This is a genomic window from Streptomyces sp. NPDC088354 (assembly GCF_044753585.1).
Taxonomy (GTDB): domain Bacteria; phylum Actinomycetota; class Actinomycetes; order Streptomycetales; family Streptomycetaceae; genus Actinacidiphila.
The window spans coordinates 113223-225341 of the sequence record NZ_JBIVNJ010000006.1 but is presented as its reverse complement, the minus strand read 5'-3'; the positions used below and the strand labels follow the sequence as shown (position 1 = coordinate 225341).

The 112119-nt window shown below is 73.2% G+C and carries 107 protein-coding genes (2 of these 107 running past the window's edge); 46 read left to right on the top strand and 61 right to left on the bottom strand.

The window, feature by feature from the left end; translation table 11 throughout:
* Nucleotides 1-2015: the 5' portion of a TOMM precursor leader peptide-binding protein gene (locus tag ACIP98_RS12795; protein ID WP_401975498.1), read on the bottom strand. Its footprint begins 223 nt before the window's first position; the window shows 2015 of its 2238 coding nt (coding positions 1-2015); the start codon lies at nt 2013-2015; the stop codon falls past the left edge of the window.
* An 89-nt stretch (nt 2016-2104) separates the two neighbouring features.
* A complete protein-coding gene (locus ACIP98_RS12790; RefSeq protein WP_401975497.1) occupies nt 2105-3115 on the bottom strand; it encodes a BTAD domain-containing putative transcriptional regulator in 1011 nt (336 codons plus the stop codon).
* Nucleotides 3116-3787: 672 nt separating this feature from the next.
* Between ACIP98_RS12790 and ACIP98_RS12785 the strand changes: the two genes are divergently transcribed.
* Genes ACIP98_RS12785 through ACIP98_RS12760 form a run of 6 tightly spaced genes read left to right on the top strand, consistent with a single transcriptional unit; the run spans nt 3788 to nt 9223 of the window.
* Nucleotides 3788-5308, top strand: a complete 1521-nt coding sequence (locus ACIP98_RS12785; protein ID WP_401975494.1) for a sensor histidine kinase — start codon at nt 3788-3790, stop codon at nt 5306-5308.
* Nucleotides 5305-5763, top strand: a complete 459-nt coding sequence (locus ACIP98_RS12780; protein WP_319659517.1) for a roadblock/LC7 domain-containing protein — start codon at nt 5305-5307, stop codon at nt 5761-5763. Before ACIP98_RS12785 ends, ACIP98_RS12780 begins: the two co-directional genes overlap by 4 nt.
* Nucleotides 5760-6119, top strand: coding sequence for a DUF742 domain-containing protein (locus ACIP98_RS12775; RefSeq protein ID WP_319659518.1), 360 nt, complete (start codon nt 5760-5762; stop codon nt 6117-6119). Before ACIP98_RS12780 ends, ACIP98_RS12775 begins: the two co-directional genes overlap by 4 nt.
* Nucleotides 6100-6729: an ATP/GTP-binding protein gene (locus ACIP98_RS12770; RefSeq protein ID WP_319659519.1), complete on the top strand. Its 630-nt coding sequence runs from the start codon at nt 6100-6102 to the stop codon at nt 6727-6729. The genes ACIP98_RS12775 and ACIP98_RS12770 overlap by 20 nt, the downstream gene beginning before the upstream one ends.
* On the top strand, nt 6726-7976 hold the full coding sequence (locus ACIP98_RS12765; protein WP_401975490.1) for a cytochrome P450: 1251 nt from the start codon (nt 6726-6728) through the stop codon (nt 7974-7976). The genes ACIP98_RS12770 and ACIP98_RS12765 overlap by 4 nt, the downstream gene beginning before the upstream one ends.
* Nucleotides 7973-9223, top strand: a complete 1251-nt coding sequence (locus ACIP98_RS12760; RefSeq protein WP_319659521.1) for a cytochrome P450 — start codon at nt 7973-7975, stop codon at nt 9221-9223. Before ACIP98_RS12765 ends, ACIP98_RS12760 begins: the two co-directional genes overlap by 4 nt.
* Nucleotides 9224-9299: 76 nt before the next feature.
* On the opposite strand, the gene ACIP98_RS12755 is transcribed toward ACIP98_RS12760, so the two are convergent.
* Together ACIP98_RS12755 and ACIP98_RS12750 are read right to left on the bottom strand one after the other, a co-directional pair.
* Complete coding sequence (locus tag ACIP98_RS12755; RefSeq protein ID WP_319659522.1) at nt 9300-10238, bottom strand: 2-dehydropantoate 2-reductase; 939 nt, start codon at nt 10236-10238, stop codon at nt 9300-9302.
* Nucleotides 10239-10266: 28 nt separating this feature from the next.
* The gene (locus ACIP98_RS12750) at nt 10267-11484 is read right to left on the bottom strand and encodes an MFS transporter (protein ID WP_319659523.1); all 1218 of its coding nucleotides are present in this window, start codon (nt 11482-11484) and stop codon (nt 10267-10269) included.
* A gap of 38 nt (nt 11485-11522) precedes the next feature.
* Here ACIP98_RS12750 and ACIP98_RS12745 point away from each other — a divergent pair, with 38 nt between their 5' ends.
* Both ACIP98_RS12745 and ACIP98_RS12740 read left to right on the top strand, forming a co-directional pair.
* Nucleotides 11523-12143: a CGNR zinc finger domain-containing protein gene (locus tag ACIP98_RS12745; RefSeq protein WP_319659525.1), complete on the top strand. Its 621-nt coding sequence runs from the start codon at nt 11523-11525 to the stop codon at nt 12141-12143.
* 93 nt (nt 12144-12236) lie between these two features.
* Nucleotides 12237-12992, top strand: a complete 756-nt coding sequence (locus tag ACIP98_RS12740; protein ID WP_319659526.1) for a glucose 1-dehydrogenase — start codon at nt 12237-12239, stop codon at nt 12990-12992.
* A gap of 40 nt (nt 12993-13032) precedes the next feature.
* Here the strand turns inward: ACIP98_RS12740 and ACIP98_RS12735 are convergent, their stop codons facing one another.
* Complete coding sequence (locus ACIP98_RS12735) at nt 13033-13326, bottom strand: antibiotic biosynthesis monooxygenase family protein (RefSeq protein WP_319659527.1); 294 nt, start codon at nt 13324-13326, stop codon at nt 13033-13035.
* A 164-nt stretch (nt 13327-13490) separates the two neighbouring features.
* Here ACIP98_RS12735 and ACIP98_RS12730 point away from each other — a divergent pair, with 164 nt between their 5' ends.
* A complete protein-coding gene (locus ACIP98_RS12730) occupies nt 13491-14798 on the top strand; it encodes an MFS transporter (protein ID WP_319659528.1) in 1308 nt (435 codons plus the stop codon).
* Here ACIP98_RS12730 and ACIP98_RS12725 read toward each other — a convergent pair.
* Both ACIP98_RS12725 and ACIP98_RS12720 read right to left on the bottom strand, forming a co-directional pair.
* A complete protein-coding gene (locus ACIP98_RS12725; RefSeq protein ID WP_319659529.1) occupies nt 14758-15219 on the bottom strand; it encodes a MaoC/PaaZ C-terminal domain-containing protein in 462 nt (153 codons plus the stop codon). The genes ACIP98_RS12730 and ACIP98_RS12725 overlap by 41 nt on opposite strands.
* 74 nt (nt 15220-15293) lie before the next feature.
* Nucleotides 15294-15908, bottom strand: coding sequence for a TetR/AcrR family transcriptional regulator (locus ACIP98_RS12720; RefSeq protein ID WP_319659530.1), 615 nt, complete (start codon nt 15906-15908; stop codon nt 15294-15296).
* Nucleotides 15909-16054: 146 nt separating this feature from the next.
* Here ACIP98_RS12720 and ACIP98_RS12715 point away from each other — a divergent pair, with 146 nt between their 5' ends.
* From ACIP98_RS12715 to ACIP98_RS12700, 4 genes are all read left to right on the top strand, one after another.
* Complete coding sequence (locus ACIP98_RS12715) at nt 16055-16819, top strand: SDR family oxidoreductase (RefSeq protein WP_319659531.1); 765 nt, start codon at nt 16055-16057, stop codon at nt 16817-16819.
* A gap of 138 nt (nt 16820-16957) precedes the next feature.
* Nucleotides 16958-17884, top strand: coding sequence for an SDR family NAD(P)-dependent oxidoreductase (locus ACIP98_RS12710; RefSeq protein WP_401975484.1), 927 nt, complete (start codon nt 16958-16960; stop codon nt 17882-17884).
* 190 nt (nt 17885-18074) lie between these two features.
* Nucleotides 18075-19667, top strand: coding sequence for a multicopper oxidase family protein (locus tag ACIP98_RS12705; RefSeq protein ID WP_401975483.1), 1593 nt, complete (start codon nt 18075-18077; stop codon nt 19665-19667).
* 82 nt (nt 19668-19749) lie between these two features.
* Nucleotides 19750-20592, top strand: a complete 843-nt coding sequence (locus ACIP98_RS12700) for an MBL fold metallo-hydrolase (RefSeq protein WP_319659534.1) — start codon at nt 19750-19752, stop codon at nt 20590-20592.
* Here ACIP98_RS12700 and ACIP98_RS12695 read toward each other — a convergent pair.
* Genes ACIP98_RS12695 through ACIP98_RS12685 form a run of 3 tightly spaced genes read right to left on the bottom strand, consistent with a single transcriptional unit; the run spans nt 20574 to nt 23074 of the window.
* Nucleotides 20574-21308: a GNAT family N-acetyltransferase gene (locus ACIP98_RS12695; RefSeq protein ID WP_319659535.1), complete on the bottom strand. Its 735-nt coding sequence runs from the start codon at nt 21306-21308 to the stop codon at nt 20574-20576. The two genes, ACIP98_RS12700 and ACIP98_RS12695, sit on opposite strands and share 19 nt — an antisense overlap.
* Nucleotides 21305-22264 carry an AraC family transcriptional regulator gene (locus ACIP98_RS12690; RefSeq protein ID WP_319659536.1) on the bottom strand — a complete coding sequence of 320 codons (960 nt, stop codon included), beginning with the start codon at nt 22262-22264 and terminating at the stop codon, nt 21305-21307. Before ACIP98_RS12690 ends, ACIP98_RS12695 begins: the two co-directional genes overlap by 4 nt.
* Nucleotides 22265-22306: 42 nt before the next feature.
* A complete protein-coding gene (locus tag ACIP98_RS12685) occupies nt 22307-23074 on the bottom strand; it encodes an N-acetyltransferase (protein WP_319659537.1) in 768 nt (255 codons plus the stop codon).
* A 185-nt stretch (nt 23075-23259) separates the two neighbouring features.
* Here ACIP98_RS12685 and ACIP98_RS12680 point away from each other — a divergent pair, with 185 nt between their 5' ends.
* Nucleotides 23260-24642, top strand: a complete 1383-nt coding sequence (locus tag ACIP98_RS12680) for an FAD-dependent oxidoreductase (protein ID WP_319659538.1) — start codon at nt 23260-23262, stop codon at nt 24640-24642.
* A gap of 37 nt (nt 24643-24679) precedes the next feature.
* Here ACIP98_RS12680 and ACIP98_RS12675 read toward each other — a convergent pair whose 3' ends face one another.
* A complete protein-coding gene (locus ACIP98_RS12675; RefSeq protein WP_319659539.1) occupies nt 24680-25159 on the bottom strand; it encodes a helix-turn-helix domain-containing protein in 480 nt (159 codons plus the stop codon).
* Between the two features lie 88 nt (nt 25160-25247).
* Here ACIP98_RS12675 and ACIP98_RS12670 point away from each other — a divergent pair, with 88 nt between their 5' ends.
* A complete protein-coding gene (locus tag ACIP98_RS12670; RefSeq protein WP_319659540.1) occupies nt 25248-25961 on the top strand; it encodes an SDR family oxidoreductase in 714 nt (237 codons plus the stop codon).
* 208 nt (nt 25962-26169) lie between these two features.
* On the top strand, nt 26170-26502 hold the full coding sequence (locus ACIP98_RS12665; protein ID WP_401975478.1) for a tetratricopeptide repeat protein: 333 nt from the start codon (nt 26170-26172) through the stop codon (nt 26500-26502).
* Between the two features lie 42 nt (nt 26503-26544).
* Here the strand turns inward: ACIP98_RS12665 and ACIP98_RS12660 are convergent, their stop codons facing one another.
* On the bottom strand, nt 26545-26760 hold the full coding sequence (locus ACIP98_RS12660) for a hypothetical protein (RefSeq protein WP_319659542.1): 216 nt from the start codon (nt 26758-26760) through the stop codon (nt 26545-26547).
* A gap of 153 nt (nt 26761-26913) precedes the next feature.
* On the bottom strand, nt 26914-27981 hold the full coding sequence (locus ACIP98_RS12655; RefSeq protein ID WP_319659667.1) for a protein kinase family protein: 1068 nt from the start codon (nt 27979-27981) through the stop codon (nt 26914-26916).
* A 230-nt stretch (nt 27982-28211) separates the two neighbouring features.
* On the opposite strand from ACIP98_RS12655, the gene ACIP98_RS12650 reads away from it, so the two are divergent.
* Entirely contained in the window at nt 28212-28859 is a 648-nt protein-coding gene (locus ACIP98_RS12650) for a LysE family translocator (protein WP_401975475.1), read from the top strand.
* Nucleotides 28860-28919: 60 nt separating this feature from the next.
* Entirely contained in the window at nt 28920-29294 is a 375-nt protein-coding gene (locus ACIP98_RS12645) for a VOC family protein (RefSeq protein WP_319659543.1), read from the top strand.
* Nucleotides 29295-29313: 19 nt separating this feature from the next.
* Here ACIP98_RS12645 and ACIP98_RS12640 read toward each other — a convergent pair whose 3' ends face one another.
* Nucleotides 29314-30402 carry an aldo/keto reductase gene (locus tag ACIP98_RS12640; RefSeq protein WP_401975471.1) on the bottom strand — a complete coding sequence of 363 codons (1089 nt, stop codon included), beginning with the start codon at nt 30400-30402 and terminating at the stop codon, nt 29314-29316.
* Between the two features lie 407 nt (nt 30403-30809).
* Here ACIP98_RS12640 and ACIP98_RS12635 point away from each other — a divergent pair, with 407 nt between their 5' ends.
* Nucleotides 30810-31307, top strand: a complete 498-nt coding sequence (locus ACIP98_RS12635) for a DUF2975 domain-containing protein (RefSeq protein ID WP_319659545.1) — start codon at nt 30810-30812, stop codon at nt 31305-31307.
* A gap of 98 nt (nt 31308-31405) precedes the next feature.
* Here ACIP98_RS12635 and ACIP98_RS12630 read toward each other — a convergent pair whose 3' ends face one another.
* Both ACIP98_RS12630 and ACIP98_RS12625 read right to left on the bottom strand, forming a co-directional pair.
* Nucleotides 31406-32317 carry an aminoglycoside phosphotransferase family protein gene (locus tag ACIP98_RS12630; RefSeq protein ID WP_319659546.1) on the bottom strand — a complete coding sequence of 304 codons (912 nt, stop codon included), beginning with the start codon at nt 32315-32317 and terminating at the stop codon, nt 31406-31408.
* A gap of 114 nt (nt 32318-32431) precedes the next feature.
* Nucleotides 32432-34708, bottom strand: a complete 2277-nt coding sequence (locus tag ACIP98_RS12625; RefSeq protein WP_401975469.1) for a M4 family metallopeptidase — start codon at nt 34706-34708, stop codon at nt 32432-32434.
* A 281-nt stretch (nt 34709-34989) separates the two neighbouring features.
* Here ACIP98_RS12625 and ACIP98_RS12620 point away from each other — a divergent pair, with 281 nt between their 5' ends.
* The gene (locus tag ACIP98_RS12620; protein ID WP_401975467.1) at nt 34990-35961 is read left to right on the top strand and encodes a GNAT family N-acetyltransferase; all 972 of its coding nucleotides are present in this window, start codon (nt 34990-34992) and stop codon (nt 35959-35961) included.
* A gap of 18 nt (nt 35962-35979) precedes the next feature.
* Here ACIP98_RS12620 and ACIP98_RS12615 read toward each other — a convergent pair whose 3' ends face one another.
* On the bottom strand, nt 35980-37806 hold the full coding sequence (locus ACIP98_RS12615; protein WP_401975465.1) for an FAD-binding dehydrogenase: 1827 nt from the start codon (nt 37804-37806) through the stop codon (nt 35980-35982).
* Between the two features lie 188 nt (nt 37807-37994).
* On the opposite strand from ACIP98_RS12615, the gene ACIP98_RS12610 reads away from it, so the two are divergent.
* Entirely contained in the window at nt 37995-39185 is a 1191-nt protein-coding gene (locus ACIP98_RS12610) for a PucR family transcriptional regulator (protein WP_401975463.1), read from the top strand.
* Here the strand turns inward: ACIP98_RS12610 and ACIP98_RS12605 are convergent.
* From ACIP98_RS12605 to ACIP98_RS12595, 3 genes are all read right to left on the bottom strand, one after another.
* Complete coding sequence (locus tag ACIP98_RS12605; protein WP_401975460.1) at nt 39169-39345, bottom strand: DUF1427 family protein; 177 nt, start codon at nt 39343-39345, stop codon at nt 39169-39171. The two genes, ACIP98_RS12610 and ACIP98_RS12605, sit on opposite strands and share 17 nt — an antisense overlap.
* 23 nt (nt 39346-39368) lie before the next feature.
* Entirely contained in the window at nt 39369-39518 is a 150-nt protein-coding gene (locus ACIP98_RS12600; protein ID WP_319659552.1) for a DUF1427 family protein, read from the bottom strand.
* A 157-nt stretch (nt 39519-39675) separates the two neighbouring features.
* Complete coding sequence (locus ACIP98_RS12595; protein ID WP_319659553.1) at nt 39676-40233, bottom strand: NAD(P)H-dependent oxidoreductase; 558 nt, start codon at nt 40231-40233, stop codon at nt 39676-39678.
* A 108-nt stretch (nt 40234-40341) separates the two neighbouring features.
* On the opposite strand from ACIP98_RS12595, the gene ACIP98_RS12590 reads away from it, so the two are divergent.
* The 3 genes from ACIP98_RS12590 (at nt 40342) to ACIP98_RS12580 (ending at nt 45402) form a co-directional block, all read left to right on the top strand.
* Complete coding sequence (locus ACIP98_RS12590; protein ID WP_319659554.1) at nt 40342-40983, top strand: TetR/AcrR family transcriptional regulator; 642 nt, start codon at nt 40342-40344, stop codon at nt 40981-40983.
* A gap of 121 nt (nt 40984-41104) precedes the next feature.
* The gene (locus ACIP98_RS12585) at nt 41105-41434 is read left to right on the top strand and encodes a hypothetical protein (RefSeq protein ID WP_319659555.1); all 330 of its coding nucleotides are present in this window, start codon (nt 41105-41107) and stop codon (nt 41432-41434) included.
* Nucleotides 41435-41553: 119 nt separating this feature from the next.
* A complete protein-coding gene (locus ACIP98_RS12580; RefSeq protein WP_401975456.1) occupies nt 41554-45402 on the top strand; it encodes a S8 family serine peptidase in 3849 nt (1282 codons plus the stop codon).
* Between the two features lie 81 nt (nt 45403-45483).
* Here the strand turns inward: ACIP98_RS12580 and ACIP98_RS12575 are convergent, their stop codons facing one another.
* Entirely contained in the window at nt 45484-45891 is a 408-nt protein-coding gene (locus ACIP98_RS12575; RefSeq protein WP_319659557.1) for a hypothetical protein, read from the bottom strand.
* Between the two features lie 94 nt (nt 45892-45985).
* Here ACIP98_RS12575 and ACIP98_RS12570 point away from each other — a divergent pair, with 94 nt between their 5' ends.
* The gene (locus ACIP98_RS12570) at nt 45986-46618 is read left to right on the top strand and encodes a DUF6518 family protein (protein ID WP_401975454.1); all 633 of its coding nucleotides are present in this window, start codon (nt 45986-45988) and stop codon (nt 46616-46618) included.
* A 170-nt stretch (nt 46619-46788) separates the two neighbouring features.
* Here the strand turns inward: ACIP98_RS12570 and ACIP98_RS12565 are convergent, their stop codons facing one another.
* The 9 genes from ACIP98_RS12565 to ACIP98_RS12525 all read right to left on the bottom strand — a co-directional run bounded on the left by ACIP98_RS12565 (nt 46789) and on the right by ACIP98_RS12525 (nt 53530).
* The gene (locus tag ACIP98_RS12565) at nt 46789-48459 is read right to left on the bottom strand and encodes an ABC-F family ATP-binding cassette domain-containing protein (RefSeq protein WP_401975451.1); all 1671 of its coding nucleotides are present in this window, start codon (nt 48457-48459) and stop codon (nt 46789-46791) included.
* Nucleotides 48460-48826: 367 nt separating this feature from the next.
* Nucleotides 48827-49327, bottom strand: a complete 501-nt coding sequence (locus ACIP98_RS12560; protein WP_401975448.1) for a GNAT family N-acetyltransferase — start codon at nt 49325-49327, stop codon at nt 48827-48829.
* Nucleotides 49328-49497: 170 nt separating this feature from the next.
* The gene (locus tag ACIP98_RS12555) at nt 49498-49818 is read right to left on the bottom strand and encodes a WhiB family transcriptional regulator (RefSeq protein WP_319659561.1); all 321 of its coding nucleotides are present in this window, start codon (nt 49816-49818) and stop codon (nt 49498-49500) included.
* A gap of 219 nt (nt 49819-50037) precedes the next feature.
* Nucleotides 50038-50880 (bottom strand): oxidoreductase, encoded by an 843-nt coding sequence (locus ACIP98_RS12550; protein WP_401975445.1) that lies wholly within the window; start codon nt 50878-50880, stop codon nt 50038-50040.
* 163 nt (nt 50881-51043) lie between these two features.
* Nucleotides 51044-51919, bottom strand: coding sequence for a helix-turn-helix domain-containing protein (locus ACIP98_RS12545; protein ID WP_401975443.1), 876 nt, complete (start codon nt 51917-51919; stop codon nt 51044-51046).
* A 7-nt stretch (nt 51920-51926) separates the two neighbouring features.
* On the bottom strand, nt 51927-52187 hold the full coding sequence (locus ACIP98_RS12540) for a hypothetical protein (RefSeq protein ID WP_401975440.1): 261 nt from the start codon (nt 52185-52187) through the stop codon (nt 51927-51929).
* A gap of 28 nt (nt 52188-52215) precedes the next feature.
* Nucleotides 52216-52455 (bottom strand): hypothetical protein, encoded by a 240-nt coding sequence (locus tag ACIP98_RS12535; RefSeq protein WP_401975438.1) that lies wholly within the window; start codon nt 52453-52455, stop codon nt 52216-52218.
* Nucleotides 52456-52628: 173 nt separating this feature from the next.
* Nucleotides 52629-53123, bottom strand: coding sequence for a cupin domain-containing protein (locus ACIP98_RS12530; RefSeq protein WP_319659566.1), 495 nt, complete (start codon nt 53121-53123; stop codon nt 52629-52631).
* Between the two features lie 35 nt (nt 53124-53158).
* A complete protein-coding gene (locus tag ACIP98_RS12525; protein ID WP_319659567.1) occupies nt 53159-53530 on the bottom strand; it encodes a DUF4267 domain-containing protein in 372 nt (123 codons plus the stop codon).
* 87 nt (nt 53531-53617) lie between these two features.
* On the opposite strand from ACIP98_RS12525, the gene ACIP98_RS12520 reads away from it, so the two are divergent.
* Nucleotides 53618-54190, top strand: coding sequence for a TetR/AcrR family transcriptional regulator (locus tag ACIP98_RS12520; RefSeq protein ID WP_401975436.1), 573 nt, complete (start codon nt 53618-53620; stop codon nt 54188-54190).
* 70 nt (nt 54191-54260) lie between these two features.
* On the top strand, nt 54261-54989 hold the full coding sequence (locus ACIP98_RS12515) for a hypothetical protein (protein WP_319659569.1): 729 nt from the start codon (nt 54261-54263) through the stop codon (nt 54987-54989).
* A gap of 19 nt (nt 54990-55008) precedes the next feature.
* Here ACIP98_RS12515 and ACIP98_RS12510 read toward each other — a convergent pair whose 3' ends face one another.
* From ACIP98_RS12510 to ACIP98_RS12490, 5 genes are read right to left on the bottom strand one after another with little or no spacing between them, the layout of a single operon-like run.
* Nucleotides 55009-55905, bottom strand: a complete 897-nt coding sequence (locus ACIP98_RS12510) for a Gfo/Idh/MocA family oxidoreductase (RefSeq protein WP_319659570.1) — start codon at nt 55903-55905, stop codon at nt 55009-55011.
* Nucleotides 55902-57119: an ROK family transcriptional regulator gene (locus tag ACIP98_RS12505; protein ID WP_319659571.1), complete on the bottom strand. Its 1218-nt coding sequence runs from the start codon at nt 57117-57119 to the stop codon at nt 55902-55904. The genes ACIP98_RS12510 and ACIP98_RS12505 overlap by 4 nt, the downstream gene beginning before the upstream one ends.
* 35 nt (nt 57120-57154) lie before the next feature.
* A complete protein-coding gene (locus ACIP98_RS12500; RefSeq protein ID WP_319659572.1) occupies nt 57155-58024 on the bottom strand; it encodes a carbohydrate ABC transporter permease in 870 nt (289 codons plus the stop codon).
* Nucleotides 58024-59034: a sugar ABC transporter permease gene (locus ACIP98_RS12495; protein WP_319659573.1), complete on the bottom strand. Its 1011-nt coding sequence runs from the start codon at nt 59032-59034 to the stop codon at nt 58024-58026. Before ACIP98_RS12495 ends, ACIP98_RS12500 begins: the two co-directional genes overlap by 1 nt.
* A gap of 34 nt (nt 59035-59068) precedes the next feature.
* Nucleotides 59069-60469 carry an ABC transporter substrate-binding protein gene (locus tag ACIP98_RS12490; protein WP_401975432.1) on the bottom strand — a complete coding sequence of 467 codons (1401 nt, stop codon included), beginning with the start codon at nt 60467-60469 and terminating at the stop codon, nt 59069-59071.
* Nucleotides 60470-60620: 151 nt separating this feature from the next.
* Here ACIP98_RS12490 and ACIP98_RS12485 point away from each other — a divergent pair, with 151 nt between their 5' ends.
* The 5 genes from ACIP98_RS12485 to ACIP98_RS12465 all read left to right on the top strand — a co-directional run bounded on the left by ACIP98_RS12485 (nt 60621) and on the right by ACIP98_RS12465 (nt 67127).
* Nucleotides 60621-61667, top strand: a complete 1047-nt coding sequence (locus ACIP98_RS12485) for a zinc-binding alcohol dehydrogenase (RefSeq protein ID WP_319659575.1) — start codon at nt 60621-60623, stop codon at nt 61665-61667.
* A gap of 14 nt (nt 61668-61681) precedes the next feature.
* Entirely contained in the window at nt 61682-62482 is an 801-nt protein-coding gene (locus tag ACIP98_RS12480; protein WP_401975429.1) for a sugar phosphate isomerase/epimerase family protein, read from the top strand.
* Nucleotides 62479-63873, top strand: a complete 1395-nt coding sequence (locus ACIP98_RS12475) for an MGH1-like glycoside hydrolase domain-containing protein (protein WP_401975426.1) — start codon at nt 62479-62481, stop codon at nt 63871-63873. Before ACIP98_RS12480 ends, ACIP98_RS12475 begins: the two co-directional genes overlap by 4 nt.
* Entirely contained in the window at nt 63870-65831 is a 1962-nt protein-coding gene (locus tag ACIP98_RS12470) for a glycogen debranching N-terminal domain-containing protein (RefSeq protein WP_401975423.1), read from the top strand. Before ACIP98_RS12475 ends, ACIP98_RS12470 begins: the two co-directional genes overlap by 4 nt.
* 789 nt (nt 65832-66620) lie before the next feature.
* Nucleotides 66621-67127, top strand: a complete 507-nt coding sequence (locus tag ACIP98_RS12465) for a DinB family protein (RefSeq protein ID WP_401975420.1) — start codon at nt 66621-66623, stop codon at nt 67125-67127.
* Between the two features lie 37 nt (nt 67128-67164).
* Here ACIP98_RS12465 and ACIP98_RS12460 read toward each other — a convergent pair whose 3' ends face one another.
* The 4 genes from ACIP98_RS12460 to ACIP98_RS12445 form a co-directional block, all read right to left on the bottom strand.
* Nucleotides 67165-67635 (bottom strand): hypothetical protein, encoded by a 471-nt coding sequence (locus ACIP98_RS12460; protein WP_401975418.1) that lies wholly within the window; start codon nt 67633-67635, stop codon nt 67165-67167.
* A 291-nt stretch (nt 67636-67926) separates the two neighbouring features.
* On the bottom strand, nt 67927-68664 hold the full coding sequence (locus ACIP98_RS12455; RefSeq protein WP_401975415.1) for a polysaccharide deacetylase family protein: 738 nt from the start codon (nt 68662-68664) through the stop codon (nt 67927-67929).
* Entirely contained in the window at nt 68657-69607 is a 951-nt protein-coding gene (locus tag ACIP98_RS12450; protein ID WP_401975412.1) for a DMT family transporter, read from the bottom strand. Before ACIP98_RS12450 ends, ACIP98_RS12455 begins: the two co-directional genes overlap by 8 nt.
* Nucleotides 69608-69611: 4 nt before the next feature.
* Entirely contained in the window at nt 69612-70427 is an 816-nt protein-coding gene (locus ACIP98_RS12445; RefSeq protein ID WP_319659584.1) for an SDR family NAD(P)-dependent oxidoreductase, read from the bottom strand.
* A 200-nt stretch (nt 70428-70627) separates the two neighbouring features.
* Here ACIP98_RS12445 and ACIP98_RS12440 point away from each other — a divergent pair, with 200 nt between their 5' ends.
* Nucleotides 70628-71782 (top strand): galactosyldiacylglycerol synthase, encoded by a 1155-nt coding sequence (locus ACIP98_RS12440; protein WP_401975409.1) that lies wholly within the window; start codon nt 70628-70630, stop codon nt 71780-71782.
* Between the two features lie 36 nt (nt 71783-71818).
* A complete protein-coding gene (locus ACIP98_RS12435) occupies nt 71819-72541 on the top strand; it encodes a methyltransferase domain-containing protein (RefSeq protein ID WP_319659585.1) in 723 nt (240 codons plus the stop codon).
* A 296-nt stretch (nt 72542-72837) separates the two neighbouring features.
* On the opposite strand, the gene ACIP98_RS12430 is transcribed toward ACIP98_RS12435, so the two are convergent.
* Entirely contained in the window at nt 72838-73092 is a 255-nt protein-coding gene (locus ACIP98_RS12430) for a hypothetical protein (RefSeq protein ID WP_401975406.1), read from the bottom strand.
* Nucleotides 73093-73247: 155 nt separating this feature from the next.
* Between ACIP98_RS12430 and ACIP98_RS12425 the strand changes: the two genes are divergently transcribed.
* The 5 genes from ACIP98_RS12425 (at nt 73248) to ACIP98_RS12405 (ending at nt 78430) form a co-directional block, all read left to right on the top strand.
* Complete coding sequence (locus ACIP98_RS12425) at nt 73248-74000, top strand: 3-beta hydroxysteroid dehydrogenase (protein WP_319659587.1); 753 nt, start codon at nt 73248-73250, stop codon at nt 73998-74000.
* Nucleotides 74001-74435: 435 nt separating this feature from the next.
* Nucleotides 74436-75500, top strand: a complete 1065-nt coding sequence (locus ACIP98_RS12420; protein ID WP_319659588.1) for an iron-siderophore ABC transporter substrate-binding protein — start codon at nt 74436-74438, stop codon at nt 75498-75500.
* Nucleotides 75501-75531: 31 nt separating this feature from the next.
* Nucleotides 75532-76536, top strand: a complete 1005-nt coding sequence (locus ACIP98_RS12415; RefSeq protein WP_401975404.1) for a FecCD family ABC transporter permease — start codon at nt 75532-75534, stop codon at nt 76534-76536.
* On the top strand, nt 76533-77603 hold the full coding sequence (locus ACIP98_RS12410) for a FecCD family ABC transporter permease (protein WP_401975402.1): 1071 nt from the start codon (nt 76533-76535) through the stop codon (nt 77601-77603). The genes ACIP98_RS12415 and ACIP98_RS12410 overlap by 4 nt, the downstream gene beginning before the upstream one ends.
* A complete protein-coding gene (locus ACIP98_RS12405) occupies nt 77600-78430 on the top strand; it encodes an ABC transporter ATP-binding protein (RefSeq protein ID WP_319659591.1) in 831 nt (276 codons plus the stop codon). The genes ACIP98_RS12410 and ACIP98_RS12405 overlap by 4 nt, the downstream gene beginning before the upstream one ends.
* Before the next feature lie 35 nt (nt 78431-78465).
* On the opposite strand, the gene ACIP98_RS12400 is transcribed toward ACIP98_RS12405, so the two are convergent.
* The 8 genes from ACIP98_RS12400 to ACIP98_RS12365 all read right to left on the bottom strand — a co-directional run bounded on the left by ACIP98_RS12400 (nt 78466) and on the right by ACIP98_RS12365 (nt 90362).
* Nucleotides 78466-79083, bottom strand: coding sequence for a TetR/AcrR family transcriptional regulator (locus tag ACIP98_RS12400; protein WP_319659592.1), 618 nt, complete (start codon nt 79081-79083; stop codon nt 78466-78468).
* A 94-nt stretch (nt 79084-79177) separates the two neighbouring features.
* Entirely contained in the window at nt 79178-79468 is a 291-nt protein-coding gene (locus tag ACIP98_RS12395; RefSeq protein ID WP_319659593.1) for a hypothetical protein, read from the bottom strand.
* Between the two features lie 179 nt (nt 79469-79647).
* The gene (locus ACIP98_RS12390) at nt 79648-83721 is read right to left on the bottom strand and encodes a discoidin domain-containing protein (RefSeq protein ID WP_401975398.1); all 4074 of its coding nucleotides are present in this window, start codon (nt 83719-83721) and stop codon (nt 79648-79650) included.
* Between the two features lie 616 nt (nt 83722-84337).
* Entirely contained in the window at nt 84338-85417 is a 1080-nt protein-coding gene (locus ACIP98_RS12385) for a MerR family transcriptional regulator (protein WP_319659595.1), read from the bottom strand.
* Between the two features lie 413 nt (nt 85418-85830).
* The gene (locus ACIP98_RS12380; protein WP_401975395.1) at nt 85831-87081 is read right to left on the bottom strand and encodes a cation:proton antiporter; all 1251 of its coding nucleotides are present in this window, start codon (nt 87079-87081) and stop codon (nt 85831-85833) included.
* 2 nt (nt 87082-87083) lie between these two features.
* Complete coding sequence (locus ACIP98_RS12375; protein ID WP_319659598.1) at nt 87084-87554, bottom strand: TrkA C-terminal domain-containing protein; 471 nt, start codon at nt 87552-87554, stop codon at nt 87084-87086.
* A gap of 213 nt (nt 87555-87767) precedes the next feature.
* Nucleotides 87768-88823 carry an aldo/keto reductase gene (locus ACIP98_RS12370; RefSeq protein WP_319659599.1) on the bottom strand — a complete coding sequence of 352 codons (1056 nt, stop codon included), beginning with the start codon at nt 88821-88823 and terminating at the stop codon, nt 87768-87770.
* A 60-nt stretch (nt 88824-88883) separates the two neighbouring features.
* A complete protein-coding gene (locus ACIP98_RS12365; RefSeq protein ID WP_401975393.1) occupies nt 88884-90362 on the bottom strand; it encodes an MFS transporter in 1479 nt (492 codons plus the stop codon).
* Between the two features lie 144 nt (nt 90363-90506).
* On the opposite strand from ACIP98_RS12365, the gene ACIP98_RS12360 reads away from it, so the two are divergent.
* Entirely contained in the window at nt 90507-91121 is a 615-nt protein-coding gene (locus tag ACIP98_RS12360; RefSeq protein WP_319659601.1) for a TetR family transcriptional regulator, read from the top strand.
* A gap of 4 nt (nt 91122-91125) precedes the next feature.
* Here the strand turns inward: ACIP98_RS12360 and ACIP98_RS12355 are convergent, their stop codons facing one another.
* The 7 genes from ACIP98_RS12355 to ACIP98_RS12325 form a co-directional block, all read right to left on the bottom strand.
* A complete protein-coding gene (locus tag ACIP98_RS12355) occupies nt 91126-92382 on the bottom strand; it encodes an NAD(P)/FAD-dependent oxidoreductase (protein ID WP_401975391.1) in 1257 nt (418 codons plus the stop codon).
* 109 nt (nt 92383-92491) lie between these two features.
* Nucleotides 92492-93754 (bottom strand): SpoIIE family protein phosphatase, encoded by a 1263-nt coding sequence (locus tag ACIP98_RS12350; protein WP_319659603.1) that lies wholly within the window; start codon nt 93752-93754, stop codon nt 92492-92494.
* Nucleotides 93755-93880: 126 nt separating this feature from the next.
* Nucleotides 93881-95713 (bottom strand): alpha-galactosidase D, encoded by a 1833-nt coding sequence (locus ACIP98_RS12345; RefSeq protein ID WP_401975388.1) that lies wholly within the window; start codon nt 95711-95713, stop codon nt 93881-93883.
* 51 nt (nt 95714-95764) lie between these two features.
* Complete coding sequence (locus tag ACIP98_RS12340) at nt 95765-96691, bottom strand: carbohydrate ABC transporter permease (protein ID WP_401975386.1); 927 nt, start codon at nt 96689-96691, stop codon at nt 95765-95767.
* Complete coding sequence (locus ACIP98_RS12335; protein WP_319659605.1) at nt 96688-97644, bottom strand: sugar ABC transporter permease; 957 nt, start codon at nt 97642-97644, stop codon at nt 96688-96690. Before ACIP98_RS12335 ends, ACIP98_RS12340 begins: the two co-directional genes overlap by 4 nt.
* Before the next feature lie 21 nt (nt 97645-97665).
* Nucleotides 97666-98982, bottom strand: coding sequence for an ABC transporter substrate-binding protein (locus ACIP98_RS12330; protein ID WP_319659606.1), 1317 nt, complete (start codon nt 98980-98982; stop codon nt 97666-97668).
* Between the two features lie 2 nt (nt 98983-98984).
* On the bottom strand, nt 98985-100166 hold the full coding sequence (locus ACIP98_RS12325) for an ROK family protein (protein ID WP_401975383.1): 1182 nt from the start codon (nt 100164-100166) through the stop codon (nt 98985-98987).
* A 182-nt stretch (nt 100167-100348) separates the two neighbouring features.
* Between ACIP98_RS12325 and ACIP98_RS12320 the strand changes: the two genes are divergently transcribed.
* Both ACIP98_RS12320 and ACIP98_RS12315 read left to right on the top strand, forming a co-directional pair.
* Entirely contained in the window at nt 100349-102493 is a 2145-nt protein-coding gene (locus ACIP98_RS12320; protein WP_401975380.1) for an alpha-galactosidase, read from the top strand.
* A 107-nt stretch (nt 102494-102600) separates the two neighbouring features.
* A complete protein-coding gene (locus tag ACIP98_RS12315) occupies nt 102601-102936 on the top strand; it encodes a DsrE family protein (protein ID WP_319659609.1) in 336 nt (111 codons plus the stop codon).
* 69 nt (nt 102937-103005) lie between these two features.
* Here ACIP98_RS12315 and ACIP98_RS12310 read toward each other — a convergent pair whose 3' ends face one another.
* The 3 genes from ACIP98_RS12310 to ACIP98_RS12300 are packed head-to-tail and all read right to left on the bottom strand — an operon-like array spanning nt 103006 to nt 105766.
* On the bottom strand, nt 103006-103566 hold the full coding sequence (locus tag ACIP98_RS12310) for an isochorismatase family cysteine hydrolase (RefSeq protein ID WP_319659610.1): 561 nt from the start codon (nt 103564-103566) through the stop codon (nt 103006-103008).
* Entirely contained in the window at nt 103542-105311 is a 1770-nt protein-coding gene (locus tag ACIP98_RS12305; RefSeq protein ID WP_401975629.1) for an MFS transporter, read from the bottom strand. The genes ACIP98_RS12310 and ACIP98_RS12305 overlap by 25 nt, the downstream gene beginning before the upstream one ends.
* Before the next feature lie 5 nt (nt 105312-105316).
* On the bottom strand, nt 105317-105766 hold the full coding sequence (locus ACIP98_RS12300; RefSeq protein WP_319659611.1) for a MarR family transcriptional regulator: 450 nt from the start codon (nt 105764-105766) through the stop codon (nt 105317-105319).
* Between the two features lie 159 nt (nt 105767-105925).
* On the opposite strand from ACIP98_RS12300, the gene ACIP98_RS12295 reads away from it, so the two are divergent.
* Both ACIP98_RS12295 and ACIP98_RS12290 read left to right on the top strand, forming a co-directional pair.
* On the top strand, nt 105926-106333 hold the full coding sequence (locus ACIP98_RS12295) for an SgcJ/EcaC family oxidoreductase (RefSeq protein WP_319659612.1): 408 nt from the start codon (nt 105926-105928) through the stop codon (nt 106331-106333).
* 180 nt (nt 106334-106513) lie between these two features.
* Entirely contained in the window at nt 106514-107233 is a 720-nt protein-coding gene (locus ACIP98_RS12290) for an SDR family oxidoreductase (protein ID WP_319659613.1), read from the top strand.
* A gap of 48 nt (nt 107234-107281) precedes the next feature.
* Here the strand turns inward: ACIP98_RS12290 and ACIP98_RS12285 are convergent, their stop codons facing one another.
* Entirely contained in the window at nt 107282-108043 is a 762-nt protein-coding gene (locus ACIP98_RS12285; RefSeq protein ID WP_319659614.1) for an SDR family oxidoreductase, read from the bottom strand.
* A gap of 297 nt (nt 108044-108340) precedes the next feature.
* On the opposite strand from ACIP98_RS12285, the gene ACIP98_RS12280 reads away from it, so the two are divergent.
* Entirely contained in the window at nt 108341-108568 is a 228-nt protein-coding gene (locus tag ACIP98_RS12280; protein ID WP_319659615.1) for a hypothetical protein, read from the top strand.
* Between the two features lie 74 nt (nt 108569-108642).
* Here the strand turns inward: ACIP98_RS12280 and ACIP98_RS12275 are convergent, their stop codons facing one another.
* Nucleotides 108643-109494 carry a glycoside hydrolase family 19 protein gene (locus tag ACIP98_RS12275; RefSeq protein ID WP_401975627.1) on the bottom strand — a complete coding sequence of 284 codons (852 nt, stop codon included), beginning with the start codon at nt 109492-109494 and terminating at the stop codon, nt 108643-108645.
* Between the two features lie 242 nt (nt 109495-109736).
* Here ACIP98_RS12275 and ACIP98_RS12270 point away from each other — a divergent pair, with 242 nt between their 5' ends.
* Nucleotides 109737-111125 (top strand): FAD-binding oxidoreductase, encoded by a 1389-nt coding sequence (locus ACIP98_RS12270; RefSeq protein WP_401975375.1) that lies wholly within the window; start codon nt 109737-109739, stop codon nt 111123-111125.
* Between the two features lie 167 nt (nt 111126-111292).
* Here the strand turns inward: ACIP98_RS12270 and ACIP98_RS12265 are convergent, their stop codons facing one another.
* Nucleotides 111293-112119: the 3' portion of a TDT family transporter gene (locus ACIP98_RS12265; RefSeq protein ID WP_401975372.1), read on the bottom strand. 322 nt of this gene lie beyond the right edge of the window; the window shows 827 of its 1149 coding nt (coding positions 323-1149); its start codon lies beyond the right edge, outside the window; it ends in the stop codon at nt 111293-111295.

The window sequence follows — 112119 nt, the reverse complement described above, 5'->3', positions numbered from 1 at the left end:
GGGAGCGCGGCGAGCCCGGTCTCGCGGCCCAGTTGGACCTGCCCGAGCAGGTCGCGCAGGGCCGTGACGGCGGCCCGGCGGCGGGCGGCTCCGGCACCGATCGCCCAGAACGTCCGGCCGGTGTGCGGGTCCTCCGCGCGGGCGACCAGGACCGCGGCGGGCGCCTCGGGACCGCCGAGGTCGAGGAGTTCGGCGGTCAGGCCCAGGTTCACGGCCGACCGGCGCAGGAAGACCAGTTCGCGGTCCTCGCCCTCCCAGCCTGCCGGGAGCAGGGTGACCGCCGTCCGGCCGCGCAGCGCGAGCGTCAGGGCGTGCAGCGACAGCGCCGAGTACAGGCCGAGCGTCGCCGCCGCGGCCGGGGACGCGGCGGCCGCCGAACCGGCGGACGTGGGCAGGAACGCCCGGTCGTGGTTGTCTGCGCCGAAGGTGCGCACCGCACCGGCCGGGACCAGGGCGGTACGCCCCGAGGTCAGCGAGGTCGCGGGCAGCCACGCGCGGACCTGCGCGGCGCCGGCGCCCGTGCCGGAAGCCACGTCCAGGGAGTCGGGGGCGATCAGCGGCCACTTCTCCCGGGCGGTCTCCAGCGCGGCGCCGCGCACGAGGCCGTCCGGCGGTACGACGTGCTCGGCGTAGGTCTCGGCGGCCCGGTGCACGGCGCGCAGCCGGGCCCCGGCGACGTGGTGCACGTCGAAGGCGGTGATCTCGCGCGCCCCGCGGTGGCCTATGCCGAGCCGCACCGTGCCGACCTTGAGCGGCGTCTGCTCCCAGGCGTCGTCGGCGAAGGCGGCCAGCACGCCGGCCCGGGGGTGGGTGAGCACCGACCGGGTGTCCAGGGCGGCCATCGCGGTGTCGGCGTCCGCTTCAGGAGTGACCTCGCCCGACCCCTCGTTCTGATGATCCATCAGGTAGGGCGCTGTGACGGCGGGTTCCGCGAAGCCCTCCTCGCCGCCGTCGACGTCCCGGCAGAACGGGCAGCGCGGGTGCGGCAGCAGCGGCTCGGTGACGACGTCGAGGGAGTCGAGGTCCTGGAGGACGACGCGGCCCTCGGTCTCCGGCGCGAGGGCACCGGTGATCTGCCGGAACACCTCGTACGCGAGGAGGTTGCCGAGCATGGCCGCGGGCGGTCCGGACACGCCGGCCGTGGCGGACCGTCCGCGCTCGCCCAGGCTCGCACCGCTCCAGAGGTCGGCCGCGGCCCCCGGCTCGCCGTTGGCGCCCAGGCGCAGCGCCGCGCACGCCCAGCAGCCCGCCGTGGCCGAGGTCATGACGGGGCCGGCGACCGCCTGGCCGCCGAACGTCCAGGCGGGCAACAGCCGTACGCCCTCGGGGACGCCCGCCTCCAGCAGGCCGAGCACGGTGCGCGGACCGCCTGTGGTGACGACCACGTCGTACCCGGCGAGGTCCGTCCATCCGGCGTGCGCACCGGTGCCGAAGTCCCGGCGGACGACCTCGACCGGGCACCCCTCGCCCGCCAGGGCACGCACCTCGTCGAGGACGTCGGCGAACGGGTCGTCACCCGTCGCCGCGGGGACGGCGATCGCCGCGCAGCCGTTGCGGACGAGGCTCAGCGCGCACCACTGGGCGACAGAGTCGTCACCGAGCACAGCGACCCGGGTCTCGCGGAAGCGGCGGAACCGGCCGCCCGCCTCGCCCACATAGTGGTCGATGTAGTCGATCTGGGGTGCGAAGCGCCGCGCGACCGCGGGGTCGAGCTGGTCCAGGCCGTCGCTGCCGGGTGCCACGTCACGGGCGAAGCCCCGTCCGTACAGGGCGCCCACCAGTTCCCCGACCATGGACCGCTGCTGCTCGCCGAGGCCGGCGCACATCTCCTCGACGCGGTGCGTCCCGTCGAGGTGGGGCACGATCAGTGACGCGAACCGGTACGCCGATCTGCCCTGGAGATTGAATCCTCCGTGGGCATTGTGGAATACCACGCCCGCGGGCGTCTCGGTGAAAAGCACATCACGACGGATACGGGGATACGAGTGCGCGACTTCCTCGTAGGCAGCGGTCATGCCGTATTACTCCCTTGCAAGGCGCGATGAGGGGACACACGGGGACACACGGATTCCCGGAACGGTCGGGGTCACCGCCGGGGAACCGTTCAGGTCGTGCCGGGCGACATATCGGGACCGGCGGCGTCGGAACGCATTTCCAGCGCACCCCTGGCGAGGATGCGCAGCGAGTCGTGCATTCGGTACTGGCCTGCGGGGCCCTCTTCCAGCAGCCCGGCGCCGACGAGTGTTTCGAGGACCTGCGCGGCACCCCCGGCCAGAAAGGACTTTCCGCCATGGCCGGCCTTGGCGCCGGATTCGGGACGAGCCGGGAAATGGTCTCGACCACTGGCACGGGACGTCGGGAGGGCACGGCCGGCGGGCGGACCCGCCGTCAGCTCGTCGCCGCGCAGCACCGCGAGCTCCAGCCGTTGCAGCGCGGGACCGGGGTCGACGCCGAGTTCGGTACGCAGGTAGCTCTTCACCACTCCGTACTCGCGCAGCGCGTCCGCGCGCCGCCCCGTGTGGTGCAGGGCCGCCACGAGCTGCACCCAGAAGGGCTCGTGGGCGGGGTGGGAACGGGCGGCGGGCCAGAGCTCGGCAAGCACCTGGCGGCTGCGCCCGAGGGCCGCTTCGAGGTCGAAGACCCGCTCCATGGCGCGCAGTCGCTCCTCCGTGAGCCGCGGCACGACCTCGCGCTGCAGGATCTCGGAGTGGATGTTGGCCAGCAGCGGCCCCTGCCACAGGGCGAGCGCGGCGCGCAGGGTGCGCAACTCCTGCTCCGGGTCGGCCGCGGCGTCGGCGCTGCGCAGCAGGTCGCGGAAGGCGATGAGGTCGAGCGTCGTGGCGTCCGCAGTGATGCGGTAGCCGCCGGGCACGGCCTCGATGAGCCGGCTCGCGACCCCGTAACGGGCGAACAGCTGCCGCAGCCGCTGCACGCAGGTGTGGAGCGCGGATTTCGCGGTGCCCGACCGCTCCTCTCCCCACACCACCCGCTGCAGAAATTCCACGGACACCGTGGAATTGGGATGTAAGAGAAGGGCGGCGAGGAGATTGGCGGGCTTCGACGGCTGAAGTGCGATGACGTCGCCGCCGTCCGCTATCCGGACCGGCCCCAGCATGAGAAACCTCGGACTGAATCCCTCTGAATCGAATGACGCACCCGATCGGGGTCCGCCAGACTCTTCTTGCACATGGTCGACAGATTGCTTTTTCTGCATTTCCGCCCACACTCCCCGCTGACGTCGGCGAACGTACCACCGCTCACAGACCCCTCACAAGAGGACCGCAACGGTTCAACGGGGTTTCCGGGAAGCCGTATGCACCATTTCACCTCATTCATCTACGCGTGTCGACCCGCATGTACGAAGTATTAACAGAGGTGCGTCTTCGACCGCGCTCCAGGAAAGGCACCCACCAATACCGGAGCGACGCGGAACCACCCGCGGCGATCGTGCGCCGGACATCTCGGAGCACGCCGGGCACCGGGAATCACCGCGGACACCGGGATCCGCGCCGGCCGCCTCCGGCCGGCATCTCCCCGAAGCCGCCTCCCGGCCCACGTCCTGGCCGGTCACGAGGCCGATGCCGCCGCGCAACCTCACCGGCGAACAGAAGTAACCGTGGGAACGATCAGCCACGGTCAGGAACTCGCATATAGTGAGCCGGAGTTCACGAGGCCCCCGGCTCCGCCGGACGGGACGCGTGTTCTTTTGTGACGTCACCTCCTTCCGCGCCCTTTACGCACCGTCCGCACCGTCCGTCCGTCCGCACGGCCCCGAGGTCACCGATCCATGACAGCGCACACCGAGCCCACCCGACTGTGGTCCGGGCGTTCGCGAGCCGCCGCAGTGCCAGAACCGCCGCGTCCGCCGCTCCCGTACCTGGCCCGGACCGTCGCCGCCCCGGTGGTCGTCACCGGATCGGCGGGAGTCTGGCTGGTGGCCGCCGCCGACGGTGCGCGGGTGCCCGCGGCGGTCGGTGCCACGGCCGGGGTGGTGCTCCTCGCCGCGGCCGCCGTCGTGGCGGCGACGTCCTCGTGGCGGGCCCGCCGTCTTGAGGAGCAACTCGCCCAGGAGGAGGCGGACACCGCCCGCTTCGCGGGCGAACTGCTCCCCGCCCTGATCGACCGGCTGACGCACGGCGACTCCGCGGCCTCCGCGCTCGCCGCCATCACCCTCCCCCGGGACGAGACCCGGCGCCGGGCGCTGACCCTGGTCGCCGAGGAACTCGCCACGAGCGAGTCGCGACGCGCCGCGGCCATGTCCGCGGGCTCCAACGCCGCCGGGCGCATGCAGGCGCTGACCACCAGCATGCTGGCGGACCTGCGGGAGATGGAGCACCGGCACGGCGACCCCGCGGTCCTCGGCGACCTCCTCCACCTCGACCACCGCACGGCCCAGGCCGGCCGGCTCGCCGACAGCATCGCCGTGCTCGCCGGGGCGCGTTCGGGACGCCGTTGGGCCAAGCCGATCCGGATGGAGTCGATCCTGCGCGGCGCGATGGGCCGCATCAGCGGTTACCAGCGCGTGCGGCTGCACTCCAGCAGCGAGGTGGCGATCGTGGGTCACGCGGCCGAGGGCGTGATGCACGCCCTGGCCGAACTCATGGACAACGCCGCCAACTTCTCGCCGCCGACCGCCGAGGTCCACGTGTACGTCGAGGAGGTGCCCGCGGGCGCGGTCATCACCATCGAGGACAGCGGACTGGTCATGGGCGAGGTGGCGCTGCGCCGCGCCGAGAGCGCGGTCGCGGCGAACGGATGGGACCTCACGGGACTGTCCGGCACCCGCCTCGGACTCGTGGTGGTCGGGCGGCTCGCCCGCAAGCACGGTCTGAAGGTCTCGTTCCGGCCCTCGGCGCGCGGCGGCACCGGCGTGGTGGTGATGGTCCCCCAGGAACTGATCACCCGTCCGCGCGCCGGTGGCACCGCGGACGCCGAGTCCGTCGAGATCCTGCTCCCCGATCCGCTGCCCGTCGCGCCGCGGCCGGACCCGGCCCCGGCCGCCGCGCCTTCGCGCACGCAGGCCGGCGACGCGGCCGCGGAGCCGGATACGGGCACCGAGTCACCCGAGTACGGCGAGAGCGGCCTGCCCAAGCGCCGCCGCGGCCGCACCCTGGCCGCCGCCCGCCACGTCGAAGCGTCCGCCGGCGCCCGGCGGTCCGTTCCCCGCGACGACGACACGCCGGCGGCGCGCGCCGCCCGGTTCAGCACCTTCCGGGGAGCCCTCAAGCGCAAGCCCTCCCCCGCACCAGACCCCTCCGCGGCCCCCCACCAGCAGACCGCGACGGACCCAGAAAGCGACTCCCGATGACCGCACCCGCAGCCGGCAGCACCCACGGCAGCAGCACCAGCACCGACGAGAGACTCAACTGGCTGCTGGAGAACCTGCTCGAGCGGACGCCCGGCGCCCGCCACGCACTGGTCCTGTCCCGCGACGGACTCAAGCTGTGCCGCACCCCCGAGCTCTCCGTGGACCAGGCGGACCAGCTCGCGGCGATCTCCGCCGGTATCCAGAGCCTGTCGCAGGGCGCGTCCGTGGAGTTCGGCGACGGCAGCGGCGGCGTCCGGCAGGCCATGGCCGAGTTCTACGGCGGCATCCTGTTCATCGTGGAGGCCGGCGACGGCGCCCACCTGGCCGTCGTCGCCCGTGAGGACTCCGACGTCGGCGTGATCGGCCACAACATGAGCGAACTGGTCGAGCAGCTCGGGGAGCACCTGAGCGCGCCGCCCCGCGAGGTCGGCGGCGCGGACGGCGACAGCGGATGACCCCTCGCCCGGGCCGGGACGACGATCCGGACCGGCTCTACACCCTCACCGGAGGACGCAGCCGGCCCGGGTCGGACGTGTTCGACCTGGTGACCCTGGTGGTCGCCGAGTGCGATCCGGCGCCCGGGATGCAGTCGGAGCACCAGCTGATCCTGCGCGTGTGCCGGCAGCCGACGGCGGTGGTGGAACTCGCCGCCGACCTCGCACTGCCGGTCGGCATCACCAAGGTCCTGCTCGGCGACCTGCTGGAGACCGGCAGGATCAGCGCCCGCCACCCCCGAACCGCCCGTACGGCGGCCCAACTGCCGGACCCCGAGATCCTGGAGCAGGTGCTCGTTGGACTACGCAACCTCTGACCCCACTCCGCCGTCCCGGCGGCCGCTCAGCGCCACCGCCGACAACGGGCTGAAGATCGTGATCACGGGCGGGTTCGGCGTGGGCAAGACGACCATGGTCCGCTCGGTCAGCGAGATCCGCCCGCTGAACACCGAGGAGACGATGACGCAGGCCGGCGAGAGCGTGGACGACCTCGCCGGTGTCCAGGCGAAGACCTCGACGACCGTGGCCTTCGACTTCGGCCGGATCAGCCTGGACCGCCGCAACGTCCTCTACCTGTTCGGCGCGCCCGGGCAGCAGCGCTTCTGGTTCCTGTGGGACCGGCTGTTCAGCGGCACCCTCGGCGCGGTCGTGCTGGTCGACACGCGGCGCCTGGACGACTCCTGGTACGCCATCGACCGCCTGGAGCACCACGGGACGCCCTTCGTGGTGGCCCGCAACGACTTCGGCGGCCCCCGGCACACCGAGGAGCAGGTGCGGGACGCGCTGTCGCTCGCCGACGGCATCCCGCTGATCGAGTGCGACGCGCGCTCGCGCCAGTCCTCCAAGGACGTGCTGATCACGCTCGTCCGGCATCTGCACACCCTGTCCGCCGCCAGCCCGCGTGCCCGGGAGACGACCGCACCGTGACCACCGAGCCATCGACCACCGAGGACGCGTTCGCGGGCGTCGTGCCCTTCAGCGGCCCGCGCTTCCACGTCGAACCCGCCGAGCTCTACCGCGAGATGCGTCGCGACCACGGCGCGGTCGCGCCCGTCCTGCTCGACGGCGACGTGCCCGCCTGGCTGGTGCTGGGCTACCGGGAGCTGCTGCACGTCACCAACGACCCCGTGCTGTTCAGCCGCGATTCCGACCTGTGGAACCAGTGGGACCGCATCCCTGGCGACTGGCCGCTGCTGCCGATGATCGGCCGCAAGCAGCCGTCGATCCTCTACACGGTCGGCGAACGCCACCGGCAGCGTGCGGCGATGATGAGCCACGCCATGGAGGCGGTCGACCCGTTCGAGCTGCGGCGGACCGCCGAGCGGTACGCCGACCGGCTCATCGACTCCTTCTGCGCCCGCGGCCGGGCCGATCTGCTGGCCGAGTTCGCCACCCTGCTGCCGGTGCGCGTGCTGGCCCGTATCTACGGCTTCGCCGACGATCAGGGCCCGGCGCTGGTCAAGGCGATCAACGACCTGGTCGACAGCACCGAGGACGCCATCGCGGGCCAGACCCATGTCTTCACCGCCATGACGGAGCTGCTGGAGCTGAAGAAGGAGCGTCCCGGCCCCGACGTCGTCTCCCGCATGCTCGCCGACCGGTACGACTTCTCGGACGAGGAGATCGTGCAGGACATGATGGTGATGACCATCGCGGGCCACCAGCCGACGGCGGACTGGATCGGCAACTCGCTGCGGCTGATGCTGACCGACGACCGCTTCGCCGCGTCGTTCTCCGGCGGCCGGCACAGCGTGGGCCAGGCGATGAACGAGGTGCTGTGGGAGGACACGCCCACGCAGAACATCGCCGGACGGTGGGCCTCGCGCGACACGCGGGTGGGCGGGCGCCAGATCCGCACCGGCGACCTGCTGATCCTCGGTTTCGCGGCGGCCAACGCCGACCCCCAGGTGCACCTGGAGGGAGGCGGCCCGACCCACGGCAACAACGCCTTCTTCTCCTTCGGGCACGGCGAGCACCGCTGCCCCTTCCCGGCCCAGGAGATCGCCGAGGTGATCGCCCGTACCGGGATCGAGGTGCTGCTCGACCGGCTGCCCGACATCGATCTCGCGGTGGCGGCGCGCGGCCTGGTCCGGCGGCCGTCCCCCTGGCTGCGGGGCATGACCGAACTCCCCGTGCGTTTCACTCCCACTCCGGCCCTTGGAGACCGTCCATGAAATGCCCCGTCACCGGAGCGAGCGCCCTCGACGGCGCGCGCATCGTGCTCGACCCCCTGGTGCAGGACCTGGCCGCGGAGAGCGCGCTGCTGCGCGACGCGGGCCCGCTCGCGGCGGTCGAACTGCCGGGCGGCGTACCCGTGTGGGCCGTCACGCACCACGCGGAGGCCCGTGCGCTGCTCACCGATCCGCGGCTGGTGAAGGACATCGCCCACTGGGACGCGTTCACCCGCGGTGAGATACCGGCCGACTGGGCGCTGATCGGCCTGGCCAACCCGGGCCGCTCCATGCTCACGGTGGACGGCGCGGACCACCGCCGGCTGCGCGCACTGGTGGCCCAGGCGCTCACCCCCCGCCGGGTGGAGCGGATGCGCGAGCGCATCGAGGAGCTGACCGCGGGTCTGCTGGACCGGGTGGCGAAGGCCGCCCAGGACGCCGAGGTGATCGACCTGAAGGCCGAGTTCGCCTATCCGCTGCCGATGTACGTGGTGCAGGAGCTGATGGGCATCGACGAGGCCCATCTGCCCCGCCTGAAGGTGCTGTTCGAGAAGTTCTTCTCGACCCAGACCCCGCCGGAGGAGGTGCTCGCCACCCTCGGCGAGCTGGCGGAGATGATGGGCGCCACGGTCGCGGCCCGCCGCGCCGAGCCGGGCGACGACCTGACGAGCGCTCTCATCGCGGCCTCCGAGGACGGTGACCACCTCACCGACGCGGAGATCCAGAGCACCCTGCAGCTGATGATCGCCGCCGGTCACGAGACCACGATCTCGCTGATCGTCAACGCGGTGGTCAACCTGCTGACCCACCCGGACCAGCTCGCGCTCGTCCTGGCGGGCGAGGTGGCGTGGGAGGCCGTGGTGGAGGAGACGCTGCGCTACTCCACGCCGACCTCGCACGTGCTGATCCGCTTCGCCACCGAGGACGTCCCGGTCGGCGACAAGGTCATCGCCAAGGGCGAGGCACTGATCGTCTCGTACGCGGCCATCGGCGGCGACGAGGCGCAGCACGGGCCGACCGCGGGCGCGTTCGACATCACGCGGGAGCCGATCCGGCACATCGCCTTCGGCCACGGCCCGCACGTCTGCCCCGGCGCGGCCCTGTCCCGCCTGGAGGCGGGCGTGGCGCTGCCGGCCCTGTTCGCCCGCTTCCCCGGGCTGGCCCTGGCCGTCCCGGCCTCGGAACTGCGCAACAAGCCCGTCGTGACGCAGAACGACCTGTTCGAACTGCCGGTCCGGGTCGTCGGCTGACGGTGAGTCACCACCGCCGCGCACGGGGAACCTCCCGCGCGCGGCGGTTCCGGTCCGCAGCGGGCCGCGCCGACGCTCAGGCGTCAGGGGCGGCCGGGCGACCGAGCTCGTAGGGGGCGAGGACGTCGGCGACGGTCCGGTTGCGGGGCGTGGGCACGCCCCGTTCCCGCCCCAGGGCGACCACCCCACCGCTGAGCCACGGCAGTTCGAGCCGGTTCCCTCGCTCCAGGTCGTGGGCCATGGACGAGGTCATGCCGGCCGGGAGGGTGTCGACGGCGGCCATCTGCGCGTCGGCGAACGCCTCGTCGAGATCCACACCCGAGGCACGCCCGACGGCGACGGCCTCGGCCATCACCTCGCGCAGCAGCTCCCGTGTGGCGGGGTTGCCGCGGATGACGCCGATCGGCTGCCGCACGGCGCTGGTCGTCGCGGACAGGCCCGTGAGGAACACGTACTTCTCCCAGACCGTCCGCGCGATGTCCGCGCCGACCTCGGCGTCGATGCCGGCCTTCACGCAGGCCTCGTGGAACTCGGCCACGCCGTCGGCCGGGTGCCCCTGGTAGGCGCCGAGGACGATCCGCTGCATCTGCCCGCGGTGCACGACGACGCCGGGCTCCTCGATCACCGCCGCGATGTAGCAGACGCCGCCCCACACGGCGTCCTCGGGCAGGTGGCGGCGGAGCACCGTGTCCTTCTGCACCCCGTTCTGCAGGGAGAGCACGCGGGCGCCGCCGTCGGTGAGATGCCGCAGCCCGGCCGCGACGTCCTCGGTGTCCCAGAGCTTCACGGCGACCAGGACGACGTCGGCCCGGTGCACGTCGGCAGGGGACTCGACGAAGTGCCGCGCGTCGACCCTGGCCTCGCCCAGCGGGCTGCGCACCAGCAGCGCCCCCCGTTCCCTGATCGCCGCCAGGTGCCGTCCGCGCGCCACGAAGGTGACCTCGTGGCCCGCCTCGGCCAGCCGGGCGCCGAAGTAGCCTCCTACGCCGCCCGCTCCCACAACCACGATCCGCATGACGTGCTTTCCTTCCGGTCAGGGTGATTCAGCTGCTGCCGTCGGTGGTTCCCATGCGCTGGGCCTGTCTGGTGCGCGCCGCCCGGTGCAGCAGGGCGGTCGCCGGTATGAGGAGCGCCGTCGTGGCGGCGGCGCAGACGAACAGGGGCGCGGGCGGCAGGACGCCGTGCAGGGCGGTCACGACGAGCGGCGTGACGAATCCGAGGTAGGCCAGGCAGTAGAAGACCGCCGCGGCGCCCGCGAGGTCGCGCGGCGCCGCCCAGGCCTCCACCTGGCTGAGCCCGGCCACCAGCAGCATCCCGTAGCAGGCCCCCAGGGTCACTGCCGCGGGGATCAGGAGGGCGGGCTCCGCCAGCCGGACGGCCGCCGCGGCCAGCAGGAATCCGGCGACCGCGGCGGCGAGCCCCCAGTTCCGGGTCACATGGGAGCCGCGCCGGGACAGCCGCCGTGCCAGCGGCTGGACGAGCAGGCCGGTCAGGAGCGTGAGCCCGGCGATGCCGCCGCCGACCGCGATGTCCGGGCCGTGCAGCGGCACGAGGGCCGGCAGCACGGCGAAGCTCGTGGTGGGCGCGCCGAAGACGAGCGGCGCCGAGGGCGCCACTTCCCAGCGGAACTCCCGCTGCAGGAGCGCGGCCCGCAGCCGGGGACGGGCCTGGGGCCGTGCGCTCGCGGCGGGCGCGACCGGGTGGGGCGCGGCAGGGTCGGGCGTGTGCCACACCATCGGCGCCACGGCCGCCGTCAGGCCCAGGTGCACGAGATAGGGCAGTGCCTCGGGTGCGGTCAGCCACTGGGCCAGGACGCCCGCCACCAGCGGGCCGCCGCCGAATCCCGCGGACAGTGCGACGGCGGCGCGCCGCGCGCCCGCGCCGGGGCCCGCGTCCGCCGACAGGTCCTTGATCCACGCGGTGCCCGGGCCGAAGGCCGCGCCGGACGCGACACCGGCGACCAGCCGCCCGAGCATCAGCGCCCAGAACCGGTCGCCGCCGGTGAGGAGGACGGCCGAGGCGACGGCCGACAGGAGCAGGGCGGCGCACATCACCTGCCGCCGCCCGTACCGCTGTGCGAAGCGCGCCGCGAGCAGCAGCGCGGGGATCAGCCCGACGGCGTAGGCCGCGAAGGCGGTGGTGACCACACTCCCGGACACCCCGCTGTCGGCGCGGTAGACCAGGAGCAGTGGCGAGAACTGGTTCGCACCCCAGCCGACGACGAACATCGCCGAGGCCGCACGCATCCAGGGTCGCATCATCTGTCCTTGGTAACCGTTTTCCTGGTTACTATTGTCACATGATCGAGGAAGTCCCGGCCACCCCGCGGACCCGGATCACGGCCAAGGCCCGGTCCCTGCGGTTCGACGCCGGATCGCTGTCGCTCGACCTCGTCGCCACCGTCGGCCGCAGGCCCAGCACCCCCATCGAACGCCTGGACGGGCCCGAGCGCCTGCGCGCGTGGTGCGCGGGCGTCGGTCTCGCCCCGCGGGACGAGGAGGACCCGGCCGCGCTCCTCGCCGCGCTGCGCACACTGCGCGACGCCGCCCACGACGTCGTCACGGCCCATCTGGACGACCGCGCCCCGCGACCGGAGTCGGTGTCCCTGCTCAACACGCTGGCCCGGGTCGCCCCGCCCGCGCCCCGGCTGCCGACCGACGCGGACGGACGGCTCGCGCACGGCCCCGCTCCCTCGCTGACGACCGCCGAGCTGCTGTCCGCGGTGGCCCGGGACCTGATCGCCGTCATGACCGACCCCCGCACGCGGGCCCTGCTGCGCACCTGCGACGCGGAGGCCTGCCGCATGATCTACCTCGACAACGGCCCCGGCTCCGGCAAGCCGCGCAGGTGGTGCTCCATGGAGCGGTGCGGCAACAGCGCCAAGGCGGCCCGCCACCGGCGGCGCGCCGCCCGGCCCTGACGCGAATCGCCGCGGTCGCCGGTCCGCACCACCCGCTGCCACGATGGGAGGGCGGCACACGACGCTGACACCAGGAGCGGACGGGAGCACGCCATGGGAGAACTCACCGGCAGGACGGCGGTCGTCACCGGCGGCACGACCGGCATCGGCCTGGCGACGGCGCGGCGGTTCACCGAGGAGGGCGCCCTCGTCTTCGTCACCGGCCGGCGCCAGGAGTCCCTCGACGCCGCCGTCGCCGCGATCGGCGGCGACACCGTGGGCTTCCGGGGCGACGTGTCCGACCTCGCCGACCTCGACCGCCTGTACGCGACCGTGGCCGAACACGGCCGGCAGGTGGACGTCGTCTTCGCCAACGCGGGCACCGGGCAGACGCTCCTGATCGAGGACGTCACCGAGGAGTACTTCGACGCGACCTTCGCCGCCAACGTCAAGGGCGTGTTCTTCACCGTCCAGAAGGCGCTGCCCCTCCTCGCCGAAGGGGCGTCGATCGTCATCAATGCCTCCACCGAGCAGACCGCGGCCAAGGAGGGCCTGAGCGTCTACTCCGCCACCAAGGGCGCGCTGCGCACCCTCACCCGCTCCCTGGCCAACGAACTGCGCCACCGCGGTGTCCGGGTCAACGCCGTCAGCCCCGGCCCGATCGACACCCCCGGCATCGAGGGCCTGGCCCCCGACCCGGCCGCGAAGGACGCCTTCAAGGCCGCCCTGGCCTCGGGCATCCCGCTCGGGCGGCTCGGGCGCCCGGAGGAGGTGGCGGAAGCGGTGCTCTTCCTCGCGTCCGACCGCAGCTCCTTCACCACCGGCGGCGAGATCTACGTGGACGGCGGGATCAACCAGTTCCAGACCTGACGGAGCGGCCGGTCGCCCGGCGCCGCTCGCTGGGACGGGGCTATTCGCCGGCCTCGTAGGTCGTGACCACGCGGCTGTCGAGCAGCGGGGCGATCCGCCTGAGGACCAGGTCCTTGAAGTGCAGCGACTCACGGTGCACCGCGAAGGCCCGCGGGGAGTCGTAGCGCTCCAGGAGGACGACGTCCCGTGCGTCTTGGAGCGCGTGGAAGACCTCGTAGGAGATGTTGCCCGGTTCGGCGCGGCTCGCCTCGGCCAGGCGTGTGAGCAGGGCGAACACCTCCTCCTCGTGGCCCTCGGAGACGGTGTAGCGGGCGATCACCTGCAATTCGGGCATCGAAGCGCCTTCCTGGGCGGGCGGGGGCGCGGAGCCGCGGCCGGGGTGACGGGGAAACCGGGGCACCCGCCCTCCATCATCACCGAGGACGGGTGACGGGGCAGTTCCGAGGGAATGTGGTTGTTACACCTATCGTCCCTCCGTCCCTCACCGCCCAGGTACCGATGCCCCTCATCGACCGATCCGGCGCATCAGGCCGTTCCGGCCACTGCGGCCACTGCGGCCCGTGCGATCGGGCCACCCGGGGCGCCGGCCAGGCCCCGCCCGGCCGGCTCGTCCTCCTGCTGGCCGTGGCGTGCGGGCTGACGGTCGCCAATCTCTATTACGCCCAGCCGCTGCTGGCGGTCCTGCGGCAGTCCCTCGGTATCAGCGCGCTGACGGCCGGCACGCTGATCACCGTCGGCCAGGCCGGCTACGCGGCCGGAATGATCTTCCTGGTACCGCTCGGAGACCGCGTCGAGAACCGGCGGCTGACCACGGTCCTGCTGGCCGTCGCCACACTGGCGTGCGTCGCGGCGGGCACGGCGCCCGGCTTCGGGGTACTGGCCGCTGCGCTCCTGGTCGCCGGCGCCGTGTCCGTCGTCGCCCAGATCCTGGTGCCCTTCGCCGCCGGACTCGCCCCGGACCATCTGCGCGGGCGCGTCGTGGGCCGGGTGATGAGCGGGCTGCTGACCGGCATCCTGCTCTCCCGGACGCTGAGCGGCCTGATCACCGAGGCCGCCGGATGGCGTGTGGTGTACCTGGTCTCGGCGGGGCTGATGGCCGTCCTCGCGGTGGCGCTGCGCCGGACCCTCCCCGACCGCGCGCCGCCGGCCGCCCTGCCGTACGGGCGGCTCCTGCGCTCCACCGCGGGGCTGCTGCGCCGGCACGGGGTCCTGCGGCGCCGGGCCGCGTACCAGTCACTGATGTTCGGCGGGTTCAGCGCCTTCTGGACGACCGTGTCCTACGTACTGACCGGACCGCCCTTCCACTACTCGGAGATCGGCGTGGCCGTGTTCGCGCTCGCCGGGGCGGGGGGCGCGGCGGTGGCTCCGCTGGCCGGGCGGTGGGCGGACCGCGGTCTGACCCGGCCGATGACGGCCGCCGCCTTCGGCACCGGCGCGCTCGCGTTCGTCCTGGCCGGTCTCGGACGGCACCAGATCCTGCTGCTCGCGCTGGCCGCCGTGCTGATCGACATGGCCGTGCAGACCTCGCTCGTCCTCGGGCAGCACACGGTGTACCAGCTCGCCCCCACCGCCCGCGCCCGTCTGAACAGCGCGTACATCGCGGTCTTCTTCGTGGGCGGCGCGCTGGGGTCCCAGCTCGGCTCCGTCGCCTACCATCTGGGCGGCTGGGTCGCGCTGACCGGCTTCGGAGCCGGGTTGCTCGCGTTCGGGCTGCTGCTGCAGACACCGGCGCTGCTGCCGCGCCGCAAGGGCGCCCAGGCCGGCGTCAGGCCCTCCCGTCCCCGGAGGGACGCAGAGCGACCATGAGGTCGATGTTCCCTTCCTGCGCGATCTCGTCGCGCTGGTTGAGCAGTTCGAACCGGCGGACCAGGATGCCCGCGTCGCCCCGGCCGGTCAGGCGGGTGGAGAGGATCGCCACCCGGCAGCGCACGGTGTCGCCGACGAGCAGCGGCCGGCGGAAGCGCCAGTCGTCGATGCCCAGGAGCGCCACGGAACTGCCCTCGAAGACACCGAGCCGCGAGGCCAGCCCCATGGCCACGGAGACCCCGAGCAGTCCGTGGGCGATGCGCTCGCCGAAGCGCGTGTGCGCGGCGAACTCCGCGTCGGTGTGGACGGGGTTGGTGTCCCAGCTCCACGCGGCGAAGGACGCCACGTCGGACTCGGTGAGCGTGCGGCCCTGGGTCGTGAACTCCTGGCCGGCGTGGAAGTCCTCGAAGTACAGCGGCATGTCGGCTCCCGGTGCTGTCAGCGGTCCAGTCCAGTGGCGGTGCGAAATTCAGCGTAGGGGGGTGGACGGGGCCGCTAGGCGCCGCGGCCGGTGGTTCCGATCCCGGCCATCACATTGGTCACCAGGGCGACCGCGAACTCCTCGGTGAGGGGTTCGTCGGGGATCAGCAGGCGGTGGTAGCAGGCTCCCCACAACTGGTCGACGAGCACCTGGGGGTCGATCTCGGGACGGATCTGGCCGCGCTGCTGGGCCCGGGCGATCGCCTCGACCGCGAAGGCGCGCCGGGGGCCGGAGTAGTGCTCCCGGAATGCCGCGGACAGGTCCGGGTCGGTCTGCGCCTGCCCGACCAGTTCCACGACGATCCGCCCGGCGCGGGTGCGGGTCATCAGGCGCACAAAGGCACGCAGTTGGGCGGTGAGGTCCGCGGCGATGTCGCCGGTGTCGGGGAACGCGAGGGTGTCGCGCACCGCGGTGAAGTATCCGTCGAGGGCCAGCGCGCCCTTCGAGGGCCACCACTTGTAGATGGTCATCTTGCTGGCACCCGCCGCGTTGGCGACCCGCTCGATGGTGAACGCGGCCATGCCGTCGGCGAGCAGCAACTCGCCCGCGGCCTTGAGGATGTCACCGCGCACCTCGTCGGCCGGCCTGCGGCCGCGGCCGCGGCGGACGGGTTCCGATGCTGATGTCATGGCGGTCCTCTTCCCTGGTCCGGAGGTCTCGGGAACATTTTATATGGACGCGGCGTCTACATCCGTGCTTATATGGACTCAGCGTCCATTAAACGTTGCCGCGGCCGACCGGCCACGGGAGTACGAGACCGGAAGGACCCCCTGCCATGACCACCCCCGAGACCTCCACGCCCGCCACCCCCTCCACCGGCCGGGTCGCCATCGTCACCGGCGGCTCCGGCGGCATCGGCCGTGCCACCGCCGAGCGCCTGGCCGCCGACGGCATGAAGGTCGTCATCGGTTACGCGGGCAACCCCGGACGCGCCAAGGAGGCCGTCGACGCCGTCGTCACCGCCGGCGGCACCGCGATGGCCGTCCGGGCCGACGTGGCGGACGAGGACGAGGTCGCCGCCCTCTTCGACCGGGCCGAGCAGGCCTACGGCGGCGTCGACGTGGTGGTGAACACCGCGGGGATCATGCTGGTGAGCCCGCTGACGGAACTGGACTTCGACGACTTCGACCGGATGCACCGCACCAACGTGCGCGGCACCTTCGTCATGAGCCGGCAGGCCGCACGGCGGGTGCGCGCCGGCGGCGCCATCATCAACCTCTCGACCAGCGTGACCAAGCTGGCCCTGCCGGCCTACACCGCCTACGCCGCCACCAAGGGCGCGGTGGACGCCATGACGCTGATCCTCGCCCGTGAGCTGCGCGGCCGCGACATCACCGTCAACGCCGTCGCCCCCGGCCCGACCTCCACCCCGCTGTTCCTGCAGGGCAAGGACCAGGCCACCATCGACCGGCTCTCCTCGGTCACCCCCTTCGGGCGCCTGGGGAGCCCCGAGGACGCCGCCGAGGTGATCTCGTTCCTCGCCGGCCCCGCCCGCTGGATCAACGGCCAGGTCGTCTACGCCAACGGCGGAGCCATCTGACGGCTCCCGCGTCGCCGCAGCCGCCCGACCGCACCCGCACCCGCACGATCCGCACCCGTACCCACCGGTCCCGCACCCACCGGCCCCGGCGCAGCGTTGCCGGGGCCGGGGCCACCCGCTCCGAGGAGACGTTCCACCATGCCCGCCACCGTCCTCATCACCGGCGCCGGTTCCGGATTCGGCGCCCTGACCGCCCACGCCCTGGCCACCGCCGGCCACACCGTCTACGCGAGCATGCGCCACATCGAGGGCCGCAACGCCGCCCGCGCGGCCGAGGTCCGCGACCGCGCCGCGCACGAGGGCATCGACCTGCGCGTGGTCGAACTCGACGTGCTCGACCAGGGCAGCGCCGACCGCGCCGTGGCCCGCGTCCTGGCGGAGACCGGCCGGCTCGACGTGCTGGTCCACAACGCCGGCCACATGGTGCTCGGCCCCGCCGAGGCCTTCACCCCGGAGCAGTTGGCCGCCGTCTACGACACCAATGTGCTCGGCAGCCAGCGCGTCAATCGCGCCGCCCTGCCCCAACTGCGCCGGCAGGGCCACGGACTGCTGCTGTGGGTCGGTTCCTCCAGCACCCGCGGCGGCACCCCGCCCTACCTCGCCCCGTACTTCGCGGCGAAGGCCGCCATGGACGCGCTCGCCGTGAGCTACGCCGCCGAACTCGCCCGTTTCGGCATCGAGTCGACGATCGTCGTCCCCGGCGCCTTCACCAGCGGCACCGACCACTTCGCCAACGCGGGCCACGCCGCCGACCGCGCCGTCACGGAGGAGTACGAGGCGCGGTACGCGGGCATGACCGACCAGGTCGGCAGGGCGCTGTCGGCCATGACGCCCGAGGGCGCCGATGCCGCCGACGTGGCCCGGGAGATCGTCCGCGTGGTCGGCCTGCCCGCGGGCGACCGCCCCTTCCGCACCCACATCGACCCCGTCGACGACGGGTCCGAGGTCGTGTCGGTCGTCGCCGACCACGTCCGCGAGCGCTTCTACCACCGTCTGGGCCTGCCGGACCTGCTGGTCCCGGCCGTCGCCCCCGCCGGCGAGGCGGTCCGCGCGCCCTCGGTCTGAGTCACCGTGATGCCGACGCCCCTGGTCCGGGTTCCCGCGCGAGCGGAGCCCGAACCAGGGGCTTTTAGTGCGTTCATATGTCTATTCGCCAGGTCCCACGGGTGTCGCCCTGGCACGCGTGTCCCACCCTTTCGTGTGTACGGTGCAGCCCTATGCTGACGAAAGCCGCAAAACGATCAAATCGGCGTGGATGGGAGCCAACGTGATCCGAGGTATCGACCGGCGCCGCTTTCTCGCCACGGGTGCGGCAGCGGTCATCGGGGCGGGGGTGGCGGCACGCGCCACGGCCCTGTCCCCCGCCGACGTACCGCCAGGCGGCGTCATGCGGAGCAAGGCCCCGCTTCCCCGCCCCTACCAGGTGCCGCTGCCGATCCCGGCGGCGCCGAGCCCGCTGCAGAGTGCCGGTGGCACCGACACCTTCCAGATCGTGCAGCGCGAGGCGAAGCTCGAGATCCTGCCGGGTCTGCGCACCAGCTGCTGGACGTACAACGGCACCTTCCCCGGGCCCACGATCATCTCCCGCTCCGGGCGGCGGACCATCGTGCGGCACCGCAACGAACTGCCGCAGCCCACCGTCGTCCATCTGCACGGCGGCCACACCCCGTCGGAGAGCGACGGGTACCCGATCGACCTGACCATGCCCGTCAACGGCCGCCTGTCCGTGGAGGACGCGATGGCGGGCATGGACGACATGGGAGAGACGCACGGCAACATCGCCTACGGCGAGCGCACGTACACGTATCCCATGCAGCAGCGCGCGTCCACCATGTGGTACCACGACCACCGCATGGGCTACACCGGCACGGCCGTCTGGCACGGCCTGGCGGGCTTCCACCTGGTCACCGACGACGAGGACGACGCGCTCGCGCTGCCCCGCGGCGACCGGGACATCCCCCTCATGATCGCCGACCGGGCCTTCGAGGCGGACGGTTCGCTGATGTACCCGGGCGACCCGGGCATGCACTCCCCCGGCGTCTCCCGCAACCACACCGCCGGCGTCCAGGGCGACGTCATCCTGGTCAACGGTGTCCCGTGGCCCGTGCACCAGGTCCAACGGGGGCGCTACCGGCTCCGGTTGCTCAACGCCTCCAACGTCCGCTACTTCAAGCTCGTGCTCGACCCGCCGCCCCCCGGTGGGAAGGGCCTGGTGCAGATCGGCAGCGACGGCGGCCTGATGGAGCGCCCCCTGCCCCACGACAGCCTGCGGCTGGCACCCGGTGAGCGCTTCGACGTCGTCGTGGACTTCTCCCGCTACCGGCCCGGTACCAAGGTCCGCGTGGTGAACCTCTTCGGCAGCCGGACCACCGCGGACATCATGCGCTTCGACATCTCGCCGTCCACGCGGGCCGTCCGCGACGACACCCGCGTCCCCGACCGGCTGGCGCGGCGGGCCGAGAGCGTCCTCGACCCCGCGAAGGCCGTCGCCACCCGCACCTTCGAGTTCCGGCACTCGGGCCGCAAGGGCTGGACGATCAACGGCCAGCCCTATCGGCCGGGCCGCTCACTGGCCCGCACGAAGCTGGGCACCACCGAGATCTGGCGCTTCAAGTCGGTGTTCTTCCACTCGATCCACGTGCACCTGGACCCCTTCCGCGTGGTGTCCCGCAACGGCAAGGCACCGGGGCCGTTCGACCAGGGCTGGAAGGACACCATCGCCATGGGGCCCGGTGAGACCGTCGAGGTGGCCGTCCACTTCACCGATTACGCCGGCCACTTCATGCTCCACTGCCACAACCTGGAGCACGAGGACATGGCGATGATGGCCGACTTCTCCACGTACTGAGGTCGCCGATCCCACGATCACCCGGTCACCCGGTCGGCACCTCCGGCCGACCGCGGCCACCGAACGAGAGGCGGGTGCCGCCGTGGCCCCTCGCATCAGTCCCGAACGCCGGGAATGCGCGGTCTGCGTCATCGGCGGCCCCACCGCCGTCATCGACATCGGCGGGCTGCGTCTGGTGACCGACCCCACCTTCGACGAGGCCGGGGACCACGGGTACCTCACCAAGACCGCCGCCCCGGCCGCCCACGAGGACGAACTCGGGCCCGTGGACGCCGTCCTGGTCAGCCACGACCTCCACCCCGACAACCTCGACATCCGCGGGAGGGCCTTCGCCCTGGCGTCCTCGCTGGTGCTCACCGGGCCCGCGTCCGCGCGCCGGCTCGGGCCGCCCGCCCGCGGACTCGCGGCTTGGGAGAGCGTCGAGTTGCCGCGGCCCGGCGGGGCCACCGTCACCGTCCACGCCGTTCCCGCGCAGCACGGTCCCGACGACGGCGACCGGGACGAACAGGGCCACGTGAACTGCGAGGTCACCGGCTTCGTCCTGACCGGCGCGGGGCTGCCCACCGTGTACGTCAGCGGCGACAACGCCTCCGTCGGCGTCGTCGCCGAGATCGCCCGGCGCATGCCGCCCGTCGAGATCGCCGTGCTGTTCATGGGCGGCGCGCGGGTGCCCGTACGCAGCCGCAACCGTCCGCTGACGCTGACCGCCGAGCGGGCGAGCGCGGCCGCCTCCGTTCTGGGCTCGCCGCTCGTGGTCCCCGCGCACTGCGACAGTTGGGCCCACTTCAGCGAGGACCGCTCCGACATCGACCGGGCCTTCGACGACGCGGGGCTCGCGGCCCGGCTGCGCACCGCGGAGAACGGGCGGTGGATCGACCTGGACGTGCCGGGGCCCTGCGGGGCGGATCAGTCCGCCACGCGGTAGTGACAGGCGGCCACTTCGCCGAACCCGGCCCTCGCGCACGGCCGCACGGCCGCCGTGTTGTGCCGTTCCACCTGGAGACACATCCGGCCGGCGTCCACGGCGCCGGCCCGGCCGGCCGGCGCGGCCCGCACCCCGCCGGCCGCGCCCCTGCCGCGCGCCGCGGGCAGTGTGCCCATGCCGAACACCCCGGGCCCCTCGACCCGCCCGGGCAGGTCCCACTCGCGGTGCGGATCGGCGCGGTGGCCCCGCACCGCGAGCCGCCCGTCGAACCACTCGCGCGTGGGGCGCTCCGCCACCCGCACGCGGACGGCACCGGCGGACGGCGCTCCCGCGACGCGCGCGGTCACGGCGGTCCGCGACGAGGCCGGGCCGTCACGCCGGTAACCCCGGCCCGCGAGCGGGGAGTCGAGCCCCTCCGGGCACACGCCGGGGGTGATCTGGAACCGAGCGGGCGCACCGTGGGCGGCGGAGAACTCCTCCGCCCCGCCGACCCTGCCGGGCAACTCGCCCGGCGCCGCCGGTCCGTGGGGCAGCGCCGCGCCCACCCACCAGGCGCAGCCGTGCGCGTGGCGGAGCCAGCACCCGTCGGCGTCCTGTTGGTGCTCGGCCGTCTGGGCACCGGCCGCCCGCTCCTGGAGTGCCCTGATCGTCTCCGTGCCCGGGACCCGCCCGGCGGGCTCCGTGCCCGGGGCCCGCCCGGCGGCCGGCGGCGTCACGCGCGCACGCTGCGGCGCCACTCGCGCGGCGTCATCCCGTAGGCGGCGTGGAACCGGCGGGCGAAATGGCTCGCGTTGCCGAATCCGCAGCGTGCCGCGACGGCCGCGATCGTCAGGTGGTCGTGCCGGACGGAGGCCAGCAACCGCCTTGCCTCTTCCAGTCGTTCGGTGATGACCCACTGTTCGAGGCTGATGCCGGCGCGGCGGAGCACCGCGTAGAGGTGGCGCTCGGAGATCGCGTGGTCGGCGGCGATCCGCTCGGGCGTCAGGTCGGCCTCGGTGAGGTGGCGGCGCGCGTAGGCCATGACGCGGGCGAGCAGGGTGTCGTCCATCACCGACCTGGTCGCGGGCTGGCGTTCGTCGGACGCCGCGGAGATCAGCAGCGCGCGGACCAGGTCGATGGTGGCGTTCGCCAGGGACGGCGCACCGGGGTCGGCCTCCAGTACCGATGGATCCCGCCACAGTCCCCGCAGATGCTGCAGGACCAGATCGTGCAGCGGGCTGGCGCGCAGGTGCAGGCCCGCCTTCGTCACCAACTCGACCGGCAGGCCGAGGTGTTCGCTCTCGATGACGACGGCCCGGCCGGCCCCGTCGCCGGACCAGCCGTAGAGGCGGGGCGTCAACTCGTGGAAGACGAACACCTCGTCCGGACCGAGCAGACGCTGCTCGCCGTCCACCTCGGCGCGGCCGGCACCCTCCGTCTGCAGCGAGACCGCGACGATCGGACGACTGCGCTGCCGGCGTACGTGTTCGGCGGTACGGCGGAGTTCGAAGCCCGAGTTGCGTGTGGCGAAGAGGTCCAGCCCGCCGACCCGCCACAGCTCCATCCGCGCGTGGATGCCGCTCCCGGTCTCCTCGTGGACGATGTCGTTGGGCACGGAGTCATCGGTCATCGCGTGGTGGAACGCTGCCACCCGCTCGCCCGGCGGCACGGCGTCGAGGTCCACCAGCAGCACAACGTCCCCCTCACTGGGCCCCGCGAAGCCCATTGTGCAACATCAGCCCGCCGGCGGGCGGGCGCGGTGGCGGATCCAGACATTCGGTTCCACGTAGACCCCGAGGCCGTGCACGGTGTCGCACCGCACCGGAACGAGGGCCCCCGGCACCTCGACGTCGCCGTCCTCGTCGAAGGGCAGGCCGGTCCACCGCCGCCACTGCCCCAGGGAGCCGCTCACCGTCATCGACGCCGGCGCGATCGCCTCGACGGTGCCGCCGCTTCTGACGTGGACGCGCAACCACGGGTCGGCCGGAAGCCCGTCGTCGCGTCGCCGTCCCGCGTACACGGCCATCGGGACGCGCGGTTCGCGGTGCTTGCCGGTGGGCCGGACCGGGGCGAGCAGATGGTCGTGGCCGTGGCGCCCGGCGGCGGCGCGCAGCGCCCGCAGCATCCGGTAGGACAGCCCGCGCCCCTGGTAGTCGGTGTCCACCGTGATCTCCAGCGCGCTGACCGCCGTCGGGCGCCGCCCCCGGCGCCGGTCGTCGTACGCCCACCCCAGCACCCGGTCCCACCCCTGCCCGGGCGTCTCCTCGCGCCCTTCGCCCGACCCGGCGAACGGCACGGCGAGCCCTCGCGCCACCACGCGGTCCGCCACGGTCGCCACGACGCAGTACGCGGGGAAGTCCTCGGCCACGGTGCCGAGCAGCGCACTGCCGACGAGGTCGTGGGGGACGAACGCGGGCCAGGTGTCCGCGATCTCGTAGAGGCGCCCGGTCAGTTCCGGGCGGGCGGTGAGCGGGGTGATCCGGATGTCGTCGACGTCTGCCACACCCCGCACCGTGCCACAGAGCAGGCGCCCCGGACCAGGCGATTTCGGTACCTGCGGGCCTCCCGCGGCGGTCGGTCCGCGACCGGCGCGCCGATCCGGCAGGGGCCGCCTACCGTGGGAGACAGGGAAATGGTCGGCGAGCGCCGCACGCGCCCGCGATGCGGGGCGGCAGCGGGAGGCCCGTGATGGATCGGACACCGGAGGACGTCGACCTGCTGGTGGTCGGCGGCGGCAAGGCCGGCAAGACGCTCGCCATGGACCGGGCGCGTGCCGGGCAGCGGGTCGCGATGGTGGAGCGCGGCATGATCGGCGGCACGTGCATCAACGTGGCCTGCATCCCGACCAAGTCCCTGGTGGCCTCCGCCCGCGCCCGGCGTGTCCTCACGCGGGCCCGGCAGCTCGGGTTGATCGCGGAAGCGCCCGTGGTGAGCGCGGAGTCGCTGCGCGAGCACAAGAACGGCGTCGTCGACGGCATGGTCTCCCTCAACCACCGGCAGTTCCTGGACTCCGGGATGGACTTCGTGCTCGGCAGGGCCCGTTTCGTCGCCGAGCGCACCGTCGAGGTCGCGCCGGACGACGGCGGCACGCGGGTGCTGCGGGGTGCGGACACCGTGATCAACACCGGGACCGTGCCCCACGTCCCCGGCATTCCCGGGCTCGTGGAGGCGGGGGCGCTGACGAGCGAGACCCTGCTGCGCCTGGAGCGGCTGCCCGCGCACCTCGTCGTGATCGGCGGCGGCACGGTGGGCCTGGAGTTCGCGGACATGTTCGCGACCTTCGGCAGCAGGGTCACCCTCCTGGTCCGCGGCCCGCGCCTGCTGCCCGGTGAGGACGAGGACATCGCGCTCGCCGTGACGGAACTGCTGACCGCGGACGGCGTCGAGATCCTCTTCTCCCGCTCCGTCGCCTCGGTCCGCCGCGGCGACGACGGCCGCGTCACCGTGGCGCTCTCCGACGGCACCGAGGTCGGCGGCGACGACGTACTCGTGGCCGTCGGCCGCGACCCGGTCACCGCGGACCTGGCCCTCGACGCGGCGGGGGTGCGGACGGACGCGGCGGGCTTCGTCGTCGTCGACGAGCACCTGGCGACGGACGCTCCGCACACCTGGGCGGCCGGGGACGTCGCCGGGAGCCCGCAGTACACGCACATCTCGCTCGACGACTACCGGATCCTCAAGGCGAACCTCGCGGGCGGCTCCCGGTCGACCCGGGACCGGCTGATCCCGCACACCACCTTCCTCAGCCTCGACTTCGCGCGGATCGGCCTGACCGAGCACGAGGCGAGGGCGGCGGGGCACGACGTGGGCGTCGCCCGGCTGCCGGTCGCGGCGATCCCGCGGGCCCGCACCATGCGCGAGACGGACGGGGTCTGGAAGGGCGTCGTGGACAACGCCACCGGGCGCATCCTGGGCGTCGCGCTGCTCTCCCCCGAGGCCGGCGAGACGCTGGCGACCGTGCACACCGCGATGGCCGCGGGCCTGCCGTACACGGCGCTCCGGGACATGATCATCACGCACCCCACCATGACGGAGGGACTCAATCTGCTCTTCGCGAAGATCGAGACCTAGCCGCCGCAACGCCGACCGGCAACGAGGCGGGCCGCTGTCAGCGCTGCGGCACGGGCGCCGCCAGGAACCGCACGTCATCGGCCGGGACGACGGCGCCGTCGTCGTCGACGAACGCCACGCGCACCACGCGGTCCCCGGTCGCGGAGCGCCGCAGGATCGTCGGCCCGACGGAGGGCGGGCGATTTTCGTCACCCCACTGCTGGAGCGCGGCCAGCACCAGCAGCAGCTGCTCGCCGCCCGGCGTCAGGTGGTAGCTGAAGCGCGTGCGCGCGCCGGGCTCCCGGTAGGGCCGCTTCTCCATGACGCCCTCCTCCACCAGCGTGCCCAGGCGCACCGCGAGGACGTCGGGGGCGATGCCCAGGCGGTCCCGGAAGTCGGCGAAGCGGGTGGCCTCCGCCAGCGCCGCGTCGCGGAGGATCAGCAGCGTCCACCTGTCCCCCACCACTTCCAGGGCACGGGCGATCGAGCACGTCTCTTCGGTTTCGCGGTCCTTCCGCGTGGTCTTGGCGGGAGTCATGGCCCCAGCATACCGCTGAGTTGCACATTCGTATTCAGGCCTCTACGTTGGACATGCCTACTCAGCTTCCTCCCGAAACGAGAGATCCATGGACATCAGGAACGCAGTGGCTGTCGTGACCGGCGCGAACCGCGGCCTGGGCAGGCATTTCGCCGCCCAGCTGCTGGAGCGCGGCGCGGCGAAGGTCTACGCCGGCGCGCGCAACCCGTCGTCGGTCGACCTGCCCGGAGTCGTGCCGCTCGAAGTGGACATCACGGACCCCCGGTCCGTGGCACGGGCGGCCGAGTCCGCTCCGGACGCGACGCTGCTCATCAACAACGCGGGCGTCAGCCTGCACGCGGGCCTCGTGGCCGGAGACATGGCCGACATCCGCACCGAGATGGAGACCCACTTCTTCGGTTCCCTGAGCATGACCAGGGCCTTCGCCCCGGTGATCACCGCGAACGGCGGCGGGGCCGTACTCAACATGCTGTCGGTCCTCAGCTGGGCGCACTACCCGAACTACGGGGGCTACAGCGCCGCCAAGGCCGCCGAGTGGGCCATGACCAACGTGACGCGGCAGGAGCTGGCGCCTTCCGGCATCGACGTCATCGCCGTGCACGTGGGCTACATGGACACCGACATGGCCGACTACGTGCCCGGGTCGGACAAGGTCGACCCCGCCGAGGTGGCCGCGCTCGCCCTCGACGGCATCGAGGCCCGCGCCCTGGAGGTGGTGGCCGACGACAAGAGCCGTGCCGCGCGCGCCGCGCTCTCCGGCGACCTCGCGAACCTCTACCCCGGCCTTTCCGCGGCCCGCTGACCGCACGGGTGGGAGGCCGGGCCCCGCCGTGTGCCCGGCCTCCGCCGCGTGACGCGCGTCACCTGCCAGGTGCGCAGATCCCGTCCGAGGACGGAACAAACGGACACTCCGGACGGTTGGCACCCCCGTCGGTCGCGGGACCGATGACCCACCAGCCGGAGGGGCGCTGTCACGACAGCGTGGACGAGGACACGGAAAGGTGCCCCGCATGAACAGCTCGACCGCGGAGACGTTCAAACGAGCGACGCTCTACTTCAACGGCCAGCACTACAGGGCGGCCGCGAGGACACTGAGCGGCATCGTCGACGTGGCGCCCCACAACCTGGCGGTTCGCATGCTCCTGGCGCGCTCCTACTACTACTCCGCCCAGTTCACCAAGGCGGAGAAGGAACTCCGGCACATTCTGCGCACCGAGCCGAACGACCCGCACGCGCACCTGCTGCTGGGCCGCTCCCTGGAGCGCCTGGGGCGCACGGCGGAAGCGGGGCCCCACCTGCGGCTGGCGGACGCGATGACGGCCTGGGACCTCATCGTCGTCTGAGCCCGACGGGCCGGCGGCCGGCCGGGCGGCGGGATCGACCGGTCACGCGCAGTAGCGGATGAGCCAGTCCGTGTCCGGGTTCCGGCCGAAACCGGGATCGTGCGGGGCCGCGGCGGGACGGCTCTCGACGGTCTTCTCCAACGGGACACGCTCGGGCAGCCTGCCGAAACGGGCCACGCGCAGCGCGGCGTCCACGGCGGCCTCGGCGTCGTCGTCACGCGAAGGCCGCGGGACCTGGGAGTGGGCTTCGGCGCTCATCGTTCCCTCCCTGATCACGAAGTCCGGAGCCTGACGCCCCGGGCCCCCAGAGTACTGCGGCGCCCACGGCACCGGGCAAGCACGGTCGCAGGTGCGCCGGCGGCAGTCGGAAGCGATCGACCGGTCGCAGTGCTTCATGACGGTGCGCCGCTCCTACGCGATGCCGCCGATCCGGCGGATTTCCTCCAGCGGGTACGGGGTCTGTGCGCGCCCGCGCAGGAGGCTGCTCTGGAACTCCGACATCACCGCGGCGATCGGCGCGTACCGGGTGAGGATCGCCGCGGCCTCGTCCGGGACTCCTGCGGGGCGCTCGCCGTCCGCGTAGGCACGCACCTGGGCGAGGCGGCCCTCCCGGTCCTCCCTCCGATACCCGCACAGGGCGGTGACCAGCCAGTTCACCAGGTACATGGCGGAGTAACAGCGGTCGTAGTCCTGATGGCGGTCGAAGAACTCGCCCTCGTCGCGCGACAGCTCGAACGCGGAGGACATGGCGAGGCCGTAGTCGGCGTAGTAGAGGCGTTGTCCGTCGGTCAGGATGTTCTCGAAGTGCGCGTCGAAGTGCAGGAGTCCGCGGCTGTTCATGAACGCGGTGCCGGCCGCCAGTTCCCTCACCACCATGGCGCAGGCCCTGTTGGCGATGTCGTCCCCTCCTTCGACCTGGGTGCCCAACCACTGGTGCAGGTTCTGCGGGATGTACTCCAGGAACAGCACGACGCTCGCCGAGGACCGCTGAAGAGCCCGGATCCGGTCGCGTACTTGCGGTGCACCGCCCCAGAAGGCAACAGCCCGTTCGACATCGGCCAGTTCATCGGGCAGGGGCTGCGAGTCGGGCAGCACCCGCCAGTGGTGCATCAGGGGAAAGCCCTCGTGGTCCCCCGCGAGCACCCAGTGCGTCGTCATGGCTTGCACGGCGAGTTCTCTCCACGCCCCGAAGCCCGGACCGCCGATGCCGTGCCGGCCGATGCCGTACTGACAGAAGACGGGCACCTCGAACAGGTTCGCCGTGGACCGGAGATGCTCGGGTTGCCTCTCCAGGTCGGTGAGGGGCACCCGCTTCACGAAGACCGGGGTCCCCTCGACCTCCAGCAGGGCCGACGTCCCTCCGATACCGGAGCCGACCGGCACGGCCGAGTCCACGAGCCCGCGCAGGACGCGATCGTCGCACCCGGCCAGGGACGCGGAGACAGCGCTGTGGGCGGCGAGACGCGCACCGCGCGACATGTCAGGAACGTTCACTCTTGCCTCCATCTGGGCGCCGACCGCCGACCGCCGACCGCCGACCGCCGACCGCAAGAGCATCGCAGGGAAGCGCTGTTCTCGGGGGCTCCCCTGCCCGCGACGGACTCCGCCGACGCCGCTCAACCGGTCCCGCACGGGGTGGCGCAGGTGCGGTACGACCGCTGACCTCGCGGGTCCCGATGCTGCTTCAATGGCCCGCGGAGGTGAGGGAATTGGTGTCCACCGACCGGCTGCTCGCGTTCGCGGCCATGTCCCTGATCGTCATCGTGATCCCGGGACCCAGCGTGCTCTTCGTCATCGGCAGGGCGCTCGCGCACTGCCGCCGCACCGCGATGGCCTCGGTCCTGGGGAACTTCCTGGGGTCCTACCTGCTCGTGGTGGCCGTCGCGCTGGGCCTCGGCTCGCTGTTCGAGCGGTCCCTGCCGCTCTTCCTGGCGGTCAAACTGGCGGGCGCCGCCTACCTGGTGCACCTCGGGGTGCGCGCCTTCCGGCACCGCGGGGAGATGGCGGTCGGCAGGGCGGACACCGCGGCCGATGCCCCGGCGCGCGGGGACCTGCGAACGGTGGCCGACGGCTTCACCGTCGGCGTCACCAACCCCAAGGGCATCGTCTTCTTCGCCGCCGTCCTCCCCCAGTTCGTCGACCCCGCGGCCGGCCACCTGCCCGGCCAGATGCTGCTGCTCGGTCTGGTCCCCATCGGCATCGGCCTGGTCACCGACACCTGCTGGGGCCTCACCGCCTCCGCCGCCCGCGCCTGGCTCGGGCGGTCCGAGCGCCGCCTGTCCGTGCTCGGCGGCGCGGGCGGCCTCGCGATGATCGGTCTCGGCGTCACCGTCGCGGCCACGGGCCGGGCGGACTGACGCGGGCGCCCGGGGCCGCCCCGGTTGCGGTCGCCGGGCGTGATCGACAAGACTCGCCGTATGACCTCCGCGATACGCCACGTGACGATCGACTGCGCCGACGCCCACCGGCTGGCGACCTTCTGGTCCCTGGTCCTGGACCGTCCGCTGCACGAGGAGGACGAGCCCGGGGATCCGATGGCGCTGGTGCAGACCGAGGGGCCCGGGCTGCTCTTCATCACCGTGCCGGAGCCGAAGACCGTCAAGAACCGGGTGCACCTGGACGTGCAGCCGCAGGACCGCACCCGGGACGAGGAGGTCGAGCGGCTGCTCGCCCTCGGCGCCGCGCTGGTCGACGACCGCAGGAACCCGGACGGCACGGGCTGGGTGGTCCTCGCCGACCCGGAGGGCAACGAGTTCTGCGTCGAGCGCAGCGCGTCGGAGCGCGAGGACTGACGAAGCGTCAGCGACGGCCTCAGTAGCGGACGTCGCTCTGCAGCAGCGGCGGGTACACCGCGGACGTCTCGCCGTCCACGGTGGTGCCGCCGAACTGCAGCATCGCCCGCAGCGCGCCGTGCAGCGGCGCCGGGTAGTCCAGGACCGGGGCCGACACCTCGTCCAGCCGCCGCAGGTGCCCGGGGGTGAGGGCGACCTCCAGACCCGCGAGGTTGCCTTCCAGGTGCTCCAGGCGACGGGCGCCGACGATGGGAACCACGGTGCCCTCGCGGGCGCGCAGCCAGGCGAGCGAGACGGCCGCGGCGGTGGTCCCGAGCTCGTCCGCGATCTCGGTGACCGCGTCGATGACCACGAAGTCCTCGTCGGTCGGCTCGCCGACAAAAGACGTGCGGGCCGAGTCGGCGGTGCGCGTGCCGCGCCGGTACTTGCCGGACAGGAAGCCGTTCCTCAGCGGGCTCCAGGGCACCAGCGCCATGCCCTGGTCGAGCGCGAGCGGTGCGATCTCGCCCTCGACGGTGCGGGCCAGCAGCGAGTACTCGACCTGCAGCGCGATCAGCGGGGTCCATCCCTTGAACAGCGCGGCCGTCTGCGCCTGGGCGGTGACCCAGGCGGGCGTGTTGGAGAAGCCGATGTAGCGGATCTTGCCGGCCCGGACCAGGTCGTCGAGCGTGCGCATCGTCTCCTCGATCGGCGTGTTCCGGTCCCAGTTGTGCAGCCAGTACAGGTCGATCCGGTCGGTCCGCAGCCGGCGCAGGGTCTCGTCGAGCTGGGCGATCACCGACCTGCGGCCGGCGCCACCGCCGTTGGGGTCCCCAGGGTGCAGGTTGGTGAAGAACTTGGACGCCAGCACGACGTGTTCGCGCCGCCCGGGGCGCGCGGCGAAGAAGTCGCCGAGGATGCTCTCGGAATGGCCGTTGGTGTAGAAGTTGGCGGTGTCGATGAAGTTCCCGCCCAGGTCGAGGTAGGTCGCGAGGATCTTCTCGGACTCCTCGACGCTGCACCCCGCGCCGCCGGGATCCTCCCCGAAGGTCATCGCGCCGAGGGCGAACGGGCTGACCCGCAGCCCAGAGCGGCCGAGGGTGACGTAGTGGTCGAGCGGCATGGACATGCTCCCGTGGGTGTCGAGAAGGCCGGTGGATCGGTCCTGACCATCGAAGCGCGGCCCGGGTCCCGGCCGGTAGGCCGATAGAGGCGGGCTCTTGCCCGATCCTGCCGACCTCGCGGGGATCGGGCAGTACGGCCGGCGGTGGTTCCCTGAGGAGGTGCCGTGGGACTGCCGCACCCGACCCGATGGCCGACGCCCAAGACGTCGCCGGAACGGGCGACCCGAAGGGTCCGGGCCCCGGTTCGGCCGCGGGTACCGCCGCCCGTCCGGTTCCCCGCCCGGGCAGGACGCGGCTCGGCTGCGCGCGGCCGCCGCACCATGCGGTGCCCGGCAGCGGCCGTGACCGCCCACCTTGCCAGACCTATCGTATCTCGATAGCTTTCCATCGTTGCTCGATGGATGGAGGGGTGATGGGAAAGCTGACAGTGATCACGTTGCGCGCCCTGCTCGCGGCGCTGCTCGCCGGCTCGGTGCTCGTGCAGGCCGTGATGGTGCCGCTGCTGGCGATCGACATGAGGGGGCTCGACGCGGACCTCGTGTACCTGCGCGTCCCGTTCCTCACGATCGTGGTTCTGGGCTTCGTGGCGGTCCAGGTGGTCCTGGTCTGCGTGTGGCGCCTGGTGACGATGGTGCGGCGCGGGACCGTGTTCTCCCCCGCCGCGTTCCGGTACGTGCACGTCGTGTTCGGCGCCGTCGTGGCGGCCGCCCTGCTGGTCTTCGCGCTCGCGGTCCTGCTGGCGCCGGGCGAAGCGGTCCCCCCGGGCATGGTCCTGCTGCTGTGCGGGGCCGCCCTCGCGGTCATGGGCGTCGCGCACGTCGTGCTCGTCCTGCGCACGCTGCTCGCCCAGGCTGTCGAGCGCGACGCTGAGGCGGAGTGGCTGCGGGGCGAGCTGGCGGGAGTGATCTGACACCGGTGGTTGCCGCGTCGGCGTGATGCGGACGTGCCGCTTGGCACGTCCGGACGACCGCGCCGCGGACCAACGCCTCCCGGGGAGACACGCCCCGGCTAGGCGTGGCGGTCGTGGTCGTCCAGGACGTCCTGGATCACGCGCTGTTGGACGCCGGCCCGCGCCGGGTCGTCGTCGATGACACCAGTGAGGACCAGCAGCGCCTTCCACAGCGCCCAGCCGCGGGCCCGGGCCCAGGTGGCGTCGTCCAGGGCGACGGCGCGGCGGAACGCCTCGCGGCCGGCGCCGGAGAAGAAGGTCCAGGTGATGACCAGGTCGCAGGCCGGGTCCCCGACGCCGCAGGTGCCGAAGTCGATGACGGCCGCGAGGTCGCCGTCGGCCACGAGGAGGTTCCCGGAGGCGATGTCCCCGTGGAACCAGACGGGTTCGCCCTCCCACCGCGCGGCGAGGGCGGCGTCCCAGACGGCGGTGGCGCGGGCGGTGTCCACGCGGCCGCCGAGGACGGCGAGGCAGCGGCGGGTCTCGTCGTCGTAGTGGGCGGGCGACGCGCCCCGGTACCAGCTGTGCTCGCCGGCGAGGGGTCCACCGGACGCGTCGCAGCGCCGCAGGGCGTGGAGGAACCCGGCCACGGAGACGGCGAATCGGGGCAGGTCGTCGAGGTGCCCGCGGTCGGCGGTCTGTCCTGGCAGCCAGCCGCGCACGGACCACGGGTAGGGGTATCCCTCGCCCGGGACGCCCATCGCCAGCACCGGCGGGACCGGGACGGGCAGGCGGGGCGCGAGCCGGGGCAGCCACGTGTGTTCCTTGGCGACGGCGGGGACGTAGCCGGCGCCGGTCGGCAGCCGGACCGTCATGGCGTCGCCGAGGCGGTAGGTGCGGTTGTCCCAGCCGTCCTTCTCGACGGGGGTCACGGGCAGGTCCCGCCACCGCGGGAACTGGGCGCTCACCAGCCGCCGCACCAGCGGGGCGTCGATCCCGGCGCGGCCGTCGGGTGGGGATGTCGTCGGCACCTGGGGATGGTGTCCTTGGGCGGGGGCCTCCCGCAACAGGATTTCGGCGGGGAGGCGGACCGTCCGGCGGGCCGGGGCAGGTGTGCCCGGCCCGCCGGCGGTCGCAGGGGGCGGCTACGGCGTGAGGGTCCACTTCTCGATGTAGCCGGTGTCGAGCGACGCCAGGTCGCGCACCCGCAACTTCCAGGTGCCGTCGACCGGCTCGGCGGAGGCGTCCACCGTGAAGGTCTGGTCGACGTTGTCGGCGGAGCCGCCACTGCGGTTGAGCAGCGAGTGGACGGTGCCGCCGGGGCCGACCAGGTCGACGGTGAGGTCACCGCGCCAGGTGTGAACGATCTTCACGTACACCTGGGTGACGGCGGAGGCGTTGCCGCCGCGTCCGCTGACCGTGATCGGGGACTCGACGGCGGGGCCCACGTCGGGGATGTCGACGCGGGTGCTGTTCCCATAGACGTACGCGACGGTCCAGGTGAAGCCGGTGGAGGCCGTGTCGCCCGTGCTGTCGGACACGGTGACGGTGACGCCGGCGGTCCCGGTGGTCGTCGGGGTGCCGGTGATCAGCCCGGTGGCGGGGTCGAGGCTCAGCCCGCCGGGCAGGCCGGTGGCGGTGTACTCCAGCGTGGCGCCGGCGTTGCTGGTCGTCGCCTCGATCTGCAGGGAGACCGCCTGCCCGACACCGCTGATCTGGTCGCCCGGCGGGATGAGGTCGATGCCGTCGACGATGCGCCGCCCGACGTTGATGGCGGCCCAGGTGTTCGCGACGGTGACGTACGTCGGACTGTAGGCGCCGAACAGGTCGGCGGCGGCCTGCAGGGTGGCGGTACGGGCACCGGCGTAGTCGGTCGTGGAGGTCATGTACGTGGTCAGCGCGCGGTACCAGATCGCGGCGGCGCCGGACGCGCCGATGCCGGGCACGGGCACGCCGTCGTAGGTCGGGCTGTCGTAGGCCACGCCGTTGATCGTCTTGGCACCGCTGCCCTCGGCGAGCAGGTAGAAGAAGTGGTTGGCCGGACCGGAGGAGTAGTGGACGTCCAGGCCGCCCAGCGAGGAGGACCAGTAGTCGGCGGAGTCGCCGTCCCTGGAGGGCTTGTCCATGTAGCGCAGCGGGGTGCCGTCGCCGTTGATGTCGATCTCTTCGCCGATGAGGTAGTCGGGGGTGTCGGCGGCGAGGTTCGCGTGGAACTCCACCATCGAACCGAAGATGTCGGAGGTGGCCTCGTTCAGGCCCCCGGACTCACCGCTGTAGTCGAGGCCGGCGGTGGCGCTGGTCACGCCGTGGCTCATCTCGTGACCGGCCACGTCGATCGCCGTGAGCGGGTGGGTGTTGCCCGAGCCGTCGCCGTAGGTCATGCAGCGGCAGCTGTCGCTCCAGTAGGCGTTGACGTAGTTGCTGCCGTAGTGGGTGCGGCTGTAGCGGCCGTCGCCGTCGTCGTAGATGCCGTTCCGGCCGAAGGTGTCCTTGTAGTAGTCCCAGGTGGCGGCGGCCCCGAAGTGCGCGTCCACGCCCGCGGACTGGCGGTTGGCCACGGTGCCGTCGCCCCACACGTCGTCGGCGTCGGTGAAGAGCGTTCCGGTGCCGGAGGACGTCCCGTTGTTGAGGTCGGTGGTGTAGTGGCCGCCGCGCGTGCCGTCCTTGAGCTGATAGGTGCTGCCGGACGGTGTGGTGCCCAGGGGGACGGTGCCGACGAACGCCCCGGTGCCGGTACCGGTCTTGACGCCCTCCTGGCGGGACAGCTCCTTGCCGGTGCGGGCGTCGGTGACGACGTGCAGTTCGCTGGGCGTGCCGTCGGCCTGGACGGCGTCGACCACGGTCTCCCACGCCAGCGCGGGCTTCCCGGTGGCCGCCCAGACCACGAGCCGCGGGGTGCCGGCGGCCCGGGCCTTCCCGGCGCGGGACGGCGTGGCGGCGACGGCCTTCTTCGCGGCCGCGGCGGCGGTGGACGCCGGCCGGGTGTCCGGCAGCGACACGGCGGCACGGGTGGCGCGGGACTGCGTGAGGCGGGCGCCGTCGCGGTGGACGACGAGGTCTCCGCCGAGCACGGGCAGGCCCGCGTAGGTGCGCTCGTAGCGGGTGTGCAGGGTGCCGTCGGCGTCCTTGACGACGTCCTTGACGACCAGGCGCTCCTGCGGACCGAGTCCCAGCGCCTTCGCGGTGGCACCGGTGCCGGCGGTCGCGGTGCGGATCAGGGACGCGCGGGCGGACGGGGTGAGGTGCGCCGGGGCCGCGCCGGGGCGGGGCGCGGCGGCGGTCCTCGTGTCCTGTCGTCCGTGGCCGGCGGCGAGCGCCGCGCCGGAGGGAACGGCGGTGGCGAGCAGCGCGGCGGCTGCCGTCAGGGCGAGTGCCGCGGTCTTCCCGGGGCGGGGGCGGGAGTTGGGGCGTAAGAGGGACAAGGGGATTCTCCTCCTGCGATGGGCGGCTGGCGGTGGCCGTGCGGTCCCGCCGGCCGGGTGGGCCGGTGCGGGACGGGTTCGCAGATCGGGGACGACGCTGTCCGTGTGTGGGGGGACGGGGCCCGGACGGGTGGACACGGGCGTTCGGGGGTGGGGGGAGGACACGACGCTGTGCGCGACGGGCACAGCGTGGCATCGGGCGGTGGACTTTGTCATGGCTGCGACAAGTCTTTGTCCGAAATTGATCAGCACACGGGTTGCGTGGCGCGTAGGGTCCCGCCATGACCACCCCGTCGCTCAGAGCCTTCTCCCCTGTCGACGTCGACCCAGCGGCCGGACTCCTCGCGGCCCGGTACCGCCGCGACCTGGCGGCCGAACCCGCCCTCGACGGCCGCCTCGGCGACCCCGCGCACTGCGCCGGACTGCTGCGCGGCGCCTGGGAACGGGGAGCGCGCGGCGCGGTGGCCGAGGAGGACGGCGAGCTCACGGGATATCTGCTGGCGATCCCCGGGGACGACGCGCGCGGCCGGCATGTGTGGAGCGGTCCGGAGCACTGCGCGGGACGGGACGACCGCACGCTGCGGCGCCTCTACACCGAACTGGCCGGACCGTGGCTCGCCGAGGGCCGGCTGCACCACTACGCCGTGTCCACCGGTGCCGACCTGCCGCTGTGGCTGTCGCTCTGCTTCGGCTACGAGCAGGTGCACGCCCTGGCCGGCCTGCCGGCCGCCGGGGCGCTCCGGCAGGACGACGTACGGGCCGCGGGCCCGGCCGACGTCGACGCACTGGAGCCGCTGTTCCGCCTCGTCGCCGACGCGCACACCGGGCCGCCGGTCTTCGCGTTCGTCGACGCGGCCTTCTACGAGGACCTGCGCCCCGGCCACCTGGAACTGCTGGAGGACCCCGACGTCGCGTACTGGCTGTCCGAAGGGCCCGACGGGGTACGGGGCTTCTGCGTGATGCGGCCGGTCCCCGAGGAGGAGGCCTCGCCGCTCAAGCCCCGCGGCAGCGTCGAACTCCTCCTCGCGGCGACCGCGCCCCAGGCCCGCGGCCGCGGGGTCGGGCGCCGGCTCACCGAGCACGCCCTCGCCGACGCCGCCGACCGCGGATTCCGGGTCTGCGTCACCGACTGGCGGGCCGCGAATCCGGACTCCTCCGTCTTCTGGCCGGCCCGCGGCTTCCGCCCGGTCGCCCACCGGCTGCACCGCGTCCTGGACCCCCGGCTGCTCCCGCGCCCCGACGTGTCCCGCTGACCGGAGGAACGGCGCCGCTCAGGTCGCCGTCGCGGCCGCCGCGGCACGGCCCGCCTGACGGCCGGAGAAGAGGCAGCCGCCGAGGAACGTGCCCTCCAGGGAGCGGTAGCCGTGGACTCCCCCGCCGCCGAAACCGGAGACCTCGCCCGCCGCGTAGAGGCCGGGCACGGGAGTGCCCCCGGCGTCCAGGACCCGGCCGGACAGATCGGTCTGCAGGCCGCCGAGGGTCTTGCGGGTCAGGATGTTGAGGCGCACGGCGATCAGCGGGCCCGCGCCCGGGTCGAGGATCCGGTGGATCTGGGCGGTGCGGCTGAGGAAGTCACCCGTGTAGGACAGGGCGTTGCGGATGCCCATGACCTGGACGTCCTTGCTGTAGGGATGGTCGATCTCCCGGTCCCGGGCCTCGATCTGCCGCTTGAGGTCGGCGAGGTCGATCAGGCCCTCCCCGGTCAGCCGGTTCATGCCCGCCACGAGGTCGGCCAGATTGGACGCGACGACGAAATCGGCACCGTTCTTCTTGAACCGTTCGATCGGCTCCGGGGTCTGCCAGAGCCGGGAGAGGGTGAGCGGGATGTCCTTGTTGGTGAGGTCCGGGTTCTGCTCGGAGCCGGAGAGCGCGAACTCCTTGGCGAGGATCTTCTGCGTCGTCACGAACCACGAGTAGTCGTGGCCGCCGCCGGTGATCGCCGCGAGGGTGCTCAGGGTGTCGTAGCCCGGCAGGTCAGGGGTGGAGAAACGCTTGCCGGTGGCGTCGAACCACAGGGACGAGGGGCCGGGCAGGATGCGGATGCCGTGCTTGGCCCAGATCGGGGCGTAGTTCCGCAGCCCTTCGGTGTAGTGCCACATACGGTCGGGATTGACGATGCGTCCGCCCGCCGCCTCGGTGATGGCGAGCATGCGCCCGTCGACGTGCTCGGGGACCCCGGAGATCATGTTCCTGGGCGGGGCGCCGAGGCGCGCCGGCCAGTTCTGCCGGACGAGGTCGTGGTTGGCGCCGATGCCGCCGGAGGTGACGACGACCACCGGCGCGCGGAACTCGAAATCGCCGACGACCGTGCGTGAACTGCGCGTCCCGCGGGGCGCGTCGCTCGGTTCCAGCACCGCGCCGCGCACCCCGGTGACGACCCCGCCGGTCCGCACGACCTCGTCCACGCGGTGGCGGAACCGGAACGCGACCTTGCCGCGGGCCACGGCTGCGCGGACCTTCTTCTCGAAGGGCTCGACAACGGCCGGGCCGGTCCCCCACGTGACGTGGAAGCGCGGCACCGAGTTGCCGTGGCCGTCCGCGAGGCCGCCGCCGCGCTCGGCCCAGCCGACGACGGGGAACCACCGCACGCCCAGCCCGTAGAGCCAGGAGCGCTTCTCCCCGGCGGCGAAGTCCACGTACGCCTGGGCCCACTTGTAGGCCCAGTGGTCCTGGCCCGCGGGATCGCCGACGCCGCGGTCGAAACCGGCCGCGCCCTGCCAGTCCTGCCACGCCAGGTCGTGGGAGTCCCTGACGCCCATCAGGCGCTGCTCGGGGGAGTCGACGAGGAAGAGCCCGCCGAACGACCAGAAGGCCTGTCCGCCGAGGTTGGTCTCCGGCTCCTGGTCCAGGAGCAGCACCTTGCGCCCGGCGTCGGCGAGTTCGGCCGTCGCGACCAGTCCGGCCAGGCCGTGGCCAATGACGATCACGTCGGCGTCCTGCGCCGGTGAGGCGGCGAAGGCGGGCCCTGCCTGCGAGAAGGCGGCCGCGCCGGCGAGGACCGCGCCGGCCGCCGTCAGCAGGTGACGGCGGCTGGGCAGGGGGGACTGCGCCGATCGGTCCGTGCTGTCCGTGCTGTCCGTGCTGTCCGTGCTGTCCATGGGGGGCCTTCCGGATGGCGGGGAGGGGCGGAACGCACGAAGGCTGTTGTCCCGGTGACCTTGCTGTTACCTTCGGTAGCTCACAGGTAATCAGGAGGTCGCGCCGGTGCGGTAGTCGCCCGGTGTCAACGCGTCCGCACCGGCGTTGTGTCCCGCGCACAGCGCTCGGACGAAGAGGGGCGAGGCTCTTGACCGTCACCGATCAGCGCGAGCCCGTCGCCGGGATCCTGCGTGCCATGGCCGCCGACGCGGACGTGCGCGGGGAACTCGTGCACGCCGCGCGGGCGCACTCCCCCGACGTGGCCCGGCTCGGCGAGCACGACACCCGCCGGCACGTCACCGCCATGGTCCGCGCCGCCGGAGGATGGCTCGGCACCCTCGACCGGGTGGACGAGCAGGACTTCGGCGCCGCGCTGGGGCTGGGCGCCGACCGGGCGGCCCAGGGCGTCCCCATGACCTCCGTGCTGCGCGGCGTGCAGGCGGGGCTGACCCGCGCGGTGGAGATCACCGTCGACCGCAGCCGCTCGGCCGGCGTGCCCGACCGGATGCTGCTGACGGCGGTCCTGCGGCTGAAGGAGTACGGCGACGCGGTCGAGCGCCACGTCATCAACGGCTACCGCGCGGCGGAGCGCGACGTGCCGGCGCCCGGCGGGGGCGCGGCCCGGGCACGGTTGCTGCGGCAGGTGCTGGTGAACGGCGTGCTGCCCGCCCCGCGGGACCTGGCCGGGGCGGGGCTACGGCCGGACGGCGCCTACCACTGCCTCGTCGCGGACACCCATGACCCCGGAGCCCTGCGGCTGCCGGGGCGCGGGATCGCCGCGGTGGTGGAGGGGCGGCTCGTGGGTCTGCTGCCGTGCCGCCCGCAGGACGCGGTCGCGGGTACGGGTACGGTCGCGGGCGGCGTGCCGCCGCTCGCCGTGGTCTCCCCCGCCGTTCCGCTGGCCGGGGCGGGTGCGGCCTACCACCTCTGCCTGCGGGCACTGCGCGTCGGCGCGCGCGGCGGGCGCCACGGCCTGCTCGATCTCACCGACCTCGCGGGCGAGACCGCCCTGGCGGAGCAGCCGGTGCTGGGCGCCTACCTGAGCGGCCGGCTGCTCGGGGCCCTCGACCCGGCGGACGACTTCCACCGGCAACTCGCCCTCACCGCGCTGGCGTTCCTCGACCACGGCCGACGGCTGGACCAAGCCGCGGCAGCACTGTTCACCCACCCCAACACCGTCCGCTACCGGCTCGCGCGGCTGCGGCAGATCACGGGCGGCTCCCCGGCGGATCCCGCCTCCGCGGGCAGCCCCGGCCCGATGGCCGCGCTGCACTGGTGGTGGGCCCTGTCGACGTGGCTGCGGCCCGACGCGGAGCCGCCGTTCAGGCCGCCGTCGTAGGGGTGCCGCGGCGGCGCCGCCGGTCGAGCAGCGTCCGGACGGCGTACTCGCCGACGAGGATGCCCAGCAGGCCGACGAGGGAGATCCACGGCGGGGCCGGCGAGTGGACGCCCATCAGCCAGTAGAGGACACCCGCGAGGAATCCCACCGCGAAGGACACGGCGCCGCTCCTGGCCAGGGCCCTCATGCGAAGGAGTCCAGCAGCCCGTAGCCGATCAGCATCCCGGCCAGGCCGACCAGGCAGACCAGCGGCGGTGCGGGCGTCCTGACACGCAGGAGCCCGTACATGACACCCACGGCCAGACCCGCGCCGAGGGAGACGGCGTACTCCACGCAGGACCTCGTTCCCGTGCGTACGACATGGGCGTTTCATCCCTTTGTAGCAGCACGTGCGGCGGCTTCCGCGTCCCGACTCGGAAGACCGGCGACAGCACGGCGGCGGCGCGAGGACATCCCTCGCGCCGCCGCCGGATGCTGCCGGGGCCCGGCGTCAGGCCGCGGCGGCGGCCGTGGAGCTGAGGCGCTCGATGACCTCGGTCAGGCCGGCGACCACCTCGGCGTCGTCGATGGGGTGGGTGTCCGCGAAGCGGACGACCGAGCCGGGAATGGAGAGCTTGACGTCCTCCAGCACCGCGGCGCCGGCGATGCGGGCCGCCTTGCGGGCCTCGTCCTGAGCCCACACGCCGCCGTACTGGCCGTAGGAGGTGCCCACGACCGCGACCGCCTTGCCGGTCAGCGCGCCCTGGCCGTACGGACGGGACAGCCAGTCGATCGCGTTCTTCAGCACCGCCGGGATGGTGCCGTTGTACTCGGGCGAGAAGAGCAGGAGGGCGTCGACCTCGGCGGCGGCGGCGCGCAGACGGGCCGCCGCCTCCGGCAGCGTCCCCTCGACGTCGATGTCCTCGTTGTAGAACGGGATCTCGGCCAGGCCCTCGTAGAGCTCGATCTCGACACCGGCCGGGGCGTGCTTGACGGCGACCTCGGCGAGCTGACGGTTGTGGGAGCCGGCGCGGAGGCTGCCGACGAGCGCGAGGATGCGGACGGACATGTGGGGTACTCCCGGGTAGCAGTGGGGTAAGCGGACCGTGGTCCGTTTCTCCTTTCTAGCATCTAAGCGGACCGCGGTCCACTTCCATTCCCCCGCTACGCTATGGCCATGACCGAGCCGCCCCCGGCCGCCCGCACCGCATTCCTCGCCGCCGCGGACATCGCGCTGACCGCGGCGGGCGATCAGCCCCCGCTGCGGGCCGACGCCGCGCGCAACCGGCAGCGCCTGCTCGACGTGGCCGCCGAGCTCTCCGCCGAGCACGGAACCGCCAACGTGACGATGGAGGCGGTCGCCGCCGCGGCGGGGGTCGGCAAGGGGACGGTCTTCCGGCGGTTCGGCGACCGCGCGGGGCTGATGGTGGCGCTCCTGGACCACCACGAGCAGCAGATCCAGGCGGCCTTCCTCATGGGCCCCCCGCCGCTGGGACCGGACGCACCGCCCATGGACCGCCTGCGGGCGTTCGGGCCCGCGGTGATCCACCACGAGCACACGTTCCGCGACCTCTACACGGCGGTCGCGGCGCATCCGGGCCGCCGCTTCAACCCCTCGTACCACATCAAGCACACCCATATCAGCCTGTTGCTGCGGCAGTCGGGAGCGCCGGGCGATGTCGAACTCGTCGCGCACACGCTGCTCGGCTACCTCAACACCACGCTCGACGACTATCTGATCAGCAGGCGCGGGATGTCCCTGGAGCGCTTGAGCGCGGGCTGGCACGAGCTCGTCGCGCGCCTGAGCGGCGGCAAGTAGACCGATGGCGCGACGGACCGGGCGGGCCGGGGTGACGGAGCCATGGCCCGGGGCGGGGAAACCGGGGACGGGGAAACCCGGGGCGGGAAGGCCCCGCGCCGCCGCGCGGGCCGCGGCGCGGATGCTGGTCAATCTCGCCCTCGGGGTGCCGGCCGCTGTGCCGCTGTACTGCGCCTGGTGGCTGCTGACCGAGTACCTGCCGATGGACTGCCGCAGTATCTCCGACGCCACCGCGCCCGGCTTCTCGGGTACTTGCGACTACCACACGCTCGACCATGCCGGCCCCGTGATGTTCCTGCTCGTGCTCTCCGGACTCTTCGCCGCGGCCCTGGTCCTCCTGGTCGACGTGGTCCGCCCGCACTCCCGGGGCCGCCCGGCGCGCCCCTGGGTCGCCGCGGGGCTTCTGGTACCGGTCCCGTTCCTCGCGCTCCTGCTGGCCGCCCACAGGTGACGTGATCCCGACAGCCGTCGCAAAGACGCCGCTGGTCAACCCGTCGTTCCCGCTTCGTTGGAACGTTCAAGTCGCTAGCATGCGGCGGACATCGGACGGATCTAGCGTGAAGGACCCATGTGAGACCGCTCTTTCGGGGCCGTTCGGGCCTGCAGATGATCGCGGGCGCCGCGGGCGTCGCGGCCGTGCTGGCGGCGATCCCGCCGGCATCGGCCAGTGACCACGCCACCGCTTCCACCCCCACCCCCACCCCCACGCACCGGATCGCGACCGCGACCGCGATCGTCAAGGAAGACTCCGGCGGCTCCCCTTCACGGACCGTCACCCTCCTCACCGGCGACCGGGTCACCCTCACCCCCGGCGGCTCCGGCCCGGCCGCCCTCACCGTGGAGGGCCCGGACGGCGGTCGCGCCGACGCCCGCATCACCACGCGGGGCGGCGACACCTACGTCTACCCCGCCGCGGCCGAGCGCTACGTGGCCGCCGGGCTCCTCGACACGGACCTGTTCAACGTCACCCGGCTGATAGCCGACGGCTACGACGACGCCCGCTCGCAGGGGCTGCCCGTCATCCTCACCTACGCTTCCGACGCCCGTCGCAGGCTCGCGGTCCCCTCGCTCCCCGAGGGCGCCACCGGCGCGCGGGCGCTGACCAGCATCGGCGGCACGGCCGTCACCGAGAGGCACGACCGCGCCGCGGACTTCTGGGCCGACCTCACACGGCAGGCGCCGGCGCGGTCGGCCGCCAGGACGGCCACGACCGGCGGGACCGCCCGGGCCGCGGCGGCCGGCACGGCGCTGACCGGCGACGTCCGCAAGGTCTGGCTGGACGGCAAGGTCGAGGCCGACCTCGCGGACAGCGTCGCGCAGATCGGCGCCCCCGAGGTGTGGGCGGACGGCGACACCGGGCAGGGCGTGGACGTGGCCGTCCTCGACACCGGTTACGACACCGGCCACCCCGACCTCGACGGCGTGGTCACCTCGTCCCGCAGCTTCGTCCCCGGCGAGGACGTCACCGACCACCACGGCCACGGCACCCACGTGGCCTCGACCATCGCCGGCAACGGCGCGGCCTCCGGGGGCAAGGAGAAGGGCGTCGCCCCCGGCGTGCGGCTGCACGTGGGCAAGGTCCTCAACAACGCGGGCAGCGGAACCGACTCCTGGATCATCAGCGGCATGGAGTGGGCCGCCCGCGACGCCAAGGCGCGCGTGGTCAGCCTGAGCCTCGGCAGCGACCGGCCGTCCGACGGCACCGACCCCATGAGTCAGGCCGTGAACGAACTCAGCGCCGAGACAGGGGCATTGTTCACCATCGCGGCGGGCAACGCCGGACCCGGCGAGGCCACCGTCGCCGCTCCTGGCGCGGCGGACGCGGCCCTGACGGTCGGCGCCGTGGACCCCGCCGACACCGTCGCCGACTTCTCCAGTCGCGGTCCCCGCTTCCGGGACGACGCGCTCAAGCCCGAGGTCACCGCCCCCGGTGTGGACATCCTGGCCGCCCGCTCGCAGTACGCGACCTTCGGATCCGGCCCGTACGCCACGCTGAGCGGCACCTCCATGGCCACCCCGCACGTGGCGGGCGTCGCCGCCCTCGTCGCCGCGCGGCACCCGGACTGGTCCGGCGCCACAATCAAGAACGCCCTGGTCAGCACCGCCGAACCGACGCCCGCCACCCCCGCGGACGCGGGCGGCAACGGCCGGGTCGACGCGGTCGCGGCCACCGGGAGCGCCCTGGTGGCCACCGGAGTCGCCGACGCGGGCATCCACTCCCTCGGCGGGGCGCCCGGCGAGACCGCGACCCGCACGGTCGAGTGGACCAACCCCGGCGACTCGCCGGTCACCCTCACGGCACGCGTCGACGCGCCGGACGCCCCGGAGGGCCTGTTCGTTCTGACGGATCGCCGACTCACGGTGCCCGCGCACGGAACGGCCTCCACCACCGTGACCACCGTGCTGGACCGCGCCCCGGCCGGCGGCCGGTGGACCGGCCATGTCGAGGCGACCGTGGACGGCGAGGTCGTCACGCGCACCCTGCTCGCCGTCAGCACCCGCGAGGAGATGCACCACCTGCGGGTCCACGTCACCGACCGCGCCGGCGACCCCGTCTCGGACCTCGTGATGTACCAGCGCAAGGGCGACGAGTACGCCCAGGCCGCCTACAGCGGCCTCGACGGCACGCTCGACGCGGTCGTGCCGTCCGGCACGTACACGGTGTGGACCTGGATCGCCGTCCGCGGAACGCACGGCGAGTCGTCGTTCGGCCGCGCCCTGATGGCCAGGACCGGCGTCGAGATGCGCGGCGCCGACACCGATGCGGCGCTCGACGGCACGAAGCTGCGCAGGACCGAGGTCGTCACCCCGCGGACCTCCACCGACAGCGACATCCGGATGGACTTCAGCCAGTCCTTCAAGGACGGCACCCCCGCCGTCACCGACACGGTGACCGTCGGCGACGGCTTCGACAGCGTGTGGGCGCTGCCCGTCGCCAAGCCGGCCGGCGGCGACCTGGCGTACACCGTCCGCTGGCGGATGCAGCAGCCGCTGCTGGCCCTCACCTCCGGTTCGCAGGAGTTCGACGACCTGTGGCTGCAGCCCGGCTCCGGCCGGCCCGCGGAGGGCACCCGCACCCTGCCGGCCGTGTTCGCGGGCGGCGGCACGGCCGCGGAGTACGCGGCCGCCGGCGCCAAGGGCAAGGTCGCCGTGGTCCGGTACGCGCAACCGGCGGACGATGACGACGACGATGACGAGCGCTCCGCGACGACCGACGCGACCGACGACCAGTACACCGCCGCGCAGAAGGCGGGCGTCGCCCTGCTGGTGGTGGTGAACGACCTGGGCGGCCGGCTGCGCGAGCCGGTGCGCCGCACCGACCTCGTCATCGCCGGCATCTCGCACACCGAGGGCGAGACCCTGATCGGCCGCATCCAGGACAGCCGTTCGGGCTCCGTGCCGATGCGGGTCGCCGGGCACGCCGAGACGGACTACCTGTACGACCTGGTGCACACCTGGCACGGCGGCATCCCGGCGACCCAGCGCTACGCGCCCGCCGAGCACCGCCTCGCCCGGGTCGACGTCGGCTTCCGGGCCGAACCCGGCACGGAGGTCGACGAGTTCCGCTACGACATCCAGCCGTACCTGGGGGTGAAGGTGGGCGGTCAGCGGCTGTCGACCGCCGGGGCGGAGCGCACAGACTGGGTCACCCCGGCCGGCGAGGCCACCTGGATGGAGGAGGCCTCCAACGGCATCCGGTCCATCCAGTTCTCCGGGCAGGTCGGCTACCCGGCCGGCCGCACCACGGACGTCCAGTGGTTCGGTCCCGTCGAGCACCCGCGGATCAACGAGAGCCAGCAGCTGCCGCAGCGCAGCGGCGACTGGCTGGAGGTGACCGTGCCGGGCTGGGGCGACGGCGGCCCCGGCCACGTGGGCGTGGCGGGCCCGGGCACCACGTCCGAGGTCAACGCGCTGTACCGGGACGGCACCCTGGTCACCCGCACGGACGGCCCCTGGCTGGGCACCGACGTACCGGGCGGCTCGGCCCGCTACCGCCTGGTGACCTCCACCGAACGGACGGAGGGCTACCCGTACTCGACGGCCACCCGCACCGAGTGGGCCTTCTCCTCGGCCACCCCGCACGGGGACGCCGCGCAGACGCTCCCGCTGCTGCAGCTCGACTACGGGATCGCGACGCGGGCGGACGGCACGGCGCGCCGTGACGCCGAACTCGTCGTCACGCCGTCGCAGTTGCCGGGTGTGTCCCGCGCGCCGCTGCGCACGGACTCCGTCGAGGTCTCCTACGACGACGGACGCACCTGGCGGCGGACCGCGCAGCGGGCCGCCGGATCCGGTGCCGCCCGTGTCCGGCTCGACGGCCCGCGCGGCGCCGCGTTCCTGTCCCTGCGGGTCAGGGCCTCGGACACGCGAGGGAACACCGTGACGCAGACGGTCGTCCGGGCCACCGGGCTCGGCTGACCACCTGCCGTTCGCCAGGAGGTGCCGGTCCCCGCCCCGGGGGCCGGCACCTCCGGCGTCGCGGGCGCGTCCGGCCGCGCGTCAGGTGCCGAGCACCCGATCGCCGAGCACGGGGAGCAGTTGCAGCTTCTCGTAGCTCTCCGCCCCGGGCGTCGCGGTGCAGACCAGGAGCGACTGGGCCTGGTCGGCGTCGTACAGCACCTGGCACTGCAGTTCCAGCAGCCCCAGTTCCGGGTGGACAATGCGTTCGACCTCGCCGCAGCGCACACCGATCTCGTGTGCCTGCCACAGCCCGTGGAACTCCGGGCTCTTCGCGATCAGCGCCTCGACGACGGCGCCGGCCTGCGAGTCCGTGCCGTGCCGGGAGCAGACCGCGCGCTGGTCCGCGACGAAGCGGCGGCTCAGCCCGGAGCGGTCGTCCTCGTGGTAGGACGGCCTGCCGGCGGGGTCGGTGAACCAGCGGTAGCCGAAGCTGCGCCGATGAAGCATCACGGCTCCAGGGAGCGCCGCCCCTCCCCTGTCTCCCCGCCGCACGCCCGCCCGGTATACACCACACGTATAACCGGCATGTATAGTCGCCGCCGTGACCGCGCTCACCGCCCTTCGTTCCCGTCCCGCCCTCGCCGCCCCGCCGATGTGCGCCCTCTTCGGACTGGCGCTCGGTGCCGCGACGTACCTGCTCCACGGGGTGTCGCCGGTGTTCGAGCGGGCGACGAACTCCTCGTCGTCCTGGATCGTGTGGACGGCCCTGGCCGGCGCGCTCATCGGGCGGGTGCGGACAGCGGCCGCGTGCGGGGCGCTGATGATGATCACGACGTGCGTGGGGTACTACGTGACGTCGTCCCTGAGCGGGACGTTCGGGACCGGGGGCATTCCCACGGCGCTGGTATGGGCGGCGGCGGGGGTCGTCGGAGGGCCTCTGGTCGGTGCGGCGGGGTGGGCCGTACGGCGGGAGAAGGGCATGCGGCGGCACCTGGGGGTCGCGCTGATCGGCGCGGTGGTGGCGGGCGAAGGGCTCTATCTGGGTCTGGAGTTGCGTTATTGGGGCGAGGCGGCCGCGTTCCTCGGGCTCGGGACCGTCCTGACGGCGGCACTCACCCGCTACCGGGCCCGGGAGACCGGGCCGCGCCCGTGGCTGCCGCTGATGCTGATGCCGGTGGCCGCGGCGGCGTACTTCGGCCTGGAGGCCGGCGTCCTCAACGCGCTGCTGGGCTGAGCACCGCCGCGTCCGTGCGAGGGCGGGCACGTTCCGCGCGGGCCGTCGCGGGTCGGCACGCGTGTCGCGCGCCGCGCTCCGACCGACGGCTGCCACCGCTGCGCACGGCGGCGCGTCCGCGGGACGCGGCCCTCATCGGGGCCGCGCCGGCGGGCGCGGCAGCCCCACGCTCAGCCGGCGGTTGAGGCCTCCAGCAGCGCGCGCACCTCCTCCGCGCCGGTCTCCCGCAGGTCCTCCCCGACGAGCACCCACCGGGTGGTGCCGATGGCCTCCAGGAACGGCAGATCGTGGCCGGCGACCACCAGCGCGCCTTCGAAGCCGGCCAGCGCGCTGGTCAGCTGCCGCACACTGGCCGCGTCCAGATTGTTGGTGGGCTCGTCCAGCATGAGCAACTGCGGGGCGGGCGCCGCGAGCATCGCCGCGGCCAGCGCGGCACGGAAGCGCTCGCCCCCGGAGAGCGTGCCCGCGGGCCGGTCGGCGCGGGCGCCCCGGAACAGGAAGTGCGCGAGCCGGGCCCGGATCTCGTTCTCCCCGGCGCCGGGAGCGGCGCGGGCCACGTTCGCCGCCACGCCGAGCCCGTCGTCCAGCACGTCCAGTCGCTGCGGCAGGAAGCGCGCGGGGACGAAGGTCCTGGCCTCGCCGGACAGCGGCGCCAGTTCCCCCGCGAGGGTGCGCAGCAGCGTCGTCTTGCCTGCGCCGTTGCGGCCGACGAGTGCGACGCGTTCGGGGCCGTGCACATGGAGGTCGGCCGCGCGCAGCCTGCCGTGGGCGGGGCGCAGCCCGCGCAGCTCCAGGACGGTACGGCCCGCGGGCACGGCGGTGCCCGGCAGGCTCACGCGGATCTCCGCGTCGTCCCGCACGGCCTCCGCCGCCTCCTCGCGGCGGTCGCGCGCCTCTCGCAGCCGTTCCTCGTGCAGGCCGCGCAGGGCGGCGCCGGACTCCTGGGCGGACCGCTTGCGTTCGCCGGCGACGATGCGCGGGGCCCGTCGCTGCGCGTCCATCTTCCTGGTGTGCCGCTGCCGGCGGGCGACCTTGATCTGTGTCTCCTCCAGCTCGCGCTTCTGGCGCCTGACGTCGGCCTCCGCGACGCGCAGCATCCGCCCGGCGGCTTCCTGCTGTCCGGCCACGGCCTCCTCGTACGCGGACCAGCCGCCGCCGTACCAGGCCACCGAGCCGGAGCGCAGTTCGGCGACGCGGTCGACGTGTTCGAGGAGTTCGCGGTCGTGGCTGACGACGACCAGCACGCCCGAGCGCCACGAGCCCACGGCCTCCTGGAGCCGGCGGCGGGCGAACAGGTCGAGGTTGTTCGTCGGTTCGTCGAGAAGCAGGACGTCGGGACGGTCCAGCAGCAGCGCGGCCAGCCGCAGCATGACCGTCTCACCGCCGGACAACTCGCCCACGGTGCGGTCGAGTTCCACGTCGCCCAGGCCGAGCGAGCCGAGGGTGGCCATGGCGCGCTCCTCGACGTCCCAGTCGTCGCCGATCGTCTCGAAGTGGTGCTCGGCGACGTCGCCGGACTCGATCGCGCGCAGCGCGGCCCGCCGTCCGTCGATGCCGAGCGCCTGGTCGACCCGCAGGGTCGTCTCCAGGGTGAGGTTCTGCGGCAGGTATCCGACGCGGCCGCCGGCCGTCACCGATCCCCCGGTGGGGCGCAGTCGGCCGGCGAGCAGGCGCAGCAGGGTGGACTTGCCCGTGCCGTTGGCGCCGACCAGGCCCGTCCTGCCGGGGCCCGCGGTCAGGGAGATGCCGTCGAGGACGGGGGTGCCGTCCGGCCAATGGAAGGACAGCGCGGAACAGGTCAGCGAGGGGCCGGGGGTGCCGGGGAGTCCGGAACGTGACATGGGGTTCTCGCAGTCGCGGTCGCGGTGGGTGAGGGGCTTGGTGTGCGAGCACCGCGCGGCCGTGGGGCGAGAAGGGGGAGCCGTGTCCCCGGAGAGTGAGGGACGGCTCTGGCGCCGAGGTCGCGGAGGGGCGCGGGTCACGGGCGGCGGGAACGCCGGCGGGGTGACGGATGTACGGCCGGGGGCCGTACCGCGCGATGATCGCGGACCTCAGACGAGCAACGTCCACCTCTATCGGAGACGACAGGACCTGTGCACTGTACCTCAGGTGCCCGCGCGGTGGCCCCGGCCGCCGTCGGGGCCACCGCCCACGCACGGGCGGGCGGGGGTCCGGGCCGGCCGGGCAGCGCGGCCGGGGTCTGTCCGGTCAGAGCCCACGGGCCCGGAGGTCCAGGACCATCGTGTCCGAGCCTCCGTTGCGCCCGACCCGGGTGAAGCCGAGGGAGGTGTAGAGGAGTACGGCCGGGTTGCCGTCCTCGACGCTCAGGCTGAGCCGGGCGACCGGAGCCGGCTGCTCGGCAGCTGCCCGGACCAGCGCCTCCATGAGCGCCCTGCCGTGCCCGCGGCCACGGTGTCCGGGCAGCACGCCGAGGGTCAGCTCGGGGACGTCCGGGGCGACGAAGCCGTACCCGGGCTCGTCCTCGGGCAGGCATCGCGCCCAGGCCACGCCGACCGGTTCCCCGCTGCCGGTCTCCGCGACGACCCCGAAGTCGCTCCCGCGGGGCCACCCCGCGAGGTAGCGCGCGGCGTGCGGGTCGGCGACGAGCTGCTCAGCCGTGAACCGGTGATCACCGTTCCAGTTGTACGCCTCCAGCAGTACGCGCCGGAGCAGGTCGGTGTCGCGAGCGATGGCCGTACGGACAGGCATTCGGCGGCCTTCGGGTCGGGAGGGATGCGGCGCCGGGGCGACCGGCCGGACGGGACCTGCGCCCCGTCCCGCATCGCTCCCCCGGTCCGCCACGGGCGGAGAGCGATGCGGGGTGGGGCTCTTCCCGGCGGAGCTGAGGGGGGAGGGGGCGACGGCAGGGCCTCCCGGGCCTAGCCCACGGCCTCGACGGGGGCGCCCTCGTAGGCGGAGCGGGCCGTGCTCAGCAGGGCGCGCCAGGAGGTGACGGTGGGTCGGCGGCGCAGGAGGGCGCGGCGCTCGCGTTCGGTCATGCCGCCCCAGATGCCGAATTCGATGCGGTTGTCCAGTGCGTCGGCGAGGCATTCGGTACGGACCGGGCAGCCGGCGCACAGGGCCTTGACCCTGTTCTGCGCGGAACCCTGTACGAACAGCTCGTCCGGGTCGGACACGCGGCACACGGCCTGGGCGCCCCAGTTCTCCACCCACGCCTGCCCTGCCACACCACGCTTCATCCGTGCCTCTCTTCCGCTCAATCCCCGCGGTTGACGTCGCTCTCTGATACGGGTTCCCTCGCGGAAGCGTTCAACTCCGGTCATGCATCGCCAATAGATTTCATCAATTGTCGCGGCCACGGCATGACATGAGGGCACATCACGCCCCGGAACACGCGGGCGGACGCGCGCGGGTCCCGGCCGCCAGGGCGGCCGGGACCCGGGGACGAGCGGTGCAGGTCAGGAGGCGGAGGGGGCGAAGTCCGTGGACAGGGCCACCTCGCGCCAGGCGTCGATGTCCCGCGCCACCTCGGCGAGTTTGTTCTCGACGTCGCTGACGCTGGCCTTGCCCAGCGGCACGCGGGCCGGCATCCGCTCCGCCGCGACGACGGTGATGATGGCCGCGGCCGCCTTCACCGGGTCGCCGTCCTGGGCGTGGTTGCTGTCGTCGGCCCAGGCGCGCATGCCGCCCGAGCTCGCCTCGTAGTCGTCGATGACCCGCTCGGTGCGGTGCAGCGAGGAGGAGTCGAGGAAGTCGGTGCGGAACGGGCCCGGTTCGATGGAGGTCGCCTGGATGCCGAGCGGAGCGAGCTCCAGCCGCAGCGCCTCGGTGACCGCCTCGACGGAGAACTTGGTCGCGCAGTACAAGCCCCAGCCCGCCCAGCCCACGAATCCGCCGACCGAGCTCAGGTTGACGATGCGCCCGGAACGCTGCGCCCGCATGACCGGCAGCACGGCCCGGGTCACCGTCAGCAGGCCGAAGACATTGGTGTCGAAGACCGCCCGCGCCTCGGCGTCGCTGGTCTCCTCCACGGCGCCCAGCAGGCCCCGGCCCGCGTTGTTGACCAGGACGTCGATGGCCCCGAACCGCTCGACGGCCGCGTCGACGGCTGCCGTCGCCTGCCGCTCGTCGTCGACGTCCAGCGGGACGGCCAGGACACGGTCGCCGTGCCCGGCCAGGGTGCCGCGCAGCGGGCGCGGGTCCCGGGCCGTGGCCACGACGTTGTGACCCTGCTCCAGGGCCTGTCGTGCGATCTCCAGACCGAAACCGCGGGACGCGCCGGTGATGAACCACGTGGTCATGGTGGTGTGCTCCTCATGGACAGGGATCGGCTGGTGCGTCGATCGATGTCCAGCGTGCTGCCGCCGCGAGGAGCGGACCAGAGAAGCCTCGACCGTAGGAGACGCCTGCCTGGGACCGGCGGTACCAGGCAGGAGTGCTCCGTCCGGCCGCCGGCCGCCGGCGTCACCGCCGCGCGGCCTCCGGGGCCGAGGAGGACCACGTGGCCAGGAAGCGCAGCGCCTCGTAGGACGGCGTGTCCGGCTGCGCCGAGTAGACGAAGACCGTCCGGTCGGGCTCGTCCCCCAGCACCAGGCTCTGGAAGTCCAGCGTCATGGCACCCGCGACCGGGTGCCGGAAGCTCTTGGTGCCGACCGCCCGCGTCCGCACCCGGTGGTCCGACCACCAGCGGCGGAAGTCGGCATCGGCGGTGGACAACTCCTCCACGAGTGCGAGCAGTCGCGGGTCCCCGGGGTCGTGCGCCATGCCCATGCGCAGATACCCCACGCACTCGCGCGCCACGTGCCGCCAGTCCGTGTAGAGCTGCCGGAAGTGCGGGTCCAGGAACGCCAGCCGTACGAGATTGCGCTCCTCCTCCGGGAGGGCGCCGAAATCGGTCCCCAGCAGGGCCGCGCCGAGCGCGTTCCACGCCAGTACGTCCAGCCGGGGCCCCAGCAGCATCGCGGGGAAGGCCCAGCCGTCGAGCAGGGTCCGGGTCTGCGGCCGGACGGCGGACGTCGTGGGATGCGGCGCCGGCGCGTGCGACGCCGCACCCGCCTCGGCGATCCGCAGCAGGTAGTCCCGCTCGTCGGGCCGCAGTCGCAGGGCCCGGGCCAGCGACTCCAGCACCGCCGTCGACACGTTCGCCGTACGGCCCTGCTCCAGACGCACCACGTAGTCGACGCTGACGTTCGCCAATTGCGCCAGTTCCTCGCGCCGCAGCCCCGGCACCCTGCGGTGGCGCCCGTCGTCGGGCAGACCCGCCTCGACGGGATGCACCCGCGCACGGCAGGCCCGCAGGAAGTCGCCCAGTGTCGGGTTCGAGGCATTGCGCTGGCTCATACCTCGATTATCGACGCTCGCCCGCGCTGCGGAGGGGCGCGGCCTGGTCCGGATCGGGCGACCAGCAGTGGAGCAGCGCCTCGTCGGCGCCGAGGGCGGCGAACGCGGCGGCGTGGCCGGTGAACGCACAGGAGGCGCTGATACCCGCCCGCCCGGGCGTGGGCGGTCCAGGCACGCTCGACGGCCCCGGAAGGGCCGGCCCATCGACCGCGGGGGCGGTGGCCGCGCCGATGAAGCCGCCACCCCGGCGGGCGACGCGTTCGGTCACGGCCGGGGCGAAGCCGCCGAAGAGCACATCAGGACCGCCGGGTGCGGCCGGTGCGGGTCGCCCGCCCGGGTGCGGCGCGGCGGCGCCTCCCGCGGGTCGTCACCGACGGCGAGGCGGTCGTCCTCGCGACCGCCGGCCCCGGTGTCCGCTTGGCGAGGAGCGCGGTGGCGTGCGGCGGCACGATCGGCCCTTCGGCCCGGAGCCGGGTCCGGACCGTCACACCGGTCGGCGCGGCGAGGGCGGCCAGCGGTTCGGGATTGCCGTGCACCGGGCGGTCCAGCAGACCCGGGGTGCGGGGCAGGGAACCCGCACCCGTGGTGCGTTCGTACTCCCGCTCCGCGGCGTCGTTCCGGCGGGCACGTGCTCGACGTGGCCCGACCGCATCCCGGCGGGCCCGGGCCGGCCGACGGGATGTCCCCCTGGCGGGCCGGCGTGGCACCGTCAGGAACGGGCCTCCTTCCACGGTGCGCTGTTCTCGAAGTACGTGTCGTAGAGCTCCTGGACGTCCAGCAGGGACTCCGGCGGCTGCTTGCCGTAGGCGATGCGCTCCAAGTGGCGGAAGTACTCGAAGCGTTCGACGCCCGGGGTGATGACGATGAGGATGTCGGCGCTGTGGCCGGGGGCGGCGGCGAAGGCGTGGGCGAGACCGGGCGGGACGATGACGAGGTCACCGCGCTCGGCGGTCACGACCTGCTCGCCGGACAGCAGTTGGGCGGTGCCGTCGAGCAGGTAGAACAGCTCGGCGGAGTTGGCGTGGTGGTGCGGCTTGGCCCCGTCGGCGCCGTCGGTGAGCGTGACGCGCTGGGTGGACAGCGCGCCGCCGGTGGCGCTGCTGTCGGCCAGCAGCCGGATGGTCGTGGGGGCGCGGCCGACGACCTCGGCATCGGCGGTACGGACGACCACGGACTCGGTGAAACCGGGAACGATCAGGGACACGGCCGGATCCTTTCGGCTGGGGTGAGCGACGGTGGTCAGACGGCGAAGAGCAGGGCGGCGCTGATCAGTACGACCACGGCGGTCGCGAAGTGGATCCCGAACGCCACGGCCTTGGTGCCGCCGTTGCGGAGGACTATCAGGGTGTCGCCGAGCGGCAGCAGAGCGACGACCAGCATGTACCAGGCCTCCGCCTCCGCGCCCACGAAGGCCAGAAGTGCCAGGCCGAGCAGGCCGTACGCGCCGTCGCGCAGGCCCTTGACCGTCAGGTAGGCGGCGTCGCCGTCCTCCTTGGCCGGGACGCCGTAGCCGGCGGCCGCCGCGCGGGGCGCGAAGAGGAAGCGGGCCCCGATGAAGAGCACGAAGAGGTTGAGCACGACGGCGAGCGAGTAAGCGATGGTGCTGAGCATGTCATCCCCCAGTGGCTAGCAACGCTAGGAACAAGAATGACGCTAGCAGAGCATCGATCTGAATTCTAGCGCTGCTAGAATTCAGCTATGACGATCCGGACGCGCCGCGAGCGCGAACGTGCCGAGCGGGAGGCGCTGATCATCACAGCCGCCCGCGAACTCGCCGAGGCCGAGGGCTGGGACGCGGTGACGACCCGGCGGCTCGCCGAGCGCGTCGAGTACAGCCAGCCGGTCCTGTACAGCCACTTCAAGGGCAAGGACGCCATCATGGCGGCCGTGGCGGTGGAGGGATTCGCCGATCTGGCCGAGGAGTTGCGGGCGGCCCGGGCGGCGGCGCCGGATGCCCGCGGCGCGCTCGCCGGCGTGAGCGCCGCCTACACCGGCTTCGCCGAGCGGCGCCCGGCGCTGTACGACGCGATGTTCGGCCAGAGCGTGGACCTGCCGTTCGCCACGCCGCAGGCTCCGGCCGCCCTGCACGCCTCCTTCGGCGAACTCGCCGAGGCCGTCCGTCCGCACGCCGGGGACGACGACCTCGGCCTGCTGACGGAGATGTTCTGGGCCGCGCTGCACGGCCTGGTGACCCTCACCCGGGGCGGCCGCCTGCCCCCGGGGCGCCACGCCGACCGCCTCGCGTTCCTCCTGGCCCGGTTCACGAACTGACCGCTCGCGCCCGCAACTGACCGCTCCCCGGAGGACGTCCTGTCCGATGAGGAGTCGTGTGGGGGGCCGCATGCAGTTCATCGAGGTGACCGAGCTGGCGGGGGTGCGCTCGGCGGTCGTCCGCTTCCGCAGGCGCGGCAGTGGGCTGTCCTTCGTGACCTTCCCCATGGTGCACCTGGGGGAACGGTCCTTCTACGACCAGGTCACCGCCCGTCTGCGCACCCTGTGCGACCTGGTGATCGCCGAGGGGATCAAGGGCCGATCGCCGACCACCGAGGCGCTCACGCAGTCCTATCGCCGGCTGGACGGCAGCGAGCGGCTCGGCCTGGTCGTGCAGGACATCGACTACCGCGCGCTGGGTGTGCCGGTGGTGTGCCCGGACATGACCGGCGAGGAGCTGGAGAGCAGATGGCGGCAGGTCCCGCTCAGGGAACGGGCGGCACTGGCCGCCCTCGTGCCGGCCTACGCGACCGGGATGCGCCTGCTCGGCACACGGCGTTTCCTCGCCCGGCACCTGCGGACGGAGGACCTGCTCACCGACGCGGAGGAGGCCGCCGCCGACGTGATGACCGGCATGGAGGACGTGATCCTGCACCGGCGGGACCGCCTCCTGCTGGACGCGGTGCGGGAGTTCCACCGCGCCCGCGGCGACCGCAAGGAGCCGTTCACGATCGGCATCGTCTACGGCGCCGAGCACATGCGCGCCGTGGCCCCGGCACTGGCCGACCTCGGCTACCGCACGGCCGAATCCGAATGGCTGACGGTGTTCGCGCTCGATCCCCCGTACGCCGGTCCCTGACCGCGCGGGCCGCCCCGCGTCAGCGGACGGCGGCCGCGATGAGCTCCTGCAGACGCAGCCCGCGCGCGGCGTCCAGTTCCCCGGGGCGGCCGGTGCGGACGGCCTCGGCGAACTCGGCGCGCAGGACCGGCCAGCACTCCTCGTGGTCGATGCCGGCGGTGTCGTAGGTCAGCTCCCCGCCGGGGCCGAGGAGTTCGACCCGGGTACGGGCCTTGGGCAGGTTCACGCTCCCGGACAGCGAGGCCTGGCTGACGGCGCCGTTCTCGTGCTCACAGGTCAGCTCGACCCACCGGCGGGGATCGCCGGTGGCGCGGATCGCGGTGATCGGGCCGATCGCGGCGTCGAGCAGGTCGATCAGGTGCGGGCCGAGGTCGAGCAGGGCACCCTGCTCCAGCCGCCAGCCGGTGGCGAACTCGCCGCCGAGGAAGGCCCCGTGCAGATAGCAGGACCGCGCGCCGACGACCCGGGTGTCGCGGGCCCGGCGCAGGAAGTCCCGGGTCACGGGGTGGTAGCGCTTGGTCAGCACCATCTGCGAGACGACACCGGCCTCGGCGACGGCGTCCGCGACCGCCCGTGCCGCGGCCAGGTCGGGCCCGAGCGGCTTCTCCAGGAGGACCGCCTTGCCCGCCTTGGCGGCGCGCACGGCGAGTTCGGCCTGCACGGCCGGGGGCACGGCGAAGGCGACGGCCTCGCACCGGTCGAAGAGCTCTTCCGGGCTGCCGGCGGCCACCGTGCCGTAGGCGTCGGCGATCTCCTGAGCCGCCTCCGGCCGGCGGGCCCACACCGCGGTGAGCCGGGTCTCGGGACCGGCGGCGAGCATCCGGGCGTGCATGGTGCGGGCCCACGGCCCGGCGCCGATGAGGCCCACCCGCACGGGGGCCGGGCCGGAAGCGGGAAGGGGGGCGGGGCTGTTCACTGCGCTTGCTCCAAGAGACGGTTCGGGTCCTCGGCCGCCAGGCGGGCGTTGGCCTGGTCCGGGGCGTACAGGTGCTCCACGACCATGGCGGTGGCGCCGGCGAGCGCGGAGCGGTCGCCGAGGCGCGAGGTGACGACCTGCAGATGGCGCGTGGCGCGGGGAAGGGCGCGCTGGTAGAGCAGTTCGCGGACGCCCGTGACGAAGTGGGTCTCGGCGAGGTCTCCGGCGATCATCAGGACGCCGGGGTTGAGCAGGGTGACGACGGTGACCAGGACCTCGCCGCAGCGCCGGCCGGCCTCGCGGGCCAGTCGCACCGCGTCGGGATGGCCCGCGTCCAGGTGGGCGCGGACGTCCGCGGCGGAGGCGGCGGCGACGCCGAGCGCGCCCAGCTGCCCGGCCAGCGCCCGGCCGCTGGCGACGGCGGCCAGGCAGCCGTAGGAGCCGCACATGCAGCGGGCGTCCGGCGCGTCGTGCAGGCGGATGTGGCCGAGGTCGCCCGCCCCGCCGTCGATGCCGCGGAAGGGCCGGCCGTCGATGACGACGCCCGCGCCGATGCCGGTCGACACCTTCACCAGGACGAAGGCCGAGCAGTCGCGGCACGAGTCGCGCTGCTCGCCCAGGGCCATGAGGTTGGCGTCGTTGTCGACGAGCACCGGCACCCCGGCCGGGAGGCCGGAGTACCGGACGAGCGCCTCCTGCATGCGGCCGGGGACCGGATAGCCGTCCCAGCCGGGCATGATCGGCGGACGGACGACCACCCCCGTCGACTGGTCGACGGGGCCGGGCACCGACAGGCCGACACCGCACACCGCGGCCGGGGCGATCCCGGCCGCGGCGAGCAGCCCCGCGAACCGGCGGGCGAGTTCGTCCAGGACCTGCTCGGGCCCCTCGTCGAGGAGGAGTTCGCCGGTGTGCTCGGCGAGCACCCGGCCGGACAGGTCCAGGACGGCGGTGTGGGCGTGGGCGGTGTCCAGGTCCGCGGCGAGCACGGCGGCGTGCGCCGGGTCGAACCGCAGGTGGAGGGAGGGCCGGCCGCCGGTGGACTGCCCGCCCGGCACCGCCTCCACCCAGCCCGCGGCGAACAGCTGGTCCAGGCGCTGCCCGACGGTCGAGCGGGACAGACCGGTGACACGCTGGAGTTCGCCGCGGGTGGAGGCCTGCCCGGTGCGGATCAGTTCCAGCAGATGTCCTGCCGTGCTCCAGGGCGTTGCCATGCGTGCTCGTTCCCCCTCGTGTCGGGCCACTGCGCTCAGCTCTTGTCCGCGCCGCTGGTCAGGCCCTCGGTGAGGAGCCGTTCGGCCGCGTAGAAAAGGAGTACCACGGGAATCGTGAGCACCACCGAGCCGGCCATGAGGACGGTCTTGGGGACCTCGATGCCGTTGGCCAGTTGCTGCAGGCCGAGCGAGACCGTCCACTTGTCGGGCTTGGCCGCGAGGAAGAGCAGGGCGAACAGGAACTCGTTCCAGGCGATCATGAAGACGTACAGGCCGGTGGCCATCAACGACGGCGCGGCCAGCGGGAGGACGACCCGCCGCACGGTCTGCAGCCGCGAGCAGCCGTCGAGCGCCGCGGCCTCCTCGATGCTCTCGGGGATGGTGATGAAGTAGTTCTTCAGCATGTAGATCGAGACCGGGACGGTCTGCGCGATGTAGACGATCGCGAGGCCGAACAGGCTGCCCTGGAGGCCGATCCGGGCGAAGACCACGAACAGCGGCACGGCCAGCAGCGTGGCCGGGAAGAGGTACACGGCCAGGAAGACCGCGCTGACCTGGCGGCCGCCGAAGAACTTCAGCCGGCTCACCGCGTAGGCGCCGGGGACGGACACCAGCAGGGTCAGGACCACCGTGCCGAGTGCCACCAGGGCCGAGTTGCCGAGCATCCGCAGGAAGCCCTGGCCCCCGTCGTCGACGGACTGCAGAACGGTCCGGTAGGTGTCGAAGGTGATCTCGGAGGTGCTGACCCAGAGCTTGCCGGGGTCGAGCAGCAGCTCGTCGATCGGCTTCAGCGACAGCAGCACCATGTAGTAGAAGGGGAAGATCGTGGCGACGGCGAGGCCGGCGATCACCACCCAGCGCAGGACCGCGAAGGTCCGGTCCTCGATCTGTGCGCGACTGGCCATCACGCCTCCTCCTGAACCTTCTTGGCGAAGAACTTGAAGTAGATGCCGAGCAGCACGGCGAGGATCGCCGCGAGGACCAGGGCCTGCGCGGCGGCGGCGCCCACGTCGTAGCGGGCGGTGAGGAAGTCGTAGACGCGCACGGCCACCACGTCGGTGCCGGAACCCCCGCCGGTCAGCAGGTAGACGTCGTCGAACTTGTTGAACGTCATGATGAAGCGGAGCACCGACAGCAGGGCGATGACCGGCATCAGCTGCGGCAGCAGGATGTGCCGGAAGCGCTGCGTGATGGTGGCGCCGTCCACGACGGCGGCCTCCTCCAGCCCGTCCGGTACCGCCTGGAGGCGGGCGAGGAGGAAGAGGAAGGCGAAGGGGAAGTAGCGCCAGATCTCGAAGGCGATCACGGTGAGCAACGCCAGCGGCACGTGGACGTGCCAGCCGAGCAGGGAGATCTCCTGCGACCTGGTCGACAGGAAGGCGATGGGCTTGTCCCAGCCCAGCAGGTTGGTGCCGACCTCGTTGACGATGCCGAACTGCGGGCTGAGGGCGATCTCCCAGACGAAGGTCACGGCCACCACGGGCGCCACGTAGGGCAGCAGCATGGTGCCGCGCAGCAGCGCGCGCCCCCGGAAGGGGCGGCGCAGCGCGAGGGCCGCGACGAGTCCGAGGAGGATGGAACCGACGGTGGCGCCGACCGTGTAGGCGAGCGTGGTCCACAGCGAGGTCCAGAAGCCCGGAGAGGTGAAGACCTCGGTGAAGTTCTCCCAGGTCCAGTTGGACAGGAAGTCCATGCTCTGGATGTCGACCAGCCGGGCGTGCTGGAAGGCCAGCAGCACGGTCCAGGCGATCGGGAGGATCACGACGACCAGGACGACGAGCAGGGTGGGCGACACGAAGGCCAGGCCCGTCCGGTTCTCGCGCTGGCTCAGGGTCAGGGGCCGGCGTCCGCGGGGGTCCTGCGGGGTGCCCGTGGCCGGGGTTCTGCGCTGCTGGGTGGTCTGTGCGGTGCTCATCACTGCTTCCTTGAAGGACGAGGCCGGTGGCGGGTCACTGGAGGGACTTCTGCAGTGCCGCGACTTCCTCGTCGGCCTGCCTCATGGCCTCGCGCGGAGGCGTCTGGCCGGTGGTCATCTCCCCGACGGCCTTGGGGATGGGCAGCTCACCGATGGTGGCGCCCACCAGTGCGCCCTGACCCTGGGTGATGCCCCAGCGCTTCATGTTGCTGACGCCGGTGCTGAGCTCGTCCAGCAGCTGCGGTGAGAAGACCGACTGCAGGGGCTTCTTGGTGTCCACGCCGATGTCGCTGGCGCGCCAGGCCTTGAGGTATTTGCCGGGTTCCGCCGCGGTGCCGTCGCGGACCGGGATCTTGCCCTCGGGGGCCATGCCGAACCAGCCGGGGTAGCCGTCGCTCATCATGTAGCGGATGAATTTCTCCGAGGCCGCGGTCTCGGCGGTCCTGGTGACCACCCACGAGGAGATCTCGCCGAACTGGGCGGGCGCCGAGGCGTCGGGGCCGCGCAGCGCCGTGACGATCCCGCTGTTGTCGGAGAGGTACTGGTGGTCCTTCTTGCACTGGGGGCAGCTGGGCAGGGCGTCGTTGCGCAGGCCCGCCAGCTCGTCCAGGAGGAAGGTGGACCAGACGATCATCGAGGACTGCCCGGCGAAGTAGGTCGCCCGGGTGGTGTCGACGGTCTGGGTGCCGGGGGCGCCGAGGTCGCCGCCGAGGCGGTCGTACAGGGAGAAGGCGCGTTCGCACTGCGGGCTGCCGAGGGTGACCTTGCCGTCGCTGCCGGCGAGTTCGCAGCCGTTGGCGAGGGCGATGTCCTCGAAGCTCTGCTGGGTGAAGACGTCCCCGGGGTCGGTGGACAGCGACATCCCGTCGACGCCGCCGGTGTTGAGCTTCTGCGCCGCCTTGAGCATGGCGTCGTAGGTGTCGGGGGCGGCCAGGCCGGCCTTGGCGAAGAGGTCCTTGCGGTACACGAGGATCTGCATCCAGGCGTCGCTGGGGACGCCGAGCCGAGTGGCGCCGTCCGCGGTGAGCTTGAGGGCGTTGGCGTTGAAGGTGCCGGCGCCGAGGTCGTCGACGACCTTCGCGGTGGCGTCGGTGTTGAGCAGGCCGTTGGTGTACATCTGCCAGACCGGGGCGAGGGGTATGCCGCCGATGACGTCGGGCAGGGTGCCTGCGGCGGCGGCCGACATGATCAGCTGCGGGAGCTGGCCCTCGTCGACGCCGACCAGGTCCACCTTGACCCCGGACTGCTTCTCGAAGGCCGCGACGTTCTTCTTCGTCGCCGCCATCCGGTCGCTGAGGTTCTCCAGACTCCAGACGGTGATCTTGCCGTCGGGTTTACCGGTGTCCTGGGCGGCGCACCCGGCCATCACCCCGATCCCCAGTGCGGCGGCCAAGCCGCTCGCCAGCGCTCTCGACCGTCGGGACCACATCCCCATCAACCGTCCTCACGTCAGCCCTGCGTTACGTATGTGTTGCATCAGAACACCACTTTTGCTTGTTGACAAGACTTAAGTCTCGGATATCTTCGACGTAAGTCAGCTCGTGAGGGCTGAACGGTCTGCATAACCGAACTCTCCGGAGCCTCTTGTGGAACGCGTCGTCCAGTTCACCGGCCCCCGTCAGGTGGAGGTCGCCCCCAGCGAGTCAGCCGCCCTGCCCCCCGGCCACCTGCGCGTGCGCACCCGCTACTCCGGCATCTCCGCGGGCACCGAGCTCACCGCCTACCGCGGCACCAACCCGTACCTGACCCGCACCTGGGACGCCGAGGCCCGGCTGTTCAGGGACGGCGCGGCCGGCATCGAGTACCCCGTCGCGGGCTGGGGCTACTCCGAGGTCGGCGAGGTGACCGAGGTCTCACCCGAACTCGTCGACGTACCGGGCATGCCCGCCGCCGGCGACCTGGTCTGGGGCATCTGGGGTCACCGCAGCGAGGGCATCGTCCCCGCCGAGCGCATGGTCGGGCACCGGCTCCCGGCCGGCCTGGAGCCGCTGGCGGGCGCCTTCGCCCGGGTCGGCGCGATCGCATACAACGCCGTCCTCGGCAGTGACCTCCACGTCGGTGAGGACGTCGCCGTCTTCGGCCAGGGCGTCATCGGACTGCTCACCACCCGGCTCGCCCAGCTCAGCGGCGCCCGCGTGACCGCCGTCGACGCCCTGGACGGCCGGCTGGCCAAGGCCGCGGAGTACGGCGCGAGCACCACCCTCAACGCCCGCACCGACGCCGTCGCCGAGCGGATCCGCGCCGCCACCGACGGTCGCGGCGCCGATGTCGCCATCGAGATCAGCGGCGCCTACCCCGCGCTGCACGAGGCCCTGCGCTCGGTCGTCGTGGGCGGGCGGGTCGTCGCCTCCGGCTTCTACCAGGGCGACGGCGTGGGCCTGCGGCTCGGTGACGAGTTCCACCACAACCGCGTGCAGCTCATCTGCTCGCAGATCGGCGGCGTGCCCCCGCAGCTCGCCGGCCGCTGGACCGTGGAACGCCTCCAGCAGACCTTCCTGCGGCTCGTCGCCGAAGGCCAGGTCGACGTCAAGTCCCTGGTCAGTCATGTCGTCCCGGTCGCCGACGCGGCCGATGCCTATGTCCTGCTGGATGAGCGTCCCGCCGACGCGCTCCAGGTCGTCCTGGAGTTCTGAGAGGCCCTTCGATCATGTTCAAGACCGCTTGCCAGGAACAGCTGCTGCCCGGCGACACCCTCCAGCAGAAGTGGGAGTTCGCGCAGAGCGCGGGCTACGACGCCATCGAACTGCGCGCGAAGGGCGACTTCCACTTCCGCGACCGACTGCCCGAGCTCCGCAAGGCCCTGGCCGACGGCGTCGTCATGCCCACCGTCTGCGTCGACATGCTGCACTTCTTCGGCGCCTTCGACGCCGAGCTGCGCCGTGACGCCCTGGAGCAGATGAAATCGCAGCTGACCGTCATCGGCGAACTCGGCGGCCTGGGCGCCCAGACCCCCGCCTCGTACGGCATGTTCTCCCGCCGGCTGCCGCCCTTCGAGCCGCCGCGCAGCGAGGAGGAGGACCGCGAGGTCCTGCTGGAGGGCCTGACCGAACTCGGGGAGCACGCCCGCGCCGAGGGCGTCACGCTCTTCCTCGAGCCCCTCAACCGCTACGAGGACCACATGGTCAACCGGCTGGAGCAGGCCGCGGACCTGATCCGCGCCGTGGGCCTGGACTCGGTGCGCATCGGCATCGACAGCTACCACATGAACATCGAGGAGGCCGATCCCGCCGCCGCGATCCTCGCCGTCGCCCCGCTGATCGGCCACGCCCAGGTCAGCGACTCCAACCGCTTCCAGGCCGGCGCGGGCCACCTGGACTGGCCGGCCTGGCTCGGAGCGCTGGACGCCGCCGGGTACGACGGCTACCTGGCCGCCGAGTGCCGGCTGACCGGGGACCCGCTCGAGGCCGTGCGCTCGGTCCCCGCCTTCCTGCACCGGGCAGCGGGATGACCTCCCTCCTCGAACCGGCCCTGCGCTCCCCCGTCGCCGACCCGGACGCCGCGCTGCGCCGGGACGCCGCGCGCGTCCTGTTCTCGAACTGGACCGGCGCGGCCACGGTGCCCTCGCGCACGCTGTACCCGCACCAGTGGAGCTGGGACTCGGCGTTCATCGCCATCGGGCTGCGGCACCTGTCGCCGCGCCGCGCCCAGCGAGAGCTGGAGACGCTGCTCGGCGCGCAGTGGGGCGACGGCCGGGTCCCGCACATCGTGTTCAACCGCTCGGTGCCGCTGGACGCGTACTTCCCCAGCCCCGACTTCTGGCGCTCCTCGTCCGCGGGCGCCGCCTGCGGTGCCCCGGCGGACATCGAGACGTCCGGCATCGTGCAGCCCCCCGTGCACGCGCTGGCCGCCTGGCAGGTCCACCGCGCCGATCCCGCCGAGTCCCGCCGTCGCGGCTTCCTGCGCCGGATGTACCCGCGGCTCGCCGCGTGGCACCGCTGGCTCGCCGCCTCCCGTGACCTCGGGGGCGGCGGCCTGGCCGCGATCGTGCACCCCTGGGAGCCGGGGCTGGACAACAGCCCCGTGTGGGACGCGGCGCTGGCCCGCATCGAGCCGGCGCCGCCCGAGTCCTTCCGGCGCGCCGACCTCGACCACAGCGCGGCAGCCGACCGCCCGACCGATCTGGACTACGGACGCTACGTCCGGCTGGCCGCCACCTACCGGGACCACGGGTACGACGACGCGGTCACGCCGCACGCCTTCGCGTTGGAGGACCCCGGGTTCAACGCCCTGCTCATCGCCTCCGAGCACGCCCTGGCCGACATCGCGGAGGAGGCAGGGGCCGACCCGGCACCGCACCGCGAACGGGCCGCGGCTGCCACCGCCGCGCTGGTCGCGCGGCTGTGGAGCCCCGAGGCCGGTGCCTTCCTCGCCCGCGACCTCGTCACGGGCGAGGCCGTCCGCGCGTACAGCGTCTCCGGGCTCGTCCCGCTGATCGTGCCGGGCCTGCCCGAGGACGTCGTGCGGGCGCTGGTCGGCACCGCGCACGGCGAGCACTTCGGCCTCGGCCGGGCGCACCTGGTGCCCAGCTACGACCTGACCGGACCCGTCTTCGACGCCAACCGGTACTGGCGCGGGCCCAGTTGGTTCAACACCGCGTGGCTGGTGCACCGCGGCCTGGCACTGCACGGGCACGCCGGGGCCGCGGCCCGGCTGCGCGCCCAGATCCTCGCCGACGCCCGCGCCACCGGCTTCGCCGAGTACGTCGAGCCCTGGAGCGGCCAGGGCCGCGGCATCCGCCGCTTCAGCTGGACGGCGGCCCTCGCCCTGGACCTGCTGCGGCAGCCCGGCGATCCGGGTCGTGCGGCACGTCGCAACGGACAAGGAGAGCCCCGCCGATGACCGTCGATCGTCTGCTGGTCCACCGCGGCACCTTCGCCGCCACCAGCCCGTCCGGTGACATCACCGGGCGCCGCGGCGACAGCCCGGACGGCCTGTTCCTGCGCGACGCCCGGCACCTCAGCCGCTGGCGGCTCACCGCCAACGGCGCCGAGCCCACGCTGCTGACCTCGTCCGACGAGGGCTTCGTGCTCACCCCCGCGGGTGGCCGCGACGAACCGCCCGCGTACTCCCTGTTCCGCCTCCAGGCGGTCGTGGCGGGCGCGCTCACCGAGCGCATCCGGGTGGTCAGCAACCGGGCCGAACCCACCGTCGTAGACATCGCGTTGGAGGCGGACGCCGACTTCGCCGACCTGTTCGAGCTGCGCGCCGACCATCGCCGGTACGACAAGTCCGGCGGCGTCAGGACCGTGGAGGAGGAGCCGGCCGGTGTCGTCTTCCGCTACCGGCGCGGCGACGACTGGGCCTCGCGCACCACGGTGACCGCCTCCCCCGCGCCGGTGGACGCGACTCCCCTGGACGCGCCCGACGGCGGCACGGCACGCCGGCTCACCTGGCGGTTCGAACTGCCCGGCCACGGAACGGCCGAGCTGGCCCTCACCGTGACCGCGGTGCCCCAGGGCGCCGAGGAGGCGAGCGCTCCCCCCTCCCCCGCCGCAGTGCGCAACCAGCACGCCGCCGAGGTGGACGCCTTCGTCCAGGCACGGCCCCGTCCGCGGACGCTGACCTCGTGGGACGAGCTCGCGCGCGCCTGCGCCGCGGGGCTGGCCGACCTGGCCCGGCTGCGCGTGCCGGCCACCGGGCCGTCCGGCGAGGCGCTGCTGGTGCCCGCCGCCGGCATTCCCTGGTTCCTGACGCTCTTCGGCCGTGACTCGCTGCTCACCTCCCTGTTCGCGCTGCCGTACCGGCCCGAACTCGCCGCCGGCACCCTCCTCGCGCTGGCCGCGACCCAGGGCACGCGCGACGACGACAGCCGGCTCGAACAGCCGGGCAGGATCGTGCACGAGGTCCGCCACGGCGAACTCGCGCACTTCCGGCAGGTGCCCTACGGCCGCTACTACGGCAGCGTCGACGCCACCCCGCTCTTCCTCGTCCTCCTGCACGCGTACACCGCGGCCACCGGCGACCACACGCTCGCCCAGCGGCTGCGTCCCCAGGCCCGCGCCGCCGTGGACTGGATGTTCGGCCCCGGCGGCCTGGGCGCGGGCGACTACCTGCGCTACACCTCCGACGCCGGGCGCGGCGGGCTCGCCCACCAGAACTGGAAGGACTCCGAGGGCGCGATCTGCTACGCCGACGGCCGCCGCCCCGAGGGCGCCCTCGCCGTCTCGGAGGTCCAGGGGTACGCCTACGACGCGCTGGTCCGCACGGCCCGGCTCGCCCGCACCGTGTGGGACGACGCCGAGGAGGCCGGCCGGCTGGAGAAGGCCGCGGCCGATCTGCGGGACCGCTTCCGCCAGGACTTCTGGATGGCGGACGCAGGCTTCCCCGCGCTCGCGCTGGACGGCGAGGGCCGTCAGGTCGACGCCCTGGCCTCCGACGCGGGGCACCTGCTGTGGTCCGGCATCCTCGATCCGCAGGACGCCCGCATCGTCGGCCGCCGCCTGCTGCAGCCGGACTTCTTCTCCGGCTGGGGCATCCGGACGCTCGCCGCGGGCCAGGCGCCGTACCACCCCCTGTCGTACCACCGCGGGAGCATCTGGCCGCACGACAACGCGGTCATCGTGCTCGGCCTCGCGCTCAGCGGCCTCCCCGAGGAGGCCTCCCGGGTCGCCCACGGTCTGGTCCGCGCGGCCGCCCTGCACGACTGGCGGCTGCCGGAGGTCATGGCCGGCTACGGCAGCGCCGATCACCCGGTCCCCGTCCCCTACCCCCACTCCTGCTCCCCCCAGGCATGGGCGGCGGCCACCCCGCTGGCGCTGCTCACAGCTCTCAACAGCGCACCTGACTTGCGCGGTTGAGACCCGGGCCCGGTGGGCGGACGAACGCGGACCGTCCCCCACCGGGGCCCGTTCCCCTGGGCGCCGCCTAGACCGGCCCGGGCGCGCCCTGCTTCTCGTCGAACGTCGTCTCCGGCGGCGGGGTGCGGAAACCGCGCGTCAGCCAGGCCAGGTGGACCACGCCGAGGGCCAGCCAGACCAGGCCGAGGGTCAGTGCCTTGCCGTCCAGGTGGAGCAGCAGCCACAGGTCGATCAGCGCGCCCGCGGGCCGGGACGACGGCCCACGCGAACGAGTTGGGGGCCTGCCCCGCGCGGCGCTTGCGCAGATACGTCGCGATCACGCTCAGGCTGACGAAGGTGAAGGCCGTGAACGCACCGAAGTTGATGAAGGACGTGGAGGTGGCCACGTCCAGGCGGAGCGCGACAAGGCCGACGGCGCCCGTGAGCAGGATGTTGAACGCGGGCGTCAGGTACCGGGGGTGGACGTAGCCGAAGAGCTTGCGCGGCAGGACGTCGTCGCGGCCCATGGCGAACAGCAGGCGCTCGGCCGCCTCGTCGCCGTGGTGGGGTCGACCGCGGCGGCCAGGACCGGCCGTCGGCCGTGGCCGTCCCGGTGGCGGACCTGCCGCCGACGCGGGTCGTGCTCGGCCGGCCCGAGCACGTCTCCCGCCCCGACGTCGCCGACTTCGTCCGCGCCGCGCGGGCCCTCGTCGCGGATCAGGACGTGATGTGCCCGAGTACCCGGCGTCCAACGCCGGTTCCCCGGTGCCCCGTCGACCCCGGCCGCGCGCCGCGTGGCATGATGCCGCGATGGATGCTCAGCCGCGGACCGCGCCCTCGACCACGGCCGGCGACCGTGCCTCCCTGGTCGCCTTCCTCGACCACCAGCGCGGGACGCTCGCCATGAAGTGCGCCGGGCTGACCGGCGACCAGCTCCGCCGGAAGGCCGTCCCGCCCTCGGGGCTCTCCCTCCTCGGGCTGGTGCGGCACGCCGTCGAGGTGGAACGGATCTGGTTCCGGCTCGTGTGGGGCGGCGCGGACATCGCACCGTACTGGGGACCGAAGAGGGACGGCGCGTACGCCGAGTTCGACGTCCAATCCGCCGACCCCGACGAGGCGTTGACGGCGTGGCAGCAGGAGTGCGCCCACTCCCGCGCCGTCGTGGAGGACGCCGCGTCGCTGGACGCCACGGTGCGATGGCGCGACGAGACGTACAGCCTGCGCTACATCGTCACGCACATGATCGAGGAGTACGCACGCCACAACGGCCACGCGGACCTGCTGCGGGAGCGGCTCGACGGCAGCACGGGCGAGTGAGTCCCGGCGCCCGCGGTCCGGTTGAGGGCCCACCGGGTCAGCCGGTGAGAGGTCCGTCCCACAGCTGGTAGGTCGAGGAGTGCGGCCACCACGGCTTCCGGTTGAGGTAGCTGATCGTCAGCGTCGTGTAGCGCCGCAGATGCGGATCGCCGGGCCAGGCCACGTTGCCGGACAGCCGCACCGTGACCGCGAAGGTGTGGAAGGTGCCGGCCGCGCAGTACGGATCGCAGTCGTTGACCTCCTCGTACCCCGAACCGACGGCCGAGTCGCGGTCCCAGCTCGTCCAGTAGAGGCCTCCGAGGCGGTCGTTGCCGTCGCCGCAGGCGAGGAGGACGTCGCCCGGGATCACGCGCGGCTGCCCGAAACAGTTGACGAGGACGGTGGCGTACGTCGCGGTGCCCGGGCTGTTCCGCGGGGTGGTGGCGGAGGCCTGCGTGGGCGCGAGTGCCATGGCGGCGGTGAGGCCGGTGGCGGTGGCGGTGAACGCGAGGGTGCGGAGGAGTGGCATGGCGGTCTGCCTTCCTGGCCGCTGCCTGGTGCGGTAGCAGTCGGGTGCGAAGGTCGGCGGCGGGTCCCGCCGCCGGTGGTGCGTTCGCGAGGGGGCGTGACGAGTGTGACGGCCTCCTCGGGCGGCAGTCGTACCACTGCGAACTCACGGTCCTACAGGGGGCAGCGGCTCGCAACCCGGCCCCTTCGCAACCCCGCCGGGACCCCGATGACCTGCCGTTTCAGCGGCGTTGGCCCGCGCTCGGATCCCGTCACGGTCCGCCACCGAACCGACGGATCCGGTCACTCGGCGTCACCGGTGCCCCGCGCCGCGCACCGCGTGGCCGGTGAGCGGACCCACCGTCAGCCCGGCGGCACGGCACTCCGCGACGAGGCCCGGCAGGGCGGCGAGGGTGGCGCGCCAGCTGCCGGGGGCGGAGGCGCGGTCGGAGTCGTGGAGGAGCACGGTGCCTCCGGGACCGAGGTCGCCGCGCAGCGTCCGCAGGACGGTGTCGGCGGTGGCCCCGGCCGTCCAGTCACGGCCCCACGCCGTCCACAGCACCGGGGTGAGGCCGGCCCGCGCTGCGGCGGCCAGCCGGCCCCCGGTGAGGATGCCGTAGGGGGGCCGGTACCAGCGCGGCACGCTGCCGGTCGTGTCGCGGAGCGCCGCCGCGGACCGCAGCAGCGCGGCACGGTCCCGTCCCGGGGCGGGCAGCCAGGGGCGGGTGTGCGTCCAGCCGTGCACGGCGAGTTCATGGCCGCGGCGCACGGTCTCGCGGGCGACGGCGGGATGCCGCAGCACGCTCGCGCCGAGCACGAAGAAGGTGGCGCGGACCGACAGTTCGTCGAGCGCGTCGAGGAAGTACGGCGTGGAGCGCGGGTCGGGCCCGTCGTCGAACGTGAGGGCCACGTGGTCGGCGCGGCCGAGGCCGGCCAGGCCGGGGAAGGCCCGGCGGCGCAGCCCGGGCAGCCAGGTGGCGGCCGGGACGATGTGCGTGGCCGTGAGCAGCAGGGCGGCCGCGCCGGCCCGCCCGGCCGCGCTGCTAGTCATGGCGCGCCGTCCGTGCCGGGGCCGGCGTCCGCCCGCGCTCGGGCGTGTCCCAGCCCCCGCTCAGCGCGGGCGAGCGGGAGAGGCCGACGACCCCGGCGGCCATGAGGGCCAGGCCCGCGAGTTCCGGGCCGAGGTGGGTGCCGAGCGCGATGCGCTCGCCGAAGAGCACCCACCCCAGGGCGACGCTCAGCAGGGCGTCCCCGAGGGTGAGGGCGGGCTGCGAGGCGGCGAGGGTGCCCGCCCGCAGGGTGGCCTGCAGCATGACCAGGCTGAGCAGGCCGACCGCGGCAGCGGCGTACAGCTGCCAGGCCGTGACGAGCGCGCCCGGGCCCTCGGGAATGCGTCCGGTGACGTCCTTGATCAGAGCGGCGGTGCAGGCGAAACCGGTGGCAGTGGCGCAGCCGAGCACACCGGCCCGGGCCGCCGCCCCGCGCAGCGCGCGCCCGGCGAGCCACAGGACGGCCATCAGCGCGGCGAGCGGCGGTCCGGCGCGCAGCCAGCCGTCCGCGACGGCGGTGGGCTGCCCCTCGGAGGGCGCCGCGACGGCCAGGAACACCGCGAGTCCGGCGGCCAGCGAAAGGAACCACAGCCACGTACGGCCGTCCGGGCGACGGGAGAAGACGACGCTGCCCGCCATCAGGGTGAACAGCAGCTCGGTCGCCATCAGCGGCTGGACGACGGACAGCCGGCCCACCGCGAGCGCGGTCGCCTGCAGCGCGCCGGAGAGCGCGAGAGCGGCCATCCCGGCCGCCCACAGCGGACGTCCGACCAGGCGCAGCGCGGGCCGTACGCATCCGGGCACCCCCCGGCGGCCGGAACCGCGCCGCTCGTCCCGCCGCTGCGCGTCCTGCTGCAGGTTGGCCTTGCGCTGGAGCACCGAGGCCGCGCCGTTCGCGCAGGCCGCCAGCAGGGCCAGCACGATCGTCAGGACGTGCGCGTCCACCGTCTCATCCGTACTTGCCGGCCATCCGGCGGTAGACCCCGGGCAGCAGGCCGCGCACCATCACCGGCACGCGCAGCCAGCCCGGTACGTAGACCTCGGCGCGGCCCCGCCGCACCGCGTCGCTGACCGCGGCCGCGACGCGTTCGGCGGGCACGGGCCGCGGCCGGGACCGCTTGTAGGCCACGCCCCGGTGGGCGAAGAAGGGCGTGTCCACCACACCCGGGATGACGTGGGTGATCCGCACGCCGGTGCCCGCCAGTTCGTACCGCAGGGACTCGGCGAAGGTGCCGAGGGCCGACTTGGCCGCCGAGTAGACCGCCTCCTCGCGCACGCCTACGGTGCCGGCGAAGGAGCCGATGATCACGATGTGCCCACGGCGCCTGGCCAGCATCCCGGGCAGCGCGCGCCGTACCAGCTCCATGGCCGCCAGCACGTCCACGTGGAAGACCCGCTGGACCGCCGCCGGCGGCATCGACACGAACGGGCCGGCCCAGCCGATGCCGGCACCGACCACCAGGAGGTCGACGTGGCCGGTGGTGAGCAGGGCGTCGTGCACCAGGCGCCCGGGGCTCCCGGGATCCTCCAGGTCGGCCCGCAGGGGGGTGGCCGCGGTGCGTTCCGCGACGGCAGCGAGCCGCTCCCGGTCGCGGCCGCTGACCAGCAGGCGCCATCCGTCGGCCGCGAGGCGGTCGGCGACGGCGGCACCGATGCCCGACGACGCCCCGGTCACCAGCGCGACGGGGGCCGGCGCGCCGGGCGGAACCGGCCTGCCGGACAGAGCGCGGTCAGCGCTGATCGCTTTGGACGGGTGAGTTGTCATGGGCGTCGCTTTCTGTCGCTGCCACCACGTCGGGGCAGGCGTCGCTTCGCTTCCGGGAAACGTTTCCCTCCGTTTTCAGTAAAGCGCCCGAACGCGTCCCCGGCTCAGCGACGGTTCGCGCCCGGCGCGGTGTTTGCCGCGGCGGCACATCGGATACTCCGATACATCGAAGAGATCCGCAGGCCCGCGGAGGTGATCCGGTGACCGATGCCGACGTGACGCACCGAGCCCACGAGGACCCGGCGCGCCCTCGGATCCTCGTCATCAGCGCGTCCATGGGCGCCGGCCACGACGCCGTCGCCCGCGAACTCGGCGCACGCCTCGCGAACCGCGGCGCGTACACCGCCCGGACCGACGTCCTCGACCTGCTGCCCGCGCACGCGGGCGCGGCACTGCGCTCCTTCTACCGGGCCTCGATCCTGCATCTGCCGCTGCTCTACGCGGGGATCTACACCGCGTTCCTGCGCTCCGGCGCGGGGCGGTTGCCGGGCCCGGGAGGGCTCGCGGCGCTCGCCGAGGGGCGCCTGTCCGAGGTGGTCGAGCGCGAGCGGCCCGATCTCGTCGTCCCCGTCTTCCACCTCGCGGCGCAACTCACCGGGGCGATGCGGGACAAAGGCGTGCTGCGCGTACCCAGTGCGGTGGTCGTCACCGACTTCGACGTCCACCGGCAGTGGCTGCACCCCGGCAACGACCTCTACTGCTGCCTGACGGAGGACGCCGCACGCCGGGCCCGGCAGGCCACCGGACGGCCCGCCGCCGCGACCGGCCCGCTGGTGGCGTCCCGTTTCCTCGCGCCCGCGCCCGGGGCGGAGCGGTGGCGTCGCTCCTTCGCGGCCCGCGCGCCCGGCCGGCCGGTCGTCCTGCTGTCGGCGGGCGCCTGGGGCGCGGGCACGCATCTGGCCGGCACCGCGCGGCTGCTGGCCGGGGCCGGGTACCTGCCGGTGGCCATGTGCGGGGGCAACCCGCGGCTGCGGGCACACCTGGCACGGATCCCGGGCACCGTCGCCCTCGGCTGGGAGGACGACGTCCCCGGCCTGATGGCCGCGGCGGACGCGCTCGTGGACAACGCGGCCGGGCAGACGGCCCTGGAGGCCCTGGCGACGGGGCTGCCGGTGATCGGCCACCGGCCCATCCCCGGCCACGGCAAGGCGGGGGTGCGGCGGATGGCCGCGCTGGGGCTGACCCAGTGGGCCCCCGACCCCTGGTCCCTCGTCGACTCCCTGGACCGGGTCACCGATCCGGGCCGTCCCCGTGGCCGCACACCCGAGGCGGCCGAACTGTTCGCCCACGACACCACCGATCGGCTGCTGGCGGCCTGCTCGCGGGTTCCCGCGACACTCGGTGGCTCCGAGTAGCTGCGCCTGAGCCCGCGTCATCCGTAGCATCGAGCCATGGCCACCCTCTGGGAGCTCATGAGCGACTGCATCCCCGACGACCACGCGCGGCAGGTCACCTCGCGCTACTACCTCGACGAGGCCATGAAGGCGAAGGGCGCGCCGGACCGGGTGGTGGACCTCGGCTGCGGGCGGGGCACCTCGGCCGGCCTGTTCCGGCGGCACGCCCCGAAGGTGCGGTGGGTGGGTGTCGACATCCGCGACTCCCCCGAGGCGCAGCAGCGCGCCGCGGGACGGGACCCGATCGTCTACTACGACGGTGTACGGCTCCCGTTCCGTTCGGGCACGATCCCGCTGGTCTACTCGCACCAGGTCTTCGAGCACGTCTCGCACCCCCGGGAACTGCTCGCGGAGATCAGCCGGGTGCTGCGGCCCGGGGCGGTCTTCATCGGCAGCACCTCGCAGTTCGAGCCGTACCACTCCTTCAGCCTGTGGAACTACACGCCGTACGGCTTCCGCGTGCTGGTCGAGGAGGCCGGGCTCGCCCTCGAGGAGATCCGGCCGTCGCTGGACGGGGTCGCGCTGATCATGCGGACGTACCACGGCCGGCCGCCGGAGTACGCGCGCTACTGGGACGAGTCGTCGCCGCTGAACACGGAGATCGACAGCTGGGCGAAGAAGACGAAGCGCCGCACGGCCCTGGTGAACCTGCGCAAGCTCACATTCTGCGGGCAGTTCGCCTTCCGGGTGCGGAAGCCGGCGGTCACCGCCGGCGGATGATCCGGCCCGGGCCCGACCCCCGCCGAGGGCGGTGCTCCCCCGCCGTACGTGGAGCCCCTGCCGGGCCGCGTTCGCGAAGAGCCGCACGACACGCTGGACCGGCCGCACCACCGTGCCGTCCGGCAGCCACAGCCGCAGCCTCAGCCCGACGTTCAACTCGCCCTCGGGATCATGGTCGTCGGCCGCCCATGCGCCCCCGAGGGTGCGGTGCGGCGGACGGTCTCGCCGACGCAGGCACCCGGGCCGAAGAGGACCTGCCCGGGGGCCGGCCCTTCCGGACAGCACATTTCGGTGCCTCAAGCACCGGGCCGGTCCACGAGGCGGCCGCCCGCGACAGCGGTGCCGTGGTCGCCGTGCGCGGCCATGAACTGCTCGACGTCGGCCAGGCTCGCGCCCGTGAAGTCCGCCCGGTAGCCGCTGCCGCGCGGGGACAGGGCCTCCCACGTCGCGAACGCCGGCAGGTCGTCCAGGAGCGAGGTCCTGGGCCTGGCACCCCGTCCGGCCGGAAGTCGACGGCGCCTGCGCTGTCCATGGGACCTCCCTGTCCGCACCGCGTGGCGACCGGACACTGTCCGCGGCCGCTGACAGCGCGGCCGCCCACCCCGGATGTCACACTCCGGCACGGCTGTCCCGTCCCACCGGTGTGACAACTTCCGCGGCCGGATGCCGCGGACCCCCTGAGGGGAAGCACGGGAAGGGCGAGGACATGCGCATCGCGGTGGCAGGCGGGACCGGCTGGGTCGGCCGGATGGTCGTGGAGTCCGTACGGGCGGCGGGGAACGTGCCCGTGGTGCTGGCGCGTTCGGCGGGCGTCGACCTCACCACGGGGGCGGGACTGGACGCGGCGCTGCAGGGCTGCGCGGCGGTGATCGACGTCAGCAACGTGACGACGACCGGCGCACGGAAGTCGGTGGCCTTCTTCGAGGCCGCCACGACCCGTCTGCTGACCGCCGGCACCCGCGCCGGCGTCGGCCACCACGTCGCGCTGTCGATCGTCGGCTGCGACCGGGTGGACTTCGGCTACTACATGGGCAAGCGGCGCCAGGAGGAACTGGTCCTGTCCGGCCCCGTGCCGAACACCGTGCTGCGGGCCACGCAGTTCCACGAGTTCGCGGCGCAGATGCTGGCGCGCCGGGGCCCGGTGATGGCGCCGCGGATGCGCTCTCAGCCGATCGCCGCGCGGGAGGTCGCCGAGGCGCTCGTACGGCTGGTCGGCGCGGCCCCCGCGGGCCTGGTCCCCGACCTGGCGGGGCCGGAGGTGCTGGAGATGGACGACATGGTGCGCCGGCTGGCCAGGGCCCGCGGTGAGCGCCGGTTCATCGTCCCGGTCCGGCTGCCGGGAGCCACGGGCAGGGCGCTCGCGGGAGGGGCGTTGCTGCCCGCGGTGGGTGGTTCCCGGGGGCGGTTGAGGTTCGCGGAGTGGGTGATGACGGGGGATGCGGGAGTGCGGGGGCATTGAACGGGGGTTTTCCCTGCCCGCCCTCCCTCCCCCAGCCTTCGGCCGGGGGTGCCCCCACCACCCCCGCCCCTCCGTCTCGTCATGCGCCTGATCCCTGGTGGGTGGTGATGGCGGCACCGTGCTCGGGCCACCGTCGGCGCAGCGCAGACCAGGTGCCCAGCCGTCACCGGCAACAGCACCCCCACCGGCCGGCAGTCGCCCGACTGGCCCGGGAGGGGGTGGGGCGGGGTGCCCCCCGCTGGGGGACCTCCCAGCGGTAGCCGGGGAGGACCCCGGCGCGCCACCGACCCGCACGAGAGCGGACGGGGAAACGCCTGCCCGGACGGGCAGTGTCGCGGCCGCCGGGGGGGCGGGTTGACCTGGGCACACTCGCACCACGTAAGGTAAGGCTCGCCTAATGACGCACAGGCGAACCACAGCTACAGGAGCTACCCCATGTCTCTTCGGCACCGCGGCACCGCCGCCGTCGGCCTGGCCGTCGCCGCCGCACTGTCCCTCGCGGCGTGCGGCAGCGACTCCTCCGCGAACGGGAAGGAGGGCAGCGCCGCCGCCTCCGCGACGGCCGGTTCGGGGTTGAAGGACTCGAAGTCGGTCGCGCAGGGCGGTCAGGACTTCGCGGACGCCGCGGAGAAGACCGCCGCGCTCGGCACCGACGCCAAGCCCGGCCAGTGGCCGCGCACGATCAAGCACGCGATGGGCAGCACCGAGCTTCCCGCGCAGCCCAAGCGGGTGGTCGTGCTCGACGTGGGTGAGCTCGACAACGTTGTCTCCCTGGGGGTCAAGCCGGTCGGCCTCGCTCCCACCGAGGGGTCGCCGGACCTGCCGTCGTACCTGAAGAAGGACGCGGGCACACCGAAGAACATCGGCACGATCAACAGCCTCAACCTGGAGGCGATCGCCGCGCTGAAGCCGGACCTGATCCTGGGCAGCCAACTGCGCGCCGCCGCCTCCTACGACGAGCTGTCGAAGATCGCGCCGACGGTCTTCTCGATCCGTCCCGGCTTCACCTGGAAGCAGAACTACCTGCTCAACGCGGCGGCGTTGGACAAGACCGCGCAGGCGCAGGCGAACCTCGCCGCGTACGAGAAGCGCGCCAAGGAGCTGGGCGACAGGCTCGGCGCGAACAAGCCGACCGTCTCGATGGTCCGTTACATGCCCGAGGGCACGATCCGGCTGTACGCGAACGACTCCTTCATCGGCACGATCCTCAAGGACGTCGGCATCCCGCGCCCGAAGAACCAGGACATCGAGGACCTGGCGGCCGAGATCAGCGCCGAGAACATCGACCAGGCGGACGCCGACTGGATCTTCAGCGGTGTCTACGGCGACCCGAAGGCCACGGACAGGACCAAGGCCCAGGGCAACCCGCTGTGGAAGAACCTCAGGGCGGTCAAGGACGGCCACGCCTTCGACGTGCCGGACGAGACCTGGTACCTGGGGCTCGGCGTCACGGCCGCCGACGCGGTGCTGGACGACCTCCAGAAGTACCTGACGGCCTGACGGTCCGACGAGAAGGAAGTGAGCGCGGCGCATGTCGCCACCCACCCGCCGCCGTGTCGCCTGGCTGCTGGCCGGCACACTGATGCTGCTGGCCGCCATCCTGCTGAGCCTCGCCGTGGGCAGCCGCCACATCGCCCCGGGCGAGGTGATCCGGGCCCTGGTGCACGGCGGCACGAGCAGTGACGCCCAGGTGGTGAGGTCGCTGCGGGTGCCCCGCACGGTCGTGGGCGTCCTCGCGGGCGCCGCGCTCGCACTCGCCGGGACGGTGATGCAGGGCATCACCCGCAACCCGATCGCGGAGCCGGGCATCCTGGGCGTCAGCCAGGGCGCGTCGGTGGGTGTGGTGTGCGCGATCGCGTTCTGCGGCGTGCACACGCTGGGCGGCTACGTGTGGTTCGCGTTCACGGGCGCGGCGCTGGCGGCGGTGGGCGTGTACGCCGTCGCCAGCGGAGGCCGCGGCGGAGCCTCGCCGGTCAAGCTCGCGCTCGCCGGCGCGGCGATGAACGCCTTCCTCGCCTCGCTGGTCTCCGGGATCGCCACGACCAACGCCCGTGCGCTGGACGAGTTCCGCTTCTGGCAGGTCGGTTCCCTCAGCGGGCGCGGCAGCGAGATCATCGGCCAGATCTGGCCCTTCCTGCTGGCCGGTCTGGTGCTCGTGCTCGCCATGGTCCGCGGCCTGGACGCGCTCGCTCTCGGCGACGACGCGGCCAAGGGGCTGGGCCACAACGTCGCCCTGCTGCGCGTGCTCGGCGCACTGGGGGCGACGGTGCTGACCGGAGCGGCGGTGGCCGCGGTCGGCCCGATCGCCTTCACGGGCCTCGCCGTTCCGCACATCGCCCGCGCCCTGGTGGGCACCGGGCACCGCTGGGTGCTGCCGCTGGCCGCGCTGCTCGGGCCGGTGATGATCCTCGGCTCCGACGTGATCGGCCGCATCGTCTTCCCGCCCTCGGAGGTGCCGGTGGCCGTCATGACCGCCCTGATCGGCGTGCCGTTCCTGATCGCGCTGGTGCGCCGCCGTGCGGTGGTGGCCGCGTGAGCCGCACGACCCCCGCACGGACCCGCCCGGCCGGGCACGCCGTCGTCCGCGGCGGACGTGCCAGCTTCCTCGTGCACCGCCGGTCGGTCGCCGTCTCCCTCGTGCTCGCGGTGCTGCTGGCGTGCGCGGTGGTGGCGTACCTGTGCGTGGGCGAGGCGTTCGTCTCCCCCACGCAGGTGGTCCGCGTCCTGCTCGGGCGGCCGAGCCCCGACGAGCTGGTGGTGGGCACGCTGCGCCTGCCGCGGCTGGTCGTCGGGCTGCTGGCCGGGGCCGCGTTCGGCGTGGCGGGCGCGCTGGTGCAGACCGTCGCGCGCAATCCGCTGGCCAGCCCCGACGTCATCGGCGTCACGCACGGCGCGGGTGCGGCCACCGTCGCGGCGATGAGCTTCAACGCCGTCGCGTACGACGCGCTGCCGTACGTCTCCGTCGCCGGCGGCCTCGCGGCGGCGCTGATCGTCTACGTCTTCGCCTGGCGGCGCGGTCTGCACTCCTCGCGCTTCGTGCTGGTGGGCATCGGGGTGTCGGTCGCGCTCGGCTCGCTGACGCAACTGTTCCTCACCAAGGGCGACTACCTGGTGGCCCAGCAGGCCAAGGTCTGGCTGACCGGCTCCCTCAACGGCCGCGGCTACGAGGAGGCCGGGCCGCTCGGGCTCGTCCTGCTGATCGGTGTCCCGGCGGCGCTGTGGGCGGCACGCGCCCAGCGCGGCGCGTCCTTCGACGACGACACCGCGACCGCGCTCGGGGTGCGCCTGGACCGGGTCCGCCTCGGCCTGACCGCGCTCGGCGTCGTCCTGGCGTCGGTGGCGACCGGTGCGGCGGGACCGGTCGACTTCGTCGCGCTGCTCGCCCCGCAGATCGCCCGCCGGCTCACCCGCACGGCCCAGATCCCGCTGCTGTCCTCGGCGTTGACCGGCGCCCTGGTCGTCGTGGTCGCGGACCTGCTGGCCCGTCGCCTGTTCTCCCCGATCGAGCTGCCGGTCGGCGTGCTCACCGCCGCGGTGGGCGCCCCGTACCTGATGTGGCTCATCGTCCGCACCCGCAGCCGTACCGGAGGCACCTCCTCATGACCCGTACGCCCACCAGCCGCCTCTCGGCGCAGGACCTCACTCTGGCGTACGAGGACCGCACCGTCGTCGAGGGCCTGGACCTGGAGATCCCGGACGGCCGGGTCACGGTCGTCGTCGGGCCCAACGCCTGCGGGAAGTCCACCCTGTTGCGGGCCCTGGGCCGGCTCCTCAAGCCGCGCCGGGGTGTGGTGCTGCTGGACGGCACCGAACTCGCCCGCGTCCCGGGCCGGCAGATCGCCCGGACCATCGGCGTGCTGCCGCAGTCCCCCACCCCGCCGGACGGCATCACGGTCGCCGACCTGGTCGCCCGCGGCCGCCAGCCGCACCAGAGGTGGTGGCAGCAGTGGTCGGAGGCCGACGAACAGGCCGTCGCCGACGCCCTGGAGCGCACCGACACCGCCGACCTCGCCGACCGCCCGGTGGACGAGCTCTCCGGCGGCCAGCGGCAGCGGGTGTGGATCGCCATGGCCCTGGCCCAGGACACCGACCTGCTGCTCCTCGACGAGCCCACGACCTACCTGGACATCGCCCACCAGGTCGAGGTGCTCGACCTGGTCCGCCGGCTCAACCACGAACGCGGCCGGACCGTCGTCGCCGTGCTCCACGACCTCAACCAGGCCGCCCGCTACGCCGACCACCTGGTCGCCATGAAGGCGGGCCGCGTCGTCGCCCAGGGCCCGCCGGAGGACGTCGTCACCGCCGAACTGGTCCAGGACGTCTTCGGCCTCGCCTCCGTGGTCGTGCCCGATCCCGTCACCGGCGGTCCACTGGTCGTCCCGTCGCGTACCTGGCAGCCGGCGCCCGTGCGGGAGGCGCGGACCGGCTGATCCCGCCGGACGTCCCATGACGCGCCGCACCTGCCTCAAGGACGCCCGGGACCGCCGTCGAACGCGGCCACGGCTTCGAAGAGGTGGAGTCCCTGCTCCACCGCGTCCTCGCGGGACAGCGGAAGGGTGCCGTCGGCCCAGTTCAGGAGGATCTGGTGGACGCCGCCCACGATCGCCAGGGCCATGACCGTGGTGTGCGTTCCCGGGCCCGGCCGGTCCTCCAGCAGCAGCGACTCCACCAGGCGGGCCAGGTTCCGCATGCCGCGTCGCCGCTCCTTCGCGGCCAGCGGACCGGCCGCGAGGGATTCGACCAGCTTGACGTGCCCCTTGCGGGGGTCGTCGGCCACGCCCGCGGCCAGCACCCGCAGCATGCCGCGGGCGCGCTCCCGGCGCGCTCCGGGGCCGGTGACGGCGGCGCGGCAGCGCGCGGCCTCCTCGTCGTGGATCTCCCGCAGGACGTCGGCCATCAGGGCGTCGAGGGAGGGGAAGCTCTCCGTGAAGTAGCGGTCCTGCAGTCCGGCCCGGCGCAGTACGGAACGGATGGAGGTGCCGGAGTACCCCTGCGTGTGGAACAGGTCGAGCCCGGCGTCCATGAGGCGCCGGCGCCGCGCCGACATGCGTTCCTCGGCGGTCATTCCGTCATACGTTCGCATACCACCAGATCCCTCGGGCCCATCCTATGCGGGCCGCCCGCAGGTCGCCCCGGACGAAGCGGCAGGGGCCGGGGCCATCCGGCGGCACGTGCCCTCAGACGCGGGACGCGGGGCTGTCGAGGTACGCCCACCCCAGCGGGTTCCAGCGCAGCCGGTGCACCTCGACCCCGTCGATCGCGGCGTTCGCGCGCGCCGCGCACTCGTACGCCCCGGTGGCCCGGGTCGCCGCGATGTCCACCGCGTCCCGGGCGTCGGCCGCCTCGCCGACGACGTAGTAGTGGCAGCCCTCGGCGCCCTGCGGCGTGCTGAAACGGAAGCCCACGAGCCATCGGTCTCCGTACACGGCCGACCTCGGCCGGTCCTTCGATGCGACGGTGGCAAGCATCGGCACTGCGCTCCTCGGTCATGTGGTCACGGGGGCGGCTCCGGGCCGCTCGATGTCCAGTTCACCACCTGGAGGGCCCCGAGCATCGCCTTCTTTCTGGCCTCGCTCTACCTGGGAACGGCAGTACCACCCTCCGGGAGCGGGGCCGGAGCCCCGCTCCCGGAGGGTGGCCGGGCGCCTCAGGCGGCCCGCACCGTCGTCCGCGGGACGTTGTAGCCGTCCACCCGCAGGGCCGGGCGGCCCGAGGGCAGGGCGTGCCCGGGCCACGACAGGGTGAGGGTGCGCGACTCACCGGGCAGCAGCCACAGGTAGTTGTCGCCGTACAGGGTCGGCAGCACCCGCTCGCCGCTCCCGGAGTCCACGAGCGACAGCCGCACCATGGCCGCCACCGACGAACCGCGGTTGGTGACCGTGGCGGTCAGCTCACGGCGCTCGCCGGAGCGGGTGACCTTGCCGGCCGTGGCGGTGACCCTGGTGCTGTGCGCCGAGTTGAGCGCCCGCATGGCGGACGGCTCGCGGTAGCGCCAATAGGTGTTCTCCGACAGCACGGTGCCCCCGCGCTCCATCCGCAGCCGGAGCAGGTGGAAGTCCGGCAGACCGTCCTCCCACCCGGCCGTGAACGCCTCGGTGGTGCCGGAGGAGGCCACGTCGAGCGTCGTGCGCACGGTCTTCCCGAGCTGGCGGCCGTCGAGGTCGAGCAGTCGCGCCGTGACCGTGACGCCCTTCAGCGCACGGGCCGTGTGGTTGACCGCGAGGACCTGCCAGGAGCCCGGCACGGCCTGTACGTGGACCGCCTCACAGGCGGAACGGGCGCCGTAGTAGGTGCCGTTGACGTCGAAGTCGTAGTCGTACGTCTGCCACACGGTGCTGTGCCACGCCGGGTGCGACATCCACAGCAGCAGGCCGGTGGCGTCGTCCCAGAGATTGGCGTTCCACGCCTCGAACATCGCGCGGGTGTTCTCGTAGTTGACGAACTGCGCCTTGCGCGTGAAGTCCTCGAGGTCGCGGGCGGTGTCGAGGCGGGCCTCGATCGCGGCCTGGTAGTTCTGCGGTGCCTGGTTCCCCCGCGTGCTCCAGTCGTGGTAGAACCACGCGCGGCCGACGGGCCACTCCGGCTCGGAGCCGACCAGGTTGCGCATGCTCTCGGCGGTGGACACCACGGGCATGCCGATCTCGGTGTGGAAGCCGAAGTTGCCGCTGCCGTACGTGGACGCGGAGAAGTAGCGGTCCGGGTCGACCCAGCCGTAGGGGCCGCCACCGGTGACGATGCCGCCCGCGGAGTTGTTCTGGTAGAGGATGCCGGGCGCCTCGTCGTGCACGGCGTCGCGCATGCCGTCGTCGATCGCCCCGGGCGGGTTGCCCTCGTTGGCGCCGCACCAGACGACGACACTGGGGTGGATGCGGTAGCGCAGCACCGTGTCACGGGCCAGGGAGTTGAACGCGTCGTGGTTGGGCGGGTCCATCGCCCAGGCGTTGGGGAAGTCGTTCCAGACCAGCAGGCCGAACTCGTCGCAACCGGCGTAGAACTCCTCGCGGTTGCTGCTGGCGACCCAGTTGCGGATCATGGTGAAGTTCATGTCGCGGTGCATGCGCAGCGCCGCGTCCATGCGCTCCTCCGGCATACGGCGCAGCAGTTCGTCCCAGCCCCAGTTGCCGCCGCGGCAGAAGACGCGCACGCCGTTCACGCTGATCTTCAGCGGGTCCGGGGTGTTGTCGACGGACGTCACGTCGGTCCAGCTGTCGCCGTCGTCGGAGACCTGGACGGTGAACGTCTTCGGGTAGGCCTGCTCCCAGACGACGGCGACCCGGTCGAAGGAGACCGAGGAACCCAGGTCCACCTGGATCCACTGGTTGTCCGCGTACTCCGAGGACCAGCGGGTGCCGGGGTCGCCGTCGGTGGCGTTGGAGGCGGGGTTCGAGGAGTCCTCGGTGGACGCGGTGGCCTTCTTGCGGAAGGCCAGGTCGGTGCCGGGCACCGAGCTGTCGACCACGGACAGCGTCCACAGCGAGTTGCCCCAGCTGGTGGCCCGCGCACCGCACTGGAGGCGGACGTAGCGCGCGGTCAGGGCGGCGAAGTCGACGTTCTGCAGACTGGCGGCGCCGCTCTGGAAGGGAAGCGGGACCGCGCCGTTGTCGATCGACTTCGCGTCGGTCCACGCGTCGCCGTCGTCGGAGAGCTGGACCACGAAGGTCTTGGCGTAGGCACGCTCCCAGGTCAGGTCGACACGGTCGAAGGAGACCGACGCGCCCAGGTCCACCTGGATCCACTGGTCGTCCTCGAACGACGAGGACCACCGGGTGCCGGCGTCGCCGTCGGTGACGTTCGTGGGCGCGTTGGCCGCGTCGTCCACGGAGGAGGCCGAGGCGTCCTTGTGCAGCGCGAGGTCCACGTCGGGGACGGAGCTGTCGACCACCGCCAGGCCCCACAGCGACGAACCCCAGCCGGTCGCCCGGGTGAGGCAGCGGACCCGCACGTGGCGGGCCTTGCGGCGGCCGAGGTCGACGGACTGCGTGTAGGAGTCGCTGCCGGAGGTGAAGCGCAGCGGGATGTCGTAGTCGTAGCCGAACTGGCGTATGCCGAAACGGGTGGTGCGGCGGTCGCTCTCCGCGCCGCCGACCGTGGCCACGAGGGTCAGGTCGTGCAACGTGGGGCTGCCGTAGCCGTTGGGCCACCACAGCTCCGGGTCGCGCAGGCGCAGCCGCGCGTCGGTGGCGGGGCTGAAGACGACGTCGGTGCTCTTGCCCGCGGGGACCGTGACGGTCCGGGACACCCGTACGCCGCAGAGCGAGGCGCTGACGGTGACGCTCCGGTCGGCGGTGTCGGCGTTGCGCACCGGGACGGTGATCGTCAGTTCGGCCGTGCCGGTGTCGGGCAGGTCGGGGAGGACGGTGTCGACCCGGGGGTCGCCGATGACGGCGTGGCCGGTCGAGCGCAGGCGTACGTGGTTCCAGATGCCGGCGGCCCGGTCGCGCACGGCCGGCATCCAGTCCCAGCCGGAGGAGGCGAGGTAGGTCGGCGAGTTGCGGTTCATCATGGTCGCGCCGGCGTCCACGAAGGCCAGGCCGGCCTGGCCCTTGTCGCCGGGGCTGCCGGGGAAGGGCATCGGCGTGATGCGCACGGCGAGCGCCTGCTCGCCGTCGGCGGCCAGGTGCGCGGTGATGTCGGTGGCGGACCGGGCGAAGGGGAACTCCATGGCGGCCACGGACGCGCCGTTGAGCCAGATGTCCGCCTTGTGGTTGATGCCGTCGAACTCCAGCCAGATGTGGCGGCCGGCGCCCGTGCGCAGCGAGCGCGGCAGGCGGAACTCGCGCCGGTACCACCAGGCGTGGCGGGACAGCGCCTCGGGGACGTGCAGGTTGTTGAACCCGGCGACCGGGTCCGGCAGTTTGCCCTGCTCGACCAGTGAGCCCAGGACCGTGCCGGGCACGGTGGCGGGCAGCCAGCGGCTGGTGTCGACGTCGGCGCGGGACAGGTCCGCGCCCTCGGCGCCGGCCCAGTCGTCCATGGTCAGGGTCCAGCCGGACTCCAGCGGCACGGTCCCGTCGGCGGCGGCCTCCAACGCCGGCGCCTTGTGGTCGTGGACACCCCAGTCGGTCCAGCCGGTGGCCTCCGGGCGGTGGCCGGGCGCCCGGCCGTGCACCTCGAAGCCGTTGAGGCCGAGGGGGTTGGCGTTGGAGCGCTTGTGCACGGTCAGCCGGACCCAGCGGGCCGTGACCGGCCGGGCGAGCGTGATGTCGACGACGCCGCCGGTGCCGGAGTCGGTTCGGTGGACGGCCGTCCACGTGCGGTGGTCGCGGGAGGTCTCGACGACGAAGTCCACGGCACAACTGGACAGGATCTCCTGGCCGGTGGTGCTGTCGCGCGGGTTGCCGCTGGTCGACGGGACGAACGGCGGGTCGTCGATCGTGGCCTCGAAGGTCAGGCGGACGGCGGTGACCTCGCAGTCGGCCTCCAGGTCGACCGAGATCCACTGGGGGTCGCCGTCCGCCGCGCGCCATCCGGTGCCGCGCACGCCGACCGCGTTCAGCCGGTCCACCGCGAACTCGCCCGGCGTCGGGGCGTAGTCGGTGGACGACACCGCGACCGGGCGGTGGGCCGCCAGGTCGCCGGCGGCGGTGGGGCCGCCCGTCCGGGTCTGCTCGGCGGCACGGGCGGTGCCGGGGAGCGCGACGCCGATACCCAGGCTCGCGAGGAGTGTGGTGCCGGTGGTGACGACCGACCGGCGGGAGGGGTGGGACGACTGAGTCGACATACGCAATTGGTCCAATCCGGGCACCCGGTGACGGGTAGGTAGACGGCCCGGTCCGCTCGGGCCGCCTGACAACGTTGCCATCTGACAACGTTGCCATAGGCTGTAATCCCCCGGAGCCGCTGTCAAGGGGTACGGCAAAAACCGGACGTACCGGCGGCCCGGCGAGAGCGTCCGGCCCGGCGGGTGGCGAGCCGTTGACCCGCGTCGGGAGGTGGCCGAAAGACCGCGCATGGCCGGAAGGGGACAACCGGCGCCCGGGGCGCCGTCGTCCACCGTTCCGCCCACCACCCCGCCGGCATCGGCCGGCGGGCGCCACCCGTGGCACATCTCCCCCTCTCACCTGGGCCTTTACGGCGGCGGTCCGCCGCGGGCCGGCCCTCCCCCGCCCCGCCCCCGGCTGTCCCGCCACGGCCGCCCGTATGCCGTGCGACCCGCTCGCGAACCGGCGGTTTTCAGCCACACACGTCGGTGTCCGGGCACGGCACCCGGGGCGCCGGAGGGACGGCCCCGCCACGGCGCGCCGCGCGCGTTCCGGCGTTCGGGGAAGCACCTCGGCACCGGACACGGGGCGGAGCGGGGCGGGTCCGATGCGCCGCGAGGCCCGTGCCGCTCGCTCCTACGGCGCGAGCTCCACGACGTCCGCGACCACGCAGCTGATGTTGTCGGGCCCGCCGAGGCCGTTCGCGACGGCGACGAGTTCACGGGTGGCCTGCTCGGGGTCGCTGGTACCGCAGAGCACCTGCCGGATCTGGTCGACGGGCACGACAGCCGACAGACCGTCGGAGCAGAGCAGGTAGCGGTCGCCCCGCCGGGCGACGTGCAGACGCATGTCGGCGGTTCCGTCGACTCCCCGGCCCAGGGCTCGCAGCAACAGCGACCGCTGGGGATGGGAGGCGGCTTCCTCCGGGGTGAGGCGTCCTTCGTCGACCATCGACTGCACCATGGTGTGGTCGTGTGTGACGTGGAACAGCTCGCCGTCACGCAGGAGACAGACGCGGGAGTCGCCGATGTGGACGAGGGCCAGCTGCGATCCGGTCCACAGCATCGCGGTGAGTGTCGTGCCGGCTTCTTCGGGTGAGGAACCGGTCCCGACGGCGCCCTCCACGGCCAGCTTGGCCTGTTCGACGGCCTCTTCGAGGACGTTCAGGAGGTTGCCCGCCGGGACGCTGTCCGTTTCGAGGTACTTGAGCGCTTCGACGGCGGCCGCGCTGGCGGGGGCTCCCGCACGTCCGTAGCCGTCGGCGACGGCGAGCAGACGGGACCCGGCGTAGGCGGTGTCCTGGTTGCTCTCGCGGACCAGGCCCGGGTCGGACAGGGCGGCGTAACGGATGCCGAGGGGCTTGCTGTTCGGGGACAAGGCGGGGTCCTTCCGCGACAGATGGTCGACGAGGAAGGACGCGAGATCGCGCCGCGCGGCGGTGTCGGCCTCGACCTGGGCCCAGAACGCGCGGATCTCCTGCGCTGCCGCGGCCGGCTCCAGCGTGGTGACGTGCCGGATGCGGGCCAGGGGCATTCCCAGGCGCCGGAGCCAGGCGACCAGCCGGGCCTGGTCCAGTTGTTCCGGCGCGTAGAGGCGGTAGCCGGTCGCCGGGTCGACGCGAGCGGGGGTCAGCAGGCCGAGGTCGTCGTAAAGGCGCAGTGCCTTGGGCGACAGGCGGGACGCCTTCGCGAACGTCCCGATGGTCACAAACCCCATGCTCGCTCCTCCTCGTACCGAGCACATTGCCCGGTCCGACCGATGGTGCGGCCTCCCCCGAGGTGAAGGTCAACCATCGGGGCACCGACCGCTCCTCCGCGGGGCGGTCGGGCCGGCGCGTGACCGTGGCGCGCTCCTGGCCGCTCCGGCCTGGGCGGGACCGGCCGGAGGAAGGGGCCGGCGGTCGGCCGGCGTGGAACTCAGGTCTCGGCCGATGCCGTCCGGGCCGCCGCCCGCCGGCGGCCTGTCCGCGGTCGCCGCGAAGGGGATCGCCACCCGCCACGGGCGGGCGGAGCGCGCGGAGGCCCACGGGAGCGCGCGGTGCACGGTGGCGGGACACCCTGCCGCGCACCGCGCGCACCCGTAGGCGGGACCCGGTCACCGCCGAGGCGGCGCCACCGCGTCCGGAACCGTCAGCCCGACGAGCGCGACGCTCCCGCGGAGGTCGTGTCCGGCAGGTCCTCGACCGCCATCGAACGGTCGCCCTCGAGCGCGGCGGACGGGACGCGGCGGAACACGGCCCGCAGCGCGGTGACGGCGGGCTCGGTCCAGCGGGCGGCCAGGGGGCCGGCGATGACCAGGATCAGGACGTAGGCGGTGGCCAGCGGGCCGATCCGGGGCTGACTGGCGACGGCGAGGCCCGCGATGACGATCGAGAACTCGCCGCGGGCCACGAGCGTCCCGCCGGCCCGCAGGCGGCCGCGGGTGTGGATGCCGGCGCGCCGTGCCGCGTACCAGCCCGTCATGATCTTCGTGACGGTGGTGACCGCGGCCAGCGCGAGCGCCGGCAGCAGGACCGGCGGGATGGCGGCCGGGTCGGTGGACAGGCCGAAGAACACGAAGAAGACGGCGGCGAACAGGTCCCGCAGCGGCATGAGCAGCCGGCTCGCGCCCTCGGCGGCCTCGCCCGACAGGGCGATGCCCACCAGGAACGCGCCGACGGCCGCGGACACCTGGAGTTTCTGTGCGAACCCCGCGACGACCAGGGCCAGGCCGAAGACGACGAGCAGCAGCATCTCCGGGTTCTGCGAGGAGACCGCCTTGCTCAGCAGGCGCCCGTGGCGCAGTGCCAGGAAGAGCACGGCGCCCACGGTGCCCATCGCGATGGCGAGGGCCAGGCCGCCGGCCGCCAGGCCGATGCCCGCGAGGAGGGTGGTCAGCAGCGGGAGGTAGATCGCCATCGCCAGGTCCTCGATGACCAGGACGCCGAGGATCACCGGGGTCTCGCGGTTGCCGAGCCGGCCCAGGTCGGTCAGTACCTTGGCGATGACGCCCGAGGAGGAGATCCAGGTGACCCCGGCGAGTGCGACGGCGGCCACCGGCCCCCATCCCAGCAGCAGCGCCGCGGCGGCCCCCGGCACGGCGTTGAGCGCGAAGTCGACCAGGCCGGAGGGGTACTGCGTGCGCAGGCTGGTGACCAGTTCCGAGGCGCTGTACTCCAGGCCGAGCAGCAGCAGGAGCAGGATCACCCCGATCTCCGCGCCCACGGCGGTGAAGTCCTCGCTGGCGTCCAGGGGCAGCAGGCCGCCGTGCCCGAACGCGAGCCCCGCCAGCAGGTAGAGGGGTATGGGCGACAGTCCGAAGCGGCCGGCGATGCGCCCGATCAGCCCCAGTCCGAGGATGACGGCGCCGAGTTCGATGAGAAGTTCGGTCGTGTCGTGCATCCTCACTCCCCCGCCACGATCGCGGCGAGCGCGTCCACGCCCTCCCGGGTGCCGACCACGACCAGCGTGTCGCCGATCGCCAGCCGGAAGTCCGGCCCCGGGGAGGGGTGCGCGCTCGTCCTGCGCATGACGGCGACGATGGAGGCGCCGGTGCGGGTCCGCGCGCGGGTGTCGCCGAGCAGCCGCCCGGCGTACGGGGAGCGGGAGTTGACCGGGATCTGCTCCGTGACGAGGCCGATCCCCTCGGTGTGCACGGCCTCGAGCGGGGTGGGGTCCAGGAGACGGGCCAGCACGGCGGCCTCGTCGCCCTCCAGCGGTATCGACAGCTGGCACGAGTCGGGGTCCTCGGCGCCGTAGAAGCCCAGGAAGCGCCGGCCGTCCTGGTGCACCACCACCGATAGGTGCCGGCCCGCGCGGGTGGTGACGTCGTACTGCGTTCCGACACCGGGAAGGGTCGTCCGCCGAGTTCCCACTCTTGCCTCCCAGAGGTGGTTCCACGTCATGGATGCGTGGATTCGCGGTAGGGCGGTGGCACAGCCGTCGACCGTCCGGGCCCCACGGCGCGGGTCCCCCGCGGCCTGGCCACCAGCGCGTTTTACCCTATCATTACGTTTCTGGGGGGCGGATTCATTCCCGCGGATGCCCCACGCCACAGTGTGACGCGGGGCACCCGAGCGTCGCGCGGGTCAGGCCACCGGCCGCAGCGGGGCGTCGACGCGGGAGGCGTCGCCGCCGCGCACGTCGTCGCGGACGCCGAGGATCGCCTCGTGCGGCACCCCGAGCGGGACGGCGCTGACCTCGGTCAGGCGGGTGTACTGCTCCGGGCCGAGCCGGACTTCCAGCGCCCCGAGGTAGTCCTCCAGCTGCGCGGCGTTGCGCGGCCCGATGATCGGGAGGAACGAGGTCGCCGCCCGCGCGGCGCGCTCGCGGAGCCAGGCCACGGACACCTGCGCGGGCGTCGCACCGGTCTCCCGCGCGATGTCCAGCACCGTGTCGACGACGGCGGTCTTCTGGTCGGAACTCTCGGTGTGCACCAGGGTCTTGAGATCGCTCAGCCGGCCCTGCGTGCCACCGCGGTACTTGCCCGTCAGCAGGCCGCCGCCGAGCGGCGACCACAGCGCGGCGGCCAGGCCCAGGCTCTCGGCCATCGGCAGCAGCTCGCGGTCGGGGCTGCGCTCCACGAGGCTGTACTCGACCTGGACGCCGGCGACCGGGGCCCAGTTGTTCACGTCGGCGAGCGTCGCGGCACGGGCCACCCGCCACGCGGGGAAGTTGGAGAGCCCCGCGTGCAGGATCTTGCCCGACCGCACCAGGTCGTCGATGCCGCGCAGGATCTCCTCGATCGGCGTCAGGCCGTCCGGGAAGTGGACCCAGTACAGGTCGATGTAGTCGGTGCCGAGGCGCCTCAGGCTGGCCTCGACCGAATGGATCATGTTCTTGCGGCTGTTGCCGGTCTTGGAGATGTCCTTCCGGGCCGCGTAGCCGTTGCTGAACTTGCTGGCCAGGACGAAGTGGTCGCGGTCCGCGGCGATGAAGCGGCCCAGCAGTTCCTCGGACTCGCCGAACTGATAGTTGTCGGCGGTGTCGACGAAGGTGCCGCCTGCCTCGGCGAACCGGTCGAACATGCGGCGGGACTCCTCGAGGTCGGCTCCGGCGCCCCAGCCGGTGCCGAAGTTGCCGGTGCCGAGGGCGTACTCGGAGACGCGCAGTCCGGTGCGGTGTCCGAAGGTCGTGTAACGCATGGGGAGACTCCTGAGGTGCGGGAAGAAGAAAGAGCGGGGTTTCGGGAGGGTGTACGGCGCTCAGCCGGCCACGTTTCCGGGGTCCGGGACGGCTGCCTTGCGCCGCGGCGTGACGCCGAGCGCGGCCAGCGCGCTGAGGGCGACGATCCCGACCGATGTCCACCAGGCGTGCGAGAAGGTGTGCGCGGCCCGGCCGGGGGCTCCCGCCGCGAGCAGGACGACGAGGACGCTGACGCCGATGACGTTGCCGACCTGGCCCGCCATGGTGACGACGGCGCTGCCGGTGGAGGCCTTGTCCTTGGGGAGGTCGGCGGTGGCCGAGGAGATCAGGGTCGGCAGGGCCAGGCCGACTCCGACACCGGCGACGAGCCAGCCGGGCAGGATGTCGGTGGCGTAGTCGAGGTGCCCGTCCGCGGCGAGGGCGAGCCAGGCGGTACCGGCGGCCACGAGTGCCGCGCCCAGTGCCGCCACCACACCGACCGGCAGGCGCCGGGCGAGGCGCCGTCCGGCGGCGGAGGCGACGAACACCATGGCGGGGCCGGGGGCGACGCCAAGGCCCGTCCCGATGGCCGACCAGTGCCATTCCTGCTGCAACCACAAGGTGAGGCCGAGCAGTTGGACGGCGAAGGCGGCGTAGAACAGCAGCGTCGCGACACCGGCCCAGGCGAACACCGGGTTGCGCAGCAGCCGCAGGTCGACGACGGGGACGGCGTGCCGCGCGGAGCGCAGCAGGCACAGGACCAGTGCCACGGCGGTCAGCGCGAAGCTGCCGAGTGTCGGCGCCGCGCCCCAGCCCCACGCCGGTGCCTGGACCAGCCCGAGGGCCAGTGAGCCGATCGCGACGGCCAGCAGGGCACCGCCCAGCAGGTCGGGCATCCGGGCGTCGCCGGAGGGTCGTCCGTGGGGCAGCAGGCGGGCGGCGAGGACCAGCGCGGCCACGCCGATCGGGAGGTTGAGCAGGAAGATCCACTGCCAGGCGACCTGCACGAGCAGTCCGCCCACCACCGGGCCGGCCGCGGCGGCGAGCGAGCCGCTGGCCGCCCAGATCTGGATGTACCGGGTGAGCCTGGCGGGCGGGGCCGTGGTCAGGACGAGGCCCAGGCTGGCCGGGGTGAGCACGGCGGCACCGGCCGCCTGGAGGAAGCGGAGGGCCACCAGGACCCACAGGTCGCCACTGGCCGCGACGCCGACGCTGGCCGCGGTGAACACGGCCAGGCCGAGCAGGAATCCGGTCCTGCCGCCGAAGCGGTCCGTCAGCCGGCCCGCGGGGACCAGGAGGGCGGCGTACACGATCGCGTAGCCGTTGAGGATCCAGCTCAGCTTCGACAGCGAGGTCTCTCCGACGCCCTGCCCGATGGGCGCGAGCGCCACATTGACGATGAAGACGTCCAGCGCGGACAGGAACACCGAGGTGGCCAGGACGGCGAGGACCAGGCCCAGGTGCACCGGGCGGCGTGAGACGGGGCGAGCGGCGGGGTGGGGCGCGCGTGCCGGTTCGGCGTGGCCGGCGGGCGTCGTGTTCTGGGGTGGGGAGGTCATCGACCAGGTCTCCAACGGAGTGCGGGGGCCGTGTCGATCGGGCGCGGCGAGGGGTCGGCGACCCACTTAAGCAAACCGATCGGTGTACTTAAGCGACCGTAACAGGGGTTTCCGGTTAAGTACACCGATCGGTACCCTGGAGGCATGAGCACGACCGGAGCATCGCCCGTACGCCGGCGCCGCGGCCGCGGCGCCCGTGAGCGGATCCTCAAGGCGGCGACCGAGCTGTTCACCGCCCAGGGCATCAACGCGACCGGAATGGAACAGCTCACCGCGGCCGCCGAGGTGTCCAAGCGCACGCTGTACCAGCACTTCAGCGGCAAGGACGAGCTCGTGCACGCCTTTCTGCGGGAGATGGAGGACGCGCTGCTGCCCCCGCGGGTCCCGCCGGAGATGACCGCTCAGGACGCCAGGGCGCAGCTGCTCGCCGTCTTCTCCTGGCCGCCCCCGGACCCCTCGGCGCCGCTGCGCGGCTGCCCGTTCCTCAATGCCGCGGTCGAGGTCCCCGACCCCGACCACCCTGTCCACCGGCTGGCCGCGACCTACAAGACCGAGTTCGCCCGCCGCCTGGCCGGCCTCGCGGGGCGCGCCGGCGCCCGTGATCCGGAGACGCTCGGCGAGCAGCTGGCTCTGCTGTACGACGGCGCCGTGGCCCGCGGTACAGCGCTCAACACCGTCGGCAGTGGCGCCGTCGCCCGCTCGATCGCCGCCTCCCTGCTCGACGCCGCGCTCACCCCGGAGAAGCAGTCGGCCCGCTGACCGGCTAGGCCCGGGCCGTGCGGCGGTGGTCCGCCAGCAGTTCGCGCGCGGCGCGGGCGCCCGAGGCCAGCGCGCCCTGGAGGGAGCCGGTGGCGCGGTGGTCGCCGCACACATAGCGCCCCGGGGTGACCCGGCTGGTACGGCTCAGCGGGTGCGGCGGCGGCATCGCCGGGAGGGCGCCGGGGACGGTGCAGGTGCGCAGGGGCTCCCAGGCGCCCGTGTCGGTGCCGTACACCTCGGCCAGCGCCTCGCGCACCGCCGTCTCCTCCTCCGGTCCGGGGACGCCGAGGACGGAGGTCGACACCAGTGCGCGGCCGTCCGTGGACAGCCCGGGGTGGACCTCGGTGAGCACCACGGTGTTGAGGAACCGCCGCCGCGCGTCGACCAGGAGCGTGGGCTCCGCCAGCGGCGGGCGCTCGGCCGCGTGGTACAGCGTCGTCACCGTACGGGTCTCCGGCACGGTGAGCCCCGGAAGCAGTCGCGCGGCGGCCTCCGGGCCGGTGGCCACGACCACCGACGGCGCCGCCGTCTCCGTGCCGTCGTCCAGCAGGACGCCGTACGCGGTCAGTTCGCGCACCGGCGCGTCCGTGCGGACCACGCCCTCGGGCAGCAGCCGGGCGAGCTGGGCGGGCACCGCGCCGATGCCCTCGGCCGGAAGGCACAGGGTGCCGCGCAGCATGCTGCGCCACACCAGGTGGAAGAAGCGGCTGGAGGTCTCCAGTTCGTCCTCCAGGAAGACGCCCGACAGGAACGGCCGGAAGAAGCCCTCGACGATGTCCCCGGAGAGCCCGGCCGCCGCGAGGGCCGTGAGCGTCGTCGTGTCCTGGCCGCGGCGCAGCACGCGGGCGGGCAGCAGCATGTCGCGGGCGCTCAGAACGCCGAGCGCGGCCAGGTCGCGTGCCGAGGCCAGCCGGCCCGGCAGCAGATCGGCGGCCTCCCGCGGGCGGCGGCTCGGATCGGTGAACAGCAGCCGCCCCCGGTCGGTGTGCACGGCCACGCCGGGCGTGAACGCCCGCAGCCGCAGGTCGCGCAGCCGCAGCCGGCGCCGCACCTGCGGGTAGGAGGTGTTGAAGACCTGGAAGCCGCGGTCCAGCAGGAAGCCGAGGTGGCGGTCGGTGCGCATCCGGCCGCCGACGCGGTCGGAGCCCTCCAGGACGCGCACCGCGAGGCCCGCCGCGCTCAGGTCGGCCGCGCAGGCCAGTCCGGCGGCCCCCGCTCCGACCACGATCACGTCACACCGGCCGCCGTGCTCGCGAGCCATCGATCGCCGCCCTCTCCACGACCGCCGTCGCAGGACGGGCCCCGCGTCGCACGGTGCCGATCACCCTACGTGTGCCCCCGGTGGTGTCCGGGCGCGGCGCGCCGCGCCGCTACAGCCGCAGCGTGACCAGCGCGACGTCGTCGTCGGTGTCGCTGCCGTCCGCGGCACGCAGGTCGCGCAGCAGGGCGTCGGCGAGGTCCTCCGGGTCGAGCCTGCGGTGCCGGACGATGCTCTCGGCGAGCCGCCGCAGCCCGACGTCGATGTCCTCGCCGCGGCGTTCGATCAGGCCGTCGGTGTACAGGACGAGAATCGCCCCGGGCGAGTAGCCCACGGTCGCCTGCGACCGGTTCGCCTCGTACGTCCAGGCGCCGAGCGGGGGGTCGGCGATCGCGTCGAGGAAGACCGTGCTCTCGCCGCCGGCGTCGAGCAGCGCGGGCGGCGGATGACCGGCCCTGCTGTACGTGATGGTGCCCCGGGCGCGGTCGATGACCATCTGGACGGCGGTGGTGGCCAGCGCGCCGTCGACGGTGATGGCGTACCGGGCCAGGGTCTTCAGGGCGGGACCCGGCTGGCCGAAGGCACGGACGGCGGCGCTCAGCGCGCTGCGCAGCTGCCCCATGACGCCCGCGGCCTCCAGGCCGTGCCCGACGACGTCGCCGACGGCGACCGCGAGCCGGTTGCGTTCCAGCCCGGTCAGGTCGTACCAGTCGCCGCACACGTTCAGGGAGCCGGTGGCCGGGCGGTAGCGGACGGCCGCGAAGTCGTACTGGTCGTGGACGACGGTGGGCAGCATCGCGCGTTGCAGCGTGACCGCGATGGCGCGCTCGCGGGCGTGCGCCTCGCGCAGCCGCTCGTTGAGTGCCTCCAGTTCCTGCGCCCGCACCAGCAGACCGGCGGTCGCCAGCACGTCGCTGCTCAGCCCGCCGTCCGCGGCGTCCCGGCCGCCGCCGGCGCGGACCAGGGCGGTGACGTCGTCCAGGCGCGCGATGACCATGCTGACCTCGCCGTCGGGCCCGACGACCGGGATGTGGACGGGGCTCCAGTAGCGGACCCCGTCGTCGCCGGGGTCGCGCCGCACGGCGTCGTAGCGGACCGGGCCGATCACGTCCTGCTCGCCGGTGGCCACGGCGCGCTGCGCCGAGGCGCTCATGCGGGTCACCCCGTTCTCCGGTTCGGCGGGGAACGCCTCGACCGCCGGCATGCCGCGCAGGCGTTCCCGGTCGAGGCCGAAGACCCGCAGGAACGCCTCGTTGGCGTCGGCGACGACGAGGTCCGGGGTGAGCAGCAGCACGGGAACGGGGAAGGCCAGGAACACCGACTCGTAGTCGATCTTCCCGCCCGGCCCCCCGTCGGATCCGGATCGGCGGCTCACCCTTTGATGTCTACCGCGCCCGGACGGCTCCCGCCCGTCGGCGGGGTCCCGACCCCGCCGCGCCGGTCGGCCGGGGGACGGCCGCCGCGGGGTGCGGGGCCCGGCGCGCGCCGGGCCCCGCGGCGGTCACGCGCGCTTCGGGACGTCGATCCGGTCGATGTCGGGGGCGTAGCCGGAGCCGCTGTCGAAGGTGATGGTGTTGGCGCCGGCCTTGAGGCTGAGCGGGATGCCCACGGTCTCGGCCGTCCCCCAGTCGCCGGTGGACGGGAACGCGTACGTGGTGGCGGCGGCGCCGTTGACGGAGACCTCGGCCTGGCGGGGGTCGCCGCTGACGTAGCCGACCTTCACCGTGTACATGCCGGCCTTGGGGACCACCACGTCGTTGAAGCGCAGCGAGCCGCCGAGGTAGAGGTTGCCGACCTTGTGGGAGCCGGAGCACACACCGCAGTCGGCGACCGAGGCGCCGCCGCCCAGGGTGTTGCCGGCGGCCTCGGCCTCGTAGCCGGTCGTCGCCTGCGCGGGGCCGTGCGGAGTGACGGTGAACAGGCGCGAGCCATGGGCGGGCAGGGTATCGGTGATCTTGTCCTTGAGGCTGCCGAGGTCCTTGTGGCTCCACAGGTCACGGACGGAGCCGCGGCCGGAGAAGCCGAGGGAAGCCCAGTCGGCGGTGACGGCGGCGGGCGCGGTGCCGAGGTTGAACAGAGCGACGGTCCAGCTGCCGTCGGCGTTCCTGGCGGCCCACACCTGCCGGTCGCCGGACGCGGTGACCGGGCGCGCCGCCGGGGTGCTCGACTGGTTGAGCGCGATGACCTCGCGGTTGGTCAGCAGCGACGTGCCGTAGGCGTCGAGGCGGGTGAGGTCGTCGCCGGTGAACAGCGGGGACTTGGCGATGGCCCACAGCGTCATGTAGGTCTGCCGCTCGGCCTCGGTGAGACCGTCCATCGCGCCGTTGCCGACGTCGAGGGAGTCCAGGTCGTTCCAGCCGCCGGGACCGCCGTGGCGGCTCCAGGCCGCGGCGTCGGCGAAGCGGTCGTCGACGGAGTTCTCCCAGCTGACCAGGGTGTCGCAGTAGCACTCGACGTCGGTGTCGATCCGCCAGCCGTTGGAGTACTTCTTCCAGTCGGCGATGTGGCCGATGTCGAGCGACCAGGACAGTTCCAGGTGGATGGGGCGGCCGGTGGCGGCGATGGCCTTCTGCCAGGCGGCGATGTCGGCGACGTTGTCGTAGTTGTCGCCGCTCTTGAAGGAGCCGGGGCCGACGCCGTCGATCTTGAGAAAGTCGTAGCCCCAGTCGGCGATCAGGCGTGCCTGCGAGTCGATGTACTTCTGCGCGCAGGGGCGGGAGAAGTCGATCTTGTACGAGCTGTCCCAGCCGTTGGTGGTGCGCAGGTCGCCGTAGACGATGTCGGCGGTGGTGCAGCCGGGGGCGTTCCAGATCGGGACCGTGCCGCCGCCGTACCCCTCCTTCTCCAGGCCGACGGGCAGGTAGATGCCGGCCTTCAGGCCCTTGGCGTGGATGTGGTCGGCGACCGGCTTCATGCCGCGGGGGAAGCGCACCGGGTCCGCGGTCTGCCGGCCGTTGGCGTCGAACTCGGGCTTCCAGTCGTTGTCCCGCCACCAGCCGGCGTCGATGTTGACGTAGCTGTAGCCGTACTTCTTGAGCTTGGCGGCCATGGCGTCGGTCTGCTGGAGCACCTTCCGCTCGGTGAGCCAGCTGTAGTCGCCGTCCGGGTTGAGCCCGGGGTACTTGGAGGACTGCATGCTCCAGCTCGACCAGCCCATGTACGGCGTGGTGGCGACCGGCGCCGCCGCGGCGGCCGGCGCTTCGGGTACGGCCGGCGCGACCGGTGCGGTCGCCCGCGCCGCGGGAACGGCGGCGGACAGGCCGGCGGTGAGGGCCAGGACGAGCAGCGTCCGGGCGGTGCCCGAGGGCAGGACGGAGTACGAGGGTGACCGCATGGGTCGGCCTCCTGGGGTTGGGGGGACGGCGGGGCGGGTGCTGTGGGGGCGTCAGCCCTTGCCGGAACCGATGGTCAGGCCGCTGATGAACTGGCGCTGGAGCGCGAAGTACACCAGCAGCGTGGGGATCGCCGTCATCAGGGCGCCGGCGGCAATGAGGTTGGGGTTGGTGAAGTACTGGCCCTGCAGATTGGCCAGGGCCGAGGTGATGGGGCGCTTGTCCCCGGTCTCGATGAGGGCGAGCGGCCAGAAGAAGTCGTTGTAGATCCAGATCGCCTCCAGCGTGGCAAGCGCGGCGAAGGCCGGCCGGCACAGCGGCAGGATGATCTGGAAGAACTGGCGCCACACCTGGGCGCCGTCGACGAGCGCCGCCTCGGAGATCTCCCGTGGGATCGTCTTCATGTAGTTGCTGAGCACGAAGGTGCAGAACCCGCACTGGTACGCGATGTGGATGGCGATGATGCCCCACACGGAGTTGTAGAGCAGCAGCGAGTCGCTCATCCACGCCGGCAGCGGGATCAGCAGGTAGACCCGGTACAGCGGGGTGATGAGCACCTGGGCGGGGAGCAGGTTGCCCGCGGTGAAGAGCATCAGCAGGACGATGTTCCACCGGAAGTCGAAGCGCGAGACGAAGAACGCGACCGCCGCGGAGAACAGCAGGGTCCCCAGCACCGAGGGCACGGTGATGAGCACCGAGTTCCAGAAGAAGTGCGGCATGCCCGACTGGGTCCAGGCGTCGGTGTAGTTGCTCAGGCTGATCCCGTGCGGCCAGGACAGGTAGCCGTGCTCGGCCGTGTCCTTGTACGGGCGCAGCGAGGTGTACATCGCCCACAGCAGCGGCAGCAGCCACAGCAGGGCGATGCCGCCGAGCATCAGATGACGGCCCGTCTGGCGGGGCGGGCGGGAGACGGCGCGCGGCCCCGGTCCCCGCTCGACACGGGCCCGGGAGGGGGCCGGCTCGGTGGCGGTGGTGGTCACTGGGCCTCCTTGCGGAAGTTCTGTACGAGGAAGGTCCCGATGGCGGCCAGGGAGACGACGAGCAGCACGACGGCCAGCGCGGAGCCGTAACCGATGTGGCTGGACTCGCCGATGATGTTGTCGGTGATCAGCAGGGACAGCAGCTCCATGCCGGGCTTGCTGCCGACCCCGCCGCCGAGCACGTACACCACGTCGAAGGCGCGCAGCGACTCCATGACGGTGACGACCAGGATGACGACGTTGACCGGCCGCAGTGCGGGGAAGACCACCTTGAGGAACGTCTGCCGGCCGTTGGCGCCGTCGAGGGCCGCGGCCTCCTTCAGGGCCGGGTCGAAGCCCTTCAGGCCGGCCAGGTAGAGGATCATGATGTAGCCGGTGTGCCGCCAGGCCGAGGCGACCAGCACGGACCAGAGGTTGAGGTCCGGGTCGCCCAGCCAGTCGATGTGGTGGCCGGGGGCGACGGCGTTCACGATCCCGTCCAGCAGCCCGCTGTCGGGGTTGTAGATGATCTCCCAGATCAGGCCGACCACGGCCAGGGAGAGCACCATCGGCAGGAAGATCGCCGTCTGGTAGACCCGGGTGAAGCGCAGCTTCCGGTCCAGCTGGTAGGCGAGGAAGATCCCGAACGGGGTCGGCAGCAGCGCCGTGAACAGCAGCCAGATGACGTTGTGCCGCACCGCGGGCCAGAACGGCGGGTAGTTGGTGAAGATCTGCCGGTAGTTCTCCAGCCCGGTCCAGTGGATGTCGGACAGCGCGATGCCGTCCCAACTGGTGAACGACAGGCCCATGGAGGCCAGCGCGGGCAGCCAGACGAAGAACAGCAGCGCGAGCAGGGGGACGCCCACGACGACGGCCAGGAAGAGGCGGTCGCCCGGCCCGAGCCGGCGCGGACGGGACCTGGGGCGGGACCGGGGACGCGGGCGGGGCGGCGCGGAGGGGGGAGCGGACGGCACGGTGTTCCTTCCCGGTCCGGGTCAGGCGGTGAAGAAGCGGGACCGCTGCGACTCGATCTGCTTCAGCAGGGACGACGCGTCGTCGGGGTGACCCAGCCACTGGGTGAGCCCGGGCAGCACGACCGTGGAGATGAAGCCGGGGTCGCTGTCGCGGTCCGCGAACTGCGTGATGTGCTTTGCGGAGCCGATCAGTTCGGCGGACTTCTTCTGCAGGGGGTTGTAGGAGCTGGTGTCCGCCTTCGCGTGGACGGCCACGTTGCTCGGGTCGACGCCCATGTAGAGGTTCTCCGCGGCGGCGCTGCCGAGGAACTCCAGCAGCTTCTTGGCACCGGCCTCGTTCTTGGGCCGGCGGCTGAGCATGAAGCCGTCGGTGGGCGCCTCGACGGCGTCCTGGCCCTGCGCCGGGTCGATCTCGGGGAACGGGAAGAAGTCGATGTCGTCGCGGAGCTTCTCGTCGGTGATCTGCTGCCCGACGAAGAGCCCGATGATCGCCATGCCGGACTTCTTGTCCAGCAGCGACTGCGCGGCGTCCTGCCAGGAGCGGCCCGCCGCGCCCTGCTGGTAGTACGGGGCGATCTCACGCCACAGGTCGAAGACGGCGACGGCACGGCGGTCGGTCCACGCCACCTCGCCGCGCATCAGCTGCATGTGGAAGTCGTAGCCGTTGGCGCGCAGGTCGAGGTAGTCGAAGGCACCCAGGATGCTCCAGGCGTCGCCGCCGCCGTAGCCGGAGGCGATGGGCGACAGTCCGTCCTTCTTCATGCGCTTGGCCAGCGCGGTGAACTCCGACCAGGTGCGGGGGGCGGTGTAACCGCGCTCCTGGAACAGGCTCTTGCGGTAGAAGACGGCCCACGGGTAGTTGTACAGCGGCACGAAGTAGTACTTGCCGTCCTCGCCGCGCGACAGCTGCTTGGTCGCGTCGCTGAAGCCGGCGCCTATCGTGTCCCACACGTCGTCCAGCGGCGTGGCCAGGCCCTTCTTGGCGAAGTACTGCATGCGGTAGCCGGCGAACCAGGTGAAGACGTCGTCCGGGGTGCCCTGCAGGTAGGTGGAGATGCTCTTCTGGAAGCTGTCGTGGTCCACGGTGTTCGTCTTCACCGTCAGACCGCTGTCCTTGGTGAAGGCCTTGGTGACCGCCGCGTAGGCGGACTTGGGCGTGGCGTCGGCGCCGTTGGACCCGAAGGTCACCGTCTTGGGGTCGGCACCCGCTCCCCCGCCGCAGGCGGTGAGCAGCGGCGCGGCCAGGGCGGCGGCACCGAGGCCGAGCATGCTGCCGACCACGCGGCGGCGGCCGGGCCGGGCGGCGGCGAACGGGGAAGTGCGGCTCTGCAGCGTCATCGCTACTCCTTTGACGTGTCTGATGTGATGAAGGACTGGATCGCGGTGGCCGCGGCCCCGCGCGCCCACTCGTCGAAGGGCAGCGGTCGGGTCTGCAGATCGCACTGCGCGGCCGTGCCGAAGGCGGATGCGGTGAAGGCGTCGCGGATCTGGTCGGCGAACAGGTCGTAGGCCGCCAGCCCCTCGCCGGAGATGATCACGCGTTCCGGGCCCAGCAGGTTGGCCACGGCGCCGATGGCCCGGCCGATCGCCTCGCCGGCCCGCGCGTACACCGCGCGGGCCCCCGGGTCGCCCCGGTGGGCGAGTTCCAGGGCCTCCGCGGCGTCGGCCACCGCGACGCCGGTCGCCGCCCGGACGTCCCGGACGATGGCGGGGTCGGCGGCGATGGCCTCCACGCAGCCGCGGTTGCCGCAGTGGCAGACCGGGCCCGCGGGGTCGATGGGCAGGTGGCCGATCTCGCCGGCCACACCGTAGGCCCCGGAGACCACGTTGCCGTGGACGACCAGGCCGCAACCGATGCCCGCGCCCACCGTGATGACGGCGAAGCCGCCCAGCCCGACGCCGGCCCCGAACCACTGCTCGGCGACGGTGAGGGCCCGTACGTCGTTCTCGACGGTGACCGGCAGACCGGTCGTCATCGCCACGATCTCGGCGAGGGCGACGTCGCGCCACTCCAGGAACGGCGACCAGCGCACGACCCCCGCGGCCCGGTCCACGTCGCCCGAGACGGCCAGGCCCAGTCCGCGGACCTGGACGCCGAAGCCGTCCGCCTCGGTGCGCAGTTCCTGCACCAGGTCGCCGATGACGGCCAGCACCGGACCCGGCTCACGGCTCGTCAGCGGCATGTGCCGGGCGACCCTGATCCGGCAGCACAGGTCGGTGAGGACGCCGATGACCTCGTCCCCGGTCACCTTGAGGCCGATGAACAACGCGCGGCCGGCGTCCACGCGGACATGGTTGGCGGGCCGCCCGAGGGCGGGGCGGGCCGCCCCGTCCGCCTCGTCCACCAGGTAGCCGGCCTCGATGAGGGGCCGGACCGCCTTGGTGACCGCGGCGGCGGACAGCCCGGCGCGCCGGGCGATGTCGGCCCGGGTGAGCGGGCCGTGGGAGAGCACGATGGTGAAGATCTGCGAGGCGGCCGGCGTGTGGGCCGGTATCGCCTCGCCGGGTGGGGTCGAGCGCATGGCCGGGAACCTAGATCTGTTCTTTTCTGCTGTCAATGAAAGAAACAAGGATGGTCGGAAGTTGCGGTTTTGGGCTGACCGGGGCTTGTAAAGGGTTGTGCAGGGCCGGTGTTGACATTTGATCAAAGGTCACGGTTGGCTTTCGCCATCTGCCTCGTGGCGTCGACCGATCGTGAGGACCCATGGCCCTGATCTCCTTCGCCCCGCACACCGGGGTCTGGCTGCTCTCCACCGCGCGCACGTCGTACGCGCTGCGGACCGACGAGACCGGGGCCCCCTGTCACGTCGCCTGGGGGCCGCGGCTGACTCTCGCGGAGGCGGCGGAGCTGGCCGTTCCCCTCGCTCCGCCGGCGAGCAGCTTCGAGGGGCGGCCGGCGGTGGGCGAGGAACTGCCCGTCGACGGCGGCGCCCGCTACGGGGTGCCGTCCCTCCAGGTCCGCTTCGCGGACGGCTCGCGCGCCTTCGAGTGGCAGCCGGCCGGCCACCGGCTGGACGAATCCACCCCGGGCACCGCCGAGTTGGCGCTCGACTACCGCGACCGCGGCTACCCGCTGGACGTGACACTGCACTACCGGGTCCACGAGGACAGCGACGTCGTCGAGCGCTGGACCGTGCTGCGCAACGCCGGGGACCAGGAGCTCACCCTGCCGCGTGCCGACTCCGCCGCCTGGACGCTGCCCGCGCTGCCCGGCTACCGGCTCAGCCACGTCACCGGGCAGTGGTCCGCGGAGAACACACTGCACCGGGAGCCGCTCCCGGCCGGGGAGACCGTCCTCGGCAGCCGCCGCGGCGTCACCAGCCACCATGCGAACCCGTGGGTGATGCTCGACGCGGGCGACGCCACGGAGGAGCAGGGCCGGGTGTGGAGCGCCGCCCTCGCGTGGAGCGGCAGTTGGCGCATCACCGCGCAGCGCACCCCCGACGGCCGGGCGGGCTTCACCGGCGGCGCGGGCCACGACGGCGCGAGCCTGCCGCTCGCCCCCGGCGAGGGGTTCACCACGCCCGTGATGGCCGGGCTGTTCAGCGACGGCGGATTCGGCGCGGCCGGCCGCGCCTGGCACGCGTACACCCTGGCGCACGTCCTGCCCCGGCCGCGCGAGACGGCCCCCGTGCTCTACAACTCCTGGGAGGCGACCGGCTTCGACGTCGAACCGGCCGCGCAGGCGGCGCTCGCCGCGCGCGCCGCGGCGCTGGGCGTCGAGCTCTACGTGGTCGACGACGGCTGGTTCGGCGGCCGCCGCCACGACCGCGCGGGCCTCGGTGACTGGACGCCCTCACCGGACCGCTTCCCGGACGGGCTCGGCCCGCTGGTCCGCGAAGTGCACCGGCTCGGCATGAAGTTCGGCCTCTGGGTGGAACCCGAGATGGTCAACGCCGACAGCGACCTGTACCGCGAGCACCCCGACTGGGTGCTGCACGTCCCCGGCCGCACCCGCACCGAGCTGCGCAATCAGCTCGTGCTGAACTTCGCCCGCCGTGACGTCGCCGACTGGGCGTACGGCTGGCTGACCCGCCTGGTCGCCGACCACGGCATCGACTTCCTCAAGTGGGACATGAACCGCGCCTTCAGCGAGGCGGGATGGCCCGAGCGCACCGGAGGCGCCGACCGCGTGGCGACCGGGTACGTGCACCACCTCTACGGCGTCCTCGACCGGCTCCGCGCCGACCACCCGGACCTGCGGATCGAGGCGTGCAGCGGCGGCGGCGGCCGTGTCGACCTCGGCATCCTCGCCCGCACCGACCAGGCGTGGACCTCCGACAACACCGACGCCGCCGACCGCACCCGCATCCAGCACGGCCACACCCAGATCTACCCCGCCCGCACCATGGCCGCCTGGGTCACCGACGTCCCGAACCAGCTCACCGGCCGCACGGTGCCCCTGCGCTTCCGCTTCCACGTGGCGATGGCGGGCCTGCTCGGCATCGGCGGCGACCTGAGCCGCTGGCCGGAGGAGGAACTGGCCGAGGCCGCGGAGCTGGTGGCGGAGTACAAGACGGTCCGCCACCTCGTCCAGCACGGCGTTCTGCACCGCCCGGCCGGTCCGGGCGACGACGGTCCCACCGTCGTCCAGTACGTCTCCCCGGACGCCGAGGAGACCCTGCTGCTGGCCTGGCGCCCGCCCCTCCCCCACGGCGCCCCGCGGCGCCCCGTCCGCCTCGCCGGTCTCACCCCCGGCGCCCGCTACCGCGACGCCCGTACCGGCGCCGTCCACCACACCACGGTCCTCACGGGCTACGGGCTCACCCTCGACCTTCCCCCGGCCGACTGGGCGAGCACCGCCGTCCACCTGGTACGGGTACCGGACGGCGAGGTCCCCGCATCCTGAATGACGAGACGATGAGTCTCACTTGCTGAGAAGCCTGCTACCGTCCGGGCCGCGGGGACAGCATGGGGAGAACGGGAGAGCACGCGATGCCCAGGACGGTCGTTCATGTGTTCCACGACGATGACGACTCGCTCGCGACCGGGACGCGGATGGCACAGCGCATCCAGGAGATCGCCCCCGACCACGGGACCACCGTCGAGGTGTTCTGCTTCGGGCCGGCCCAGCGCCGGCTCAGCGGCCGGGGCGGCCCGGAGTCCGTCGCGGCCTTCAACCGGCGGATCGACGAGCTGATCGCGGACGGTGTCGTCGTCGGAGCCTGCGTCAACTCCGCCCGTGCCGAAGGAGCCGAGGACGAACTCACCGCGCGCGGGCTCCGCCTTCGGGTCGCCCGGGACGAGTTCGTGCGCTTCACCCTCGAAGGCGCGACGGTCATCACGTTCTGACCCGGGCCGGTACCGCCGTGCCGCTGCTCCGCGCCCGTCACGGTCGGGGGGCAGCGGGCGGGAGGGCGGTCAGTTCTTGACGGCCAGCACCCATTCGTCGACGGAGACGACGGCCGCCTGGCGGGGGAAGACCTTCTCCGTGAGTACGCGGTGCACCTCCGGGTCGGCGTCGAGGCAGGCGTCGGCCAGGACCGTGAGCCCGAAGTCCAGGTCGGCGGCCTGGCGGAGGGTGGACAGGACGACACCGCTGGTGGCGATGCCGGCCAGCACGAGGCTGTCGATGCCGCGGGCGCGCAGGACCATCTCGAGGTCGCTGCCGGCGAAGGCGCTGACGCGCTTCTTGGTGACGACCAGGTCGCCGGGTTCGGGGGCGACGCCGGGGTGGACGCGCGCGCCGGGGTCGCTCTCGGCGAAGGCGCCGGTGCCTGCGAGGGCGCTGAAGGTCTTGTTGCGGGGGCTGACCTCGGGGTGTCCGTCACGGAAGCCGATGACGACGTAGAGCACCGGGATGCCGGAGGCGTGAGCCGCGTCGATGGCCCCGCGCAGGCGCGGCAGGTAGTCCGCGTCGGGGGCGAAGCGGTCGAGGATGCCCTGCTGGACGTCCATCACGAGGAGTGCGCTGTGCGCCATTCTTCTGTTTCCTGTCCTTCGTTCACGCCGGCCGGTGTGCCCGGTCCGTTCTTGTGGTGCCGGCCGCGGAGCACCGAGGCGACCGCGGCGATCAGGGACATGGCCGTGGCGGCGGTGAAGACCGTGACGAGTCCGTGGTGGAAGGGCCCGGAGACCAGTGCGGGGAAGAAGCCCGTTCCGGTCAGGACGTCGACGTTGTGCCCGGGGAGGGAGTGCAGGACGCCGCTGGGCCCGAGCAGGTGGCTGATGGGGTTGTTGCCGAGGAAGGTCGCGAACAGCGTGCTGACCGGAGGCAGCCCGGCCACCTGGCTCGCGATGTCCGCGGGCACGCCCTGGCCGCGCAGACCGCTCTCCAGCGCACCGGGCAGCGAGCCGGCCAGGCCGGAGATCATCAGCGAGAAGGACAGCCCGATGGACAGGGCCGTGCCCGAGTTCTGGAACGTCGACCGCATGCCGGAGGCCACACCGCGCTGGTCCGGTGCGACGCTGCCCATGATCGCCGAGGTGTTGGGCGCCGAGAACATGCCCTGCCCGATGCCGCTGAGCAGCAGCAGGCCCGCGAAGGCGGGATAGGGGAAGTTCACCGGCAGCATGAGCAGTCCGACGAAGCCGGCGGCCACCAGCATCAGTCCGGTCGTGGAGAACAGCCGCGCGCCGAAGCGGTCGGACAGGTAGCCGGAGGCGGGGCCCGCCAGGAGGAACCCGACGGTGAGCGGCAGCATGAAGATGCCCGCCCACAGCGGGGTGTCCTCGAAGGCGTAGCCGTGCAGCGGCAGCCAGATGCCCTGCAGCCAGATGATCAGCATGAACTGCAGGCCTCCGCGGGCGATGGAGATCAGCAGCGCGGCCAGGTTGCCGGCGGCGAAGGCGCGGATGCGGAACAGGCCGAGGCGGAACATCGGCTCGGCGATCCGGGTCTCGGCGACGCAGAACACCACCAGCAGCGCGACACCGGTGGCCAGTCCGCCGAGCACCCACGGGTTGGTCCAGCCGGTGGGGTGGCCGCCGTAGGGCTGGATGCCGTACGTGATCGCGGCGAGCAGTCCGCCGGCCCCGGCGGTGAAGGTGACGTTGCCGATCCAGTCGATCCGGCCCGGTTTTCGGACGCCGGTCTCCCGGAGGCTGCGGTACGACCAGATGGTGCCCACGATGCCGATCGGGACGCTGATCCAGAACACCGCGCGCCAGTGGATCGTGGCCAGCAGCCCGCCCGCGAGCAGCCCGAGGAACTGACCCGCCAGGGCCGTGATCTGGTTGATGCCGAGCGCCATGCCGCGTTGTCCGGAGGGGAACGCGTCGGTGAGGATGGCCGCGGAGTTGGCCGTGAGCATCGAGCCGCCGACAGCCTGCACGACACGGAAGCCGATCAGCCAGAGCGCGCCCGAGCCGCCCTTGAACGGGTCGAGGGACAGCGCGAGCGAGGCGCAGGCGAAGATCGCGAAGCCCATGTTGTACATGCGGACGCGGCCGAACATGTCGCCGAGCCGGCCGAGCGCGACCACCAGGACCGCGGAGACCAGCAGGTAGCCCAGGATCATCCAGAGCAGGTAGCCGATGTTGCCGGGCGCCAGGGGGTCGAGGCCGATCCCGCGGAAGATCGCCGGCAGCGAGATGATCACGATCGAGCCGTCGATGGTCGCGATCAGGACGCCCAGCGTGGTGTTGGAGAGCGCGACCCACTTGTAGCGGCCATTGCCGTCCGGCCCGCCGGTGCCTTCGGGGCGGGCCGCCGTGCCCGCCGGTATGCCGCTCACAGCCGCTCCGCGAGCCGGTCCAGCAGCGGCAGCACCGCGAGCAGCTGCCGCCGTTCGTCGGCGGTGAACTCCCCCTCGATGACCGCGCCCAGTCGCTGCACGGACTCCGAACGGCGGTCGGCGAGCACCTTGCGGCCCGCCTCCGTCACCGTCACCACCGCGCGGCGGCCGTCGGCGGCGTCGGGGCGGCGGCTGACCAGGCCCCGTTCCTCCAGCCCCGCCAGGGTCGTCGCCATGGCCTGCGGGCGCACCCGCTCCAGTTCGGCGAGCGACCCGGGGGAATCCGGCCCCTCGCGGTCCAGCCGGGCCAGCACGGACACCTCGGAGAGCGTCACGTCCCCCACGGCGTGTGCCTGCCGCAATCGGCGCGCGATCCGGCCCACGGCCAGCCGGAGTGCCGCTCCGACCTCGGTGGGATCGTCCGCCGCCGGCGTTGTCTCGTCCATGAATACTTACAATAGCTTAATCAATCGTCCGTAACTACTGGTGCCGCACGCCGTCGACCACCTTGCGCCGTGGCGATGAGTCCGCGCCCCGGGCCCGGTCATGAACGGGTGATCGCGGCCAGGCGGCCCGCGGGACCGGTGCGACGAGAGGAGCGGCCCGTGACCGGGGACGAGCAGCGGATCCGGGAACTGATCGAACGATGGGCCGCCGCGGTCCACGAGGGCGACCTCGGCACCGTGACGGCCGACCACGCCGACGACGTCGTGATGTTCGACGTGCCCCCGCCCGAGGACGGCGTCCGCGGCATCGGCGCCTACCGCCGCGTATGGCCCCCGTTCTTCGCCTGGCAGGCCGGTGGGGCCCGGTTCGACCTGGTCTCCCTCGACGTCACCAGCGGCGGGGACGTGGCCTTCGCGCACGCCCTGCTGCGCTGCGGCACCCCGGAGGACCTCGCAGAAAACCCGGCGCGACGCCTGCGGATCACGTTCGGCCTGCGCAAGGAGGCGGGCCGGTGGGTCGTCGCGCACGAGCACCATTCGTTCCCTTACGAAGGCCCGGGTACGTGAACGCGGGCGTCCGCCCCGCCGGTTGGCACGGCCGGGCGCGGCCGTCGTCGAGGGCGTCCGGTCCGAGTGGTGGCGGTGACCCGTGCGGCATACGTTTGACGTGGGAGCGGCGCCGCACGCTCGTGTGTCATCGTGACGCCGGCCCACGGCCCTGCAGTCCATCGTCGGTGAGGTACCCCCATGAAGATCCAAGGGTCTGTCGCTCTGGTCACCGGAGCCAATCGCGGGCTCGGCGAACAGTTCGTGCGGGCGCTCCTCGACGCCGGAGCGGCCAAGGTCTACGCGGGGGCGCGCGATCCCGGGAAGGTCACCGTGCCCGGGACGACCCCGGTCGCCGTGGACATCACCGACCAGGAATCCGTGCGCACGGTGGCCGAACTCGCCCAGGACGTGACGCTCCTGGTCAACAACGCGGGTTCGACGACCCGGGCCCATGTGCTCGATTCGGACCTGGACTTCTTCCGCAAGGAGTTCGAGACGCACGTCCTCGGCACCCTCGCCATGAGCCGGGCCTTCGCACCGGTGCTCGGGCGCAACGGCGGCGGCGCGATCGTCAACGTCCTGTCCGTGCTGTCCTGGGTCTCTATCCCGGTCAGCGCCGGATACGCGGCGGCCAAGTCCGCCGAGTGGTCCGTGACCAACGCCCTGCGGGTGGCGCTGGCCGAACAGGGCACACAGGTGACCGCCGTGCATGTCAGTTACCTGGCGACGGAGATGGCCGCGCAGGTGTCCGGCCCGAAGGCCGATCCCGCCGCGGTGGCCCGTGCGGCCGTCGACGGCGTCGACGCCGGACTGGACGAGGTGCTCGCCGACGACGTCAGCCGGCAGGTCGAGGCGGCGCTGGCCGCGGGACCCGAGGCCCTGTATCCGCAGTTGTCCGGCCGCCCGCCACTGGTCTGACCCGCTGGTCTGACCCGCCACCGCGACGACCACGGAGACGGCCACGGATCAGTGCGGAAGAAGCTGCTGGCCGCCGTCGACGTCGTAGGTCGCGCCCGTCAGCGCGTCGTTGGCCATGATGTGCAGCGCCAAGGAGGCGATGTCGCCGGGGCCGACGACCCTGCGGATGGGCAGCGTGGCGCGCAACTCCTCGCGCCGGGCTTCCAGTTGATCGCCGAGCAATGAGGCGGACAGAGGTGTGTCGACGAATCCCGCCGCGATGAGGTTCACCCGGACCGGCGCGATTTCCAGCGCGAGGTTGGCGACCAGGGCGGGCAGCGCCGCCGTCATGGCGCCCACGACGGACATGCCGACGCCCGGGCGCCGGGCGCCGGTACCACCGACGAACAGCAGCGTTCCTCCGGCCCTGACCTTCGCACGGCCGTGGAGGGCGACCGCGAGCGTCGTCGTCAGGCGGTCGCCGAACTGACTGCGGGCGGCGGCGAGATCCATGTCCTCCAGGGGCATGTAGGCCGGGCTGCCCGCGGTGACCATCACGTGGTCGACCGGACCGCGCAGTTCCTCGAAGAACTGCCGGAGGCGGTCGGTGTCGGTGGCGTCGAACGCCGCCGTGCCGAGCGGCCGGAGTTCGAGCGCGGCCCGCTCCAGCCGTTCCGGGTTGCGGGCCACGAGAATCAGCCGGCCGCCCCTCGCGCGTACCTGGCGGGCGGTCTCCAGCCCGATGCCCGCACTGGCGCCGATCACCACGACGGTCCGGTCGGCGAAGTCGGACGGGCCGTGCGCGGCGGGAGCGCCGGGCGCCGCGCTCACGGCGCGTCCTCGCGGACGCGGCCGCGCCCGCCGTCGCCGATGTGGTTCGGTTCGCCGCTCATCCGTGCCTCCCGGGGTGGGCCTCCGGTCCCATCGTCGCGCTTCGCCCCGCCGGTCGCCCGTCGGCGGGCCACGCGCCGGGCCCGTTCCGGAACGTGCCCCTCCAGGCCGTGCGGGGCGCGGTGGCCGCCTTCCGAGGGTCCCGCCTCCGAGGTTCCCGCGGCGTCCGGGTTGCGGGCGGTGCGGGCACGCGGGGAGGCTGGCAGGGGGACGGTGCCACGAAGGCGGTGGTGGGACGTGGAGCGCCAGGTGTCGGTGGAGATGACCGGTGAGGGCTATCGCGTCACGTGCCGGGACACCGGCGTGGTCGGACACGGCATGACCGAGTCGGAGGCGTGGACGGACTTCTGGGAGGCCCTGCACGCGGATTGGAAGTCGCCGGAGGACGCGCGGGCCGCCGCCGAACGGCGGGAGGCGGACCGTGCGCGGCCCCGGATGGACCGGGTCCGCGGCCTGCTGAGCTGATCACCTCGGGCCGGGGCCCGGAGGCGCGGGGTGGGCGCAGGGGCCGCCGCCCCCGCGCCCCCGTGCGGTGGCGGTCAGCAGTAGAGGTTGCCGCCGGCCGCGACCCCGAGGATCTGGGTGAAGCGCTGGTAGTTGGTCACCCGGCTCTGGACCTGCGCGGGGTTGCGCCCGTCGCACTCCAGGGAGCCGTTGATGGAGCGGATCGTCTGGCCGAAGCCGGCCTGGTTGACCATCGCGTTGTGCCCGGTCATGGTGCCGGGGCCGCTCTGGGTGTTCCAGTACCACAGGCCGGTCTTCCAGGCGACGGCCGCGTCCTGCTCGACCAGCCACGGGTTGTGCAGCAGGTCGATGCCGAGGGCGTCGCCCGCGGCCTTGTAGTTGAAGTTCCAGCTGAGCTGGATGGGCCCGCGGCCGTAGTACGCGGACTGGCCGGCGGGGCAGCCGTAGGGCTGGCCGCTGTCGCAGTAGTGCGGGTAGTTGGCGGTGTTCTGCTCGACGATGTAGACGAGGCCGCCGGTCTCGTGGGCGATGTTGGCGAGGAACGCGGCGGCCTCCTGCTTCTTCACCGTGTCACTGCCGGTGTTCGCGAAGCCGGGGTACGCCGACAGGGCCGCGACCAGGCCGCTGTAGGTGTAGAACGAGTTCCGGCCCGGGAACATCTGGTTGAACTGGGCCTCGCTGACCACGAATCCCGACGGGTTGCCCGGGTTGCCGGGGTCGGTCCCCCCGCCGCCGCAGGTGCCCTGGTCGGCCCACACGCCCCATTCGCCGGTGGTGCCGGGCGTCTCGCCCTGGGTCCACCACTTGGCCTGCCAGTTGTGGCCGCCGAGGGACGCCGTCATCCCGTTCGTGTAGACCGCTGACGCGCTCCACGGGGCCGCGCAGGTGGCGGCCGAGGCGGAGCCAGAGGGGATGGCCACCGCCATGCCGGCGGCGGCCGCGATGGTTGTGAGGAGTGCCAGAGTGCGTCGCATGACCGTAACTGCTCCTTGTGTGGGGGGAGTTGCGTTTCGCACTGAGCAATGAACCGGATTGGCCTATACCTGTCAAGGTCTAGACCAACGCCCGTTCCGCTTGAGGCGGTGGCCTGACGGCGTAGCGTGGGAGGAGCGGAGGCGGGGGGCCGTGCGAGCCGGGGGGGGCCTCAGCGCTACGAGGAGCGTGGGCTATGGGCAACCCCTCGATCGACCGGCTGCGCGAGCGCGTCCGCGGCCCGGTGGTCACCCCCGGCAGCGACGCCTACGACCGGGCGCGCACCGTCCGCAACGCCATGATCGACAAGCGTCCGGCGGCCGTGGTGCACTGCGCCGACACGGGCGACGTCAGGGCCGTCGTGGACTTCGCCCGGGACACCGGCGTCGATCTGGCCGTACGCGGCGGCGGGCACAGCGTACCCGGCTTCGGCACCTGCGACGGCGGTGTCGTCGCCGACCTGTCGGCGATGCGCACGGTGCGGGTGGACCCCGCGGCCCGGACCGCCCTCGCCGAGGGCGGCGCCACCTGGGGGGACTTCGACGCGGCGACCCACGCCTTCGGGCTGGCCACGACCGGCGGCATCATCTCCACCACCGGGGTCGGCGGTCTGACCCTCGGCGGGGGCATCGGGTACCTGAGCCGCGGGCTCGGGCTGAGCTGCGACAACCTCGTCTCCGCGGACGTCGTGACCGCCGACGGCGACCTGGTCGTCGCGAGCGGCAAGGAGCACGACGACCTGTTCTGGGCCCTCCGCGGCGGAGGCGGCAACTTCGGCGTGGTGACCTCGTTCCGGTTCCGGCTGGCACCGCTGACGGACGTCTACGGAGGGCTGATGCTCTACGAGCCGGACGACGCGGTCACCGTGCTGCGCGCCTACCGCGAGGCCATCTCCGCCGCCCCCGACCGGCTCGGCGCCTTCCCCGCCTTCCAGATCGCCCCGCCGCTGCCGTTCATCCCCGAGGACCGGCACGGGGACCTGTTCATCGCCGTCGTGGCGTGCTGGGCGGGACCGCCCGAGGAGGGCGAACGCGCCCTCAGGCCGTTCCGCGACGCGGCACCGGTGGTCGCCGAGCACGTCGGGCCGATGCCCTATCCGGCGATGAACAGCCTCTTCGACGCGCTCACTCCGCCCGGCCTCCAGCACTACTGGAAGGCCGCGTTCGCCACCGAGCTGACCGACGAGGCCATCGCGGCCCACGTCGCCCACGCGCCGGGGCTGCCCGCGGTCAACTCGACCGTCCACATCTACCCGATCGACGGCGCCTGCCACCGGGTGGCCCCGGACGCCACCGCCTTCGCCTACCGCGACGCGTCCTTCGCCGCGGTCATCGCCGGGATGTGGCCCGACGCCACGGCCAACGAAGCCAACGTCGCCTGGGTGCGGGACTACTTCGACGCGATCGCGCCGCACTCGCAGGAGGGCGGGTACGTCAACTTCATGGCCGGCGACGACCAGAGCCGCATCCGGGCCAACTACCGCGGCAACTACGACCGCCTGGTGGAGGTGAAGAGGGCCTACGACCCCGGCAACCTCTTCCACCTCAACCAGAACATCAGGCCCGAGGGCGTGTCCCACCCGTAGCTCCCCGGCTACCGCGGGAAGGTGCCGCCTGTGTGCGGTGCACGGGCCCCGTCGACGACTCCCCCGGAACTCCCCCAGGCCGAAGGCCGGGGAAGTGCCGTGCCGGGGACACCTCCCGGCGGAGCCGGTGGAGCGTCGCGGGACAGGCGGGCCCTGTGCGACACGCCCTACCGCGCGGGCGCCGGGAGGAAGATGCTCCCGCTCGCCGCCGCCCGCGCCGTGCGCGCCGCGACCGTGACCCACGCGACGAGCAGCAGCGCGCCCAGCACGACCGCCGCGCCCTGGAAGGCCGTCGCGTGCGTGCGCAGCGCCAGCGCGCTGGTGCCGGTGACGCAGGTGCCGACGGGAAAGGTGAAGCTCCACCAGGTCAGGGAGAAGGGCAGGCCGCGTCGGGCGGTGCGCACCGTGAGCGCCGCCGCCAGGAAGAGCCACATCATCGCGAAGCCCCAGACGGGCACGCCGTACAGGAGGCCGAACACCTCGGCACCGCTGGCATAGGGGCGCGGCAGCACCCGGGGCGCCACCCCGCCGAGCAGGTTGGCGGCGGTCACCGACTGGCCCAGCGGTCCCAGCACGATCCACAGTGTCGGCACCATCGCGGCGGGGCCCGTCTTGTGGTGCACCAGGCGGCTCCACAGCAGGGTGATGATGATCAGGCTCGCGATCAGGCTCATGCCGAACATCGCGTAGCAGGCCAGCAGCAGGGTGAGCCGTCCCTGCCCGGGCGCGAGGTGCGGGATCAGGGCGGCACCGGTGGCGGCCGACACCATCGGGGGCACCACGGGCATCAGCCAGCCGCCGAAAGCGGCGTCCTCGGTGACGCGGTGGTCGGTCATCGCGCGGTACGGGATCCACACCCAGGTCACCAGCCCGAGCAGGGTGCCCGCCGACCAGAGCACCACGTCCACGACGAGCGCCGGACGCTGGCCGATCCACGCGGAGCCCAGCGTCAGGGTGCCGACGCCGACCGTCATCAGCGCCATCGCGGGGGCGC

Coding starts and splice junctions, on each gene's coding strand:
- ACIP98_RS12395 (WP_319659593.1), bottom strand. CDS start 79,468: ATGCTTGCCACCGTCGCATCGAAGGACCGGCCGAGGTCGGCCGTGTAC.
- ACIP98_RS12325 (WP_401975383.1), bottom strand. CDS start 100,166: ATGCGCTCGACCCCACCCGGCGAGGCGATACCGGCCCACACGCCGGCC.
- ACIP98_RS12575 (WP_319659557.1), bottom strand. CDS start 45,891: ATGCTTCATCGGCGCAGCTTCGGCTACCGCTGGTTCACCGACCCCGCC.
- ACIP98_RS12465 (WP_401975420.1), top strand. CDS start 66,621: ATGGATGCTCAGCCGCGGACCGCGCCCTCGACCACGGCCGGCGACCGT.
- ACIP98_RS12425 (WP_319659587.1), top strand. CDS start 73,248: ATGCGCATCGCGGTGGCAGGCGGGACCGGCTGGGTCGGCCGGATGGTC.
- ACIP98_RS12270 (WP_401975375.1), top strand. CDS start 109,737: ATGGGCAACCCCTCGATCGACCGGCTGCGCGAGCGCGTCCGCGGCCCG.
- ACIP98_RS12400 (WP_319659592.1), bottom strand. CDS start 79,083: ATGCGAACGTATGACGGAATGACCGCCGAGGAACGCATGTCGGCGCGG.
- ACIP98_RS12470 (WP_401975423.1), top strand. CDS start 63,870: ATGACCGTCGATCGTCTGCTGGTCCACCGCGGCACCTTCGCCGCCACC.
- ACIP98_RS12320 (WP_401975380.1), top strand. CDS start 100,349: ATGGCCCTGATCTCCTTCGCCCCGCACACCGGGGTCTGGCTGCTCTCC.
- ACIP98_RS12405 (WP_319659591.1), top strand. CDS start 77,600: ATGACCCGTACGCCCACCAGCCGCCTCTCGGCGCAGGACCTCACTCTG.
- ACIP98_RS12710 (WP_401975484.1), top strand. CDS start 16,958: ATGCCCGCCACCGTCCTCATCACCGGCGCCGGTTCCGGATTCGGCGCC.
- ACIP98_RS12290 (WP_319659613.1), top strand. CDS start 106,514: ATGAAGATCCAAGGGTCTGTCGCTCTGGTCACCGGAGCCAATCGCGGG.
- ACIP98_RS12785 (WP_401975494.1), top strand. CDS start 3,788: ATGACAGCGCACACCGAGCCCACCCGACTGTGGTCCGGGCGTTCGCGA.
- ACIP98_RS12680 (WP_319659538.1), top strand. CDS start 23,260: ATGGATCGGACACCGGAGGACGTCGACCTGCTGGTGGTCGGCGGCGGC.
- ACIP98_RS12615 (WP_401975465.1), bottom strand. CDS start 37,806: ATGGACAGCACGGACAGCACGGACAGCACGGACAGCACGGACCGATCG.
- ACIP98_RS12590 (WP_319659554.1), top strand. CDS start 40,342: ATGACCGAGCCGCCCCCGGCCGCCCGCACCGCATTCCTCGCCGCCGCG.
- ACIP98_RS12560 (WP_401975448.1), bottom strand. CDS start 49,327: ATGCCTGTCCGTACGGCCATCGCTCGCGACACCGACCTGCTCCGGCGC.
- ACIP98_RS12455 (WP_401975415.1), bottom strand. CDS start 68,664: ATGACTAGCAGCGCGGCCGGGCGGGCCGGCGCGGCCGCCCTGCTGCTC.
- ACIP98_RS12750 (WP_319659523.1), bottom strand. CDS start 11,484: ATGATGCGACCCTGGATGCGTGCGGCCTCGGCGATGTTCGTCGTCGGC.
- ACIP98_RS12475 (WP_401975426.1), top strand. CDS start 62,479: ATGACCTCCCTCCTCGAACCGGCCCTGCGCTCCCCCGTCGCCGACCCG.
- ACIP98_RS12310 (WP_319659610.1), bottom strand. CDS start 103,566: ATGGCGCACAGCGCACTCCTCGTGATGGACGTCCAGCAGGGCATCCTC.
- ACIP98_RS12665 (WP_401975478.1), top strand. CDS start 26,170: ATGAACAGCTCGACCGCGGAGACGTTCAAACGAGCGACGCTCTACTTC.
- ACIP98_RS12595 (WP_319659553.1), bottom strand. CDS start 40,233: ATGTCCGTCCGCATCCTCGCGCTCGTCGGCAGCCTCCGCGCCGGCTCC.
- ACIP98_RS12545 (WP_401975443.1), bottom strand. CDS start 51,919: ATGAGCCAGCGCAATGCCTCGAACCCGACACTGGGCGACTTCCTGCGG.
- ACIP98_RS12515 (WP_319659569.1), top strand. CDS start 54,261: ATGCAGTTCATCGAGGTGACCGAGCTGGCGGGGGTGCGCTCGGCGGTC.
- ACIP98_RS12500 (WP_319659572.1), bottom strand. CDS start 58,024: ATGGCCAGTCGCGCACAGATCGAGGACCGGACCTTCGCGGTCCTGCGC.
- ACIP98_RS12505 (WP_319659571.1), bottom strand. CDS start 57,119: ATGGCAACGCCCTGGAGCACGGCAGGACATCTGCTGGAACTGATCCGC.
- ACIP98_RS12380 (WP_401975395.1), bottom strand. CDS start 87,081: ATGCACGACACGACCGAACTTCTCATCGAACTCGGCGCCGTCATCCTC.
- ACIP98_RS12480 (WP_401975429.1), top strand. CDS start 61,682: ATGTTCAAGACCGCTTGCCAGGAACAGCTGCTGCCCGGCGACACCCTC.
- ACIP98_RS12555 (WP_319659561.1), bottom strand. CDS start 49,818: ATGAAGCGTGGTGTGGCAGGGCAGGCGTGGGTGGAGAACTGGGGCGCC.
- ACIP98_RS12660 (WP_319659542.1), bottom strand. CDS start 26,760: ATGAGCGCCGAAGCCCACTCCCAGGTCCCGCGGCCTTCGCGTGACGAC.
- ACIP98_RS12525 (WP_319659567.1), bottom strand. CDS start 53,530: ATGCTCAGCACCATCGCTTACTCGCTCGCCGTCGTGCTCAACCTCTTC.
- ACIP98_RS12490 (WP_401975432.1), bottom strand. CDS start 60,469: ATGGGGATGTGGTCCCGACGGTCGAGAGCGCTGGCGAGCGGCTTGGCC.
- ACIP98_RS12730 (WP_319659528.1), top strand. CDS start 13,491: ATGCCCCTCATCGACCGATCCGGCGCATCAGGCCGTTCCGGCCACTGC.
- ACIP98_RS12655 (WP_319659667.1), bottom strand. CDS start 27,981: ATGTCGCGCGGTGCGCGTCTCGCCGCCCACAGCGCTGTCTCCGCGTCC.
- ACIP98_RS12435 (WP_319659585.1), top strand. CDS start 71,819: ATGGCCACCCTCTGGGAGCTCATGAGCGACTGCATCCCCGACGACCAC.
- ACIP98_RS12720 (WP_319659530.1), bottom strand. CDS start 15,908: ATGACATCAGCATCGGAACCCGTCCGCCGCGGCCGCGGCCGCAGGCCG.
- ACIP98_RS12760 (WP_319659521.1), top strand. CDS start 7,973: ATGAAATGCCCCGTCACCGGAGCGAGCGCCCTCGACGGCGCGCGCATC.
- ACIP98_RS12780 (WP_319659517.1), top strand. CDS start 5,305: ATGACCGCACCCGCAGCCGGCAGCACCCACGGCAGCAGCACCAGCACC.
- ACIP98_RS12420 (WP_319659588.1), top strand. CDS start 74,436: ATGTCTCTTCGGCACCGCGGCACCGCCGCCGTCGGCCTGGCCGTCGCC.
- ACIP98_RS12735 (WP_319659527.1), bottom strand. CDS start 13,326: ATGCCCGAATTGCAGGTGATCGCCCGCTACACCGTCTCCGAGGGCCAC.
- ACIP98_RS12550 (WP_401975445.1), bottom strand. CDS start 50,880: ATGACCACGTGGTTCATCACCGGCGCGTCCCGCGGTTTCGGTCTGGAG.
- ACIP98_RS12620 (WP_401975467.1), top strand. CDS start 34,990: ATGACCACCCCGTCGCTCAGAGCCTTCTCCCCTGTCGACGTCGACCCA.
- ACIP98_RS12670 (WP_319659540.1), top strand. CDS start 25,248: ATGGACATCAGGAACGCAGTGGCTGTCGTGACCGGCGCGAACCGCGGC.
- ACIP98_RS12740 (WP_319659526.1), top strand. CDS start 12,237: ATGGGAGAACTCACCGGCAGGACGGCGGTCGTCACCGGCGGCACGACC.
- ACIP98_RS12675 (WP_319659539.1), bottom strand. CDS start 25,159: ATGACTCCCGCCAAGACCACGCGGAAGGACCGCGAAACCGAAGAGACG.
- ACIP98_RS12300 (WP_319659611.1), bottom strand. CDS start 105,766: ATGGACGAGACAACGCCGGCGGCGGACGATCCCACCGAGGTCGGAGCG.
- ACIP98_RS12415 (WP_401975404.1), top strand. CDS start 75,532: ATGTCGCCACCCACCCGCCGCCGTGTCGCCTGGCTGCTGGCCGGCACA.
- ACIP98_RS12330 (WP_319659606.1), bottom strand. CDS start 98,982: ATGACGCTGCAGAGCCGCACTTCCCCGTTCGCCGCCGCCCGGCCCGGC.
- ACIP98_RS12370 (WP_319659599.1), bottom strand. CDS start 88,823: ATGCGTTACACGACCTTCGGACACCGCACCGGACTGCGCGTCTCCGAG.
- ACIP98_RS12715 (WP_319659531.1), top strand. CDS start 16,055: ATGACCACCCCCGAGACCTCCACGCCCGCCACCCCCTCCACCGGCCGG.
- ACIP98_RS12495 (WP_319659573.1), bottom strand. CDS start 59,034: ATGAGCACCGCACAGACCACCCAGCAGCGCAGAACCCCGGCCACGGGC.
- ACIP98_RS12745 (WP_319659525.1), top strand. CDS start 11,523: ATGATCGAGGAAGTCCCGGCCACCCCGCGGACCCGGATCACGGCCAAG.
- ACIP98_RS12705 (WP_401975483.1), top strand. CDS start 18,075: ATGGGAGCCAACGTGATCCGAGGTATCGACCGGCGCCGCTTTCTCGCC.
- ACIP98_RS12390 (WP_401975398.1), bottom strand. CDS start 83,721: ATGTCGACTCAGTCGTCCCACCCCTCCCGCCGGTCGGTCGTCACCACC.
- ACIP98_RS12585 (WP_319659555.1), top strand. CDS start 41,105: ATGCTGGTCAATCTCGCCCTCGGGGTGCCGGCCGCTGTGCCGCTGTAC.
- ACIP98_RS12755 (WP_319659522.1), bottom strand. CDS start 10,238: ATGCGGATCGTGGTTGTGGGAGCGGGCGGCGTAGGAGGCTACTTCGGC.
- ACIP98_RS12640 (WP_401975471.1), bottom strand. CDS start 30,402: ATGTCCATGCCGCTCGACCACTACGTCACCCTCGGCCGCTCTGGGCTG.
- ACIP98_RS12635 (WP_319659545.1), top strand. CDS start 30,810: ATGGGAAAGCTGACAGTGATCACGTTGCGCGCCCTGCTCGCGGCGCTG.
- ACIP98_RS12645 (WP_319659543.1), top strand. CDS start 28,920: ATGACCTCCGCGATACGCCACGTGACGATCGACTGCGCCGACGCCCAC.
- ACIP98_RS12385 (WP_319659595.1), bottom strand. CDS start 85,417: ATGGGGTTTGTGACCATCGGGACGTTCGCGAAGGCGTCCCGCCTGTCG.
- ACIP98_RS12790 (WP_401975497.1), bottom strand. CDS start 3,115: ATGCTGGGGCCGGTCCGGATAGCGGACGGCGGCGACGTCATCGCACTT.
- ACIP98_RS12275 (WP_401975627.1), bottom strand. CDS start 109,494: ATGGCGGTGGCCATCCCCTCTGGCTCCGCCTCGGCCGCCACCTGCGCG.
- ACIP98_RS12460 (WP_401975418.1), bottom strand. CDS start 67,635: ATGCCACTCCTCCGCACCCTCGCGTTCACCGCCACCGCCACCGGCCTC.
- ACIP98_RS12775 (WP_319659518.1), top strand. CDS start 5,760: ATGACCCCTCGCCCGGGCCGGGACGACGATCCGGACCGGCTCTACACC.
- ACIP98_RS12360 (WP_319659601.1), top strand. CDS start 90,507: ATGAGCACGACCGGAGCATCGCCCGTACGCCGGCGCCGCGGCCGCGGC.
- ACIP98_RS12355 (WP_401975391.1), bottom strand. CDS start 92,382: ATGGCTCGCGAGCACGGCGGCCGGTGTGACGTGATCGTGGTCGGAGCG.
- ACIP98_RS12725 (WP_319659529.1), bottom strand. CDS start 15,219: ATGCCGCTGTACTTCGAGGACTTCCACGCCGGCCAGGAGTTCACGACC.
- ACIP98_RS12365 (WP_401975393.1), bottom strand. CDS start 90,362: ATGACCTCCCCACCCCAGAACACGACGCCCGCCGGCCACGCCGAACCG.
- ACIP98_RS12445 (WP_319659584.1), bottom strand. CDS start 70,427: ATGACAACTCACCCGTCCAAAGCGATCAGCGCTGACCGCGCTCTGTCC.
- ACIP98_RS12345 (WP_401975388.1), bottom strand. CDS start 95,713: ATGCGGTCACCCTCGTACTCCGTCCTGCCCTCGGGCACCGCCCGGACG.
- ACIP98_RS12520 (WP_401975436.1), top strand. CDS start 53,618: ATGACGATCCGGACGCGCCGCGAGCGCGAACGTGCCGAGCGGGAGGCG.
- ACIP98_RS12565 (WP_401975451.1), bottom strand. CDS start 48,459: ATGTCACGTTCCGGACTCCCCGGCACCCCCGGCCCCTCGCTGACCTGT.